Origin of the sequence: Salmonella sp. SAL03688 (assembly GCF_046551895.1) — a bacterium.
In the GTDB taxonomy this organism is placed as follows: domain Bacteria; phylum Pseudomonadota; class Gammaproteobacteria; order Enterobacterales; family Enterobacteriaceae; genus Salmonella; species Salmonella enterica.
The window spans coordinates 56,102-171,444 of record NZ_JBGDVI010000002.1 but is presented as its reverse complement, the minus strand read 5'-3'; the positions used below and the strand labels follow the sequence as shown (position 1 = coordinate 171,444).

97 protein-coding genes, 3 tRNA genes, 2 pseudogenes and 1 CRISPR repeat array (2 of these 103 running past the window's edge) are annotated in these 115,343 nt (G+C 52.8%); of the genes and pseudogenes, 38 read left to right on the top strand and 64 right to left on the bottom strand.

Translation table 11 applies throughout. The features are described from left to right. Positions 1-211: direct repeats of the CRISPR family, unit length 29 nt; unit sequence CGGTTTATCCCCGCTGGCGCGGGGAACAC; it reaches 1,833 nt to the left of the window's first position. A 296-nt stretch (positions 212-507) separates the two neighbouring features. From queE to mazG, 4 genes are all read right to left on the bottom strand, one after another. Further along, complete coding sequence (gene queE, locus ACLJR2_RS02600; protein WP_001199961.1) at positions 508-1,179, bottom strand: 7-carboxy-7-deazaguanine synthase QueE; 672 nt, start codon at positions 1,177-1,179, stop codon at positions 508-510. 135 nt (positions 1,180-1,314) lie between these two features. Then, positions 1,315-2,613: a phosphopyruvate hydratase gene (gene eno / locus ACLJR2_RS02595; RefSeq protein WP_000036734.1), complete on the bottom strand. Its 1,299-nt coding sequence runs from the start codon at positions 2,611-2,613 to the stop codon at positions 1,315-1,317. Between the two features lie 82 nt (positions 2,614-2,695). Continuing rightward, a complete protein-coding gene (gene pyrG / locus ACLJR2_RS02590) occupies positions 2,696-4,333 on the bottom strand; it encodes a glutamine hydrolyzing CTP synthase (RefSeq protein ID WP_000210863.1) in 1,638 nt (545 codons plus the stop codon). Between the two features lie 227 nt (positions 4,334-4,560). Next, positions 4,561-5,361, bottom strand: a complete 801-nt coding sequence (mazG, locus tag ACLJR2_RS02585; RefSeq protein WP_000210454.1) for a nucleoside triphosphate pyrophosphohydrolase — start codon at positions 5,359-5,361, stop codon at positions 4,561-4,563. Positions 5,362-5,967: 606 nt separating this feature from the next. Here mazG and ACLJR2_RS02580 point away from each other — a divergent pair. From ACLJR2_RS02580 to ACLJR2_RS02550, 7 genes are all read left to right on the top strand, one after another. Beyond that, entirely contained in the window at positions 5,968-6,555 is a 588-nt protein-coding gene (locus tag ACLJR2_RS02580) for a fimbrial protein (RefSeq protein WP_001534282.1), read from the top strand. Positions 6,556-6,637: 82 nt separating this feature from the next. Beyond that, on the top strand, positions 6,638-9,334 hold the full coding sequence (locus ACLJR2_RS02575; RefSeq protein WP_071586544.1) for a fimbrial biogenesis outer membrane usher protein: 2,697 nt from the start codon (positions 6,638-6,640) through the stop codon (positions 9,332-9,334). Between the two features lie 12 nt (positions 9,335-9,346). Continuing rightward, positions 9,347-10,120, top strand: coding sequence for a fimbria/pilus periplasmic chaperone (locus tag ACLJR2_RS02570; RefSeq protein WP_001044458.1), 774 nt, complete (start codon positions 9,347-9,349; stop codon positions 10,118-10,120). Positions 10,121-10,139: 19 nt separating this feature from the next. After that, complete coding sequence (locus ACLJR2_RS02565; protein WP_000178257.1) at positions 10,140-10,646, top strand: fimbrial protein; 507 nt, start codon at positions 10,140-10,142, stop codon at positions 10,644-10,646. 14 nt (positions 10,647-10,660) lie between these two features. Then, on the top strand, positions 10,661-11,131 hold the full coding sequence (locus ACLJR2_RS02560; protein WP_000832397.1) for a fimbrial protein: 471 nt from the start codon (positions 10,661-10,663) through the stop codon (positions 11,129-11,131). Continuing rightward, positions 11,128-11,664, top strand: coding sequence for a fimbrial protein (locus ACLJR2_RS02555; RefSeq protein ID WP_001079649.1), 537 nt, complete (start codon positions 11,128-11,130; stop codon positions 11,662-11,664). Before ACLJR2_RS02560 ends, ACLJR2_RS02555 begins: the two co-directional genes overlap by 4 nt. Positions 11,665-11,793: 129 nt before the next feature. Continuing rightward, complete coding sequence (locus ACLJR2_RS02550; RefSeq protein WP_001534276.1) at positions 11,794-12,786, top strand: hypothetical protein; 993 nt, start codon at positions 11,794-11,796, stop codon at positions 12,784-12,786. A 446-nt stretch (positions 12,787-13,232) separates the two neighbouring features. On the opposite strand, the gene ACLJR2_RS02545 is transcribed toward ACLJR2_RS02550, so the two are convergent. The 4 genes from ACLJR2_RS02545 to rlmD all read right to left on the bottom strand — a co-directional run bounded on the left by ACLJR2_RS02545 (position 13,233) and on the right by rlmD (position 17,516). Further along, positions 13,233-13,529, bottom strand: a complete 297-nt coding sequence (locus tag ACLJR2_RS02545; protein ID WP_015633101.1) for a type II toxin-antitoxin system RelE/ParE family toxin — start codon at positions 13,527-13,529, stop codon at positions 13,233-13,235. Beyond that, positions 13,495-13,851 carry a type II toxin-antitoxin system ParD family antitoxin gene (locus tag ACLJR2_RS02540; protein ID WP_000480218.1) on the bottom strand — a complete coding sequence of 119 codons (357 nt, stop codon included), beginning with the start codon at positions 13,849-13,851 and terminating at the stop codon, positions 13,495-13,497. The genes ACLJR2_RS02545 and ACLJR2_RS02540 overlap by 35 nt, the downstream gene beginning before the upstream one ends. An 83-nt stretch (positions 13,852-13,934) precedes the next feature. Further along, positions 13,935-16,169 (bottom strand): GTP diphosphokinase, encoded by a 2,235-nt coding sequence (gene relA / locus ACLJR2_RS02535; protein ID WP_000226841.1) that lies wholly within the window; start codon positions 16,167-16,169, stop codon positions 13,935-13,937. 51 nt (positions 16,170-16,220) lie between these two features. After that, positions 16,221-17,516, bottom strand: coding sequence for a 23S rRNA (uracil(1939)-C(5))-methyltransferase RlmD (gene rlmD / locus ACLJR2_RS02530; RefSeq protein ID WP_000046861.1), 1,296 nt, complete (start codon positions 17,514-17,516; stop codon positions 16,221-16,223). A 57-nt stretch (positions 17,517-17,573) separates the two neighbouring features. On the opposite strand from rlmD, the gene barA reads away from it, so the two are divergent. Next, positions 17,574-20,330, top strand: a complete 2,757-nt coding sequence (gene barA / locus ACLJR2_RS02525) for a two-component sensor histidine kinase BarA (protein ID WP_000186400.1) — start codon at positions 17,574-17,576, stop codon at positions 20,328-20,330. Between the two features lie 43 nt (positions 20,331-20,373). Here the strand turns inward: barA and ACLJR2_RS02520 are convergent, their stop codons facing one another. The 4 genes from ACLJR2_RS02520 to gudP all read right to left on the bottom strand — a co-directional run bounded on the left by ACLJR2_RS02520 (position 20,374) and on the right by gudP (position 25,650). After that, entirely contained in the window at positions 20,374-21,516 is a 1,143-nt protein-coding gene (locus ACLJR2_RS02520) for a glycerate kinase (protein WP_000706477.1), read from the bottom strand. A gap of 77 nt (positions 21,517-21,593) precedes the next feature. Next, entirely contained in the window at positions 21,594-22,934 is a 1,341-nt protein-coding gene (gene gudD / locus ACLJR2_RS02515; RefSeq protein WP_000107113.1) for a glucarate dehydratase, read from the bottom strand. Between the two features lie 20 nt (positions 22,935-22,954). Then, positions 22,955-24,295: an enolase C-terminal domain-like protein gene (locus ACLJR2_RS02510; RefSeq protein WP_000211806.1), complete on the bottom strand. Its 1,341-nt coding sequence runs from the start codon at positions 24,293-24,295 to the stop codon at positions 22,955-22,957. Then, complete coding sequence (gene gudP / locus ACLJR2_RS02505) at positions 24,292-25,650, bottom strand: galactarate/glucarate/glycerate transporter GudP (RefSeq protein ID WP_000097015.1); 1,359 nt, start codon at positions 25,648-25,650, stop codon at positions 24,292-24,294. Before gudP ends, ACLJR2_RS02510 begins: the two co-directional genes overlap by 4 nt. A 79-nt stretch (positions 25,651-25,729) precedes the next feature. On the opposite strand from gudP, the gene ACLJR2_RS02500 reads away from it, so the two are divergent. Further along, entirely contained in the window at positions 25,730-25,981 is a 252-nt protein-coding gene (locus tag ACLJR2_RS02500; protein ID WP_001540820.1) for a hypothetical protein, read from the top strand. 149 nt (positions 25,982-26,130) lie between these two features. Here ACLJR2_RS02500 and ACLJR2_RS02495 read toward each other — a convergent pair whose 3' ends face one another. The 4 genes from ACLJR2_RS02495 to syd all read right to left on the bottom strand — a co-directional run bounded on the left by ACLJR2_RS02495 (position 26,131) and on the right by syd (position 28,867). Then, the gene (locus tag ACLJR2_RS02495) at positions 26,131-26,580 is read right to left on the bottom strand and encodes a flavodoxin (RefSeq protein ID WP_000807740.1); all 450 of its coding nucleotides are present in this window, start codon (positions 26,578-26,580) and stop codon (positions 26,131-26,133) included. Positions 26,581-26,598: 18 nt separating this feature from the next. Further along, on the bottom strand, positions 26,599-27,381 hold the full coding sequence (gene truC, locus ACLJR2_RS02490) for a tRNA pseudouridine(65) synthase TruC (RefSeq protein ID WP_000890031.1): 783 nt from the start codon (positions 27,379-27,381) through the stop codon (positions 26,599-26,601). Beyond that, entirely contained in the window at positions 27,381-27,710 is a 330-nt protein-coding gene (locus ACLJR2_RS02485; protein ID WP_001522911.1) for a YqcC family protein, read from the bottom strand. The genes truC and ACLJR2_RS02485 overlap by 1 nt, the downstream gene beginning before the upstream one ends. A 611-nt stretch (positions 27,711-28,321) precedes the next feature. Continuing rightward, positions 28,322-28,867: a SecY-interacting protein gene (gene syd, locus ACLJR2_RS02480; protein ID WP_000343990.1), complete on the bottom strand. Its 546-nt coding sequence runs from the start codon at positions 28,865-28,867 to the stop codon at positions 28,322-28,324. A gap of 68 nt (positions 28,868-28,935) precedes the next feature. Between syd and queF the strand changes: the two genes are divergently transcribed. The 5 genes from queF (at position 28,936) to xni (ending at position 35,468) form a co-directional block, all read left to right on the top strand. Further along, positions 28,936-29,784: an NADPH-dependent 7-cyano-7-deazaguanine reductase QueF gene (queF, locus tag ACLJR2_RS02475; RefSeq protein ID WP_000100462.1), complete on the top strand. Its 849-nt coding sequence runs from the start codon at positions 28,936-28,938 to the stop codon at positions 29,782-29,784. Positions 29,785-29,897: 113 nt separating this feature from the next. Next, positions 29,898-31,262: a nucleotide 5'-monophosphate nucleosidase PpnN gene (gene ppnN / locus ACLJR2_RS02470; RefSeq protein WP_000627973.1), complete on the top strand. Its 1,365-nt coding sequence runs from the start codon at positions 29,898-29,900 to the stop codon at positions 31,260-31,262. Between the two features lie 564 nt (positions 31,263-31,826). After that, a complete protein-coding gene (gene sdaC, locus ACLJR2_RS02465; RefSeq protein WP_000450462.1) occupies positions 31,827-33,116 on the top strand; it encodes an HAAAP family serine/threonine permease SdaC in 1,290 nt (429 codons plus the stop codon). Positions 33,117-33,174: 58 nt separating this feature from the next. Beyond that, positions 33,175-34,542 carry an L-serine ammonia-lyase gene (locus ACLJR2_RS02460; RefSeq protein ID WP_000626392.1) on the top strand — a complete coding sequence of 456 codons (1,368 nt, stop codon included), beginning with the start codon at positions 33,175-33,177 and terminating at the stop codon, positions 34,540-34,542. A 170-nt stretch (positions 34,543-34,712) separates the two neighbouring features. Further along, positions 34,713-35,468 (top strand): flap endonuclease Xni, encoded by a 756-nt coding sequence (gene xni, locus ACLJR2_RS02455; RefSeq protein ID WP_001519360.1) that lies wholly within the window; start codon positions 34,713-34,715, stop codon positions 35,466-35,468. Between the two features lie 91 nt (positions 35,469-35,559). Here the strand turns inward: xni and fucO are convergent, their stop codons facing one another. Continuing rightward, entirely contained in the window at positions 35,560-36,708 is a 1,149-nt protein-coding gene (gene fucO, locus ACLJR2_RS02450; RefSeq protein ID WP_000013565.1) for a lactaldehyde reductase, read from the bottom strand. A gap of 16 nt (positions 36,709-36,724) precedes the next feature. After that, positions 36,725-37,372 carry an L-fuculose-phosphate aldolase gene (gene fucA, locus ACLJR2_RS02445; RefSeq protein ID WP_000440828.1) on the bottom strand — a complete coding sequence of 216 codons (648 nt, stop codon included), beginning with the start codon at positions 37,370-37,372 and terminating at the stop codon, positions 36,725-36,727. A 556-nt stretch (positions 37,373-37,928) separates the two neighbouring features. Between fucA and fucP the strand changes: the two genes are divergently transcribed. The 5 genes from fucP (at position 37,929) to fucR (ending at position 43,763) form a co-directional block, all read left to right on the top strand. Further along, positions 37,929-39,245: an L-fucose:H+ symporter permease gene (fucP, locus tag ACLJR2_RS02440; protein WP_000528622.1), complete on the top strand. Its 1,317-nt coding sequence runs from the start codon at positions 37,929-37,931 to the stop codon at positions 39,243-39,245. Positions 39,246-39,276: 31 nt separating this feature from the next. After that, entirely contained in the window at positions 39,277-41,052 is a 1,776-nt protein-coding gene (gene fucI / locus ACLJR2_RS02435; RefSeq protein WP_000724126.1) for an L-fucose isomerase, read from the top strand. Positions 41,053-41,152: 100 nt separating this feature from the next. Beyond that, positions 41,153-42,571 (top strand): L-fuculokinase, encoded by a 1,419-nt coding sequence (gene fucK / locus ACLJR2_RS02430; RefSeq protein WP_000806778.1) that lies wholly within the window; start codon positions 41,153-41,155, stop codon positions 42,569-42,571. 1 nt (position 42,572) lies between these two features. Continuing rightward, the gene (fucU, locus tag ACLJR2_RS02425) at positions 42,573-42,995 is read left to right on the top strand and encodes an L-fucose mutarotase (protein WP_000920848.1); all 423 of its coding nucleotides are present in this window, start codon (positions 42,573-42,575) and stop codon (positions 42,993-42,995) included. 57 nt (positions 42,996-43,052) lie between these two features. Beyond that, complete coding sequence (gene fucR / locus ACLJR2_RS02420) at positions 43,053-43,763, top strand: L-fucose operon activator (protein ID WP_000642330.1); 711 nt, start codon at positions 43,053-43,055, stop codon at positions 43,761-43,763. Positions 43,764-43,821: 58 nt separating this feature from the next. On the opposite strand, the gene rlmM is transcribed toward fucR, so the two are convergent. The 4 genes from rlmM to ACLJR2_RS02400 form a co-directional block, all read right to left on the bottom strand. After that, entirely contained in the window at positions 43,822-44,922 is a 1,101-nt protein-coding gene (rlmM, locus tag ACLJR2_RS02415) for a 23S rRNA (cytidine(2498)-2'-O)-methyltransferase RlmM (protein WP_001045500.1), read from the bottom strand. Then, positions 44,915-45,310 (bottom strand): DUF423 domain-containing protein, encoded by a 396-nt coding sequence (locus tag ACLJR2_RS02410; protein ID WP_000203913.1) that lies wholly within the window; start codon positions 45,308-45,310, stop codon positions 44,915-44,917. Before ACLJR2_RS02410 ends, rlmM begins: the two co-directional genes overlap by 8 nt. Positions 45,311-45,328: 18 nt before the next feature. Then, positions 45,329-46,246, bottom strand: a complete 918-nt coding sequence (gene gcvA, locus ACLJR2_RS02405; protein ID WP_000044409.1) for a glycine cleavage system transcriptional regulator GcvA — start codon at positions 46,244-46,246, stop codon at positions 45,329-45,331. 346 nt (positions 46,247-46,592) lie between these two features. After that, positions 46,593-46,820: a YgdI/YgdR family lipoprotein gene (locus ACLJR2_RS02400; protein WP_000750393.1), complete on the bottom strand. Its 228-nt coding sequence runs from the start codon at positions 46,818-46,820 to the stop codon at positions 46,593-46,595. 192 nt (positions 46,821-47,012) lie between these two features. Between ACLJR2_RS02400 and csdA the strand changes: the two genes are divergently transcribed. The 3 genes from csdA to rarD all read left to right on the top strand — a co-directional run bounded on the left by csdA (position 47,013) and on the right by rarD (position 49,848). After that, the gene (csdA, locus tag ACLJR2_RS02395; protein WP_000991053.1) at positions 47,013-48,218 is read left to right on the top strand and encodes a cysteine desulfurase CsdA; all 1,206 of its coding nucleotides are present in this window, start codon (positions 47,013-47,015) and stop codon (positions 48,216-48,218) included. Continuing rightward, positions 48,218-48,661 (top strand): cysteine desulfurase sulfur acceptor subunit CsdE, encoded by a 444-nt coding sequence (gene csdE / locus ACLJR2_RS02390; protein ID WP_000184199.1) that lies wholly within the window; start codon positions 48,218-48,220, stop codon positions 48,659-48,661. Before csdA ends, csdE begins: the two co-directional genes overlap by 1 nt. Before the next feature lie 299 nt (positions 48,662-48,960). Further along, on the top strand, positions 48,961-49,848 hold the full coding sequence (rarD, locus tag ACLJR2_RS02385) for an EamA family transporter RarD (RefSeq protein WP_077248417.1): 888 nt from the start codon (positions 48,961-48,963) through the stop codon (positions 49,846-49,848). A 51-nt stretch (positions 49,849-49,899) separates the two neighbouring features. Here rarD and tcdA read toward each other — a convergent pair whose 3' ends face one another. After that, on the bottom strand, positions 49,900-50,706 hold the full coding sequence (tcdA, locus tag ACLJR2_RS02380; RefSeq protein WP_000117748.1) for a tRNA cyclic N6-threonylcarbamoyladenosine(37) synthase TcdA: 807 nt from the start codon (positions 50,704-50,706) through the stop codon (positions 49,900-49,902). Between the two features lie 109 nt (positions 50,707-50,815). Next, positions 50,816-51,913, bottom strand: coding sequence for a murein transglycosylase A (gene mltA / locus ACLJR2_RS02375; protein ID WP_000678626.1), 1,098 nt, complete (start codon positions 51,911-51,913; stop codon positions 50,816-50,818). 207 nt (positions 51,914-52,120) lie between these two features. On the opposite strand from mltA, the gene ACLJR2_RS02370 reads away from it, so the two are divergent. Together ACLJR2_RS02370 and ACLJR2_RS02365 are read left to right on the top strand one after the other, a co-directional pair. Next, positions 52,121-52,197, top strand: a tRNA-Met gene (locus ACLJR2_RS02370). Between the two features lie 29 nt (positions 52,198-52,226). After that, a tRNA-Met gene (locus ACLJR2_RS02365) sits at positions 52,227-52,303 on the top strand. Positions 52,304-52,412: 109 nt separating this feature from the next. On the opposite strand, the gene amiC is transcribed toward ACLJR2_RS02365, so the two are convergent. Further along, positions 52,413-53,666 (bottom strand): N-acetylmuramoyl-L-alanine amidase AmiC, encoded by a 1,254-nt coding sequence (gene amiC, locus ACLJR2_RS02360; RefSeq protein ID WP_000011919.1) that lies wholly within the window; start codon positions 53,664-53,666, stop codon positions 52,413-52,415. A 232-nt stretch (positions 53,667-53,898) separates the two neighbouring features. Here amiC and argA point away from each other — a divergent pair, with 232 nt between their 5' ends. Beyond that, positions 53,899-55,230: an amino-acid N-acetyltransferase gene (gene argA, locus ACLJR2_RS02355; protein ID WP_057516991.1), complete on the top strand. Its 1,332-nt coding sequence runs from the start codon at positions 53,899-53,901 to the stop codon at positions 55,228-55,230. 102 nt (positions 55,231-55,332) lie between these two features. Here argA and recD read toward each other — a convergent pair whose 3' ends face one another. The 12 genes from recD to rppH all read right to left on the bottom strand — a co-directional run bounded on the left by recD (position 55,333) and on the right by rppH (position 73,755). Further along, positions 55,333-57,168, bottom strand: coding sequence for an exodeoxyribonuclease V subunit alpha (recD, locus tag ACLJR2_RS02350; RefSeq protein WP_000155148.1), 1,836 nt, complete (start codon positions 57,166-57,168; stop codon positions 55,333-55,335). After that, the gene (recB, locus tag ACLJR2_RS02345; protein WP_001000523.1) at positions 57,165-60,710 is read right to left on the bottom strand and encodes an exodeoxyribonuclease V subunit beta; all 3,546 of its coding nucleotides are present in this window, start codon (positions 60,708-60,710) and stop codon (positions 57,165-57,167) included. Before recB ends, recD begins: the two co-directional genes overlap by 4 nt. Further along, entirely contained in the window at positions 60,703-63,591 is a 2,889-nt protein-coding gene (ptrA, locus tag ACLJR2_RS02340) for a pitrilysin (protein ID WP_001534265.1), read from the bottom strand. The genes recB and ptrA overlap by 8 nt, the downstream gene beginning before the upstream one ends. Before the next feature lie 177 nt (positions 63,592-63,768). Next, positions 63,769-67,140 (bottom strand): exodeoxyribonuclease V subunit gamma, encoded by a 3,372-nt coding sequence (recC, locus tag ACLJR2_RS02335; RefSeq protein ID WP_000946838.1) that lies wholly within the window; start codon positions 67,138-67,140, stop codon positions 63,769-63,771. Between the two features lie 15 nt (positions 67,141-67,155). Beyond that, the gene (locus ACLJR2_RS02330) at positions 67,156-67,476 is read right to left on the bottom strand and encodes a prepilin-type N-terminal cleavage/methylation domain-containing protein (RefSeq protein ID WP_000019294.1); all 321 of its coding nucleotides are present in this window, start codon (positions 67,474-67,476) and stop codon (positions 67,156-67,158) included. Then, positions 67,461-67,868, bottom strand: coding sequence for a DUF2509 family protein (locus ACLJR2_RS02325; protein WP_001078535.1), 408 nt, complete (start codon positions 67,866-67,868; stop codon positions 67,461-67,463). Before ACLJR2_RS02325 ends, ACLJR2_RS02330 begins: the two co-directional genes overlap by 16 nt. Then, positions 67,865-68,428, bottom strand: a complete 564-nt coding sequence (locus ACLJR2_RS02320) for a prepilin peptidase-dependent protein (protein ID WP_000029150.1) — start codon at positions 68,426-68,428, stop codon at positions 67,865-67,867. The genes ACLJR2_RS02325 and ACLJR2_RS02320 overlap by 4 nt, the downstream gene beginning before the upstream one ends. Further along, positions 68,419-68,889: a prepilin peptidase-dependent protein gene (locus ACLJR2_RS02315; protein WP_000744668.1), complete on the bottom strand. Its 471-nt coding sequence runs from the start codon at positions 68,887-68,889 to the stop codon at positions 68,419-68,421. The genes ACLJR2_RS02320 and ACLJR2_RS02315 overlap by 10 nt, the downstream gene beginning before the upstream one ends. Positions 68,890-69,073: 184 nt before the next feature. Beyond that, positions 69,074-69,868: a thymidylate synthase gene (gene thyA, locus ACLJR2_RS02310; RefSeq protein ID WP_000816247.1), complete on the bottom strand. Its 795-nt coding sequence runs from the start codon at positions 69,866-69,868 to the stop codon at positions 69,074-69,076. 6 nt (positions 69,869-69,874) lie between these two features. Beyond that, on the bottom strand, positions 69,875-70,750 hold the full coding sequence (gene lgt / locus ACLJR2_RS02305) for a prolipoprotein diacylglyceryl transferase (RefSeq protein ID WP_000204645.1): 876 nt from the start codon (positions 70,748-70,750) through the stop codon (positions 69,875-69,877). Between the two features lie 215 nt (positions 70,751-70,965). Beyond that, positions 70,966-73,212 carry a phosphoenolpyruvate--protein phosphotransferase gene (ptsP, locus tag ACLJR2_RS02300; protein ID WP_000957887.1) on the bottom strand — a complete coding sequence of 749 codons (2,247 nt, stop codon included), beginning with the start codon at positions 73,210-73,212 and terminating at the stop codon, positions 70,966-70,968. Between the two features lie 12 nt (positions 73,213-73,224). Continuing rightward, a complete protein-coding gene (gene rppH / locus ACLJR2_RS02295; RefSeq protein ID WP_000564481.1) occupies positions 73,225-73,755 on the bottom strand; it encodes an RNA pyrophosphohydrolase in 531 nt (176 codons plus the stop codon). A 682-nt stretch (positions 73,756-74,437) separates the two neighbouring features. Between rppH and mutH the strand changes: the two genes are divergently transcribed. The 4 genes from mutH (at position 74,438) to ACLJR2_RS02275 (ending at position 77,647) form a co-directional block, all read left to right on the top strand. Further along, a complete protein-coding gene (gene mutH, locus ACLJR2_RS02290) occupies positions 74,438-75,133 on the top strand; it encodes a DNA mismatch repair endonuclease MutH (RefSeq protein ID WP_001274930.1) in 696 nt (231 codons plus the stop codon). 181 nt (positions 75,134-75,314) lie between these two features. Further along, complete coding sequence (locus ACLJR2_RS02285) at positions 75,315-76,028, top strand: TerC family protein (RefSeq protein ID WP_000895635.1); 714 nt, start codon at positions 75,315-75,317, stop codon at positions 76,026-76,028. Positions 76,029-76,197: 169 nt separating this feature from the next. Continuing rightward, positions 76,198-76,416 (top strand): YgdI/YgdR family lipoprotein, encoded by a 219-nt coding sequence (locus ACLJR2_RS02280; RefSeq protein ID WP_000758662.1) that lies wholly within the window; start codon positions 76,198-76,200, stop codon positions 76,414-76,416. Between the two features lie 190 nt (positions 76,417-76,606). Continuing rightward, positions 76,607-77,647 (top strand): NADP(H)-dependent aldo-keto reductase, encoded by a 1,041-nt coding sequence (locus ACLJR2_RS02275; protein ID WP_000558959.1) that lies wholly within the window; start codon positions 76,607-76,609, stop codon positions 77,645-77,647. Positions 77,648-77,733: 86 nt separating this feature from the next. Here ACLJR2_RS02275 and lplT read toward each other — a convergent pair whose 3' ends face one another. Beyond that, positions 77,734-78,936: a lysophospholipid transporter LplT gene (gene lplT / locus ACLJR2_RS02270; RefSeq protein ID WP_000004686.1), complete on the bottom strand. Its 1,203-nt coding sequence runs from the start codon at positions 78,934-78,936 to the stop codon at positions 77,734-77,736. Continuing rightward, positions 78,929-81,088 (bottom strand): bifunctional acyl-ACP--phospholipid O-acyltransferase/long-chain-fatty-acid--ACP ligase, encoded by a 2,160-nt coding sequence (gene aas / locus ACLJR2_RS02265; RefSeq protein WP_000896101.1) that lies wholly within the window; start codon positions 81,086-81,088, stop codon positions 78,929-78,931. Before aas ends, lplT begins: the two co-directional genes overlap by 8 nt. Positions 81,089-81,679: 591 nt before the next feature. Between aas and galR the strand changes: the two genes are divergently transcribed. Together galR and ACLJR2_RS02255 are read left to right on the top strand one after the other, a co-directional pair. Next, positions 81,680-82,708, top strand: a complete 1,029-nt coding sequence (gene galR / locus ACLJR2_RS02260) for an HTH-type transcriptional regulator GalR (RefSeq protein WP_000201030.1) — start codon at positions 81,680-81,682, stop codon at positions 82,706-82,708. A gap of 10 nt (positions 82,709-82,718) precedes the next feature. Then, positions 82,719-83,741, top strand: a complete 1,023-nt coding sequence (locus ACLJR2_RS02255) for a LacI family DNA-binding transcriptional regulator (RefSeq protein ID WP_000968350.1) — start codon at positions 82,719-82,721, stop codon at positions 83,739-83,741. Between the two features lie 9 nt (positions 83,742-83,750). Here the strand turns inward: ACLJR2_RS02255 and lysA are convergent, their stop codons facing one another. Beyond that, positions 83,751-85,013, bottom strand: a complete 1,263-nt coding sequence (gene lysA / locus ACLJR2_RS02250; RefSeq protein WP_000056599.1) for a diaminopimelate decarboxylase — start codon at positions 85,011-85,013, stop codon at positions 83,751-83,753. Between the two features lie 117 nt (positions 85,014-85,130). On the opposite strand from lysA, the gene ACLJR2_RS02245 reads away from it, so the two are divergent. After that, the gene (locus ACLJR2_RS02245; protein WP_000741798.1) at positions 85,131-86,066 is read left to right on the top strand and encodes a LysR family transcriptional regulator; all 936 of its coding nucleotides are present in this window, start codon (positions 85,131-85,133) and stop codon (positions 86,064-86,066) included. Here ACLJR2_RS02245 and ACLJR2_RS02240 read toward each other — a convergent pair. The 6 genes from ACLJR2_RS02240 to ACLJR2_RS02215 form a co-directional block, all read right to left on the bottom strand. Continuing rightward, positions 86,038-86,745, bottom strand: coding sequence for an aspartate/glutamate racemase (locus ACLJR2_RS02240; RefSeq protein WP_000848633.1), 708 nt, complete (start codon positions 86,743-86,745; stop codon positions 86,038-86,040). The genes ACLJR2_RS02245 and ACLJR2_RS02240 overlap by 29 nt on opposite strands. A 112-nt stretch (positions 86,746-86,857) precedes the next feature. Then, positions 86,858-88,276: an arabinose-proton symporter AraE gene (gene araE, locus ACLJR2_RS02235; RefSeq protein ID WP_000253650.1), complete on the bottom strand. Its 1,419-nt coding sequence runs from the start codon at positions 88,274-88,276 to the stop codon at positions 86,858-86,860. A gap of 353 nt (positions 88,277-88,629) precedes the next feature. Further along, positions 88,630-89,391, bottom strand: coding sequence for a 2-dehydro-3-deoxy-D-gluconate 5-dehydrogenase KduD (gene kduD / locus ACLJR2_RS02230; protein ID WP_000602497.1), 762 nt, complete (start codon positions 89,389-89,391; stop codon positions 88,630-88,632). Between the two features lie 56 nt (positions 89,392-89,447). Beyond that, on the bottom strand, positions 89,448-90,284 hold the full coding sequence (kduI, locus tag ACLJR2_RS02225) for a 5-dehydro-4-deoxy-D-glucuronate isomerase (protein WP_000383276.1): 837 nt from the start codon (positions 90,282-90,284) through the stop codon (positions 89,448-89,450). A gap of 429 nt (positions 90,285-90,713) precedes the next feature. Beyond that, entirely contained in the window at positions 90,714-91,892 is a 1,179-nt protein-coding gene (locus tag ACLJR2_RS02220) for an acetyl-CoA C-acetyltransferase (RefSeq protein WP_001534267.1), read from the bottom strand. A gap of 122 nt (positions 91,893-92,014) precedes the next feature. Beyond that, on the bottom strand, positions 92,015-92,878 hold the full coding sequence (locus ACLJR2_RS02215; RefSeq protein ID WP_001270773.1) for a LysR family transcriptional regulator: 864 nt from the start codon (positions 92,876-92,878) through the stop codon (positions 92,015-92,017). A gap of 103 nt (positions 92,879-92,981) precedes the next feature. On the opposite strand from ACLJR2_RS02215, the gene ACLJR2_RS02210 reads away from it, so the two are divergent. Beyond that, a complete protein-coding gene (locus tag ACLJR2_RS02210) occupies positions 92,982-93,437 on the top strand; it encodes a multidrug/biocide efflux PACE transporter (protein ID WP_001534297.1) in 456 nt (151 codons plus the stop codon). A 141-nt stretch (positions 93,438-93,578) separates the two neighbouring features. Next, positions 93,579-94,808: an amino acid permease gene (locus tag ACLJR2_RS02205; RefSeq protein ID WP_000036837.1), complete on the top strand. Its 1,230-nt coding sequence runs from the start codon at positions 93,579-93,581 to the stop codon at positions 94,806-94,808. Positions 94,809-94,838: 30 nt separating this feature from the next. On the opposite strand, the gene rcnR is transcribed toward ACLJR2_RS02205, so the two are convergent. Then, positions 94,839-95,111 carry a Ni(II)/Co(II)-binding transcriptional repressor RcnR gene (rcnR, locus tag ACLJR2_RS02200; protein ID WP_000019953.1) on the bottom strand — a complete coding sequence of 91 codons (273 nt, stop codon included), beginning with the start codon at positions 95,109-95,111 and terminating at the stop codon, positions 94,839-94,841. Positions 95,112-95,232: 121 nt separating this feature from the next. Here rcnR and ACLJR2_RS02195 point away from each other — a divergent pair, with 121 nt between their 5' ends. After that, entirely contained in the window at positions 95,233-96,099 is an 867-nt protein-coding gene (locus tag ACLJR2_RS02195) for a nickel/cobalt efflux protein RcnA (protein WP_057515668.1), read from the top strand. A gap of 214 nt (positions 96,100-96,313) precedes the next feature. Here the strand turns inward: ACLJR2_RS02195 and ACLJR2_RS02190 are convergent, their stop codons facing one another. The 9 genes and pseudogenes from ACLJR2_RS02190 to vapC all read right to left on the bottom strand — a co-directional run. Beyond that, a complete protein-coding gene (locus ACLJR2_RS02190) occupies positions 96,314-97,072 on the bottom strand; it encodes a hypothetical protein (protein WP_000134785.1) in 759 nt (252 codons plus the stop codon). Beyond that, positions 97,059-97,565 carry a CaiF/GrlA family transcriptional regulator gene (locus ACLJR2_RS02185; RefSeq protein ID WP_000093335.1) on the bottom strand — a complete coding sequence of 169 codons (507 nt, stop codon included), beginning with the start codon at positions 97,563-97,565 and terminating at the stop codon, positions 97,059-97,061. The genes ACLJR2_RS02190 and ACLJR2_RS02185 overlap by 14 nt, the downstream gene beginning before the upstream one ends. 109 nt (positions 97,566-97,674) lie before the next feature. Beyond that, complete coding sequence (locus ACLJR2_RS02180) at positions 97,675-98,742, bottom strand: fimbrial protein (protein WP_000147762.1); 1,068 nt, start codon at positions 98,740-98,742, stop codon at positions 97,675-97,677. Then, positions 98,739-99,482, bottom strand: coding sequence for a fimbrial biogenesis chaperone StdC (gene stdC, locus ACLJR2_RS02175; RefSeq protein ID WP_000798491.1), 744 nt, complete (start codon positions 99,480-99,482; stop codon positions 98,739-98,741). Before stdC ends, ACLJR2_RS02180 begins: the two co-directional genes overlap by 4 nt. Before the next feature lie 40 nt (positions 99,483-99,522). Further along, entirely contained in the window at positions 99,523-102,012 is a 2,490-nt protein-coding gene (gene stdB, locus ACLJR2_RS02170; RefSeq protein WP_001534294.1) for a fimbrial outer membrane usher protein StdB, read from the bottom strand. 119 nt (positions 102,013-102,131) lie between these two features. Next, a complete protein-coding gene (locus ACLJR2_RS02165) occupies positions 102,132-102,713 on the bottom strand; it encodes a fimbrial protein (protein WP_001244650.1) in 582 nt (193 codons plus the stop codon). Positions 102,714-103,429: 716 nt separating this feature from the next. Beyond that, positions 103,430-104,062, bottom strand: coding sequence for a YfdX family protein (locus tag ACLJR2_RS02160; protein ID WP_000835257.1), 633 nt, complete (start codon positions 104,060-104,062; stop codon positions 103,430-103,432). Between the two features lie 46 nt (positions 104,063-104,108). After that, positions 104,109-104,645, bottom strand: coding sequence for an STM3031 family outer membrane protein (locus tag ACLJR2_RS02155; RefSeq protein ID WP_001038499.1), 537 nt, complete (start codon positions 104,643-104,645; stop codon positions 104,109-104,111). 806 nt (positions 104,646-105,451) lie between these two features. Next, positions 105,452-105,622, bottom strand: a pseudogene (gene vapC, locus ACLJR2_RS02150) (tRNA(fMet)-specific endonuclease VapC); the annotation flags it as partial. 190 nt (positions 105,623-105,812) lie between these two features. Between vapC and ACLJR2_RS02145 the strand changes: the two are divergent. Beyond that, positions 105,813-106,619 carry a DUF1460 domain-containing protein gene (locus ACLJR2_RS02145; protein ID WP_077905136.1) on the top strand — a complete coding sequence of 269 codons (807 nt, stop codon included), beginning with the start codon at positions 105,813-105,815 and terminating at the stop codon, positions 106,617-106,619. 131 nt (positions 106,620-106,750) lie between these two features. On the opposite strand, the gene ACLJR2_RS02140 is transcribed toward ACLJR2_RS02145, so the two are convergent. Beyond that, positions 106,751-106,824, bottom strand: a tRNA-Gly gene (locus ACLJR2_RS02140). A gap of 79 nt (positions 106,825-106,903) precedes the next feature. Then, a complete protein-coding gene (gene actS, locus ACLJR2_RS02135; RefSeq protein WP_000244325.1) occupies positions 106,904-107,662 on the bottom strand; it encodes an amidase activator ActS in 759 nt (252 codons plus the stop codon). A gap of 264 nt (positions 107,663-107,926) precedes the next feature. Between actS and idi the strand changes: the two are divergent. Beyond that, positions 107,927-108,468 (top strand): annotated as a pseudogene (gene idi / locus ACLJR2_RS02130) (isopentenyl-diphosphate Delta-isomerase). Positions 108,469-108,543: 75 nt separating this feature from the next. Here the strand turns inward: idi and lysS are convergent. From lysS to xerD, 5 genes are all read right to left on the bottom strand, one after another. Beyond that, entirely contained in the window at positions 108,544-110,061 is a 1,518-nt protein-coding gene (gene lysS / locus ACLJR2_RS02125) for a lysine--tRNA ligase (RefSeq protein WP_000003339.1), read from the bottom strand. Positions 110,062-110,070: 9 nt separating this feature from the next. After that, positions 110,071-111,169, bottom strand: a protein-coding gene (gene prfB / locus ACLJR2_RS02120; protein ID WP_010989230.1) for a peptide chain release factor 2 whose coding sequence is annotated in 2 segments (ribosomal slippage) — positions 110,071-111,093 and positions 111,095-111,169 — 1,098 coding nt in all. Because the reading frame shifts where the segments join, the coding sequence is not laid out codon by codon here. A 104-nt stretch (positions 111,170-111,273) separates the two neighbouring features. Next, positions 111,274-113,007 carry a single-stranded-DNA-specific exonuclease RecJ gene (gene recJ, locus ACLJR2_RS02115; protein WP_000813394.1) on the bottom strand — a complete coding sequence of 578 codons (1,734 nt, stop codon included), beginning with the start codon at positions 113,005-113,007 and terminating at the stop codon, positions 111,274-111,276. Between the two features lie 5 nt (positions 113,008-113,012). After that, complete coding sequence (dsbC, locus tag ACLJR2_RS02110; RefSeq protein WP_000745616.1) at positions 113,013-113,726, bottom strand: bifunctional protein-disulfide isomerase/oxidoreductase DsbC; 714 nt, start codon at positions 113,724-113,726, stop codon at positions 113,013-113,015. A 23-nt stretch (positions 113,727-113,749) separates the two neighbouring features. Continuing rightward, the gene (gene xerD / locus ACLJR2_RS02105; RefSeq protein ID WP_000434300.1) at positions 113,750-114,646 is read right to left on the bottom strand and encodes a site-specific tyrosine recombinase XerD; all 897 of its coding nucleotides are present in this window, start codon (positions 114,644-114,646) and stop codon (positions 113,750-113,752) included. Positions 114,647-114,758: 112 nt separating this feature from the next. On the opposite strand from xerD, the gene fldB reads away from it, so the two are divergent. After that, the gene (gene fldB / locus ACLJR2_RS02100) at positions 114,759-115,280 is read left to right on the top strand and encodes a flavodoxin FldB (RefSeq protein WP_001055885.1); all 522 of its coding nucleotides are present in this window, start codon (positions 114,759-114,761) and stop codon (positions 115,278-115,280) included. 52 nt (positions 115,281-115,332) lie between these two features. Here the strand turns inward: fldB and ACLJR2_RS02095 are convergent, their stop codons facing one another. Continuing rightward, on the bottom strand, positions 115,333-115,343 hold the end of the coding sequence (locus tag ACLJR2_RS02095; RefSeq protein WP_000244756.1) for a protein YgfX. 403 nt of this gene lie beyond the right edge of the window; the window shows 11 of its 414 coding nt (coding positions 404-414); its start codon lies beyond the right edge, outside the window — the gene reads right to left on this strand; the stop codon is at positions 115,333-115,335.

The window sequence follows — 115,343 nt, the reverse complement described above, 5'->3', positions numbered from 1 at the left end:
GGTTTATCCCCGCTGGCGCGGGGAACACACGCCGGAACAACGAGCAGAGCATGACGCTGGCGGTTTATCCCCGCTGGCGCGGGGAACACTCGTGCTCCTGTCGGGATACCTCATGGGCGCCCGGTTTATCCCCGCTGGCGCGGGGAACACAGGTCGCGGACTGGCGAGGATACCGGGCGAACCGGTTTATCCCCGCTGGCGCGGGGAACACACTAAACGTATATCATTGTTTATAAACTATTTTTTATCAGCACCACATTCCACCAACATAATCGCAACAATTTAAATTATTAAAGAACAGCTAATTTGCTGATTTTGATGCAAAAAAGTTCATAGAATGATTTTTTCTTTAAATTTACCAAAATAGCGTGATCCGTGCATCGCTATGGAAAAATTTATCAGCGCTTTTATACACTCATCGAAATTCGCATAGAGAAAATAAACAATGCAAGGTAATGGATGGGTCACAGACGGCATCGGCAGGCCGTCTGTAAGATTAGTAATGCATCAGGCGATATTTAAATATTTATGCGTTTGCATAGACAGCCGCCAGTTACGTGCAATACAAGTTTCAATACACAGACGCGTCGCGTCTTCTTTCTGGCTAATAGGCTGTAAAGCAATCACGCGCGGTTTATCATCGCTCAACGTGGCTAACAGTTCATCCAGCGCCTCAATATCACGAACTCGCCCAACGGGATGCTTGATTTCATTAGCACGCTCCAGCGCCTGGGAAAGCACGTCATATCCCCCGCGCATATTTACTTTTGGTGAAACCGTGACCCAGGTGTTAGGCGTACAGCGCACTTCATGCGTCCCGCTGGTTTCAATCTGGCAACTAAAACCACTCTTTTCAAGCAGATCGGTGAGCGGCATGAGGTCGTGAATACAGGGTTCGCCACCGGTGATGACAACGTGACGCGCGGTATAGCCCTGACGATTAATTACTGCCAGCAAGTCTTCACTGCTCGCAGCACCCCATTTGTCGCTCTCTTTGGTTTTTGCCAGAATGCTGAACAGAGACACTTCCCGATCGCTCAGTTTATCCCAGGTATGCTTAGTATCACACCAGGCACAGCCGACCGGACATCCCTGTAAACGAATAAAAATAGCGGGGACGCCGGTAAAATAACCCTCGCCTTGTAGGGTCTGGAACATCTCGTTAATCGGGTACTGCATAGCGTTCTCTGTTAAGGGGATAATCGTTAATTATTGCAGATTTCGTCTGCCCGGTCATGCACAGCGGCTGCGCTATTGAACCGATACAAAAAAACCCGCCGAAGCGGGTTTATACGTTAAGAGGTAAAAGCAGGATTACGCCTGGCCTTTGATCTCTTTACGACCGTTATACGGTGCTTTTTCGCCCAGAGCTTCTTCGATACGAATCAGCTGGTTGTATTTAGCAACGCGGTCAGAACGGCTCATAGAACCGGTTTTGATCTGGCCTGCAGCGGTACCAACAGCCAGGTCAGCGATGGTAGCGTCTTCAGTTTCACCAGAACGGTGAGAGATGACAGCAGTGTAGCCAGCGTCTTTCGCCATCTTGATTGCAGCCAGAGTTTCGGTCAGAGAACCGATCTGGTTGAATTTGATCAGGATGGAGTTAGCGATGCCTTTCTCGATGCCTTCTTTCAGGATTTTGGTGTTGGTTACGAACAGGTCGTCACCAACCAGCTGGATTTTGTCGCCCAGTACTTTGGTCTGGTATGCAAAACCGTCCCAGTCAGACTCGTCCAGACCATCTTCGATGGAAACGATCGGGTACTGTTTGGTCAGTTCTTCCAGGAAGTGGGTGAATTCTTCGGAGGTGAACGCTTTGTTGCCTTCGCCAGCCAGAACGTATTTACCGTCTTTGTAGAATTCAGATGCTGCGCAGTCCATCGCCAGGGTGATGTCTTTACCCAGCTCGTAACCAGCCGCTTTAACCGCTTCAGCGATAACAGCCAGTGCTTCCGCGTTGGAGCCCAGGTTCGGCGCATAGCCGCCTTCGTCACCCACAGCGGTGTTCATGCCTTTGCCTTTCAGCACTTTTGCCAGGTGATGGAAAACTTCAGAACCCATACGGATGGCTTCTTTAACCGTTTTCGCGCCAACCGGCTGGATCATGAATTCCTGGATGTCGACGTTGTTGTCAGCGTGCTCGCCGCCGTTGATGATGTTCATCATCGGAACCGGCATGGAGTATTTGCCCGGAGTGCCGTTCAGTTCAGCAATGTGCTCGTACAGCGGCATACCTTTAGCGGCAGCAGCAGCTTTAGCGTTAGCCAGAGAGACAGCCAGAATGGCGTTTGCACCGAAGTTAGATTTGTTTTCAGTACCGTCCAGGTCGATCATGATTTTGTCGATGCCAGCCTGGTCTTTAGCGTCTTTGCCAAGAATAGCCTGAGCAATCGGGCCGTTAACCGCGCCAACAGCTTTGGTTACGCCTTTACCCAGGAAACGGGATTTGTCGCCATCGCGCAGTTCCAGCGCTTCGCGGGAACCAGTAGAAGCACCTGACGGAGCCGCCGCCATACCTACGAAACCACCTTCCAGGTGTACTTCAGCTTCAACAGTCGGGTTACCACGGGAGTCGATGATTTCACGACCGATGACTTTAACGATTTTGGACATTAGGTTTTCCTCAAGTCACTAGTTAAACTAAAACTTCAGACAAACGGTGCACCGCTGAGGGTGCACCGCCGTTCTAACTTTTTTACTTCGCCTGACGTTTCTGATGCTCGTTGGCGGCTTTAACAAAGCCAGCGAACAACGGATGTCCATCACGCGGCGTGGAAGTAAATTCCGGATGGAACTGACAGGCCACGAACCACGGATGATTCGGTACCTCAATGATCTCGACTAACTGATCATCACCGGAACGGCCTGCGACACGCAGACCCGCTGCTTCAATTTGTTTCAACAACATATTGTTGACTTCGTAACGATGGCGATGACGTTCAACAATCGTCGACGCGCCGTACAACTGACGTACCAGACTGTCATCGCTAAGCTGGCACTGCTGCGCGCCCAGGCGCATGGTGCCGCCCAGATCGCTTTTCTCGCTACGGACTTCAACGTTACCGTCTTCATCGCGCCACTCGGTAATTAACGCCACAACCGGGTACTTACAGTCTGGCACAAATTCCGTTGAGTTGGCGTTGTCCATGCCGGCCACGTTACGAGCGAACTCAATCAACGCAACCTGCATCCCCAGGCAAATGCCCAGATAAGGAATATTGTTTTCACGCGCATAGCGCGCAGTGGCGATTTTACCTTCAACGCCACGATAGCCGAAGCCGCCGGGGATCAGGATAGCGTCCAAATCTTTCAGAATTTCGACGCCGCGCGTTTCAACATCTTGCGAATCGATCAATTTGATGTTGACGGTAACGCGGTTTTTCAGACCACCGTGTTTCAGCGCTTCGATCACCGACTTATAGGCATCCGGCAGTTCAATATATTTGCCGACCATGCCGATAGTCACTTCGCCTGCCGGGTTCGCTTCTTCGTAAATGACCTGTTCCCATTCAGACAGGTTAGCTTCCGGACAGTTCAAGCTGAATCGTTTACAAATATAATCATCAAGCCCCTGAGATTTCAACAGGCCCGGAATTTTATAAATGGAATCGACATCTTTCATTGAAATAACGGCTTTTTCCGGCACATTACAGAACAATGCAATTTTTGCACGCTCGTTGGCAGGAACCGCGCGATCGGAACGACAAATCAGAATATCGGGCTGAATACCGATAGACAGCAGCTCTTTCACGGAGTGCTGAGTCGGTTTAGTTTTCACTTCGCCCGCAGCCGCCAGGTAAGGTACTAGCGTCAGGTGCATAAACAGCGCGTGTTCACGACCGATATCTACCGCCAATTGACGAATCGCCTCAAGAAACGGCAGCGATTCGATATCACCGACGGTACCGCCGATTTCCACCAGTACCACATCGTGGCCTTCGCCGCCTTCCAGCACGCGCTCTTTAATCGCGTTAGTGATGTGAGGGATTACCTGTACGGTTGCGCCCAGATAGTCGCCACGGCGTTCTTTACGCAGAACGTCGGAGTAGATGCGGCCAGTCGTGAAGTTGTTGCGGCGAGACATCTTGGTGCGGATGAAACGCTCGTAGTGCCCCAGGTCCAGGTCGGTTTCAGCGCCGTCTTCAGTAACGAACACTTCCCCGTGTTGGATTGGGCTCATAGTACCCGGATCGACGTTGATGTACGGATCCAGTTTCATGATGGTCACGTTGAGACCACGGGCTTCCAGAATGGCTGCGAGGGAGGCTGCGGCAATGCCTTTACCCAGAGAGGATACGACCCCGCCGGTCACAAAAATATAGTTCGTTGTCATGCGGAACCTGAGAAGTTAGGTTTAAAAGACGATGGAATAACCAGGACGGGAAAGCAGTATACCCGAACATGACCTACGCCACAAACTTTCATTATTCCTCCTCTTCGTCAGGCTGACATTCACACAGGGAGGGAGAAAATAGCCCCTTTGAGGCAAATGTTTTTGACGTAAATCAAGCGCTTGTTATTTAAAAAATCACACAAATCGCTCTTGACCGCCTAAAACCTTTAGAGATCAATTTCCTGGCGTTTTACTTCCTGCCAAACTTCTTCCATTGTTTCCAGGTCCACCCCGGTCATTTCCAGGCCTCTGGCTGCGACAATACGTTCAACTTCGCGAAAACGACGTTCAAATTTATCGTTCGCTTTTTGCAAAGCGAGCTCCGCTTTCGTACCTAAATGACGCGCCATGTTGACCGTGGCAAAGAGCAAATCGCCCATTTCCTCTTCCAGTTTAGCCTGATCAACAACCGCCTGCCGCGCCTCGAACATCACCTCATCGATCTCTTCATAGACCTTATCGACGACCGGTCCCAGCGTCGTCCAGTCAAAACCCACGTTTGAGCAACGTTTCTGGATTTTTTGCGCGCGCATTAAGGCCGGTAAGCTGCGCGGAATATCGTCCAGCGCGGAATGCTGCGCTTTTTGCGCGCGCTCTTCCGTTTTGATTTGCTCCCAGCGAGCTAAGACTTCTTCGCTATTATCAGCGGAAAGCTCGCCAAAAACATGCGGATGGCGGCGCTCCAGCTTGTCGCTGATGGCAGCGCAGATATCATTAAAATCGAAGCGGCCTTCTTCCTGCGCCATCTGCGCGTAAAACACCACCTGGAACAACAGGTCGCCCAGTTCGCCGCGCAAATCGTCAAAATCCTCACGCGCAATCGCATCCAGTACTTCATAGGTTTCTTCCAGCGTATAAGGCGCGATGCTGGCGAAGGTCTGCTCTTTATCCCACGGGCAGCCGTTTTCCGGGTCACGCAGGCGCTGCATGAGGGTGAGAAGACGGTCAATTTGATGGTTAGTTGTCATGGTTTTTAATCGGTTGTAAATACCAGCGACAATTGTAACGTATTATTCTTAACCATTCACGCACAGAGACACTACGGCAACGCCTATATAATAAAATATATTGTTAACAGGTGTTGAATGCTACCTTTCCCGTATAACTTTAAAATTATTAATCGATACACAACAATATAATAATCATATAACTAATTTATTAAAAAAACAGATATTTGCACCAGACATTATAAATAACATCAATTAAGTAAAAAAATTATGCAAACACTATAAGTACCCCACCCAAAGAGCCTTCCCTTTCAAAAAAATAAATTATTTCACTTTTACGGAAAAACGAGTAGCATGCACGCCAGTTTAATATTCAAAAAAGACCGCTTTTTTTTGTTTTTTTCTGGAACATACATGAAATAAATATATTGAAAGTATTACATATAATATTCAATGAGCAGGTACGATCATTCAGCTCATAAGAATATACTCATAAAAATGTAGAAATATAATATTTTTATTATGACCTATTTTTACCCAAAGCCCGCAGCATGGCCCTATGCCGCATATCCCTTGGTATACGCGTACAAAATGCTGCCATAAAACACGTTAATTAAGGATAACACGATGAAGTCATCTCATTTTTGTAAACTGGCAGTAACTGCATCTTTAGTTATGGGAATTGTCTCCGGCGCTCAAGCCGCGGGTAGCAACACAGCAAAGGTCACTTTCCTTGGTAATATTGTTGACTCCCCCTGCTCTCTCACATTGGATACGGAAGATCAAACAGTCAATATGGGCTCAAGTATCGGTAATGGCACGCTGAGTAATGGTAAAACGACCATCAACAATGCCCGTACCTTTCATATCGATCTTGAGGGTTGTACCTGGGCTACCGAGAAAAATATGAATGTGGTATTCACTACAGGTAGTGGAACCACAGCGGCTACAGGCGCCACGGATAATCTCGCGCTGATGAAGACTGACGGCACTGGCGCTATTAGCAACGTAAGCCTGGCAATCGGCGATGCTGGCAAAAACAATATCAAACTGGGCGATACCTATACACAGGCCATTGCGGACCTGGACGGAGACACCATCCTTGATGAGAAGCAAAGCCTGAATTTCACCGCCTGGCTGGTTGGCGCAGCAACCGGCACCGTAGGCACAGGTGAATTCAGCAGCGCCGCCAACGTCACTATCTCTTACCTGTAATTCAGTTAACAGAGTCACGACGATAATACCCTGCCGCTTTAGGTAGGGTATTCCTGTTGAGTTTTATTGCGGAATATATTTGATGAATAACACATGGAAAAGTGTTCTTTGCCCAATAGCGTGCGGAGTGGGAATGCTTCTAAGCGTCTCCCCTTATAGCGCGTCAGGCAAAGACATCGAATTTAATACCGATTTCCTCGATGTAAAAAATCGCGATAACGTTAACATTGCACAGTTTTCTCGTAAGGGTTTTATTCTGCCAGGCGTCTACCTTTTACAAATTAAAATTAACGGACAGACTCTGCCGCAGGAATTTCCTGTTAACTGGGTTATTCCAGAACATGACCCACAAGGAAGTGAGGTTTGCGCAGAACCAGAATTAGTTACGCAATTGGGTATAAAGCCGGAACTCGCGGAAAAACTCGTCTGGATAACGCACGGTGAACGACAATGTCTGGCGCCAGATTCACTGAAAGGCATGGATTTTCAGGCCGACCTGGGACACTCCACGCTGCTGGTGAATTTACCCCAGGCGTATATGGAATACAGCGATGTCGACTGGGACCCACCCGCCCGCTGGGATAATGGTATTCCCGGCATCATTCTGGATTACAACATTAATAATCAGCTCCGCCACGATCAAGAAAGCGGCAGCGAAGAGCAAAGCATCAGCGGCAACGGGACGTTAGGCGCGAACCTGGGCGCATGGCGACTGCGGGCCGACTGGCAGGCCAGCTACGACCATCGTGACGATGACGAGAACACTTCCACCCTCCACGATCAGAGCTGGAGCCGCTACTACGCCTATCGCGCACTACCGACGCTCGGGGCCAAACTTACGCTGGGCGAAAGCTATCTCCAGTCCGATGTTTTCGACAGCTTTAACTATATCGGTGCCAGCGTCGTTTCTGACGATCAGATGCTGCCGCCGAAACTGCGCGGCTATGCGCCGGAGATCGTGGGCATTGCGCGTTCTAACGCAAAAGTCAAAGTCTCCTGGCAGGGGCGCGTACTGTATGAAACGCAGGTGCCCGCAGGACCGTTCCGTATTCAGGATCTCAACCAGTCCGTTTCCGGTACGTTGCACGTCACCGTGGAAGAGCAGAACGGTCAGACCCAGGAGTTTGACGTTAACACCGCATCGGTTCCCTTCCTGACGCGCCCCGGCATGGTGCGCTACAAGATGGCGCTGGGCCGCCCGCAGGACTGGGATCATCACCCCATTACCGGCACATTCGCCTCGGCGGAAGCTTCGTGGGGGGTCACCAACGGCTGGTCGCTATATGGCGGCGCAATTGGAGAAAGCAACTATCAGGCCGTGGCGCTGGGAAGCGGTAAGGATCTTGGCGTGGTGGGCGCGGTGGCGGTCGACATTACGCACTCCATCGCCCACATGCCGCAAGACGACGGGTTTGACGGCGAAACTCTGCAGGGTAACTCATATCGCATCAGCTACTCCCGTGACTTTGATGAAATCGACAGCCGACTGACCTTTGCCGGATACCGCTTCTCAGAAAAGAACTTTATGAGCATGAGCGACTATCTGGATGCGAAAACCTATCATCATCTCAATGCCGGTCACGAAAAAGAACGCTATACGGTCACCTATAACCAGAACTTCCGTGAACAGGGCATGAGCGCCTATTTCAGCTACTCACGCAGTACCTTCTGGGACAGCCCGGATCAGAGTAACTATAACCTGTCTCTTTCCTGGTACTTCGACTTAGGGTCGATAAAAAATCTCAGTGCGTCGCTGAACGGCTATCGCAGCGAATATAACGGTGATAAAGATGATGGTGTCTATATCTCGCTGTCTGTTCCCTGGGGCAATGATTCCATCAGCTACAACGGTACGTTTAACGGTAGTCAACACCGTAATCAGCTCGGCTATTCCGGCCACAGCCAGAACGGCGATAACTGGCAGCTTCACGTCGGGCAGGATGAACAAGGCGCGCAGGCAGACGGTTATTACAGCCATCAGGGCGCGCTGACGGACATCGATCTGAGCGCGGATTATGAAGAAGGATCGTACCGTTCGCTGGGTATGTCGCTGCGCGGCGGCATGACGCTGACCACCCAGGGCGGCGCGCTACACCGGGGAAGTTTAGCGGGCAGCACACGTTTGCTGGTTGATACCGACGGCATTGCGGACGTCCCCGTTAGCGGTAACGGCTCGCCAACCTCAACCAACATTTTCGGCAAGGCCGTGATTGCGGATGTCGGAAGCTATTCGCGCAGCCTGGCGCGTATCGATCTGAACAAATTGCCGGAGAAGGCGGAAGCTACTAAGTCGGTTGTGCAGATCACGCTCACCGAAGGCGCCATCGGCTACCGTCACTTTGACGTGGTCAGCGGCGAGAAAATGATGGCGGTTTTCCGGCTGGCAGACGGCGACTTCCCACCGTTCGGCGCCGAAGTGAAAAACGAGCGCCAGCAGCAGTTGGGCCTGGTGGCCGATGACGGCAACGCCTGGCTGGCGGGCGTAAAAGCCGGGGAAACATTGAAAGTCTTCTGGGATGGCGCGGCGCAGTGTGAAGCATCACTCCCGCCCACGTTTACACCGGAGCTATTGGCCAACGCGCTATTGCTGCCGTGCAAAATGCTGGAAGGTCAGCCCCCCACCGCACCGCAGAAAAGTTCTCCGCTGCCTGCGCAACCGCTAATCCAGGAACATACGCAAACCGATGGCCAACCGGCCGCGCCGGTGGCGACAACCACTCAAACCCCGCCCATACCGCTGGCTGACAACCATGCGGTGAATCGCAAGGATATGGAATAAAGGGAACCTGTAATGAACAAGACCAACCATTTTAAGCGCCAGGCGCTTATCGCTTCGGTATTACTGGCTGCGCCGCTGGTATCGCACAGCGCGATTGTGCCGGATCGTACCCGCGTTATTTTTAACGGCAATGAAAATTCAATCACCGTCACGCTGAAAAACGGCAACGCCACTCTGCCCTACCTCGCACAGGCGTGGCTGGAAGACGATAAGTTCGCCAAAGATACCCGCTATTTTACCGCCCTGCCGCCGCTGCAGCGTATTGAGCCAAAATCCGACGGGCAGGTTAAAGTCCAGCCGTTACCAGCCGCGGCTAGCCTACCGCAGGACCGGGAAAGTCTGTTTTATTTCAACGTGCGGGAAATTCCGCCGAAAAGCGATAAGCCTAATACGCTCCAGCTGGCGCTGCAAACGCGTATTAAGTTTTTCTACCGCCCGGTAGCCGTCGCCCGGCAGGTGGATAAGGCGCACCCGTGGCAAACGAAGCTCACGCTGACCTACCAGGGCGATGGTGTGATCTTCGACAACCCCACACCGTTTTACCTCGTCATCAGCAATGCCGGTAGCAAAGAGAACGAAACCGCCTCCGGCTTTAAAAACCTGCTGATTGCCCCGCGTGAAAAAGTGACCTCTCCCATCAAAGGTGCCTCGCTCGGCAGCTCGCCGGTGGTGGGCTACGTCGATGATTACGGCGGCCATCGCCTGCTGGTTTTCACCTGCTCAGGGAATACCTGTAAGGTCAATGAGGAAAAAACCCGTGACGCTGAGAAGAAAGCGAATAAGTAATCCTGTGCGAAAGAGATCCATGACGATGTTGACTCGCTGGAAAATACTGGTGCTGCTGTGCGGTGGATTCGTTGCCGGCACCGAGGCTGCCGGCACAAAAACCGTGCAACTGGAGCTACATCTGGTCGTCACTCAACCACCGCCCTGTACGATAGGCGGCGCTTCCGTAGAGTTTGGCGATGTCCTGACCACCAAAGTTGGCGATGCTTCTCAAACGAAACCTGTGGGCTACAGCCTGAACTGCGATGGCAGAGCGAGCGACTATCTGAAGCTACAAATTCAGGGGACCACCACCACCATCAGCGGGGAGCAGGTTCTGCAAACTTCGGTTCAGGGGTTAGGCATCCGTATTCAGCAGGCGGGCAATAAGCAACTGGTTCCGGTTGGCATAACGGATTGGCTGAACTTCACCCTGAGCGGCAGCAATGGGCCGGAGCTGGAAGCCGTACCGGTTAAAGAGCCCACCACGCAGTTAGCGGGTGGCGATTTTAACGCCAGTGCGACGTTAGTCGTGGATTACCAGTGATGGAGAGATTCATAGTGAAAAGGGTGCTTATCCTGACGCTTTTAATCACCCAGTTTGCCTGCGCCGACAATTTGACCTTTCACGGCAAACTGATAAACCCGCCCGCCTGTACTATCAATAATGGTGAAACGCTGGAGGTCAGTTTTGGTAGCGTGATTATTGATAATATTGACGGCGTCAATTACCTGACCGAGATCCCGTGGACCCTTACCTGCGACAGCAGCTTTCGCGATGACGCATTAACTTTTACGTTGAGCTATCTGGGCACGGCGACGCCTTACTCCGCAAATGCCTTAACCACCAATGTCCCTGAGCTGGGCATTGAACTTCAGCAGAACGGCACGGTGTTTCCTCCCGGCACGTCGCTAACTATCGATGAATCATCGCTTCCCACACTAAAAGCCGTGCCGGTAAAACAGCCCGGTACAGAGCCTGCCGAAGGCGATTTTGAGGCTTTTGCCACGTTACAGGTGGATTACCAATGAACCGTATTTTTCAAACTGCCGGGCATTTGATCGGAGGCGTAATGTTATGGGCGGTTTGCAATACGCTACCTGCCGCCACGCCTAATGTGCACTACAGCGGTAAGCTGGTTGCCGGCGCCTGTAACCTGGTAGTGGATAATGACACGATGGCAACGGTGGATTTTCATACTATTGGCAGTGACAATTTCGACGCCAGCGGGCAAACGACTCCTGTTCCATTCACACTTAGCCTCCAGGATTGCAAAACAGCGCTAGCCAACGGCGTGCTGGTGACCTTTCAGGGCGTTGAAGACAGTACCCTGCCCGGACTGCTGGCGCTGGAGCCCTCGTCGAAGGCCAGTGGTTTTGCGATTGGCGTGGAAACGGCTGCACAGCAACCAGTGAGTATCAATGCAACAGAGGGTACAGCTTTTGTGCTGAAGGAAGGGATTACCACCATCAACTTGCAGGCCAGGCTGCAAAAATACGCTGGTGAAGATGTTATGCCGGGGGAATTTAGTAGCACTGTAACGGTTAACTTTGAATATCAGTAGGTATATGAACAAAAATCTAAAGCTCAAAAAAGATAAACCACATGATAATTTATAATCATTAATACTACCATCACACTCCAGGATCCCTTCCTGTGGAAAGGATAAAACTAACTACGGATAAAAAGAAAAATGAAAAAGATATTTTGCGGTGTTGTTTTATACATTTTTTGCAACTTTAGTTATGCGGCCTTGATTGAGGTAAACCTCGGGGGAACATTAGTATTTAACAATCGTCTCTATGGTTCACTGTTTCCTTGTTCCACCGTTTGCAGCCTGGCACCTATAGAGTCAAATTATACCAATACTGGTACCGGAGACTACTATACTATTACGTCAACCCTTAGTATCCCTGCAGGATTAGAAATTGCCAAAATAGGGGGTTATAGTGTTTCAGTTAGCCAAAACATTAATGTCACAAGCGTAAGTACTTGTGATAGCAAACCCAGAATACCGAGCGTTTACCCTACCCCGTGTCAAAGTAACAATCCAATCGATGTAGCTATCCCCTTAACTATTGATAAAGGCGCAGTAATTACACGTAATACTATTAGAATAAGAGATACAAGACAAAGTTGGTTGAATGCGAGTAGCAGTGTAGGTTCCATACAATTAACTGGTGATATCACTGCAAGCAACATTACTTATGCAAGCGCAAACCCAATACGCGCTTCACTAAATACCATCATAGGCAATGATATTAACTCTTCCATATCGATTAATGGTCCCACTGCAACAAGTCTTTATGGAACAGCCACCTATTTCACTGGCACTGAAACTGCATCAACAATGGACAGTAAATTAATACCTACTGCGCTTGATGCTTCCTTTGACGGAGATATTATTACTCACAACATAGAAAAAAAGTATATTGGAAGCGCTGACAAACTAAAGATTACATCTATTTATATTTTTAGCGATGGGAATCTATGTAGTGGCTATGATTGCATGTACACTAATGAAAATGCCAAAGTAAATGTTCAATGCCCTGATAAAAAAGCAACTTTAGAGTTTAAACCAGCATCGTATGTAAGTGGTGGTAATATAGGTAACCTAGTTGGCTCATGGGGAAATGTAAATATTGATACAACTTGTGCAATCACCGTTTTGATACCCTACGAATAAACACAGGAAAAATGATGACCATAAGCAAAAGAATCATAATTTCATTTATTCTATTTATGTGCTTCACCAACAATACATTTGGATCTGGATACGTTAAGATCAATGCCGAATTGAATGATATGGCAGGTAGATGGGCAGGCACAGTGATTTAACGTCGAAGGGAAAATCTTTCGTTTTGGTTGCACAGGGAACGCTTCGGCATACCAGAAAGGAGGTCAACCCCTCACGGGATAGATCAGAAAATAGATCCAGAATTGCAGGGCGAAAAGAGTTAATGATGAAAAAAGATAAAGAATGAGGAAGCTTAGATCCAGACTCATAGCTAATTATTCATACAATAAATATTATAGTAATGAATGGAATTCAAAATAGGTGTTACGTATTTCAAAGACATAAAATCTTAAGCGATATCACATAGGGTATAACTTGTTTTTTAAATAAAAAGGCTATAACCAATTTACATGCTTACCAGCATCCTGATGCTGGCTCAGAATACGTATCACGATAACTTCCGTAACTGATTGTATAAAATAGATAATATGCCTTTCAAACGGTAAGGCATAAATGTATTCACCCAGTTCAGGTCGAGGCGTGCCAATGTTATTGGCACTCATAATGCTGAATATTTCTGATAGATGATTAATATATCGATCGGCCTTTATTTCGCCAAAATGCTGCCAGCCGTAATGCCAGATATTTTCCAGATCTTCACTGGCCTTTGGCGTTAATTTTACCATTCTCATCGGGTTTGATCATCCCTGTTTTGACCTTCCGTAAAAAGGCATCCTTTTCCCAGGCCTGCGGCTCTCCGCTGTTCAGACCTTCAGCCAGAAGTTCACGTAACGCCTGAAGTCGTGACTCGGCCTGTTTTTCCCTCAGCAGACGAAGAGACTCTCTGATCACTTCACTTTGTGTTCTGTAATCACCTGATTCTATGAGCGATTCAATAAACTCGCGCAGTTCATCGCCAAGATCAACGGTCATTGTTCTGGCCATAACAGCCTCCACTGTAAGTATAAATCTTACATAAGAGTACACTGGAAATGAAATGTACGTCAAAAACATACCCCATATCTCATGCTTATGGGGTTGCTAATACGGCTTTGCTGAACGAGTAGCAAAGCCGCTACATGATTACTGTCTGGGGTTTACCCCCCGTGCAGTCGCCGTGCATCAATCACATCCGGCACCTGGTTCAGCTTACCGAGCACGCGGCCCAGCACCTGCAGGTTGTAGATCTCGATGGTCATATCAATGGTGGCGATCTGCTGTTTAATGTCGCTGCGGCTGGCGACGCCCAGCACGTTGACTTTTTCGTTAGCCAGAATGGTGGTGATATCGCGTAGCAAGCCGCTGCGATCGTTGGCCTGGACGCGCACCACCAGCGAATATCCCGCCGAGTAGCTCTCGCCCCATACCGCCTCTACGATCCGCTCCGGCGCATGGGAGCGCAGTTCCGCCAACTGTTCGCAGTCGGCCCGGTGCACGGAAATACCGCGCCCCTGAGTGATAAACCCAACGATTTCATCCCCCGGAATCGGCTGGCAGCAGCGCGCGATGTGGTGCATCAAATTACCCACGCCTTCTACCACTACGCGCCCGTCGTCTTTACGACGATTTTGCGGCGCGTATGTTTTTTGCTGAAGCTGTTTCAGCGCCGCAGCATCCTGCTCCTCTGCACTCGGCTTATTGAACTGCGATTGCAGGAAATTCACCATCTGATTAAGACGGATATCACCGCCGCCTATCGCCGCCAGCAACTCTTCCAGCTCATTAAAGTTGTAGCGCGGCAGCAGATGTTTCTCGGCCTCTTTCAGGCTAATCCCCAAATGCGCCAGCTCATCGTCGAGGATCTGCCGTCCAGCCAGGATATTTTTGTCACGGTCCTGTTTACGGAACCAGGCGTGAATTTTCGAGCGTCCGCGGCTGGTCGTCACATAGCCCAGGTTTGGATTCAGCCAGTCGCGGCTGGGATTCGGCTGCTTCTGAGTGATAATTTCAACCTGATCGCCCATCTGTAACTGGTAGGTAAACGGTACGATGCGCCCACCAATTTTCGCGCCGATGCAGCGGTGCCCGACATCGCTGTGGATGTGGTAAGCAAAATCGAGCGGCGTAGATCCGGCAGGCAAGTCAACCACGTCGCCTTTTGGCGTAAAAACGTAGACCCGATCGTCAAACACCTGGCTGCGCACTTCATCCAGCATTTCGCCGGAATCGGCCATCTCTTCCTGCCAGGCGATCAGCTTACGCAGCCACGCAATTCTGTCTTCATGACCGGAACGCACGCCGCCGGACGCGGCGCCTTCTTTATACTTCCAGTGTGCCGCCACGCCCAGTTCGGCGTCTTCATGCATCTGTTTGGTACGGATCTGGATCTCAACGGTTTTACCGCCCGGCCCCAGGACCACGGTGTGGATAGACTGGTAACCGTTCGGTTTGGGGTTAGCGACATAATCATCGAATTCATCCGGCAGGTGACGATAGTGCGTATGCACTATCCCCAACGCGGCGTAGCAGTCCTGCAGACGTTCAGCGACAATACGCACGGCGCGCACGTCAAAGAGTTCATCAAACGCCAGATGCTTTTTCTGCATTTTGCGCCAGATGCTATAAATATGTTTTGGTCGTCCGTAGACTTCCGCCTGCACGCCTTCGTTTTTCATTTCGGCGCGCAGATGTCCAACAAACTCTTCGATGTAATGTTCGCGATCGAGACGGCGCTCATGCAGCAGTTTGGCGATGCGTTTGTATTCCGCCGGATGCAGGTAGCGGAAACAGTAGTCTTCCAGTTCCCACTTCAGTTGCCCGATGCCCAGACGATTAGCGAGCGGCGCATAGATGTTGGTACATTCTTTCGCCGCCAGCACGCGCTCATCTTCCGGCGCCTCTTTCACTTCGCGCAAATGAGCGATTCGCTCGGCCAGTTTGATCACCACGCAGCGGAAATCATCCACCATCGCCAATAACATTCGACGGACGTTATCAACCTGCTCCGAAGAAACAGAGTCGTTATGAGTGGCGTTTAGCTGACGGATCGCCGCCATATCGCGCACGCCATGAATCAGGGTAACGATAGATTTGCCGACGCTTTCGCGCAGTACATCTTCGCTGACTACGTTGGCGTCGGCCAGAGGGAACAGTAGCGCCGCCCGCAGCGTGTCGATATCCATACTCAGCGTGGAAAGAATTTCTACCATCTCCACGCCACGCCACAGCAACAGATCCGCATCCGGATGTCCTTGTGTCTGTTGCAGGCAATACGCCCAGGTTTCGGCTAAGCGCTCACACGACTGCTGGCTGGAAATTCCCAGGCTTGCGATCCACTTCTTCGGATCAAATTCACCAGCTTTATTAATATGTGCACTTCTTACCGCGACCATCGTCCTCTCCTTAAGGGACCAGGCCTACCGAAGTCGGTAAGCCGGTAATCATTACATGCGCTCGAACAGAACCATTGATTCCAGATGTCCTGTGTGCGGGAACATGTCGAGCATCGCTAAACGCGTAACCTCATATCCCGCATTGACCAGCGCTTCACTATCGCGCGCCAGCGTCGCCGGGTTACAGGATACATAAACAATGCGAATAGGTTTTAATTTTATAATATGTCGCATCACTCCTGTAGCCCCCGCACGCGCAGGATCGAGTAAGACTTTGTCAAAGCCGTTTTTCGCCCACGGCTGCTTCGTGACATCTTCCTCCAGGTTCTCATGGAAGAATGTCACATTATGTAAACCATTGCGGATGGCGTTTTCACGGCCTTTTTCTACCAGCGCCGGAACGCCCTCAACCCCTACCACGCTTGCCGCGCGCGTTGCCAGCGGCAGCGTAAAATTCCCCATTCCGCAGAACAGATCCAAGACACGATCCTCGGCGCGCACATCAAGCCACTCCAGCGCGCGGGCGACCATTTGCTGGTTTACCGCCTCATTAACCTGAATAAAGTCTCGCGGACTGAAGGCTAAACGTAAGCCGTGCGAATCATACCAGGGCGCCTCGCCAGATACCGTTTCCAGTATCTCGCTAAACGGCGCCAGAAACAGAGACAATCCCTCAGAATGCGAAAAGCGTTCCAGTTTTTCTTTATCCGCCGCACTTAATGGCGCGGTATGGCGCAGAATCATCAGCGTACCGCTTCCCGCCTGTACCAGCTCAACATGCCCAAGATGTCGGGTGCCGTGTAAACTCGCCAGACACGCCCTGATTCGGGGCAGCAATGCTGCAAGCTGGGGCGCCAAAACAGGGCACTGTTCGACATTGACGATATCGCTGGAACCCGCTTTGCGAAATCCCATTTGCAGCGGTTTATCCGGCGGGCAATTCAGACTTAACCGCGCACGACGCCGATAACCCCAGGGCGCGCCGGCGATGATGTCATTCACCTCGTGTTTCATCAAACGCGCCAGCGCCGCGCTTTTGCTGCGTTGTTGCAGGGTGATGCTGACATGCTGTTGCTGACAACCGCCGCAGACGCCAAAATGCGGGCAGCGCGGCGTTTCTCGTTCCGGGCTATCATTCAAACGGCGCGAAACGCGTGCGCGGGCAAATTGCTTTTTATCTTCTGTAATAATGACTTCTGCGCTTTCCTCAGGCAATAAACCGGGGATAAACAGCGCCTTTCCGTTATGACGGGCTACGCCCTGACCAAATGAATCGAGGTCATTGACTTTAACGGTTATGATCTGACGCGTCGTCACGCGCCGTTTTGCAGAGTAGAATTGCGCCATCGACCAGCTTTTTCTCAATTTAACAGTGTGACCCTAATTGTCCCATAACGGAACTCCATGACCAACTACAGCCTGCGCGCACGCATGATGATTCTGATCCTGGCCCCGACCGTCCTGATAGGTTTGCTGCTCAGTATCTTTTTTGTAGTGCACCGCTATAACGACCTGCAGCGTCAACTGGAAGATGCCGGCGCCAGTATTATTGAACCGCTCGCCGTCTCCAGCGAATATGGTATGAACTTACAAAACCGGGAGTCTATCGGCCAACTTATCAGCGTCCTGCACCGCAGACACTCTGATATTGTGCGGGCGATTTCCGTTTATGACGATCATAACCGCCTGTTTGTAACGTCTAATTTCCATCTGGACCCCTCACAGATGCAGCTTCCCGCCGGAGCGCCGTTTCCACGTCGTCTGAGCGTCGATCGCCACGGCGATATTATGATTCTGCGCACCCCGATTATCTCGGAGAGCTATTCGCCGGACGAGTCAGCGATTGCCGACGCGAAAAATACCAAAAATATGCTGGGGTATGTGGCACTTGAACTGGATCTCAAGTCGGTAAGGCTACAGCAATACAAAGAGATTTTTATCTCCAGCGTGATGATGCTTTTTTGTATTGGCATTGCGCTGATCTTTGGCTGGCGGCTTATGCGCGATGTCACCGGGCCTATCCGTAATATGGTGAATACCGTTGACCGCATTCGCCGCGGACAACTGGATAGCCGTGTGGAAGGATTTATGCTGGGCGAGCTGGACATGCTGAAAAACGGCATTAATTCCATGGCGATGTCGCTTGCCGCCTATCACGAAGAGATGCAGCATAATATCGATCAGGCCACCTCGGACCTGCGTGAAACCCTTGAGCAGATGGAAATCCAAAACGTTGAGCTGGATCTGGCGAAAAAGCGCGCCCAGGAAGCGGCGCGTATTAAGTCGGAGTTCCTGGCGAACATGTCGCACGAACTGCGAACGCCGCTGAACGGCGTCATTGGCTTTACCCGCCTGACATTAAAAACGGAGCTGAACCCCACCCAGCGCGACCATCTGAACACCATTGAGCGTTCCGCGAATAATCTGCTGGCGATCATTAATGACGTGCTTGATTTCTCCAAGCTGGAAGCCGGTAAGCTCATTCTGGAAAGTATCCCTTTTCCACTGCGCAACACGCTGGATGAAGTGGTTACGCTGCTGGCCCACTCGTCGCATGATAAAGGGCTGGAGTTGACGTTAAATATTAAAAACGACGTCCCGGATAATGTGATTGGCGACCCGCTGCGCCTGCAACAGGTCATTACTAATCTGGTGGGTAATGCCATTAAGTTCACCGAGAGTGGCAATATCGACATTCTGGTAGAAAAGCGGGCGCTTAGTAACACCAAAGTACAGATTGAAGTGCAGATCCGCGATACGGGGATCGGCATTCCGGAACGCGACCAGTCGCGACTGTTTCAGGCGTTTCGCCAGGCCGATGCCAGTATTTCTCGCCGTCACGGCGGCACCGGGCTTGGGCTGGTGATTACGCAAAAGCTGGTCAACGAAATGGGCGGGGATATCTCTTTCCACAGCCAGCCTAATCGCGGCTCGACCTTCTGGTTTCATATTAATCTTGATCTTAACCCAAATGTTATTATTGACGGGCCGTCGACCGCATGTCTGGCCGGAAAACGGCTGGCTTATGTCGAACCGAATGCTACCGCCGCGCAATGTACCCTGGATCTACTGAGCGACACGCCGGTGGAGGTGGTTTACAGCCCGACCTTCTCCGCGCTGCCGTTAGCGCACTACGATATTATGATTTTGAGCGTTCCGGTGACCTTCCGCGAACCGCTCACCATGCAGCATGAACGTCTGGCGAAAGCGGCGTCAATGACGGACTTTCTACTGCTGGCGCTACCTTGCCATGCGCAAATTAACGCCGAAAAGCTGAAACAAGGAGGCGCGGCGGCCTGTCTGTTAAAACCATTGACGTCAACGCGCCTGTTGCCAGCGCTGACGGAATATTGCCAGTTGAATCACCATCCTGAACCGCTGCTAATGGATACCAGTAAAATCACCATGACGGTTATGGCGGTTGATGATAATCCCGCCAATCTGAAACTTATCGGCGCGTTACTGGAAGATAAAGTCCAGCACGTAGAGCTTTGTGATAGCGGACATCAGGCGGTGGATCGGGCGAAACAAATGCAGTTTGATCTGATTTTGATGGATATTCAGATGCCGGATATGGACGGCATACGCGCCTGCGAATTGATTCACCAGCTTCCTCATCAGCAGCAAACACCGGTTATTGCCGTTACGGCACATGCGATGGCCGGGCAAAAAGAGAAGTTGCTCAGCGCGGGCATGAACGACTATCTGGCTAAACCGATAGAAGAAGAGAAGTTGCATAATCTGTTGCTGCGCTATAAACCCGGCGCCAACGTAGCAGCGCGTCTGATGGCGCCGGAACCGGCTGAGTTTATCTTCAATCCAAATGCGACGCTCGACTGGCAGCTTGCGCTCCGCCAGGCTGCCGGTAAGCCCGATCTGGCACGGGATATGCTGCAAATGCTGATTGATTTTCTGCCGGAAGTGCGCAACAAAATTGAAGAACAACTGGTGGGAGAAAATCCCAACGGTCTGGTCGATCTGGTCCATAAGCTACACGGGAGCTGCGGCTATAGCGGCGTACCGCGGATGAAGAACCTTTGCCAGCTTATTGAGCAACAGCTTCGCAGCGGCGTCCACGAAGAGGAGCTGGAGCCTGAGTTTCTGGAGCTGCTGGATGAGATGGATAATGTCGCGCGTGAAGCGAAGAAGATATTAGGCTGATATTCGCCGGATGGCGGCGTGACCGCCTTATCCGGCCTACAACTCAGCGTAACTGTTGCCCCGCTTTCAGCGTTGCAGCCACGTTGCGCGCGGTCATTCGTACGTTTTCACTCGCATTCTTCAGCGCGTCCTCCAACGTGCAGATGGTATAAATCACGCTGAAAACGGCATCAAGCCCATGTTCATGAACCACGCCAACGTCCGCCGTCAGGCTACCCGCAATACCAATTACCGGCTTGTTATACCGTTTGGCGATGTTTGCCACGCCAATAGGGACTTTACCGTGAATGGTCTGACTGTCGATGCGGCCCTCGCCGGTGATGACTAAATCGGCATCCGCAAGACACGCTTCCAGATGAAGCGCATCGGTGACAATCTCAATACCACGCCGTAGCTGCGCGCCGCAAAACGCGTATAACGCCGCCCCCATGCCGCCTGCCGCGCCGCCGCCTGCCAGATCCAACACATCGACATGCAGATCGCGGGCAATCAAATGCGCATAGCGAGTCAATGCCGTATCCAGGCGTTCAATCATTTCCGGCGTCGCCCCTTTTTGCGGACCAAAAACCGCAGAAGCGCCCTCTTTACCGGTAAGGGGATTCGTGACATCGCAGGCGACCTCTATATGACACGCCGACAAACGCTTATCCAGACCGCTGATATCAATGCTGGCGAGTGTTTCCAGCCCAATGCCGCCTTGCGCAATATCATTGCCCTGCGCATCCCGTAGCCTGGCCCCCAGCGCCTGCACCATCCCCGCGCCGCCATCGTTGGTGGCGCTACCGCCGATACCAATAATGATATGCTCAACGCCCGCATCCAGCGCATGACGGATCAGCTCGCCGGTTCCCCATGACGTGGTCTTCAACGGATCGCGTTGCGCGGGCGGCACCTGCTCCAGCCCGCTGGCGGCCGCCATTTCAATGAACGCGGAACGCGCATCGCCGGAAAGCCCATAAAACGCATTGACGCGATGCCCCAACGGCCCGGTGACCTCAACATGTACGATTCGACCCGCCGTCGCTTCAACCATCGCTTCGACAGTACCTTCTCCGCCATCAGCCAGCGGTAATTTCAGGTAATCGGCGTCAGGCCAGATCTCGCGAAATCCTTGTTCAATGGCGGTCGCTACCTCAAGAGCACTCAAACTTTCCTTATACGAGTCTGGTGCGATCACTATTTTCATAAGTCGTCCTTACGCATGTTGATCCTGTTAAGCATACACCCAGAGAAGAACCGGTTCCTTACGGAACCGGCTCTGACTTAACGCACCATGCAAGGACGCTTATTATCAAACGTCCAGCCAGGAATTAAGTACTGCATTCCCATCGCGTCGTCACGCGCGCCTAAGCCATGTTTTTGATAGAGCTCATGCGCTTTCATCACCTGATCCATATCGAGCTCAACGCCCAGACCCGGTTTGGTCGGTACTTGCACCATGCCGCCTTTAATTTCAAACGGTTCTTTAGTCAGACGTTGGTTGCCTTCCTGCCAGATCCAGTGGGTATCGATCGCGGTGATCTTGCCCGGCGCCGCCGCGGCAACATGGGTAAACATCGCCAACGAAATATCAAAGTGGTTGTTAGAGTGCGAGCCCCAGGTCAGACCGAACTCATGACACATTTGCGCCACGCGTACAGAGCCTTGCATAGTCCAGAAGTGCGGGTCCGCCAGCGGGATATCGACGGATTGCAGCGACAGCGTATGCCCCATTTGACGCCAGTCGGTCGCTATCATATTGGTGGCCGTCGGTAATCCGGTCGCGCGACGGAATTCCGCCATCACTTCACGACCAGAAAAACCCTGCTCCGCGCCGCACGGATCTTCTGCATAGGCCAGAGAACCTTTCAGGTATTTACCAATGCTGATCGCTTCGTTCAGCGACCAGGCACCGTTTGGATCGAGCGTGACGCGCGCTTGTGGGAAACGTTTCGCCAGCGCCACGATTGACTCGGCCTCTTCTTCGCCCGCCAGCACGCCGCCTTTCAGTTTGAAGTCGTTGAAGCCGTATTTTTCATAGGCGGCTTCCGCCAGACGCACTACCGTTTCCGGCGTCATCGCCTCTTCATGGCGCAGACGATACCAGTCGCATTGCTCATCCGGCTGGCTCTGATACGGCAGCGGCGTAGCCTTGCGATTACCGACAAAGAACAGATAACCCAGCATTTCGACTTCGCTTCGCTGCTGACCGTCGCCTAACAGCGAAGCGACGTTGACGCCCAAGTGTTGGCCCAAAAGGTCAAGCATTGCCGCTTCAATGCCAGTCACCACATGGATAGTGGTACGGAGATCGAACGTTTGTAAACCGCGTCCGCCCGCATCGCGATCGGCAAACTGGTTGCGAACGGCGGTCAGGACATTTTTATATTCACCCAGCGTTTTTCCCACCACCAGTGGGATCGCATCTTCCAGCGTTTTGCGAATTTTTTCGCCGCCCGGAATCTCGCCGACCCCGGTATGGCCGGAGTTATCTTTAATAATGACGATGTTGCGCGTGAAGAACGGGGCGTGCGCGCCGCTCAGGTTCATCAGCATACTGTCATGACCCGCAACCGGGATAACCTGCATTTCAGTCACTACAGGCGTCGTAAATTGAGTACTCATAACTGTGTCCTTATTCAGAATTAGTGACGACCAAAAACAGGGCGTTTGCGGTCAAAAGTCCAGCCAGGGATCAGGTATTGCATCGGGCCTGCATCATTACGCGCGCCGCCTGGCAGCTTTTTATACGCGTCATGCGCTTTTCGCACCTGTTCCCAGTCAAGCTCCACGCCCAGTCCTGGCGCATCCGGAACGGCAATTTTGCCGTTTTTAATTTCCAGCGGATTTTTAGTCAGGCGGCAATCGCCCTCCTGCCAGATCCAGTGCGTATCAATAGCGGTGGGTTTGCCTGGCGCCGCCGCGCCGACATGGGTAAACATCGCCAGTGAAATATCAAAATGGTTATTCGAATGGCAGCCCCAGGTTAGCCCCCAGTCATCGCACAGTTGCGCCACGCGAACGGCGCCGGTGAGGGTCCAGAAATGCGGGTCGGCAAGAGGAATATCTACCGCGTTGAGCATCACTGCATGTCCCATTTCACGCCAGTTGGTGGCAATCATATTGGTCGCCACCGGCAGTCCTGTAGCGCGGCGGAACTCCGCCATGACTTCACGACCAGAGAATCCTTGCTCCGCGCCGCACGGATCTTCCGCGTAGGTCAGTACATCATTCAGCCCTTTGCACAACGCAATGGCTTCATCCAGTAGCCAGGCGCCGTTCGGATCCACGGTAATACGTGCGTCCGGGAAGCGTTTTTTTAGCGCGCGAACGGTATCAATCTCTTGTTCGCCCGGCAGCACGCCGCCCTTGAGTTTAAAATCTTTAAAGCCGTAGCGATCCTGAGACGCTTCCGCCAGCCGCACGACCGCGTCGCTGTTCAGCGCTTCCTGATGACGCAGGCGATACCATTCATGACTGCCCGGCGTGCTTTCCAGATACGGCAGATCGGTTTTAGTACGATCGCCAATATAGAAGAGATAGCCCAACACGGTGACGGCATCGCGCTGTTTACCGGGGCCTAACAGTTCACAGACCGGCACATTAAGCGCCTGCCCCAGTAGATCAAGCAGCGCCGCTTCCAAAGCTGCCACCGCGTTAACCCGCAATTCAAACGTCCATGCGCCTTTACCAAAGGTGTCAAAATCAGCGGCCTGGTTGCCTTTATGCACCTGCTGCACCACTTTGTTCAGGCGGGCGACTTCCTGGCCTAATACCATCGGAATAGCATCGACCAGCGTCTGATAAATCACTTCTCCACCCGGCGCCTCGCCGACGCCAGTATGCCCGGCGTTATCGGTGAGGACGACGATGTTACGGGTGAAGTACGCGTTATGCGCGCCGCCGATGTTGAGTAGCATACTGTCATGTCCGGCAACCGGAATGACCTTCATGTCTGTAATAACGGGACTGGATTGCGTTGTCATGATAATTGTCCTGCGACAGGTTTCAGTTCAATACGCTTAATATCGCCTACCAGCACCAGATAGCTGATGATGGCCACCAGGGCATGTACGCCGACATAGATCAACGCGCCGTTGAAGGAACCGGTGGTGCCAACGATGTAACCAATCGCGATTGGCGTCACAATACCGGAGATATTGCCGAACATATTAAACAAGCCGCCGGAAAGACCGCTGATCTCTTTCGGCGCGGTATCCGCCATTACTGCCCAGCCCAACGCGCCGATACCTTTACCGAAGAAGGCCAACGCCATAAAGCCGATGATCATCCATTCCACGTTCACATAGTTACAGAACACCATAACCATTGACAGCAACATCCCCAGCACAATCGGCGTCTTGCGCGCGATATTCAGGGAGCCAGTACGACGCATCAGCCAGTCGGAAATGATGCCGCCCAACACACCGCCGATAAAGCCGCAGACCGCAGGAACCGAGGCGACAAAGCCCGCTTTGAGAATCGACATGCCGCGCGCCTGGACCAAATAGACCGGGAACCAGGTAATAAAGAAATAGGTCAATGCGTTAATACAGTACTGACCGATGTAAACGCCAATCATCATACGAGAGCCCAGCAGCTGTTTGATCTGGCCCCATTTGACGCTAAACGGTACTTTCGCTTTGGTGTCTTTCTGATCCATATTGATCAGCGCGCCGCCTTCTGCGATGTACTCCAACTCTTTCTTATTTACGCCCGGATGGTTATTTGGTTCATGGATAACTTTCAACCAGATAAAGCTGATGATGATCCCTAACCCGCCCATAAAGAAGAAGACATGCGACCAGCCCACTTCGTGCGTCAGCCAGCCCATAATCGGCGCGAAAATAACCGTGGCAAAGTATTGCGCGGAGTTAAAGATGGCCACCGCCGTTCCCCTCTCCTGCGCCGGGAACCAGGCTGCAACAATGCGACTGTTGCCCGGGAAAGAAGGCGATTCCGCCAGACCAACCAGGAAACGAAGCGTAAAGAGGGCGACAATAATGCCGAAACCACTAAAGATATCGACAAAACCCTGCAACAGGGTGAAGACTGACCAAATGAAAATAGACCAGAAATAGACGCGTTTGGAACCAAAGCGGTCCAGCAGCCAGCCGCCCGGGATCTGCCCGATAACATAGGCCCATGAAAAAGCAGAAAAAACATAGCCCATACCTACCGGATCAAGGCCGATATCTTTGGCCATTTCTGAGCCGGCAATGGACAATGTGGCGCGGTCGCCGTAGTTGAAGGATGTGACGATAAACAGCATCACCACTATCCAGTAGCGGGCGTTCGTGCGTTTCTCCGCACTGCTCGCCGCGTGACTTAATGAACTCATTGTTGCACTCCTGAAATTTCGCGTTAGCTACGCTCACTCTGAACTGCACAACCGGTAGGGAATCAGAGATAACGTTTCCTTGTTGCAGCTTTTATTAGGTCGTTTGCTTTGCACGCTGCATGCTTTTATTCACTGGCAGGAAAAGTATAAAAAGCGCGCCACACACACTCACCGTGCAACAACACAGTATTTTGGCGATGAATTACGCCTGTTTATGGCAAAAGCCCAGGACAGTGGAAGCCACTTCACGGAAATGAAATCAGAAGGCGTCGGCGTCGACGCAGGAGGAATAAAAAGAGAAGAATGTGAAACAGGTCGCTTGATTACATGAAAACGCCCGTAAAAAACTGCCGCTTTTGCGGGCATATGCCCAAAGCTAACACGATTCAGTTACTTTACACTGTATACAGGTCGTGATTTTGCTTACTGGCAACGCAAGCAAACGAAAAGGTACCCTCCCGTAGGGGGGAGGGATTTACCTCAGGAAAGTAAAGTTCCCCAGTTTTCAACCCAGGGATTGGACTGGCTCTCCGGCTCCGGATGTTCGCTGGCGTCAATGAATAACATCTCCCCCACCCGCTGCGCGCTTTGCTCTTGCAACAGGGCATCAAACTGTTTGCCGCCATTACAGAAATTGGGGTAGCTGCTATCACCTAGCGCAATCACCCCGTAACGCAGGTTTGGCTGAAAACCCAACGTATCTTTAATGCCGTGAAAGAGCGGCGCAATGCTATCCGGTAGTTCGCCCTGCCCGGTCGTCGAGGTAACGACCAGCGCAACCTTATCCTGATATTGCTGCCAGTCGGACAGTTCAGGATCTTCAAACACGGTCGCGCTGTGGCCCTGTCTGGCGAGGATCGCTTCCGCTTCTTCCGCCACCAGCAGTGAGTTGCCATACATAGTCCCGACAAAAATACCAATTTCTGCCATTATGCGTATCTCCCTGAATTATGCCTGATGAGTCTCATCCTGCCGGGACGCCGCCGTAAACTCAACCCTTTCATTGTCAGGGAGAAGTCCACGCCAGCCAAACTGTGTCAGCGCCTGCATCCAGGTTTCATCCAACCCGGCCTGAATTATCAACGGCTGTCCGGTGAAGGGGTGCGTCAGTTCAAGCCGACTGGCATGAAGCATCAGGCGACGACAGGCAAAATGCTCTGCGGCGCTGCGGTTTTGTCGCAAATCGCCATGCTTGCTGTCGCCGATGATAGGATGACGCAGATGCGCCAGATGACGACGAAGCTGGTGCTTGCGTCCCGTTCTTGGTTCCAGCTCAACCAGGCCATAACGCGTGGTGGGATAACGCCCGGTCGGCACCGCCATTTCGACCGTCGCCAGCCCGCGATACTGCGTTACAGCCGGCTGGGGCGCTTTATCTTCGCGGGCGAATTTATCGGCAATTTTATCGCGCTCTTCCACCAGCGGATAATCCAGTACCGCGTCATCCATCAGCCAGCCGCGCACAATGGCATGGTAGCGTTTACGGATGTGGTGCTGCTCGAACTGCTGCGCCAGACGGCGTCCCGCTTCGCTGGACAGCCCCATTAACAGTACGCCCGACGTGGGTCTGTCGAGACGGTGGGCGGTAAAAACATGCTGGCCGATTTGGTCGCGCACCGTTTGCATGACCACGACTTTTTCGTCGCGATCCAGCCAGCTCCGGTGAACAAGCCAGCCTGCGGGTTTATTCACGGCAACCAGCCACGGGTCTTGATAGAGGATCTCCAGCATCAGGATTTATCGCGGGCGAATAGCGCATCCAGATCCTGCAAAACCGCCAGGATCGCCTCCCGCTGCGGATGATCCGCCGCCAGCGCCATTTCATAATAAGGGGCGACGGCAAACGCCTCGGGCAGCGGCTGCGCATTATCAAGTAGGGTATGCATACGTGGGATCAATACCCATTGCAGCCATTCCAGCGGTTCCATGGTATCCATAAAAAATGGTTGGGTGCTGGTAAACAGGTGCGCCTGCGGCGCATCCTGCCGCCAGTGGCGATGCTCGCGCAGCAGCGTTTCAAGCGTATGTAACTGCTGACGCACACGGTCATGAGTCGTCATGTTAAAAACCTCAATGATGAAAATCTGGCGCGAAGAATAACAAAAAAAAGGGAGCACTGTATAAACAGTGCTCCCGGTTCGTTTCGCAGCATTCCAGCTACTTTTCGTGCTCCCTGCTCATCCGTGACAACTTTTCCTGTGACCTTACGGCCTGTTCATCCTGAACGTTTGCATCCTGCGCACATCGCCCGATGTGATAGCTTCTTCCTGAAGCGTCCCTGGTCATCCAGACCCGCCGAACATCCTGATCGGCTCTCGTTCTCCGTCCTGGAGGTGTCCTTTAACGCATCCTGCGCTTTCCACTTTGCTTCATCCTGAAGCCTTTCCTTGTAACACCATCCTGGCGTGTCCTGCTGAAGCGTCATCATCCTGACGTTCGCTTCGTTGTACGACTCCCTGTCGACGAAGATAGAATCGCCTGTTTCACCTTGTCTTACAAGACGCTTACAGACAATACCTTAAGTAAATTTTCATATGAAAGTGCGCAAAAACATTTTAATTAGTTGTTTTATATAGACTTACATAAGAAAACGGGGCTCAGTATCCGCTGATATCCTGGCGATCTCCTACAGACTTTGTAAGAGATCTCTCACACCTGTTAGGGCAAACGATTACAGAAGAGGATTAAGTTGCGTAAGGAATTCCGCAAGCGTTGCGGCAAGAACGGTACGATTGCGGGTGCCCAGCGTTTCTTTAATCACCTCGCCGGACAGATTACAGACCGAAATGACCTCAAGCTCATTTTCCTGCGTCGCAATAAAAAGCGTGGGAGGAAGCTTGAGCCGCTTTTGCGTGACCAGGTGGCCTATCAGATTTTCCTGCACGCGCCGAAAGTCATCCTGACTCCAGGTTTGCAGTAGCGTAAGCTTTTCATCCGCAAACTGCGCGGGCATGTCGCCAGCAAACTGCGTGGTGTAAAACGCGTGGAGCGCAGGTTGTACCATAATATCAAAGGCGCGTTCAACCGCGTTTACATTTTCTTCGCCTTCAAAAGGTTGCGGCTGCCAGTAAACGGCATCGCGGGTTGAAGAAATAATGCACGGAGAAGGTACGCCATACAGTTCTTCGCTCAACGGCCAGCTACCGTGTTTTTCTTGCCACGCGTCGCAGTAACGCGTCGTAAAGGCTTTCAATGCCTGCGCTGTCAGTTCGTCCACCAGTTTCTCTCTTCATAAAAGCCAGGATACACTTGGCGCATAGTGTATCTGGTTTATGACGGTGAAACATGTCTTCTTATGAAAACCATCAGGCTCTCGATGGCCTGACTCTCGGAAAATCAACGGATTACCGGGACAATTATGACGCCAGCCTGCTGCAGGGTGTACCGCGCAGTTTGAATCGTGACCCGCTCGGATTAACAGCCGATAATTTGCCGTTCCACGGCGCGGATATCTGGACGTTGTATGAACTTTCCTGGCTTAACAGCCAGGGTCTTCCACAGGTCGCCGTCGGGCATGTCGAACTGGATTACACCAGCGTTAATTTAATCGAATCCAAAAGCTTTAAACTGTATCTGAACAGCTTTAACCAGACGCGCTTTGACACCTGGGAGACGGTGCGCCAGACGCTGGAGCGCGATCTGCGCGCCTGCGCGCAGGGCAACGTTAGCGTGAGGCTTCATCGTCTTGATGAGCTGGAAGGACAGCCTGTCGCCCATTTCCACGGCACCTGTATTGACGATCAGGATATCAGTATCGACAACTACCAGTTTACTACCGACTATCTGCAACATGCGGTCAGCGGCGAGAAGCAAGTAGAGGAGACGCTGGTCAGTCATCTGTTGAAATCCAACTGCCTGATCACCCACCAACCGGACTGGGGCTCGATACAAATTCAGTATCGCGGGCGCAAAATCGACAGGGAAAAACTGCTGCGTTATCTGGTCTCCTTCCGTCACCATAATGAATTTCACGAGCAGTGCGTAGAGCGTATTTTTAATGACATTCTGCGCTTCTGCCAGCCGGAAACGTTAAGCGTTTATGCGCGCTATACCCGCCGCGGCGGGCTGGACATTAATCCCTGGCGCAGCAATACCGATTTCGCGCCCGCCACAGGCAGGCTGGCGCGACAGTAATTTTTTTTGTCAATTTTGCGTGCCGGATTGCGCATGTAAGGTTGTGAAAGGTCATCAGCCAGGGCTATTGTAATCAACAGGGAATGGCGTGTTGCGTCCCATAAGGAGTTTACTTGATTACACATATTAGCCCGCTTGGCTCAATGGATATGTTGTCGCAACTGGAAGTGGACATGCTGAAACGCACGGCCAGTAGCGACCTGTATCAACTGTTTCGTAACTGTTCACTTGCCGTTCTTAACTCCGGCAGCCTGACCGACAACAGCAAAGAGCTGCTGTCCCGCTTTGAAAATTTCGATATTAACGTACTGCGCCGCGAGCGCGGCGTGAAGCTGGAATTGATTAATCCGCCTGAAGACGCCTTTGTTGACGGGCGGATTATTCGTGCGCTACAGGCTAACCTGTTCGCGGTGCTGCGCGACATTCTCTTTGTGAATGGGCAGATCCACAATGCCGGCCGTTTCCAGCATCTGGATCTTGAAAGCTCAACACATATCACCAATCTGGTGTTCTCCATTTTGCGCAACGCCCGGGCGCTGCACGTCGGCGAAGCGCCAAACATGGTGGTATGCTGGGGCGGCCACTCAATTAACGAAAACGAGTACCTGTATGCCCGTCGCGTCGGCACGCAGTTGGGATTACGCGAGCTGAACATCTGCACCGGCTGCGGCCCTGGGGCGATGGAAGCCCCCATGAAGGGCGCGGCGGTCGGTCACGCGCAACAGCGTTATAAAGACAGCCGCTTTATCGGCATGACTGAGCCTTCCATTATTGCGGCTGAACCGCCTAACCCGCTGGTGAACGAACTGATCATCATGCCGGATATCGAAAAACGCCTGGAAGCGTTCGTCCGTATCGCACACGGTATCATCATCTTCCCGGGCGGCGTGGGTACGGCGGAAGAGCTGCTTTACTTGCTGGGGATTCTGATGAATCCAGCCAATAAAAATCAGGTGCTGCCGCTGATCCTGACCGGACCAAAAGAGAGCGCCGATTACTTCCGCGTGCTGGATGAATTTATTACCCATACGCTGGGCGAAGCGGCCCGCCGTCATTACCGCATCATCATTGACGATGCGGCGGAGGTAGCGCGGCTGATGAAGAAAGCGATGCCGCAAGTGAAAGAGAATCGCCGCGATACCGGCGACGCCTATAGTTTTAACTGGTCGATGCGTATTGCACCGGATCTTCAGGTACCGTTTGAACCGTCGCATGAGAATATGGCCAACCTGAAACTGTACCCGGATCAGCCGGTTGAGATTCTGGCGGCGGATCTGCGGCGCGCCTTCTCCGGTATTGTCGCGGGGAACGTGAAGGAGGTCGGGATACGCGCCATTGAAGCTAATGGTCCGTATAAAATCCACGGCGATCGAGAGATGATGCGTCGCATGGACGATCTGCTGCAGGGATTCGTCGCGCAGCATCGTATGAAATTGCCGGGTTCCGCCTACATCCCCTGTTACGAGATCTGCGCTTAGCGCTTATGCCCGGTTGCCGCCAGCAGCCGGGCGCTTCTCCCATTCCTTTCATTGCGGTATGGCAATTAACGCATGCCTTCATTTTTTATGATGATCATCAGAGGCATAGCCCGCATTGTTTTATAAACACCATTTATAATTCATCATAAATAGATTGCCAGGCAAACGTTTACTTCACTCCTCTTACCGTGATTTATCGGTCCAAACTCTTATTCTTCGCCAGAATCCACTAAAAACCTTGATTTTTATAGTCAAACCTCCGTATCTTGCGCCCCAATCTTTCCGGCCTTATATCGTTAATGGTAGCCTTCGCGCCCGGAAATTCGTTATGACGTTTTTTTAATAGATTAATGGTCCAAATTTATCCATGTAAGAAGCGGATTATTGCATTTGAGATCGGGATCACTGATAGATTCATCACTTAAATGTATCTTTCCGCCCGAAAATTATTACGGCGAAAAATTATATAAAAAGCGTCCCTAAGCAGATTTCATTTTACGATCAGGTCTTTTTTCATTGGATTAGACCAGCAACCTGATTTTTAGCATCCTCCAGGAGAAATAGATGGAAACCACTCAGACCAGCACGATTGCTTCGATTGACTCTCGAAGCGCATGGCGCAAAACGGATACCATGTGGATGCTGGGCCTTTACGGCACGGCAATCGGCGCGGGCGTTCTGTTCCTGCCGATCAACGCAGGCGTCGGCGGCATGATTCCGCTCATCATCATGGCGATTCTCGCTTTCCCGATGACCTTTTTCGCACACCGTGGTTTAACCCGCTTCGTGCTGTCCGGTAAAAACCCGGGTGAAGACATCACTGAAGTCGTTGAGGAACACTTCGGTATCGGCGCAGGTAAACTGATTACCCTGCTTTACTTCTTCGCGATTTACCCCATCCTGCTGGTTTACAGCGTGGCGATTACTAATACCGTGGAAAGCTTCCTGACCCACCAGTTAGCGATTAATCCGCCGCCGCGGGCGATTCTTTCCCTGATCCTGATTGTTGGCATGATGACTATCGTGCGCTTCGGCGAGCAAATGATCGTTAAGGCGATGAGTATCCTGGTATTCCCGTTCGTCGCTGCGCTGATGCTGCTGGCCTTGTACCTGATCCCGCAGTGGAACGGCGCGGCGCTGGAAACGCTGTCCTTTGATTCCGCCGCGTCTACCGGTAACGGTCTGTGGATGACGCTGTGGCTGGCGATTCCGGTGATGGTTTTCTCTTTCAACCACTCCCCGATCATCTCCTCCTTCGCGGTTGCGAAGCGTGAAGAGTACGGTGAAGGCGCAGAGAAGAAATGTTCTAAAATTCTGGCCTTCGCCCACATCATGATGGTGCTGACCGTGATGTTCTTCGTCTTCAGCTGCGTGCTGAGCCTGACGCCGGCAGATCTGGCAGCGGCAAAAGAGCAGAACATCTCTATTCTGTCTTACCTGGCAAACCACTTTAACGCGCCGATCATCGCCTGGATGGCGCCGATCATTGCGATGATTGCTATCACCAAATCCTTCCTCGGCCACTACCTGGGCGCGCGTGAAGGCTTTAACGGGATGGTGATTAAATCGCTGCGTGGTAAAGGTAAATCCATCGAAATCAACAAACTGAATAAAATTACCGCGCTGTTCATGCTGGTCACCACCTGGATTGTGGCGACGCTGAACCCCAGCATCCTGGGCATGATTGAAACCCTGGGCGGCCCGATCATCGCGATGATTCTGTTCCTGATGCCGATGTATGCCATCCAGAAAGTACCGGCAATGCGTAAGTACAGCGGTCATATCAGCAACGTATTCGTTGTGATTATGGGCCTGATTGCCATCTCCGCTATTTTCTACTCACTGTTCAGCTAAGTCCTTTAGCGCCGCTTACCGCGGCGCTTCTCTATGATACAACCGCAATGGATGCCCTATGATTAGCGTATTCGATATTTTTAAAATCGGCATTGGCCCTTCCAGTTCTCACACCGTCGGACCAATGAAAGCAGGCAAGCAGTTCACGGACGATCTGATTGCCCGCCATATCCTTACAGATGTCACCCGCGTCGTGGTGGATGTCTACGGCTCTCTGTCATTGACGGGTAAAGGCCACCACACTGATATCGCCATTATTATGGGCCTGGCGGGGAATCTGCCGGACACCGTCGATATCGACGCCATTCCGTCCTTTATCCAGGATGTGAACACCCATGGGCGTTTACTACTGGCTAATGGGCAGCATGAAGTCGAATTTCCGGTCAATAAGTGCATGAATTTCCACGCCGACAACCTGTCTCTGCATGAAAACGGGATGCGTATTACCGCGCTGGCGGGCGATAAGGTGCTCTACAGCCAAACCTACTACTCCATTGGCGGCGGCTTTATCGTCGATGAAGAGCACTTTGGTTTGACGAATAGCGAACCCGTTAACGTACCGTACCCTTATAAAACCGCCGCGGATTTACAGCGCCACTGCCAGGAGACGGGTCTGTCGCTCTCCGGTCTGATGATGCAAAACGAACTGGCCCTGCACAGTAAAGAAGCGCTGGAGCAGCACTTCGCCAGGGTCTGGGAGGTGATGCGCAGCGGTATTGAGCGCGGTATCACCACCGAGGGCGTATTGCCGGGCAAACTGCGCGTTCCGCGTCGCGCGGCGGCGCTGCGTCGGGTGCTGGTCAGTCAGGATAAGACCACCACCGATCCGATGGCGGTCGTCGACTGGATCAATATGTTCGCGCTGGCGGTGAACGAAGAGAATGCCGCAGGCGGACGAGTAGTCACTGCGCCGACTAACGGCGCATGTGGTATTGTTCCGGCGGTGCTGGCGTACTATGACAAGTTTATCCGCGAAGTAAATGCTAACTCGCTTGCTCGCTATATGCTGGTCGCCAGTGCGATTGGCTCGCTGTATAAGATGAACGCCTCTATTTCCGGCGCCGAAGTGGGTTGTCAGGGAGAGGTCGGCGTGGCCTGTTCCATGGCGGCAGCGGGTCTGGCCGAGCTGCTGGGCGGTAGTCCGGCGCAGGTGTGTATCGCCGCAGAAATCGCCATGGAGCATAATCTGGGGTTAACTTGCGATCCGGTTGCCGGTCAGGTACAGGTTCCCTGCATTGAGCGTAACGCGATTGCTTCAGTCAAAGCGGTCAACGCCGCGCGTATGGCGCTGCGCCGTACCAGCGAACCGCGCGTATGCCTCGATAAAGTGATTGAGACCATGTACGAAACCGGTAAAGACATGAACGCTAAGTACCGCGAAACTTCGCGCGGCGGCCTGGCGATGAAGATCGTTACCTGCGATTAATTCTCAGCACATTTTAGGATCTGTAGGCCGGATAAGGCGCTCGCCGCCATCCGGCTTTTGTTGCCTGATGGCGCCTCGCTTATCAGGCCTACGGATAGCGCTATTTCGCAATGCTCGCCTCCCCCCGCCGTGAATGTTACCCTACGCGCAGGTTTGTAAGGGAGAACACCGTGGCTGCTCATCTGCTTATCGTCGACGCGCTCAATTTGATTCGCCGTATTCACGCCGTTCAGGGATCGCCCTGTGTGGAAACCTGCCAACACGCGCTCGATCAATTGATTATTCACAGCCAGCCAACCCATGCCGTAGCGGTATTTGATGACGACGCGCGCAGTAGCGGCTGGCGTCATCAGCGTTTGCCGGACTACAAAGCAGGACGTCCGCCGATGCCTGACGATTTACATAATGAAATGCCCGCCCTACGCGCCGCGTTTGAACAGCGCGGCGTACGCTGTTGGGCATCAGACGGTAACGAAGCGGACGATCTGGCGGCGACGCTGGCGCTAAAAGTTACCGAAGCCGGACACCAGGCAACCATTGTGTCAACCGATAAAGGCTATTGCCAGTTGCTCTCTCCGGGATTGCGCATTCGCGACTACTTCCAGAAACGCTGGCTGGACGCGCCGTTTATTGAAAAAGAGTTTGGCGTACTTCCCCGGCAGTTGCCGGATTACTGGGGTCTGGCAGGAATCAGCAGTTCGAAAGTCCCCGGCGTTGCCGGTATCGGCCCCAAAAGCGCGACCCAGCTGTTGATTCAGTTTCAAAATCTGGAGGGAATTTACGCCCATCTGGACGAGGTGCCGGAAAAGTGGCGCAAAAAGCTTGAGACGCATAAAGAAATGGCATTTCTTTGCCGCGATATTGCACGTCTGCAAACCGATTTACATATCGACGGAAACTTACAGCAGCTACGGCTGGCGCGGTAGTTTTGTTGCCGGATGGCGGCGTGAACGCCTTATCCTGCCTACAGGACTGCACGAAATGTAGAGCGGATAAGCGCAGCGCCATCCGGCAAAATTACCAGGCGGTATGATACAGTTCGACAATGTCCGCCAGACTCGCTTCACGCGGATTGCCGCCCGTACAGACATCATCGAACGCCGCCTGCGCCAGCGCCGGGATATCCTCTTTTCGAACGCCGACATCACGCAAATGCAGCGGAATTCCCACATCGCGATTTAGCGTAAATACGGCTTCCACTGCGGCATTACGCGCCTCTTCAAGGCTCAATCCTTCTACCTTCACCCCCATCGCCCGGGCGATATCACGAAATTTCTCGTTGGTAGACCCGGCATTGAAACGCATCACGTGCGGAAGCAAAATAGCATTCGCGACGCCGTGCGGCGTGTTGTAAAACGCGCCCAACGGATGCGCCATCCCATGCACCAGTCCCAGCCCCACATTGGAAAACCCCATCCCGGCAACGTATTGCCCCAGCGCCATCGCCTCACCAGCCTCTTTTTCTCCGGCTACGGCGCCGCGTAGCGCGCCAGCAATAATCTCAATGGCTTTGATATGTAAGGCATCCGTCAGCGCCCATGCGGCCCGGGTAATATAGCCTTCAATAGCATGGGTTAGCGCATCCACGCCCGTTGCCGCTTTCAGCGCGGGCGGCATACCGTCCATCATATCGGCATCGATAAATGCCGCCTGCGGAATATCATGTGGATCGACACAAACGAATTTGCGCCGTTTCTCCTCATCGGTAATCACATAATTGATAGTGACTTCCGCCGCGGTTCCCGCCGTTGTCGGGATCGCCATAATCGGCACGCTGGGTTTACGGGTCGGCGATAGCCCTTCCAGACTGCGCACATCGGCAAATTCCGGATTGTTACTGATAATACCGATCGCTTTGCAGGTATCCTGCGGAGAACCGCCGCCAATGGCGATGAGATAGTCCGCGCCGCTTTGGGTAAAGACCTTAAGCCCTTCCTGGACAACGGAAATCGTAGGATTAGGGATCACGCCCGCATAGATCTCCCACGCCAGCCCTGCGGCATCCATTCTGCTTGTCACTTTATCGACCACACCGCATTGCACCAGCGTTTTATCGGTAACAATCAGCGCTTTATGATAACCGCGGCGCGTCACCTCATCGGTTAATGCGTCCACCGCTCCCCGGCCAAACCATGCCGTTTCATTCAGAATCATTCTGTTCGCCATCGCCTGTCTCCTGACATCACTCTTCAATACGTAATCCGTAAGTTTTAAATTTCTCCAGTACGATAGCGATCGCCTCGTCATCCAGTACCGGTACCGGATCGACAATGGCCAGCGTACTTAAATAGAGCTGCGCCAGCACTTCCACTTCATGCGCCAGCCACAACGCTTTGTCTAAATTTTCTTCACAAGCGATAAGCCCGTGATGCTGTAACAGCGTCGCTTTACGATTTTTAAGCGCCACGGCAACATGGTCAGAAAGTTCGCGGGTGCCAAAAGTGGCGTAGGGCGCACAGGGAATAGAGTTTCCACCCGCGGCGGCAATCATGTAGTGAATCGCCGGAATCGGGCGATTCAGGATCGAGACTGCCGTACAATGGACCGCGTGGTTATGTACCACGGCATTGGCATCAGGGCGCGTCTGGTATGCCGCCATATGAAAACGCCACTCGCTGGAAGGCAGCTTGCCCTGCTCATGCTGACCGTCTGCATCAATAAAGACAATGTGCGACTCTGTCAGCTTCTCGTAGGGGATCCCCGTCGGCGTAATCAGCATTCCGCCCTGATAACGTACGCTCACGTTACCTGCCGTCCCCTGATTTAACCCTAACCGCGTCATTTCCAGACAGGTATCAATAATCTGCCGCGCCAGTCTATTTCGTTCCATTATTTACCTCTCTCTGTGATTCAAAATGAGACAACAAAACCGCCTTTCGCATCGCGCTGCTGTCCTGTTGAAATAATCGAATAGTTAGCAACTATCATCATACTGAATAAAGAGAAGGGAATTTAAATAACGATATTTTGTGATTCACATCAATTAATTCGCCACGATAAACCAGACGACTACCGTTTCTCTCGCCGATAAATGCCCGCTCTTAATAATATTTTTTAAAACGGGCAAAGATGAAGAATAAGTTACTACTGCCCGTTTTCGTGGCAATAATTTAATTCGGGCATTCAGTCTGTGGTTTTTTTAAATTAAACATCTCAAACGGTCATTTTTTTATGAAAATTAAAGTGATGATAATCACAGAACGCTCTGCTCTCAGGTATAAATGTGACCACCATCATATTAAAAGGCCTTTTTTATTTGAAAATGACTCCATGAGTTCATTCCGGACGCCAATTTATTACCGGAAAGAAAAGCGAACTCACCTAATTTAACGGTCTGGTGACCAGAACCGACCGCACGCAAAAGCTTCTGAACCGATGAGGATGCTATGGGAAACACAACAATACAAACGCAGAGTTTTCGTGCTGTGGATGCAGAGCAAAGCAAGAGCAAGCGCTACATTATTCCATTCGCCTTACTTTGCTCGCTATTTTTTCTGTGGGCCGTCGCCAATAATCTGAATGACATTTTATTACCGCAGTTTCAACAAGCTTTTACGCTAACTAACTTTCAGGCTGGGCTTATTCAGTCAGCCTTTTATTTCGGTTATTTCGTCATTCCAATCCCCGCTGGGATTTTGATGAAAAAACTCAGTTATAAAGCAGGGATTATCACCGGGCTTTTTTTGTATGCTGTTGGCGCCGCATTATTCTGGCCTGCCGCTGAGATAATGAATTACACATTGTTTTTAATTGGCCTGTTTATCATCGCCGCCGGTTTAGGCTGCCTTGAAACTGCGGCCAATCCTTTTGTGACGGTATTAGGTCCAGAAAGCGGTGGACATTTCCGGCTTAATCTGGCGCAAACTTTTAACTCCTTTGGCGCTATTATCGCCGTTGTGTTTGGGCAAAGCCTTATTTTGTCTAACGTGCCGCATCAATCGCAAGAAGCGCTTGATAAAATGACGCCGGATCAGCTTAGCGCCTATAAACACAGCCTGGTGTTATCGGTACAAACGCCATACATGATTATCGTCGCCATCGTATTAGTAGTTGCGCTGCTGATTATGCTGACCAAATTTCCGGCCCTGCAAAGTGACGATCATAGCGATGCTAAACAAAGCTCTTTCTTATCTTCTCTCTCCCGACTCATCCGTATCCGCCACTGGCGCTGGGCGGTGCTGGCGCAGTTCTGCTACGTGGGGGCGCAAACCGCCTGCTGGAGCTATCTGATCCGCTACGCCATTGAGGAGATCCCTGGAATGACGCCCGGTTTCGCCGCCAATTACCTGACCGGCACGATGGTGTGCTTCTTTATCGGCCGTTTCACCGGGACCTGGCTTATCAGCCGCTTCGCGCCGCATAAAGTGCTGGCCGCCTACGCCCTGTTTGCCATGCTCCTGTGTCTGATTTCCGCCTTTAGCGGCGGACATATCGGCCTGCTGGCGCTGACGTTGTGTAGCGCATTTATGTCAATCCAGTACCCGACCATCTTCTCGCTGGGTATCAAAAATCTGGGACAGGACACTAAGTACGGCTCGTCTTTTATCGTCATGACCATCATTGGCGGCGGTATTGTCACGCCAGTAATGGGCTTCGTTAGCGACGCCGCAGGCAAAATCCCGACCGCCGAACTGGTTCCGGCATTGTGCTTTGCCGTCATCTTCATTTTTGCCCGTTTCCGTTCACAAGCGGCGACAAACTGAACATTTATCCGAATAACGTGAGGAATCTGTCATGAAAAAAATCAGCTTACCGAAAATCGGTATCCGCCCGGTGATTGATGGACGTCGTATGGGCGTACGCGAGTCGCTCGAAGAACAAACCATGAACATGGCGAAAGCGACGGCGGCGCTCATCACCGAGAAAATCCGCCACGCCTGCGGGGCTCAGGTGGAGTGCGTCATTGCGGATACCTGTATTGCCGGAATGGCGGAATCCGCCGCCTGTGAAGAAAAATTCAGCAGCCAAAACGTGGGCGTGACCATTACCGTTACGCCATGCTGGTGCTATGGCAGCGAAACCATTGATATGGACCCGATGCGTCCAAAAGCCATCTGGGGCTTTAACGGCACAGAGCGTCCTGGGGCGGTTTACCTTGCCGCGGCGCTGGCGGCGCACAGCCAGAAAGGCATTCCGGCGTTCTCCATTTATGGCCATGATGTGCAGGATGCCGACGATACCTCCATTCCCGCCGACGTCGAAGAAAAACTGCTGCGTTTTGCGCGGGCAGGGTTAGCGGTAGCCAGCATGAAAGGCAAAAGCTACCTCTCCGTCGGCGGCGTGTCGATGGGGATCGCGGGTTCCATTGTCGATCATAACTTCTTTGAATCCTGGCTGGGCATGAAGGTGCAAGCGGTAGATATGACCGAACTGCGCCGCCGTATCGATCAAAAAATTTATGATGAGGCCGAACTGGAGATGGCGCTGGCGTGGGCGGATAAAAACTTCCGCTACGGCGAAGATCAGAACGCCTCGCAGTATAAGCGCAATGAAGCCCAGAACCGCGCGGTGTTAAAAGAGAGCCTGCTGATGGCGATGTGTATTCGCGACATGATGCAGGGCAACAAGACGCTGGCGGACAAAGGGTTAGTTGAAGAATCGCTGGGCTACAACGCCATTGCCGCCGGCTTCCAGGGCCAGCGCCACTGGACCGATCAATACCCGAACGGCGATACCGCCGAAGCGCTGCTCAATAGCTCTTTTGACTGGAACGGCGTACGCGAACCGTTTGTCGTCGCCACCGAAAATGACAGTCTGAACGGCGTAGCGATGCTGTTCGGCCATCAACTCACTGGTACCGCGCAGATATTCGCCGACGTGCGAACCTACTGGTCGCCGGAAGCCGTAGAACGCGTCACCGGCCAGGCGCTCAGCGGCCTGGCGGAACACGGCATTATTCACCTGATTAACTCCGGTTCTGCCGCTCTGGACGGTGCCTGTAAACAGCGCGACAGCGAAGGCAAGCCGACCATGAAACCGCACTGGGAAATCAGCCAACAAGAGGCGGATGCGTGTCTGGCGGCCACTGAATGGTGCCCGGCGATTCACGAATACTTCCGCGGCGGCGGCTACTCATCCCGTTTCCTGACCGAAGGCGGCGTGCCATTCACCATGACCCGCGTGAATATCATCAAAGGCCTGGGACCAGTGCTGCAAATCGCTGAGGGCTGGAGCGTCGAACTGCCGAAAGCGATGCACGATCAGCTTGATGCCCGCACCAACTCTACCTGGCCTACCACCTGGTTTGCGCCGCGCCTTACCGGAAAAGGCCCGTTTACCGATGTCTATTCGGTGATGGCGAACTGGGGCGCTAACCACGGCGTACTCACCATCGGTCATGTAGGGGCGGACTTTATTACTCTCGCCGCGATGCTGCGTATCCCGGTATGTATGCACAACGTGGAGGAGGCGAAGATCTACCGTCCTTCCGCCTGGGCAGCTCACGGTATGGATATCGAAGGCCAGGATTATCGCGCCTGCCAAAATTATGGCCCGCTGTATAAACGTTAATGCGGCTTAGCCCGGTGGCGCAGGCTTACCGGGCCTACGGGCGCGTGAACCGTAGGCCGGATAAGCGTAGCGCCATCGGGCGGCGTTTATGGAGTTATCTATGAAACAAGACGTTATCCTGGTTCTCGACTGCGGTGCGACTAACGTTCGGGCGATCGCCGTTGATCGCCAGGGGAAAATTGTCGCCCGCGCCTCAACCGCTAACGCCAGCGACATTGCCGCAGAAAATAGCGCCTGGCATCAGTGGTCGCTGGACGCCATCCTGCAACGTTTCGCCGATTGTTGCAGGTCACTCTCCAGCGCCCTGTCGGAGTGTGTTGTTCGCGGTATTACGGTGACCACTTTCGGCGTCGATGGCGCGCTGGTCGATGCGCAGGGTAAGCTGCTCTACCCGGTCATCAGTTGGAAATGCCCGCGAACCGCTGCCGTGATGGAAACGATTGAGCGCTTTATCTCGCCCCGGCAATTGCAGACGCTCTCCGGCGTCGGTGCGTTCAGCTTTAACACGCTGTATAAACTGGTCTGGTTTAAAGAGAATCATCCGCGCCTGCTGGAACAAGCTCACTGCTGGCTGTTTATCTCGTCGCTGATTAACCACCGTCTGACCGGCGAGTTTACGACCGATATCACTATGGCAGGCACCAGCCAGCTACTGGATATCCATCAGCGCGACTTTAGTCCGGAAATCCTGCAAGCGACGGGCCTGGCGCGCCGCCTGTTCCCGCGTATCGTGGAAGCGGGCGCCCCGATAGGCACGCTACAGACAGACGCGGCCAGGCTACTCGGTCTCCCGGCGGGTGTGCCGGTGATCTCTGCCGGACACGATACTCAGTTCGCGTTATTCGGCGCTGGCGCGCAGCAAGGTGAACCGGTGCTCTCCTCCGGAACATGGGAGATTCTGATGGTGCGCAGCGGTCAGGTGGATACCTCGCTGCTCAGTCAGTATCCGGGCTCGACCTGTGAACTGGACAGTCAGTCGGGGCTTTATAACCCCGGAATGCAGTGGCTGGCCTCCGGCGTACTCGAATGGGTACGAAAACTGCTGTGGACGCCGGAAACGCCATGGCAAACGCTGATCGACGAAGCACGCGCTATTCCCGCTGGCGCGGAAGGCGTGCGGATGCAGTGCGATCTACTCGCCTGCCAAAATGCAGGCTGGCAGGGCGTAACGCTCAATACCACCCGCGGCCATTTCTATCGCGCCGCGCTGGAAGGCCTGACGGCGCAACTTCAACGTAATCTGCGCACGCTGGAGAAAATCGGCCATTTTAACGCCACAGAACTGTTACTGGTTGGCGGCGGCAGTCGCAACGCTTTATGGAATCAAATTAAAGCGAATCAGCTTGATATCCCTATCAAAGTGCTGGACGACGCGGAAACCACCGTGGCCGGCGCTGCCATGTTTGGCTGGTACGGCGTAGGCGAATTTAGTAGCCCGGAACAGGCGCGCGCGCAGGTCAATTATCAGTATCGCTATTTCTGGCCGCAAACCGAACCTGAAATTATTGAGGGAGTATGAAATGCTAAAAACCATTTCACCGTTAATTTCCCCGACACTGCTCAAAGTGCTGGCCGAGATGGGCCACGGGGACGAAATCATTTTTTCCGACGCTCACTTTCCCGCGCATAGCCTGGGTCCGCAGGTGATTCGCGCCGATGGTCTTAGCGTCAGCGATCTACTGCGGGCAATTATTCCGCTCTTTGAGCTGGATAGCTACGCCCCGCCGCTGGTGATGATGGCCGCCGTGGAAGGCGACACGCTCGATCCCAGCGTTGAAGCGCGCTATCGCGATGCCTTGTCATTAGAAGCGCCGTGCCCGGATATCGTTCGTATCGACCGCTATGCGTTTTATGAGCGGGCGCAAAAAGCGTTTGCGATCGTTATCACAGGTGAGTGCGCGAAGTACGGAAATATTCTTTTAAAAAAAGGGGTAACGCCGTAATCTCTTGCCGGTGCGCCCGCATGACGCGGGCGTTCATCGAATGATGGGGTGAGAAAAATGAAAGCGGCACGCCAACAAGCGATAGTCGATCTGCTGATCAATCATAAAAGTCTGACCACCGAAGCGCTGGCCACCCGGCTTAACGTCAGTAAAGAGACCATCCGCCGCGATCTCAGTGAACTACAGACGCAGGGAAAAGTGCTGCGTAATCACGGACGAGCTAAATATATTCATCGTGAAAATCAGGACAGCGGCGATCCATTCCATATCCGCCTGAAAAGCCATTATGCGCATAAAGCCGATATTGCCCGTGAAGCGTTAGCGTGGATAGAAGAAGGAATGACGATTGCGCTGGATGCCAGTTCAACCTGCTGGTATCTGGCCCGCCAGTTGCCGGATATTCCCATTCAGGTTTTTACCAATAGCCATCCTATCTGTCAGGAGCTGGGAAAACGCGAACGCATTGCGCTGATAAGTTCCGGCGGCCAGCTTGAACGTAAATATGGCTGTTACGTTAACCCGTCGCTTATCTCACAGCTAAAATCGCTTGATATCGATCTGTTCATCTTTTCCTGCGAGGGGATCGACGGCGGCGGCGATCTGTGGGACTCCAATGCGATCAACGCCGATTTTAAATCTATCCTGCTCAGGCGCGCCTCGCAGTCTTTATTATTGATTGATAAAAGTAAATTTAATCGTTCAGGAGAGGCGCGCATCGGCCATCTGGATGATGTGACGCATATTGTTTCAGATGCGCCGCAGTCATAGGCCGGATAAGCGTGCGCCATCCGGCGCTGATGACGCGCCGGATGACGGCAGCGCGTTTTTATCGCTCGTCGCGACGCCCGCCAACAGCCGCCCACAACCGACGCACGTGTACCGTCACTTCTTCGCGATCGTGATAAAGCTGACGCGCCTGGATCTGCGCATTAACGCCATGCTCATCCAACTGCGCCTGAAGATACGCCAGGTTATGCGACACCTCTTCATAGCGTTTTTTCATCGGCAGTTTAAGGTTAAAAATCGTCTCCCGGCACCAGCCGTTCACCAGCCACTGCGCCATTAACGCGGTGACTTTGGCCGGCTTCTCCACCATATCGCAGACCATCCATGAAATATTATTCCGGTTCGGACGGTACCTGAAGCCATCCTCACGCAACCAGGTCACCTGTCCGGTGTCCATCAGGCTTTGCGCCATCGGGCCGTTATCTACGGAGTAGACCCACATATTGCGCTTCACTAACTGGTACGTCCATCCGCCGGGACAGGCGCCCAAATCCACCGCATACATGCCGTTCGCCAGACGTTCATCCCACTCATCTTCCGGGATGAAAACGTGGAGCGCCTCTTCCAGTTTCAGCGTTGAGCGGCTCGGCGCATCAGACGGAAACTTCAAACGCGGGATGCCCATATAAAACGGTGAATTGTTATGCGCGAACGAATAACCGGTATAGCAGCATCCTGGCGCGATAAAAAAGACATGAACGACCGGACGCTTCGGCGTTTCATAATTCGTCAATACGCCCGCATCACGCAAAGCCGCGCGCAGCGGCACCGTAAATTTGCGGCAGAACTTCATCAGTTCTTTACTTTCATTAGTGTCGGCGACTTCAACTCGCAGCTCGCCGCCCTTTTCCACTACGCCCTGCAACATGCCGACAATCGGCGTAATTCTGTCTTCCGGCGGTAAATGTTGCAGCAGTTCACCCACCACAAACCACTGGCGGGCGAAAATCAGCGAACTGAACGGCAGCTCTGAAATCAGCTTTTCGCCATCTTCTGGCTGGTAGCATTCATAAATGACATAGCCTGCGTTCTCTTTTACGCGTGCAAAACCAAATAGTTCCCGTTTTCCCGCTTTATCGGTAATTTCTGCAGCGCACTCTTTTTCAAACCCCGGACGGCAGAGCAATACAACTTTATTCATGGCTCGCGCCCTTACGTTTCATACGAATGGCGCCAATCAGCAATAGCGCCCAGCCCACCAGGAAACTGACGCCGCCGACAGGCGTGATATACGCCCACAGGCGCAGATGCGAAAGCGCAAGGCAGTACAGGCTGCCGCTAAACAGCACCGTGCCCAGCGCCAGAAAAACGCTGCTCCAGTAAAACCAGATGCTGATACGGCGCTGCATCGCCACCGCCAGGCCAAAGATCGCCAGCGTATGGAACGCCTGATATTGCAGGCCGGTCTGAATCCAGCCCATTTCAACCACGCCCAGGGTTTTACTCAAAACATGCGCCCCGAACGCGCCCAGAGCAACGTAAATAAAACCGCTGATAGCGGCGACAATCAGCATAAAACGGCTGGTCATGGTCATACCCTAAGTTAATTATTGTTCGTAACGAAAACGGAATTTTTCTTGCTCCGTCGCCGCCTTCGCCAAAATCCACTGACGGAAGGCGGCTATTTTACCCAGTTCTGCCTGGCTGTCATGACAAACCAGATAAAAAGCATTCTTACTCACCAGAACATCGTTAAATGGACACACCAGTCGCCCGGCTTCAATTTCCGACTGCGCCATAACATTATTCGCCAGCGCGATCCCCTGTCCGTGAATAGCGGCCTGTAGCACCATCGCGCTGTGGCTAAATATCGGCCCTTGCTGAACGTTAATATGGTTGAGCCCTAACTGACGAGTATAGGCCTGCCAGTCACGCCGGGAGGCATCGTGCAATAACGTGTGTTTCGCCAGATCTTCCGGCGTTTTTAACGGTTTTTCGCCTGTGAGCAATAAAGGAGAACAGACGGGCAGTAAATATTCTGCGTATAATTTTTCGACGCGCAAGCCCGGCCAGTTTCCCCGGCCATAAAAAATCGCGACATCGACATCGTCTGCCAGTTTATCTTCCTGACGGTCAACGGCTTGTATCCGAACGTCAATTCCCGGATAAGCTGAGTTAAAGCTGGAGAGCCTGGGCACCAGCCACTGGATGGCAAAACTGGGTGGTAAACTCACCGTCAGCGCCCCTTTGGCACTGCGCGCCTGGAGCTTACGCGTTGCTTCCGTGAGCTGGGAAAATATCTCTTTAATGTCGAGAAAATAGCTTTGGCCTTCTTCCGTCAGCAACAGCGAACGATTGCGGCGGCGGAACAGTTTTAGCCCCAAAAAATCCTCAAGTGACTTAATTTGGTGGCTTACTGCGGCCTGCGTCACAAAAAGTTCTTCCGCTGCTCGCGTAAAGCTCAAATGGCGCGCGGCAGCATCAAAAACGCGTAACGCATTTAAAGGAGGTAATCGTTTTGACATGGCCTCTGGACTTAATGTCGAATGAATTTAACAAATAGGTAACGATATGTAACCTATTAGTTTTTTTAATCTGAGACATTATAAATTGTCCGTTGAGGTTCTACCAGCAAATACCTATAGTGGCGGCACTTCCTGAGCCGGAACGAAAAGTTTTATCGGAATGCGTGTTCTGATGGGCTTTTGGCTTACGGTTGTGATGTTGTGTTGTTGTGTTTGCAATTGGTCTGCGATTCAGACCACGGTAGCGAGACTACCCTTTTTCACTTCCTGTACATTTACCCTGTCTGTCCATAGTGATTAATGTAGCACCGCCATATTGCGGTGCTTTTTTTTGTATAACAAACGGTTAGTTTTCCAGAGCCACCATCTCTTTCACGTCAGTACGATTGATCTGCTGTTTGTTGCCATTAGCGTCTTTATACGAAATCATACCGGTATCGTTATCGGTCTGGGGTTTACCGTCGGTCACAATGCTACGTCCATCATTGGTGTGCATAACGTAATTAGGACCGGAACAGGCGCTCAGGGCAAAAGTCAGCATACATGCAGAGATAATTGCGGCAGTCTTTTTCATCTTCTTCTCCTTAAAGCTGTTTGTGCTATTTAAAGCGGACTCCGTAACAGGCTTAAACATTCGCCTAACATTATTCAGCATAACCTCCTTTACATAATTCGCCAGGATATACAGACGATTCCGATGGTTAGGACAAACCTTGTATCAGCCGCGCTTTTACGCCACGATCGGTAAACTGAACCGAGGAATATCATGAACGCTTTTAATCCCACGCAGTTTCGCGCGCAGTTTCCCGCGCTAGCCGATGCGGGTGTTTATCTCGATAGCGCCGCCACGGCATTAAAGCCACAGGCAGTCATTGACGCCACGCACCAGTTTTATTGTTTGAGCGCCGGTAACGTTCATCGTAGCCAGTTTGCGCAGGCGCAGCGCCTGACGGCGCAATATGAAGCGGCCAGAGCAAAAGCAGCGCGGCTGTTAAACGCGCCCGATGAAAAAAGTATCGTCTGGACACGCGGCACCACCGAAGCGATCAACATGGTGGCGCAGTGTTACGCCCGTCCTCGTCTGCGCCCCGGCGATGAAATTATCGTTAGCGTCGCCGAGCATCACGCCAACCTTGTGCCCTGGCTGATGGTGGCGCAACAAACCGGCGCGCAGGTCATAAAACTGCCGCTTAATGACCGACGTCTTCCTGATGTTGAGCGTCTGCCGGAACTGATCACGTCGCGCAGCCGGATACTGGCGCTGGGGCAAATGTCGAACGTAACGGGCGGCTGTCCGGATCTCGCAAGCGCTATCAGCGCCGCTCACGCAGCGGGAATGGTCGTGATGGTAGATGGCGCGCAAGGCGCGGTACACTTCCCGGCGGATGTCCAGCAGCTTGATATCGATTTTTATGCTTTTTCCGCTCACAAACTGTATGGCCCGACCGGTATCGGCGTGCTGTACGGTAAGCCGGAGCTTCTTGAGGCGATGTCGCCCTGGCTCGGCGGCGGCAAGATGATCCGTGACGTTAGCTTTGAAGGCTTCACCACTCAAAGCGCTCCCTGGAAGCTGGAAGCGGGGACGCCGAACGTCGCCGGGGTCATCGGCCTGAGCGCTGCGCTGGAATGGCTGTCCGATATCGATATTGAACAGGCCGAAAACTGGAGCCGGGGGCTGGCGACACTGGCGGAAGACGCACTGGCGAAACGCCCGGGCTTTCGTTCGTTCCGCTGCCAGGACTCCAGCCTGCTGGCCTTTGATTTTGTCGGCGTGCACCACGGCGATATGGTGACGCTGCTGGCGGAATACGGTATTGCGCTCCGGGCCGGGCAACATTGCGCCCAGCCATTGCTGGCGGAACTTGGCGTCACAGGGACTCTGCGCGCCTCTTTTGCGCCGTATAATACCCAACATGATGTGGATGCGTTGGTTAACGCCGTTGACCGCGCGCTGGAACTGCTGGTGGATTAATGACAAACCCTCTTTATACCGGACACCCGTTCGGCACAACGGTAACGGAAGAGACGTTACGCGCTATCTTTCTCCCGCTGACCCAGTGGGAGGATAAATATCGTCAGTTGATTCTGTTAGGAAAACAGCTCCCCGCTCTGCCGGATGAATGCAAAGCGCAGGCGAAGGAGATAGCCGGCTGCGAGAACCGCGTCTGGCTGGGCTTTACCCGATCAGATAACGGAACGATGCACTTTTTCGGCGACAGTGAGGGGCGGATTGTCCGCGGCCTGCTGGCGGTATTGCTCACCGCGGTGGAAGGAAAAAACGCCGCCGAGTTGCAGGCTCGTTCACCGCTGGCGCTGTTTGATGAGCTGGGTTTACGCGCCCAGCTTAGCGCCTCACGCAGTCAGGGGCTGAACGCGCTGAGCGAAGCGATTGTTGCCGCAACGCATAAGCGTTGAAATAGCGTAAATATTCTGTCGCCTGACAGCGCCGTCCGCGGCGGTCAGGCGATGCAGATAAAATAATCCAGTCACTTTATTAGTTTCGGCGTCAGATTTCCCTGATAAACATTCTTTTGATTTTTATCAGCTATCACAATGAAATTACAATGTTAGAATCCATGTTAAAACGGCGTGAAGATTTTAGAGTAAATAAAGCCACTCGATGTAGCGTAGCAGGAGAACTGGAAAATTCATACGTATCGGGTGAAGTTATAACAGGATATGGATAAGTGGAAAAATATCTGCGTAGCGGTACCATGTTTGTGGTACTGGCATTTATATTATGGGGGTTAACACCTTTATATTATCAATATTTATCAGGGGGGAACCTCGCACAAATATTGATATACCGGGTGTTCTGGTCAATTCCATTATTACTGGCAGTAAGATTGTTATTTCGGCAGCGAACGCGATTTCATGATGCCTGGAAAGATAAAAAATCTTTTTTCTTCTGCATGATCGCCGGACTTTTGATGATTGTCTCATGGTCATCTTTTATTTATGCGCTAACCCATCATCTGGTACTTGATGCCAGCCTCGGCTATTTTATCAACCCGCTATTTGTTATTGCGCTGGGATGCATTTTTCTTAAAGAAAAACTGTCGTTGTTTCAGGCCATCGCCGTTTTTTCTGGTGTCTGTGGCCTGACTTTTCAAATTATCATGCTACGGCATTTCCCGGCGCTGGCGCTAACCATGGGATTATCATTTGCGCTATATGGCCTGGCGCGAAAGTTTATACATTATGATGTGATGACATCGATAACGATTGAAACATTATGGGCATTGCCTGTCTCACTATTAATCTTTCTCTTTAGCGATAGCGGACCAATTATATCCGCTAATACTCCTTTCTTTTTGTATGTCATGACGGCGCCAGTGACGATCATTCCACTGGTATTATTTGCCATCGCGTTAAATCACACCTCGTTGATTGTCACCGGACTGGCGCAATATATAGAGCCGTCTTTACAGTTCTTACTTGCCATTATGATATTTGGCGAACACATTAATTACGCGGAACTGCTCTGCTTTTGTGCAGTATGGTTCGGGTTGTTTCTATGCATATCTGAAAATTTATATTCCCATTATCTCCGCGCCCGTCTGAAACCGGTGTTCGGCAGGGTACAGCGCTTCTTTCGCTAACGAAGGGCGCAGGGCCGGATACGCGTCTGCGTGACACTCCGCCCCGTCCTTTTATTCTTGTCGCGCCGCTTTAGCCATGATCTTCTTCAGCGCATGGGAAACGGCGACAAAACCGAACGTTGCCGTCACCATCGTCGCCGCGCCGAAGCCAGAGGCGCAATCCATCCGTTTTGGCCCTTCTGCGGTAGCTTTCATCGCGCATACGGAACCGTCCGCCTGTGGGTAAACCAGCGCTTCAGTGGAAAAAACACAGTCCACGCCCAGCTTACCTTTACTGTTCTTCACTACGCCAAAATTATGTTTCAATCTCTCGCGCAGTTTTGCCGCCAGCGGATCCTGGATGGTTTTCGCCAAATCAGCGACCTGGATTTGCGTCGGATCGATCTGCCCGCCCGCGCCGCCAGTGGTCACTAAAGGAACCTTATATCGGCGACAGTACGCAATCAGCGCGGCTTTTGGACGAACGCTGTCAATGGCGTCAATGACATAGGTAAAACCCGCGTTCATATAACCCGCCACGTTATCCGGCGTGATGAAATCATCGATAACCGTTACCCGGCACTCCGGGTTAATTTGCCGAATCCGTTCGGCCATCACTTCCGCTTTCGCCAACCCGACGTTATCACGCAACGCATGGATCTGACGGTTCGTATTGGTCACGCAGACATCGTCCATATCAATCAGCGTAATCGCGCCGATGCCCGTACGCGCCAGCGCCTCTGCCGCCCATGATCCCACCCCGCCGATTCCCACGACGCAGATATGCGCCTCAGCAAACCGCTGCAGCGCTTTTTCACCGTACAGACGCGCGGTGCCGCCAAAGCGTTGGCGCCAGGCATCACTTATCACCACTGACATATGACCTCAGAATAAAAAAAGGTGAGGTTATTCCTCACCCCTGCTCACTATTTTCAGGCCCGATAGCGATCGCGTTATCGGGCAATCCGGTTGTCGCAGAATACCACAATCAGCCGCTAAACACGTTACCGGCGCCCGGCGCGCTTTTTAACACCCAGACGCGACCATAGTGATTATACCATCCGGCACGATGCCCGGCATCCGGGCCAATTCCCTGGTAAATATCAAAGTGCTGGCCTTTAATCGCTCCGCCGACATCCAGCGCGACCATCAAACGTAGCTCATACTGACCGCTAAATTTACCGTTGTTATCCAGCAACGGTACTTCCGCCAACAAGGTCGTGCCAGGCGGAATGATGCTGCGGTCGGAGGCGACGGATGCTCGCCCAATCAGCGGTACAGCGCTGGCACCTTTGACCGGCGCAAAAGATTGCGGCTTAAAGAAGACGAACGACGGGTTCTGCTCCAGTAATTCACGCACTTCCGCTTCGCTGTGCTTCTCTCCCCATTCGCGTATAGCCTGCATCGACATATCTTCTTTTTTCACTTCACCGCGATCGATAAGCACTTTACCAATACTGCGATAAGGCCAGCCGTTTTTACCGGCATAACTAAAGAAGTTCAGCGGACTACCATCACCGAAATCAATATAACCGCTGCCCTGGACATCCATAATAAAGTTATCCATCAGCGAATTACTCCAGGCCAGGATGTACTTATCGCTCAGCGCGCCTGCGTAGATCTGAGCGCGGGACGGTAAGCGTCCGCGTTTTGGCGGCATACTATAGATAGGATACTGGAACGCGCCCTGGCGCGTATGGCGAGCCTGAACGACGGGCGTATAGTAGCCCGTGAACTGGACGTTACCGTAGTTGTCGGTGCCTTCCATCTGCCAGGCATCAATACCAAACTGGCGCATAGTGCGCGTATCGCCTCCGGAACGTAACCAGTTCTGGACAGCGTTATAGACGTTGCTTTGATTGGTGTATAAACGCGGCGACGCGGAACGGATCTGGTTGACCTGCTCGGCAAAGTCACCAGCATTAATCGGCGCGCCCACCGCGTCCGGCTGGTTTACCAGGGAGAAGGGCTGGGTAAATTTCCCGTCCTTATATTGCTGACCGCGATCGGTCGGTTTTGATGAACAGGCAGCCAGCATTGCCAGCATTACGCCTGTCGCCACATATTTTGCCCAACGTCCTTTCATGGTGTCTCGTCTTCTGCGTAATCGAAAGTGCCCGGTGAAGATAACAAACCGTCCGGAGTAATGAAATGCGATCGCGATCTCATTATGTAAATTCGTTTAAAAATCGCGCTATCTGCGGTGTATTTGCGCAATTCATGAGAAATTAGCGATTTATATGAAAAAAGGGTTGCAACAAAAGCTCAGCGGAGTATAGTGCGCATCCACGGACGCGGGGTGGAGCAGCCTGGTAGCTCGTCGGGCTCATAACCCGAAGGTCGTCGGTTCAAATCCGGCCCCCGCAACCAATTACAATGAGAATGCAAGTTTAGACGGACGCGGGGTGGAGCAGCCTGGTAGCTCGTCGGGCTCATAACCCGAAGGTCGTCGGTTCAAATCCGGCCCCCGCAACCAACTTAATGAACACCCTTACGGGTGTTTTTTTGTATCTGTCGTCTGGTCCGCAACGACAGTGCGGGCAGCATCCTACTTACCCGCGCAATAAACTCGCCGTCATCTCAGGTTAACTTCTTCTCGCCAGCGTCGCCCCATCGGCAAAATACGCTTTAATGCCCGCCAGAATCGACTCTGCGACCTGTTGCTGGAACGTCGCGGTCTTGAGCTTGCGTTCTTCTTCAATGTTACTGATAAACGCCGTCTCGACCAGAATAGACGGAATATCGGGCGCCTTTAACACCGCAAACCCCGCCTGCTCGACCTTGTTTTTATGCAGGTCATTAATTTTACCAAGCTGCTTCAACACCGCTTTACCGAATTTCAAACTATCGGCAATGGTCAGCGATTGCACCATATCGAACATCGTATGGTCGACATAACGGTCACCGCTTTTGCTCACGCCGCCAATTAAGTCCGAGGCGTTCTGCGTTTGCGCCAGATATTTCGCCGCGGTACTGGTGGCACCTTTGGTCGATAGCGCGAATACGGATGAACCGCTAGGCTGCCGGCTGGTGAAGGCATCCGCATGAATAGAGACAAACAGGTCGGCGCGCTGTTTCTGCGCTTTCGCCACCCGGACTTTTAACGGAATGAAGATGTCTTCATTGCGCGTCATATAGACCTTCATGTTGCCTTCTTTTTCGATTAACGCGCGCAGGCGGCGGGCTATCTGGAGCACCACGTCTTTTTCACGCGTTTTGTATTTGCCTATCGCGCCGGGGTCTTCGCCGCCGTGTCCCGGATCAAGCATAATGACAATGGGACGGTCGCGCCCCGCTTTACCGGGCTGCGGCCCGCTTTGCGAAGGCGGCACCTGTTTATCCAGATCGCCTTTATTGTAGTCTTCCAGCAGCGCCAGCAGCGGATCCTGCATATCCTGCGCATTGGCAGGATAAAGATCCATCACCAGACGTTCTTTAAAGCCTGCCACAGGCGCCAGCGCAAATAGCTGCGGCTTCACGTTTTGTTTTAGCTCAAAGACCATACGCACAGTCTTAGGATCAAACTGCCCTACCCTTGCGGATTTGATATACGGATCGTCGCTGCGAATCTGCGCGCCAATGCCTTTAAGCACCGAGTTCAGATTCACATCCTCAATATCTACCACCACGCGGTCCGGGTTACTTAAGGCAAATTGTTTATATTTCAGCAGACGATTCGACTCTACCGTGACGCGGGTATAGCTGGACGCAGGCCAGATACGCACCGCAACGACCTGGCTTACGGCAGCCAGCCCGACCTGGCTCACGCTTAATAGCCACATGGCGCCCGCGCCTTGTAGTAAACGGCGACGGCTGATTGCTGAATTGGCTCCCGACATGCTTCTCCCGAGCAAAAACTAAATAGAGATCATACAAAGTTCATCCAAATTGACCGGAAACTTTAGCGAATGACGCATAATCTGTCATCTATAAAAGGGTAAACATTCTTTTTATATTCACGGCATTACTAAGAAAAGCGATCGGACCGCATAAAATTTACGCTTGCACAGAGGGCAAAAACAGAATAAAAATACACTAATTTCGAATAATAATTCACTAGTGGGGCGCGCAATGATAAAGGAACGTAAAACCGAACTGGTAGAAGGGTTTCGCCATTCAGTTCCCTATATCAACACCCATCGCGGAAAAACCTTTGTCATTATGCTCGGCGGCGAAGCCATTGAGCATGACAATTTTTCCAGCATCGTTAGCGATATCGGGCTACTGCATAGCCTCGGTATTCGCCTTGTCGTGGTGTATGGCGCGCGACCGCAAATCGACGCCAATCTGGCCGCGCATCATCATGAACCGATTTACCACAAAAACACGCGGGTGACGGACGCCAAAGCACTGGAGCTGGTGAAACAGGCCGCCGGTTTACTCCAGCTTGATATTACCGCCCGTCTGTCGATGAGTCTGAACAATACGCCGTTGCAGGGCGCGCACATTAATGTCGTCAGCGGCAATTTCACCATTGCGCAGCCGCTGGGCGTTGATGATGGCGTGGACTACTGTCATAGCGGCCGTATCCGGCGCATTGATGAAGATGCGATCAACCGCCAGTTGGATAACGGCGCGATCGTTCTGATGGGGCCGGTCGCCGTCTCAGTGACCGGCGAAAGTTTTAATCTGACCTCAGAAGAGATTGCCACTCAACTCGCCGTTAAATTGAAAGCGGAAAAAATGATCGGGTTCTGTTCTTCTCAGGGCGTTACCAATAGCGAGGGCGGCATCATTTCTGAACTCTTCCCGAATGAAGCGCAGGCGCGGGTGGAAGAGTTGGAAGCGCAGGGCGACTACAACTCCGGAACCGTACGTTTTTTGCGCGGCGCGGTAAAAGCCTGTCGTAGCGGCGTTCGTCGTTGCCATCTGATCAGCTATCAGGAAGATGGCTCGCTATTACAGGAACTGTTCTCGCGTGATGGTATCGGTACGCAGATCGTCATGGAGAGCGCCGAGCAGATCCGCCGCGCCACCATCAACGATATTGGCGGTATTCTGGAGCTTATCCGCCCACTGGAACAGCAGGGCATTCTGGTACGCCGTTCCCGTGAACAACTGGAGATGGAGATCGATAAATTTACCATTATTCAGCGCGATAATATGACTATCGCCTGCGCGGCGCTGTATCCTTTTGTGGAAAAGAAAATAGGCGAAATGGCCTGCGTAGCGGTACATCCGGATTATCGCAGCTCATCGCGTGGAGAAGTGCTTCTGGAGCGGGTTGCCGCCCAGGCGCGGCAAATGGGGCTGCGTAAATTGTTTGTGCTGACGACGCGCAGTATTCACTGGTTCCAGGAGCGCGGTTTCACGCCTGTCGATATTGAGTTACTGCCTGAGAGCAAGAAAAAAATGTATAACTATCAGCGACGTTCAAAGGTGCTGATGGCGGATTTAGGGTAACGAGGGGGGCCTGATGGCGCTGTGCTTATCAGGCCTACGCTCGAAATCATCATTTGGAGGCCGGATAAGACGCTACGCGTCGCCATCCGGCGAGAACTCGTCTTATCCGGTACGACCGACTTCATCAAATAAGGTGGCTAATCCGCTGCGCCGCTCCGTACGCGTCACAATCGCGCCTGCCAGGATCCGTTCATCGGCATACAGCGATAACCGCCGCCGCGCCCGCGTAACAGCGGTATACACCAGCTCCCGCGTCACGACCGGCGAACGTTGGCTGGGTAAAATCAGCGCGGCGTGATCAAATTCAGACCCCTGTGATTTATGTACCGTCATCGCCCAGGTTGTATCATGTTCCGGCAGACGGCTGGGCTGAACGGACTTGATCGTGCCGTCCGGCATCACAAACCAGACGCGTAACCCCTGCCCGCGATCGAGCGCAATACCAATATCGCCGTTAAATAGCCCCAACGCGCTATCGTTGCGCGCAATCATTACCGGACGCCCTTCATACCAGCGAGAGTGCGGGTGCCGCTGAATTTTTCGTTGCTGCACCATCGCCTGCTCAATGCGGTCATTCAGTCCCCTCACGCCAAATGGGCCTTCACGCAGCGCGCAAAGCAGTTGATACTCATTGAAAGCCTGAAGGATTGCCTCCGGCGTCGCTTTCTCATGCAGCAACCGCAGGTAGCGACCATAGCCCGCCAGCGCTTCATCCAGCATCCCGGCATAATCGTCGCTGCTTTGCAATGTACGCTTCTCTATATCGCTAAACCCCTGCTGAAAAACAGCCTGGATTGCCGACCTGTCGCCGCAGTTAATTGCCGCCGCCAGCTTGCCGATGCCAGAATCGCTGCCGAAACGGTAGCTCTTTTGCAACAAACAGAGGCTATCGCGTAAAGACGCGGCTTGCGTTCCGGCCCCCGCCGGAATAGCGCTCCCTGTTAGTCGACTTAGCTGTCGGGCGCGTTCCGCCGTAAACCCTGCGTTGACATAGGCGCAAATATCGCCCAACACAGCGCCCGCCTCAACGGATGCCAACTGATCGCGATCGCCAAGAAAAATGACCCGCCCGTGCGGCGGCAGAGCGTCAATCAAACGTGACATCATCGGCAAATCAATCATTGATGCTTCATCGACCACCAGCACGTCCAGATGCAGCGGGTTGCCCGCATGATGGCGTAATCGCTGGCTGCCGGGCTGTGCGCCTAGCAGTCGGTGCAGCGTACTGGCGTCCTCCGGTATACGCTTTTTCTGCGCATCGGTAAGTGGAAGCTGACGCAACGCCGCGCCGAGCGACTCCGTCAGGCGTGCGGCCGCTTTCCCGGTCGGCGCCGCCAGCCGGATACGGCAACGTTCGCCATCCGCCATTTGAATTAATGCCGCCAGCAGCTTCGCGACGGTGGTGGTTTTACCGGTGCCGGGACCGCCTGAAATCACGGAGATACGGCGAGTTAGCGCTACGGCGGCGGCCACCTTTTGCCAGTTCACCTCGTCTGTCGGAGGGAATAGCGCGTCCAGAATACGGGATAACTGATCTTCATCTACGGCGATGGCCTGGTTAACCTCGTTAAAAAAGCGCGCAACCGTACGTTCGTTGCACCACATGCGATTCAGGTAGAGACGCTCGCCGCACAGAATTAACGGCGCGGGGCTATCGCCGCAGCTAACCGCCGCAGACGCCAGTAACCGCTTTTTCCAGTCGATTGGCGTAGGCGTTTCGCTTATCCAGGCGACCAGTAAGGGATGCGCCTCCTCCGTTAACGTTAAACGCGACAACGGCAGACACACGTGACCTTCACCTGCGTCATGACTAAGCAGCGCTGCCGCCAGCGTCACGGCGGGATCGTCGTTACCGGCGACGGTTAAAGCAAACTGGGCATCAATGGGCCGTAAGAGTTTTTGTTCAACGGCCTCCAGCAACCGCTCCTGGATTGTCATTGCGCCTCCTCACTCATTTCACCTGCAAACATATCATCCAGTTGGTTAATTAACGCCGCCGCAGGACGAGTGGTAAAAATACCCTGCTGCGGACGTTCGCTATCCACCCCGCGTAAAAAGAGATAGATGACGCCGCCGAAATGGCGTTCATAGTCGTAATTCGCCATTCGATGACGAAGGTAACGGTGCAATGCCAGCGTATAAAGCTGGTACTGCAAATCATAGCGATGCGCCTGCATCGCCGCAGCCATCGCCGTCTGGGTATAAGCGGCGCTATCCTCGCCCAGCCAGTTAGATTTATAGTCGAGCAGGTAATAGCGCCCCTCATAACGGAACACCAGGTCGATAAAGCCCTTTAACATGCCGCGAACCTGCATGAAATCCAGCGCAGGGCAACCTGCTGAAAGCGGGTCGTATCGACGAATCAACGCATCCAGCTCTCCGGCGGTAAGCGGCTGGGCAATCGGCAGATAAAACTCCATTTCGACCTGTTTTTCACGCTCGGTCAGCACGCTCAGACTAACGCCCGTCTCGTTAAGGGGAACGTGCAACACGGTGTCCAGCCAGCGGGTAAGTACGGGCTCCCATCGCGTTTCAAAACCACTCAGCTCCAGTTTTTCCTGTACCCATTGGGGGTTTATCGGTTGAGTAAAATCAAGCTCTTCAAACAGGCTGTGCAAAAATGTTCCCGGCGATGCCCCGCGAGGAAAGTGATGCGGCGTCATTGCCGGCGCTTCCGCCGCTTCGCCAACGCCTGCGGCGTCAATGTCGAGACGAGGAATAAGATCTTGCGCCACGCTATGTCCCCGCTGCTGCAAACCGGAATAACTGGTGACGCGCCAGCTATCATAAAGCAAACGTTGCAGCGTTCTGGCGCTGAGTTCCGCGTGCGATGCAGCGGCAATTTGCCAGCGGTCGTTATCCGTATTGCCTGGCGTTCGACACACGATATCCTCGTCGCATAGCGCCTCAATACAGGCGCGAAGGCCTGCGGCATCCATCGGTTCGCCTTTTTGCAGGAGTCGCCCAAGCGCGCTTTGGTGCACATCCGTCTCGCCTTTCTTATCGCTGCGACGCCGTACCAGCGGCGCGACGCCGAGGCTGCAATGCCACACTGCACGGGTCAGCGCGACATAAAGTAGGCGCAGGTCTTCCGCCAGGCGCTCGGCTTCCGCCAGTGCTATGCTCTCTTCGGCGTGACTAAGGTCCAGCACCGCCTCGTAGGAGTGCCTGTCGTGATAAAAAGCCTGGTCCTGCACGCGGAAATGGGTGATAAAAGGTAACCAGACCAGCGGGTATTCCAGACCTTTCGATTTATGAATGGTGACGATTTGCACCAGATGCTTATCGCTTTCCAGACGTAGTTGCTGGCTGGAAGCATTGCTATCGGGTTCAAGGATATGCTGCGCCAGCCAACGCACCAGCGCATGTTCGCTTTCCAGCTGCGAACCGGCTTCCTGTAACAGCTCGCTAATATGCAAAATATCCGTCAGCCGACGTTCGCCTCCCGCCGTCGCCAGCAGGTTTTCAGCAATATTGCGCGCCGACATTAGCGCGCGCAGCATAGGCATCACGCCGCGTTTATGCCAAATCTGCCGGTAGCCATCAAACTCTTCGACAACCGTATCCCACGCATTTTCATCATTGTTAAGCGTTTCGATATCCAGCGCGGTAAGGCCCATCATTGATGTCGCCAGAGCGCTACGCAACGTATTTTCACGTTCGGGCGCCATCACCGCCTGCAACACCCACAGCATCTCCTGCGCTTCAAGCGTTTCGAATACGCTGTCGCGGTTAGAAAGATAGACGGAGGGGATCGCCAGTAAGGTCAGCGCATCCCGTATCAGCGCGGCTTCCCGCCTGCTGCGCACCAGCACGCTGATATCCGAGGCACGAACGGGCCGCGACGAATCGCCGTTCGTCAGCAGCGCGTCGCCCGTTTGCCCGGCACGCAGCCAGTCGCGAATTTGCGTGGCGCACACCTGCGCCATATAACTTTGATAATCGCCCGAACCGCAGCTTTCCCCCTCCATTAGCCACAGGGTCATCGCCGGTTGAGGCGCGTCATTCACTTTAAATTGCAGCGACTGGTTTCTGGGCGCAAACTTTACCGGACTGAAGGGAATATCGCGGAACATAAAGGCGTCGTTCATCTGACTGAACAGCTTGTTAACGCTATTCACCATCCCCGGCGCGGAGCGCCAGTTAGTGTCAAGGGTATAGTGCGCGCTCACTTCGCTGCGGGCCTTCATGTAGGTAAAGATATCCGCGCCACGAAACGCATAAATCGCCTGTTTAGGATCGCCAATCAGCAATAGCGCCGTATCGGGTTGATGTCGCCAGATACGGCGAAAAATACGGTACTGTTGTGGGTCGGTATCCTGAAATTCATCGATCATCGCCACCGGAAAACGGGTACGAATCGCCGCAGCCAGCGCCTCGCCGCTTTCACTACGCAGCGCGGTATCTAAACGGCTGAGCATATCGTCAAACCCCAGCTCGCCGCGCCGGCGTTTTTCCTGAGCCACCGTTTCACGGATCTCTGAGAGCGCTCGGGTAAGAACCAGATCTTTAATCGATAACGGTTCGCCCAACAGGTTATCAATGGCGACAAACAATGGGTGCTGGGGCGTCACGCCGCCAGCTTTGGTGCGCTCAGCTAAAAAACACTGTGAAAATTTTCCCAACGCCTCGGGTAATTGATAATTTTTGGTCTCTTCTTGCGCCCACGCGGTGATCTTTTCGATCCATTTCGCCTGATTGCCGCGGTTGAATTTTCTGCGATCGATGCCGGATGATTCGATCAGCGCGTCCAGCTCGCTAACCGCCTCACACCACTGCTGCTTCACCTGGTTGATGCGCGCCAGGATCTGTTCATGACGCGATGCCAGCGTCTCCTCCTGCGATGGCGGCGCTTTAATGACCGGCGCTTCGCCCTGCAGATAACGATCGATATCCTTTAAGAGCGCCTTCGGTCCCTTCCACACGTCAAACACCACCTGCGCGATGTCGCGCGGCAGCGGATAGCAATGACGCCGCCAGAAATCGGCGCAGGCCTGATAACGCAACAAAGATTCGTCTTCAATAAGCTGTTGCTCAAACAACATACCGGATTCGAAAGCGTTCAGGCTGAGCATACGCTGGCAAAAACCGTGGATGGTAAAGACCGCGGCCTCGTCCATTTGTCGTTCCGCCAGTAATAACCACTGCGCGGCCTGCTTTTTGTCGCTAATTTCTTCCAGCAAGCGGGCATACAGCGGATTATCCGTGCTTTCCCGCAGACAGGCGATGCGCAACTCATGGATATTACTGCGGATTCGCCCACGCAGCTCTTCAGTGGCGGCCTCCGTAAAGGTTACCACCAGCAGTTCTTCAACGGTCAACGGACGGGGAAATGCGGCACTGCCGCCTAAACCGAGCAATAACCGCAGATACAGCGCCGCGATAGTAAACGTTTTGCCTGTGCCCGCTGATGCTTCAATCAGACGCTCGCCTGTCAGGGGCAAGCGTAGAGGATCAAGAGTCTCGGCGACATCATTCATTCTTTTCGCTCATTAGAGGTAACGTTTGCTGCAATGCGCTGACGTTATCCCACACTTTCCAGCCTGTCGGATGCACGTATTCTGCTTTTCCATTCTGGCTACCGGCAATCTGTGACAATATTGCCATACCTTGTGGTTCCACCACCGCCTGGTGGAAGAAGTCGGCAAGCTTTTGTGGCGTCAGCAATTTTATCTGAGCGATGATTTTATCACGCGAGTCAAAGCGCATATTACCCCGATCGAAATCCTTGCTTAAACGGGATGCTTCTTCGCCCAACGTTTGCGGCGCCTGGCGCATTTGCGTAATGATCGCCTGCTGAATTTGGGCGAACTCTTCCGGCTTCATCGCCCTCAGCTTCGCCTCGGCGTCAGGGAAAAATGCCTGATAGCGTTGCCACAGGTAAGAGGGCTGTTTATCGTTGCTCTGTAGCAGGAATCCCATTCCCCACTGACGGCCAACGCTCATCGGAAAGGCGAAAACGGCGTATCCCAGTTGCTCTTCGGTTCGTAGCTGATTGTAAAACCACGGTTGAACAATCTGACCTAACATCGCGCTGTAGGCGGCGCTGACGTACTCGTCGTAGCCGACCGGGACAAAGACCGCGGCTAACGCGGAGTCGGTGCTACTGCCCGCTTTTTCAAATATTACGGACTGCTTTTTCTCAACCACCACGTCTTTGTTACGACACCACGCCGATCCGTTCGCCGCAAGCTGTTTTTGAACATCTTGCGCCAGAGAGGTCGCCTGGGCTTCGCTCATATTTCCTATAACCAGAAATTCCGGACGAGCGCCCGTTTTTAACGCATTACGATAGGCCATCACCTCTTTTAACGTAATGGACGGCAGCAAAGCGCGACGTTCATCACGGGAAAAATAAGGCACCTGCGAAATCATCTGCACTGGCATAATCGCCTGTTCGTAGGCTTTTCCCTTCTCCGCAGAATCCATCATCTGCGTATACCAGGATTTCGCCTGCGCCAGCTGTTCCTCCGTGGCGTCGTAGCTAAAATATCCTTCCAGCAGCGCCAGGAAAAGCTGCGGCAAACGCTGGGTATAACCGTTCGCAGTGACCATCAGACCATTGTTGGCGTTAGTGGAAAAGCTAATGCCGCCCACTGCCGCCTGGTTGCTGAGCTGATCGAGCGCCATTCCCGCCAGATAATCATTAAGGGCGAACAGTACCTGATTGCGGGCGCTGTCCATCGCCTGCGGGTTACGCAATACCACGCTCACGTCAGCTTTTGGCTCGCTGGCGAAATAACGACTCGGCGCATAAACCACGCGCAAATCCGCTTTATCGACAATCAGTTCTGGCCGCACGTAGTTTTTGTCATTCTTAACAAGCGTAAAATCATCAGGAATATAGGGGTTTAACTCCGGTAGCGACAACGCAATGCCCTGTGCTTTTTGCTGCCAGTTTTTAAACGTCTGTTCGCTAATCTTATCGACCTGATAAGGCGCATCCACAAAATACGCAATCTTATTATGGGGTTCCTGGGGACTGATGTACCAGATGCGCGCATTCTGCGGCGTCATCATCGCCAGGCGATTTTTGATAGCGGCAGGATCGTAACGATCGGCGATATTCGCCGCATCCAGCGTATGCGCTACCGGGACGCGGATCATAGTGTCCGCCAGCCATTCGACATAGTCCATATCGCGGGTAATCGACGGATAGCGGAAGTCGAGATCCAGCACATGCGCCAGCTCGTCAAAGTAACGTTTGTCTATCCCTTTTTCACGTAACGTATTGAGATAGCTGAAGATAGCTGCGACAACTTCATCACGATTGGCCAAACCTTTATCAGTCAGCGTTGCCGAAATGGCAAATACGCCGCTGTTACCATTAACAATCGGATCGGAATCCGCGCTAATACCTTCGACCAGTCCTTGTTTTTGCAGCCAGTCAGAGAGCGTCCCCGGGCTACGATTGCCAATCAGATAAGAGACCAGTTCATCGGTCTTGCTGCGGAACTGCGCGCTATTGTTATCAATACGAAACTCCACGCGCAGCACTTTACGCGGTAGCGCCGGCACGTAATGAATAATGATGCCCTTCTGCGCCTCGGTGATGACAGGTACGTTAATTTCCGGTTTTTTAATCTCTTTATTCGGCACGCGACCATAGGTTGCGGCGGCAATACGCGCCAGTTCCGGCAAGGGTTTATTACTGTAAATCACCGCCTTCATCAGATTAGATGAATAGTATTTTTCATGAAAAGCGATCAACGCCTGTTGCACCGGATTTCCCGGCTTATCGCTTAGCGTTTCCAGATTGCCGCCAGAAAAGTGCGAGCCTGGATGCGCCGGGTTAATGGTTTCGGCGCTTACCTGCGCCATACGCATACCGTCGCGGGTGCGCGCCATCGTCAGCTCGGCATTCACCGCATTTCGTTCGCGTTCGGCGTATTTTTTATCGAGCAATGGCGCGGCAATGGCGTCGGCCAGGCGATCTACGGCGCCTGGAAGCGCGTCGTTTTCAACCTCCAGGTAGAAGGCTGTTCGATAAGGCGCGGTGCTGGCGTTGTGGCTACCGCCATGTCTTTTAAGGTATTCGGCAAGGCTATCCGCCTGCGGATATTTTTTTGACCCCATCAGGCACATATGCTCAAGATAATGAGCAAGCCCCTGATGAGCCTCAGGATCTTCAAGCGATCCAACGGGCACCACTAACGCAGAAAGCGACTTTACAGCCTGCGGATCGGATACCAGCAACACCACCATGTCATTATCAAGACGTATCGCCTGATACTGCCGGGTATCTTTATCGCTTTTACGGATAGTTTCTTGCAGCGGTTGCCAACCGATATCCGCCTGAACTGCAGGCCCCCAGAGGGCGACCAATAACAATAACGCTTTGAACCAGGTGCTGCGGGGCATTCACGGACCTCATCATTAACTTTCATTCCCACTCATCTGTATGGTCACGTAAACCATCGACCTGAGCAGAACGGGATATTATTGTGCTGAACCAGGCAGCATCTTTTTATCAGTAATCAGTCCGTGACGAAGAGCGCATCATAGTCGAAGCCTTTTAATTGCGCGATTTTCATACAATCAACGAGACTGATTAAAACGAAACAGCGGTAACAGGTAATGCCGGGACTGCGCAATGATAGCCTGCAACGTTTCAGATTCCAGCTGACGCCAAAGACGTTGATACCAGATATCTTCGCCTTCGCCGCTCACCATCATGTTGCCTTCATAAGCCTGTAAAAACTTTGTCCTGGCCTTCTGTAAGGTATCATCGTCGTCTAACATGACATCATTTTCAGCGTCATAACAGGCTTTTATCCATGCGCCGCCGCTTTCCGGCAGTACCAATAGCGGAGAAGACATGCCTTCCCGGTAGCCTTCAATCAGTTGCGCCAGGTAAGCCATTGCCTGCGCTTTATCAAGTGGCGGAAATCGCCACTCTCCCTCTTTGCGCAAAAACAGGCGACTTTCGCCACTCCCGCCGCTGGCACAATAGACAAGGTGTTCCAGCCAAAGTTGCACACCTTGCGCAACGCTGATTAAAGCGGGACGCCAGCGCAATAATCCATCCTCCTGTACCTGCGGTAGCCAGCCGGTTAGCTGAACGCCATTGCAAAGCAGATCCACTTCCAGGCTTTGGCTCGGCTTACGACAGGCGATAACCCGGCTTGCCAGTTGCTGCATCTCCTGACATTGCGCATCCCAGAATATTTCGCCAAACGCGCCGTAAGGCAACTCTCCCGCAGCCCGGAAACGGCGGAACAAGCGTTCGGCGTCGTCCTCTTCAACCAGCGTATTGAGCAACTGTTGGTTAAGTTGATATCGCGTCAATCCCTCTAATTCAAACGGTTCCGCATCAGGAATCTCACTCTCTTCCGAGCGGAAATTAACCTGAAGCCGCATCTGAAAAAATGCGCGTACCGGATGGGCCCAAAAACGCTGCAGACTTTCCAGAGTCAATGTTTCCGGCATCGTAAAAGGAAGCGGCTGCACAAAGTCAGAATGCGCTTTCCCCGACTGACTCGCCGCAGGCAACCACTCTCTGGCATAACTTTGCTGTTCGCCGGGTTGGTAATTTTGCGCATCAAAAGGCATACGGGTATGCAGACGCGTAATATGCGCTTTGACTCGTGCTTCGCTCTCATCACAGGTCAGCGTTTCGTCGCCCGGCAAATAGTGGCTTTGTCCGATGTAATCCACCAATTCTTGCACCAGTACAGAGGGAAAGCGTTCGCTATTATCCTGGATGGAGCGACCGATGTAGCTGATATACAGCGTCTGCTGCGCCGAGATTAACGCTTCCAGAAACAGGTAGCGGTCATCGTCGCGACGGCTTCGATCCCCGCGCATGGGTTTTTGGCTCATCAGGTCAAAGCCCAACGGCGCAAGCTGGCGCGGGTATACGCCGTCGTTCATTCCCAGCAGGCAAACGACTCTGAACGGAATGGAACGCATCGGCATCAGCGTACAAATATTGATGGGGCCCGCCAGGAAGCGCTGGCTAATACGTTCCTGATCCAGACGCTGCGCCAGTTCATCCCGCAGTAGCGAAATTGGTACCGCGTCGCCATATTCCGCCGCGACGCCTTCGGCGATAATGGCCTGCCACTGCTGTTCAATCAATGTCATTGCCGCTTCCGTGTCCGCATCGGGCAGGAAGAAATCATTGAGCATATCGCGACAAACGGGCAGCCACTCTTCCAGCGGTCGCTCCTGCGCCAGACCGCGCCGCCAGATATTAAGCTGCATCAGCAGCGAAGCCAGATGCCCGACCAGCTCAGCAATCAGACCGCTGGATTCGTCATAAGGCAGAACCGACTGCCACTCGCCCTGGGCGCTTTCCATCGCATACCCCAGCAGCATACGCGTCAGGCCAAATTGCCATGTATGCTGCCCCGTGGCAGGAAGCTCCAGCTCGCGTACGTTGTCATCGTCAATTCCCCAGCGAATGCCTGACTCATTGACCCACAAGCGCAAATAACGCAGCCCTTCTTCGTTGATCGTAAAGCGGGCAGCCAATACCGGTACGTCTAACAACGCCAGAACATCCTCGGAGACAAAGCGGCTGTCCGGTAACGAAAGTAGGCTGATAAATGCCTGTAACACCGGATGTGACTGACGCGCCCGCCGATCGGAAATGGCATAAGGCAGATAGCGCTCCGTTGGCGCGCTACCAAATACCGCCTGGATAAACGGGCTATAGCTGTCAATATCAGCCACCATAACGATAATGTCGCGCGGCGTTAGTGTCGGATCGGCTTCCAGCATCGCCAGCAGGCGATCGTGCAGTATTTCCACCTCGCGCTGCGGGCTGTGACAAACGTGAAAAGAGAGGCTGTTATCCTCAGGATCGAGCAGACGCTTATTGTCGCTGCGCGAATACTCCTCAAGATTTACGCCCGCCACCGCATGGCTTTCCAGTTCAAGGATATCCGCCTGAATCCGATGCAAAAGATTATCTGGCGTAATATCAACAAACGCATCCAGCTCCTGGCTGTTTTCCAGTTCAGATAGCAGGTAGATATAATCCCGTCCCAGTTTTCCCCATGAGGCCAGTAGCGGATTACCGATATCCTGTTCACCGTCGCTGTTAAATAAGGCTTCCGGATTCTGGTTTTCACGGAACAACGGTAAATGACGGTCTTCAAAAGTGTGACGACGCTGGCGAGCCAGGAGTTTTGCCAGCCAGGCTGGGTCTTTAATATCCCCCCAGTAATACCGACACGGATTAGTAAAAAGGAGATGGATTTCAATATGTTTACCCAGCGCCTGCAATGCTCTGAGATACACTGGCGGTAACGCGGAAATACCGCAAATAAAAACGCGGGACGGCAACCCTGGCGGGCAGGTGGTCGCGCTTTCCAGCGTTTGAATAAAGCGTTGGTAGAGATTGGCGCGATGCCAGCGCGGCTGCCCCAGCGCGGCGGTATATTCCACCAATGCTTTCCACAGCGGCGCCTGCCAGTTTTGCGCCTCCCCCAGACCTTCCACGGTTTTTCCCGCTTCCCACTGCGTAAGCCAGTCAGGCCGATAAACCAGATACTGATCGAACAGGTCGGCGGCGCGCGCGGAAAGCTGAAAGAGTTTGCGTTTATCGGTGTCGTCGGTCAGATAATGGCGCAGCAGTACAAACTCATCCTTATCCAGCAACTGCGGCAGCAAGGTCATCAGTTTCCAGCTCATGCTTTGTTTGCTGAAAGCGCTTTCTTTGGGAATATCCGGCAACACGCGAACAAACATCTCCCAGATAAAACTCGCCGGTAACGGAAAAGCGATATTCGCCGCAATACCAAACTTTTGTGAAAGGGTCATCTGCAGCCACTGCGCCATGCCCGTGCTTTGTACCAGAATCATTTCTGGTTCAAAGGGATCATCCAGCCGCTCGCGTTCGACGATGAATTCCATCAACGCTTCCAGCACATCCAGACGATTGGAGTGGTAGACCCTTAACATAATTACTCCTGACGATTAACGATTTGGACAATGCAAGCGCGTCATCTGCCCCTGCCTGCCAGAGGGTGAAACCATCGTGACGCTGATGCTGACACATCCCGATTGCGTTGTCTGCATCCGGTTGGCCTTCCAGCCTTCAGCAGGCGAAAATGGATACAGCGCCGTTTGCTGCCACGCCTGCCGCCAGATCTGGAGATACTGGTGTCGTAATGCAAAACTGTGCATTAATACCCGCTGATAGCCTGACAGCGCGGTGACGATCATTACCATTAGAACCATCGCCACTAAAACTTCCGGGAGGCTAAACCCGCGTTGTAAATTCAGGGGATGCGACATAACGCCACCTCTTTTAATGGACAAAAATCGCTCCAGCCGTGGGGAGAAAAGACAATGCTTCCCTGAATGACGTTGCCCAAACGCCATAACGTCATGCCGTCATCTTGCGCCGCCATCACCACCTCATCCCCCGATAATCTCCGCAAACAGACCCTCGCTCCTGAAGGGGAATAGCGCCGACATTCCATTTCGGTTACGCCTGACCATAGCTGCCCCCGCCCCCATTCCAGCGCCGACTGTACGAGCGCCTGGCGTTGTATCGCCATGCTCTGCGTCGTCACGCGGGCGGCATAGCTGGCCTGCTGCTGATTTACGCCTTGCAGTAGCAGACTACCCAGAATCAGTATTAAAAGCGCCAGTATTAGCGAAGAAGCGCCACGTTCCCGATTCACAGATTAAATCCCGTTACGCTGTATTGCGCGTCAATAACCGTCTGAGGCTCGGCTTTGCTGGCGCCGCGCAGATGCAGCATGAGCACTGGCGAGAATCCCGTTATATCCCGGCGCTCAACGGTAAACGCCGTGATGAGTACCGTATTGGGATCGGTCATTTTTTCCCATCCCTTCCCCTGACAAGATGTTGCTCCGCGTAATGTTTCCAGAACGTTATCCTTCATACGGAACCCGGTCTGGTCGGCCTCTTTCGCCGGTATGGTATCCCAGACACCGTTATTATTCCCGTCCCACTGAACGATGACGCATTGCCCCTGTTCGGCAAGATGTAACCCTTCGCCAATACAGTGGCCATGGCAGTAACCCGCACGTTGAAGATGCTTCGCTACGGTATAGGTTCGCTGCCAGATTTCATCTTCCAGCGATAACTGTCGCGTGTTGTGCCAGATCTCACGCTGTAGCGCCGGTAAAAATCGTGCGGACCCAAGCAGTAAAATGGAACCGATCGCCATCGCCAGCACAACCTCCAGTAGCGAGAACCCTCGCGTGGTTATTGACACGTGGCGGCCTCATTACGCTCACATAGCCTGATTCGCCCCCAGGAGGAGACGACCAGACGCCACTCTCCGGCAGCGTTTTTCAGTACGATATGCCCTGCCCATGCCGTATTGCGCAGGCCAAAGAAGGCTAACGACGGCGTGATATCGGCAAGGACGACATCACGCCAGTCGGGCGTAAACACAAAGGGGGAAGATGGCGTACACGATGTTTGCGTAGCAACAGAGCTGACAAAGCACCATGAACCGCCTTCGCTGACCACGCGAAGAATGTGATCGCGGTTATGCCAGTGAGCGTCCTCACGAAGTTGCAGCAGGTAATCCCGCACCTGACATGCGGTTTGCCACAGGCGCTGTTGCTGCTGCCAGCGTTGCCAGCCATAAAGTCCTGTGGCGCTGAGAATGATAATGAGCGACATCGCGACCACCGTTTCAATGAGCGTATAGCCCTGTTGTTTTTTCATGTCGGCAGTATGGCGGGCGGAAGAAAAATAACGAGCGCCAAATACAGATTGTTCGGCGCGTTACGGAAAAAAGTTCATGTCTTGCAGCGCGTTGCAAAATTTCAGGAATCCGCGCCGAAGATTGAGACGAAGGGTAAAAAAAACCGACGCGCAATGACGTCGGTTATGGCAGGATCGTCAGCGCTTAGATAGCGACCGGCGCTTTAATACCGGGGTGCGGATCATAGCCTTCAATTTCGAAATCATCGAACCGGTAGTCAAAAAGCGAATCGGGTTTACGCTTAATGACCAACTTCGGCAGCGCGCGCGGTTCACGGCTTAATTGCAGGTGCGTCTGCTCCATATGGTTGCTGTACAGGTGCGTGTCGCCGCCGGTCCAGACAAAATCGCCGACGTCCAGGTCGCACTGTTGCGCCATCATATGCACCAGTAACGCGTAGCTGGCAATGTTGAACGGCAGACCGAGGAACACATCGCAGGAGCGCTGATAAAGCTGACAGGAGAGTTTTCCATCTGCGACATAAAACTGGAAAAAGGCGTGACACGGCGCCAGCGCCATCTTATCCAGCTCGCCGACGTTCCACGCAGAAACGATAATACGACGAGAGTCCGGGTCGTTTTTAAGCTGGCTTAAGACCGTGGCGATCTGATCGATATGGCGGCCATCCGGTGTTGGCCATGCACGCCACTGCTTACCATAAACCGGGCCTAAATCGCCGTTCTCATCGGCCCATTCGTCCCAGATGGTGACATTATTTTCGTGCAGGTAAGCGATGTTGGTATCGCCCTGCAAAAACCATAGCAGTTCGTGAATAATTGAACGTAAATGGCAGCGTTTCGTCGTCACCAGAGGAAAGCCTTCCTGCAGGTTAAAACGCATCTGATGGCCAAAAATGGAAAGCGTGCCGGTGCCGGTACGGTCGTTTTTCTGTGTGCCTTCATCCAGCACTTTTTGCATCAGTTCTAAATACTGTTTCATGGTTCCTCAGGAAACGTGTTGCTGCGGGCGGCGGCGATATGCCCAAACCATCATGATCGCGCCAGCGATAATCATCGGGATAGAGAGAATCTGCCCCATGCTGATGTACTGTACCCACGCGCCGGTAAATTGCGCGTCCGGCTGGCGGAAGAATTCAACAATGATACGAAACGCGCCATAGCCAATCAGGAATAATCCGGAGACTGCGCCCATCGGACGCGGTTTGCGAATAAAGAGATTAAGGATGATAAACAGCACCACGCCTTCTAATGCCAGCTCATACAACTGGGAAGGGTGGCGCGGCAATACGCCGTAGGTATCAAAAATAGGCTGCCATTGCGGATGTGACGGCAGCAGCGCAATATCTTCCGCGCGTGAGCCAGGAAAGAGCATGGCAAACCGGAAGTCAGGATCGACGCGCCCCCACAATTCACCGTTGATAAAGTTGCCCAGACGCCCGGCGCCCAGGCCGAACGGAATTAACGGCGCAATAAAATCAGACACCTGAAAGAACGAGCGCTTCGTGCGCCTGGCGAAGATAATCATCACCAGTATCACGCCGATAAGCCCGCCGTGGAAGGACATGCCGCCGTCCCAGACGCGGAATAAATAGAGCGGGTTATCCAGAAACAGAGGGAAGTTATAAAACAGGACATAGCCAATACGCCCCCCCAGGAAGACCCCCAGGAAACCTGCATAGAGTAAATTTTCAACTTCGTTTTTGGTCCAACCGCTTCCCGGACGGTTAGCACGACGCACCGCCAACCACATCGCGAAAACGAACCCCACCAGATACATCAAGCCATACCAGTGAAGCGCGACGGGCCCAATTGAGAAAATGACCGGATCAAAGTCCGGAAAATGCAGATAGCTACTGGTCATCTGTCACCACAATTTCTTGTTATTTCGCTGAAGAGATAGCGATTGATAAGCGCGCCTGCGCGTTGCAGACGCTCCAAAGGTGCGAATAATAGCACAAGGGTTAAAAGCGAGATGCCGATTACCGTTAAAAGATATGTATACGCATTGTCTTTCATCTTGCAGGCGTGTTGTCTGCGCCGTGAATCCACAGTCACTCTCTTTTCCCGCTCCAGTCGTTACAACCCTCCGCGAATCAATCCCCCCATCCCGCGGCGCTCCATAAACGCCGCCACCTGATGACGCACTTCGGTTGCCATCTGCGCCTCAAGGCTGCGTCTGGCAAGGGTTTGCGCATCTTCAAAATCGATATGCCGCAGCAGATATTTCACACGCGCTACCGAACGGCCATTCATCGAAAGATGGCGATATCCCAGACCGATAAGAATCGCCACGCACATCGGATCGCCCGCCATCTCGCCGCACAAGCGAAGATCGAGACCATGTTTTTCGGCTTCCTGCGCAATCATGGACAGCGCGCGCAGCATAGCCGGATGCAAACTGTCATAAATACTGGCCACGCGGGTATTGTTGCGATCTACCGCCAGGATATATTGCGTTAAATCGTTGGTGCCGACCGAGATAAAGTCGATCCGGTTAGCCAGATGCGGCAGCATAAATACCATTGATGGCACTTCCAGCATAATGCCGATACGCGGTTTCGGGATCGCATAGCCTATCATCTCCTCGACCTCGCGCCCGGCGCGTTCGATCAGACGTCGCGCTTCATCGACTTCATCAATACTGGTGACCATCGGCAGCAAAATGCTGAGGTTGCCAGTCGCCGCATTGGCGCGCAGCATCGCGCGGACCTGGATCAAAAAGATCTCCGGCTGATCCAGCGTAATGCGGATCCCGCGCCAGCCTAGGCACGGGTTCTCCTCGCTGATCGGCATATAGGGCAGTTGCTTATCCGCTCCCACATCCAGGGTCCGCAGCGTCACCGGTTTATCGTTAAACATTTGCAGCATCCCTTGATACTGCGCCACCTGCTCTTCTTCCGAGGGAAACCCGCTTTGCAGCATAAAGGGAATTTCAGTACGGTACAGGCCGATACCGTCGATCCGACTGCCTAACTTTTCCTCATGCTCGGGACTGAGCCCGGCATTCAGCATCACTTTGACACGCTCGCCGCTTTTCAGTTGGGCGGGAAGATTGACGTCGTCCTCCGCCAGACGACTGAGTTCTATCTCTTCACTAATGAGCCGCTGATATTCCTGAATAAGCACGGGTTCAGGATCGACCAGTAATTCACCGCGATAGCCATCCACCACCAACGTACGGCGATGTAGCACCGAAGGTTGGATATCCGCGCCCATGACGGTCGGGATACCGAGCGCGCGCACCATAATCGCCGCATGCGAGTTTGCCGCGCCGTCGCGCACCACAACGCCCGCCAGCCTGTCCTGCGGCAGCTCCGCCAGGGTGGTCGCCGACAGCTCATCCGCGACCAGAATAAAACGTTCCGGCCAGGCGTTTGGCCCCTGAACTGAATCATCAAGGTGGAATAACAGCCGCTGCCCCAGCGTGCGTAAGTCTCCCGCACGTTCTTTGAGGTAGTTATCGGTTAGCGCCGCAAATTGCTCGGCAAATTTTTCGATAATTTTTTTAACGGCCCACTCCGCAACAGCGCCTTTGTCGACCTCGGCGAAGAGTTCGCGACGCAGTCTGGCATCTGAAAGCAGGTGTGAGTACAGATCGAAAATGGCCGCCGTCTCTTTTTGCGCGCCGGCGGCAAAGCGTTTGCTGTATCGTCGGAACTCGTTCGCCGCCTCTTCCAGCGCGCCGGTCAATCGTTCACGTTCAAGAGAGGTATCCAGCGTAGACGCTTCGTAAACCTGTTCCATCAGCGGCATGGTCGCGTCTTGCCAGCCCGTTGCGATAGCCACGCCCGGCGCCGCAGGAAGCGCGCGGATTCGCGTCTGCCGGTATTGCCCGAACAGCGCTGTGACCTGCGACTGTGACAGGATAGCCGCCATCTGCGTAGCGAGCGTGACGAGGAAAGACTCTTCGCTTTCATCGTACTGGCGCAATTCGCGCTGCTGTACGACCAGCACGCCGAGAAGTTGGCGACGCTGAATGATCGGCACGCCGAGAAACGCGCGAAAACGCTCCTCTTTTACCGAAGGAATGTATTTAAAGCTGGGATGTTTTTGCGCATCGGCAAGGTTAATGGGTTCCGCCAGTCTGCCCACCAGACCGACGATCCCCTCATCAAACGCAAGCGCAACGGTTCGACCACGCGGTTTTTTCAACCCCCGCGTCGCCATCAGGTAATAACAGCGTCGGTCATGATCGGCCAGGTAAACCGAGCAAACCTCAGTATCCATCGCAAGACAGATATCCGTGACCAGAATATTCAGCGCCTCGTTCAGACGCGGCGCACTGGCCACTTTTTCGACTATTTCGCGCAGGCGAGTGAGCATAATTTGCGTGGCTTAACCTCTTTTACGTCGATAAGCAGGCGCGCTTTGTAGCTTAGGGGGATTATCCTGAAGCGCCATGACAACACTTGCAAACTCTTTCATTACCCTGCGGTAGACATCGCGTTTAAATGACACCACTTGTCGAACCGGATACCAGTAACTTACCCAGCGCCAGCCGTCAAACTCCGGCGTACTGCTGGTTTGCATATTGATTTCGGCGTCGGCGCTCATTAACTGCAAAAGAAACCACTTTTGTTTCTGGCCGATACATACCGGCTTTGTGTCCCAACGCACCAAACGTTTTGGTAACTTGTAACGCAACCAGTTGCGAGTAGAAGCAAGGATCCGCACATCTTTACGGCTTAACCCAACTTCTTCAAACAGTTCCCGGTACATCGCCTGTTCTGCCGACTCCCCTGGATTTATCCCGCCCTGCGGGAACTGCCAGGAGTGCTGACCAAATCGCCGGGCCCACATCACCTGCCCCTGACGATTACAAATTACGATACCTACATTTGGGCGGTAGCCATCGTCATCAATCACCGGACTACCTCAACATAAACCTTATATATGAACGATTGTTTCATACTCCAGTGAGGCGGTAAACCACTCTGTAATAGTGACACAGCCTAATAACAATTGAATAACTCACAGTAAATAGCCGAGTTATAAACAGATGATGACGCCCTTGCGCCATTTTATTCACCTTTTCTGTGGATATAGTTGTGAAGAAGTATGGAATTACCACGGGAAAACCCAGAACAGTCTGAATTCCTCATACTGGAGGCAGTAAAAATAGTTCCTTATATTCATTGTGTTATAGACAAATCTTACATGCCACCTTCATAAAGCGTGACCAGCATCACATCTAAGATCCTTATGCTGATGAAAGATCAACCAGCGTCGGTTTTATCCACAGATTGTGCCAATAACTTACGCACTATTTGTCTGAATTTTCGATTTTCGTCGCACGTCAAGGCTGTAAATGGAAACAGTAGTGGTGGTTTTACACAGTTATCCCAACTTTCTGTGGATAACATAGTGTAAGATCCTGTTTATTGTCAGTGACCAGAATTGGAAAACCCGCTTCAGCGTTGCGCAACACGAAGAAACAACACAAAAAAGGCAATAAAAATCAGTCTATTGAATATAAGACACAGAAAAAGATAAACTCTGCCCATACGGTATAAAATCACTGCTCACTTTTTGACCTAAGGTAATTGTCATGTCCGCTCTTTGTCCGCTACTGACTCCGCCTGCTTCGGAAGCATTGCTGTTAGCCCAGGCGCGGCAGCTTTCCGGCTATACGTTAGGCGAGCTGGCGGCGATGGCCGGCATTACCACGCCTAAAGATTTGAAGCGAGACAAAGGCTGGATCGGCGTCTTGCTGGAGATCTGGCTCGGCGCCAGCGCCGGGAGCAAGCCGGAGCAGGATTTCGCCGCGTTAGGCGTAGAACTGAAAACCATCCCGGTGGATAGTCTGGGTCGTCCTCTGGAAACAACCTTTGTTTGCGTGGCGCCGTTAACCGGTAACAGCGGCGTGACCTGGGAGACAAGTCACGTACGGCATAAATTGAAGCGCGTGCTATGGGTGCCGGTCGAAGGCGATCGCAGCATACCGTTAGCCGAACGCCGCGTAGGTTCGCCGCTACTCTGGAGTCCGAGTGAAGAAGAGGACAGGCAGCTACGCCTCGACTGGGAAGAGCTGATGGACATGATAGTGCTGGGCCAGGTGGAACGCATTACCGCCCGTCATGGCGAAGTCTTACAACTGCGGCCCAAAGCCGCCAATGCCAGGGCGCTCACCGAGGCTATCGGCGCGCGCGGGGAACCTATTTTGACGCTACCGCGTGGATTTTATCTGAAAAAAAATTTTACGCAGGCGCTGCTGGCTCGCCATTTTTTATTGCAGAATCCGTAACGTCCATTACACGCAAATGCGCCTCCGCTATGGCTACGCATCGGGCCAGCGCCGGATAAACGTAAGCGTATTGTCGCCGCTATTTTACACCGTTCCTGGTTGCGCAAATTCAGCCTGGGCTTTCGCCCGTCACTCGACGGGCCTATAATTACCGCTTCTTTTTTTGGCAGGACTTTGTTCGATGTTATTTGCATGGATAACCGATCCTAATGCCTGGCTGGCGCTCGGTACGCTGACGCTGCTGGAGATTGTACTTGGGATCGACAACATTATTTTTCTTTCTCTGGTGGTAGCAAAACTTCCTACGGCGCAACGGAACCACGCACGGCGGCTTGGGTTGGCGGCGGCGATGGTCATGCGCCTGGCGCTGCTGGCGTCAATCGCCTGGGTCACTCGTCTGACTAATCCGCTGTTTGAGCTTTTCGGCGAAGCGATTTCCGCCCGCGATCTCATTCTGTTACTGGGCGGGTTATTTTTAATCTGGAAAGCCAGCAAGGAGATCCATGAGTCCATCGAAGGCGAAGAAGAAGGGTTAAAAACCCGGGTTTCTTCTTTCCTGGGCGCAATTGTACAGATTATGCTGCTGGATATTATTTTCAGCCTTGATTCAGTTATCACAGCGGTTGGCCTATCCGATCATCTGTTTATTATGATGGCGGCAGTCGTTATTGCCGTGGGCGTCATGATGTTTGCGGCACGGCCCATCGGCGAGTTTGTCGATCGCCATCCGTCGGTAAAAATGCTGGCGCTCTCCTTTCTGATCCTGGTTGGCTTTACCCTGATTCTGGAAAGTTTCGACGTTCACGTTCCGAAAGGGTATATCTATTTCGCCATGTTCTTCTCTATCGCAGTAGAGAGCCTGAACCTGTTGCGTAATAAAAAGAATCCGCTGTAATCCTGTCTCGCTCCCCCGCCGGGGAGCGAATACTCACTTTATTTCCTTTCTTCTCACAGATTAAGATTTTGCTGCTTCCGACATGCAGAGCTGCGCGTTATTACTAGACTATTATCAGACATATGATTAACAGACTATTATCAGATGCAGGCTATGTGAGGACAAACGGATGAAAAAGTGGGCAGTTGTAATTTCCGCAGTAGGGTTGGCTTTTGCGGTATCCGGATGCAGCAGCGATTATGTAATGGCGACGAAAGATGGTCGTATGATCCTGACCGATGGAAAACCGCAAGTTGACGATGATACCGGTCTGGTCAGCTATACCGATGCACAGGGAAACGAGATGCAAATCAACCGTGACGAAGTGTCTCAAATCATCGAACGTTAAGCGGTGGCCTGTGATCGAGGTCAGCGTTCTGCAAGCCTTCAGGCTGCGTCCCGTAACGGTGCGTGGCGACCACGCCCGGTAACAATTACGCCGCGCAGCCTGCAATTTTACTTTCCCTTTTGCCTTCCCTCTGCCATTTTTATTGTCCTTTGTCGGGAATTTCTGACTTCATAATAAAAAGGAAACGGCTATGCACTATCACCGTATACCCCACAGCTCGCTCGAAGTAAGTACGCTAGGGCTGGGCACAATGACATTTGGTGAACAAAACAGCGAAGCCGACGCTCACGCACAGCTCGACTATGCCATCGCAAATGGCATTAACCTTATCGACGCCGCCGAGATGTATCCGGTACCGCCGCGCCCGGAAACACAAGGGCTGACGGAATCCTATATCGGTAACTGGCTCGCCAAACGCGGCAACCGTGAAAAACTGATCATCGCCAGCAAAGTCAGCGGACCGGCACGTAATAATGATCAAGGCATCCGGCCTCATCAGGCGCTGGATCGTAAAAATATTCGCGAAGCGCTACACGACAGTTTGACCCGATTGCAGACCGACTATCTGGATTTGTATCAGGTGCACTGGCCGCAGCGCCCCACTAACTGCTTCGGTAAACTCGGCTATAACTGGACGGACTCCACGCCAGTAGTAAGTCTGCTGGAGACGTTAGACGCGCTAAGTGAGTTTCAGCGAGCGGGTAAGATTCGTTATATTGGCGTTTCAAATGAGACAGCGTTTGGCGTTATGCGCTATCTGCATCTGGCGGAAAAACATGACCTGCCGCGTATTGTCACGATCCAGAACCCCTATAGCCTGTTAAACCGCAGCTACGAGGTCGGACTGGCGGAAGTCAGCCAGTATGAAGGTGTTGAATTGCTCGCCTACTCCTGTCTGGCGTTTGGCACATTAACCGGTAAATACCTGAACGGGGCCAAACCCGCAGGCGCGCGGAATACCTTGTTCAGCCGCTTCACACGTTACAGCGGCGAACAGGCGCAAAAAGCCGTTGCCGCCTACGTCGATATCGCGAAGCGTCACAATCTTGATCCGGCGCAGATGGCGCTGGCCTTTGTTCGCCGCCAGCCGTTTGTCGCCAGTACGTTACTGGGCGCAACCACGATGGCGCAGCTCAAGACGAATGTGGAAAGTCTGCATCTGACGTTAAGCGAAGACGTTCTGGCGGAGATTGAGGCGGCGCATCAGGTTTATACTTATCCGGCGCCGTGATGGTCAGTGCCCGGTGGCGCTACGCTTCCGGGCTTACAGAGACAATGTAAGCCGGATAACGCGCACTCGCCGCCCGGCATATTCACTCAGTATGATGCCTGCCGGCGCTGCCAGATCCACAGCGCCGCGATCGCCAGCGCGAACAGCACGCCAAAGCCGATACCTATCGCCACTGCCGGAACGCCAACCAGCACCGCCAGCGAGTACAGTCCCAGCATTAATAGCATGGCGCTATTCTCGCCCAGATTTTGTACGGCAATGGCATTCCCGGCGCCAACGCTCTTCTTACCGCGCTCCTGGAGCAAAGCGTTGAGCGGCACCACAAAAAAGCCGCCCAGCATACCTATCAACAGCAACAAGGCATAAGCAGGCAGCAATGCGTGCTGTAATGAGAAGATCGCAACCACAACGCCAATCAAAATCCCGGCGGGCATACAGCGCGATACGGTCTCCAGCGTCACCAGTTTTGCCGCCGCGCCCGCGCCGACCACAATGCCTACCGCCACCATGGCGTTCAGGTAAGTCGGCGTGGCGTTATCCGTAATCCCCAGCGCCACCGGCACCCACAGCACCAGCAGAAAACGCAGCGTCACGCCTGCGCCCCAGAATAGCCCGGTCCCCACCAGCGAAAAACGCGTTTCACCGTTACGCCAAAGGACAACGCAAGCGCTGAAGAAGCTACGCGTCATCGCCGACAACCGCCAGGATTGTCCTGGACGCGCCGCCACAAGCTTCGGGATAAACAGGTTCGCCGCCACTGCGCCAGCGTAGGCCAACGCGCAGGCAACCAGCGCGGCGATGACATGCCAGTCGGCCAATACGCCGCCCGCGACGGAACCGAGCAAAATCGCCGCAATCGTAGAGGCTTCCATCAGGCCATTGGCTTTCACCAGCTTATCGCCCGTCGTCAGTTCGCCCAGAATACCGTATTTCGCCGGAGAATAAGCCGCCGCGCCAATCCCGACCAACGTATAACCGACAAAAGGATTTACGCCGAGGCAGATACCTGCCGCTCCCGCCAGTTTAAGACCATTGGCGACCATCATCACCCGGCCTTTGGCAAAGCTGTCCGCTATCTGGCCGACAAACGGCGCAAAAAGAATGTAAGCGCCCACAAACACCATTTGCAAAACAGGCTGGCTCCAGTCCGGGTAAAACTGAGCTTTCAGCAGTGCCAGCGTCGCGAACAGCAGCGCATTATCGCCAAAAGCCGAGAGAAACTGCGCGACAATCACCGACAGCATCCCTTTCGACCAGATGGAGGTGTTAGTACGTACTGACTCACTCATGATGTTGTTCCGGCGCATCCACCCAACTTTTCAGCGTCACAAAATCGGGTTTCCCGCTGCCAAGCAAGGGAAGCTGCTTCAGATAACGGATATCACGCGGGACGGCAAGTTCCGGAATACCGTGTTCACGGGCATAGTGCTGTAACTTTTCTCGGGTGAGTTCGCTGTCAGTCGTAAACAGTACCAGCGCTTCACCTTTGCTGGCATCGCTTTTAATGGCGGTAGCGTGCATTTTGTCCGCCGAAACGCCAAGCGCCAGTTGTTCGACCATCTCCAGCGAGACCATTTCGCCAGCAATTTTCGCAAAGCGTTTCGCGCGCCCCTGAATCTGCACAAAACCATTTTCATCGAAGCGTACAATATCGCCCGTGTCGTACCACCCGCGCTCGGTTTCGCCTCTGGCGTTTTCCGCCGACGGCACCTCCAGCACGCCCGGTTTTTCCACGCGCAGATAGCCATTCATGATATTCGGCCCTTTCAGCTGTAGCCGACCGCCGTTTTCAATACCGGGCACCGCCAGCAGACGCGCGTCCATGCCAGGCAGAATGCGGCCAACAGTGCCAGGCTTAGCCGCCATCGGCACGTTAATCGAGACTACTGGCGCGCATTCCGTTACCCCGTAGCCCTCAAGAATGCGCAGACCGAATTTATCCTGCCACAGTTGTTTGGTGCTCTCCTGAAGTTTTTCCGCACCGGCCACCACATAGCGCAGGCGATAAAAATCATACGGATTGGCAAAGCGCGCATAGTTGCCGAGGAAGGTTGACGTACCAAACAGCACGGTACAGTTACGGTCATAGACCAGTTCCGGCACAATGCGATAGTGCAGCGGACTTGGATAAAGAAACACTTCCGCGCCGGTCAACAACGGCGTAAACAGGCCCACCGTCAAACCGAACGAGTGAAAGAGCGGCAGCGCCGACATAAAACGGTCATTGGCGGTGAAATCCGCAATCGTTTTTATCTGCTCGACGTTCGCCAGAATGCTTTTATGGCTGTGCACCACCCCTTTCGGGTGCCCTTCCGAGCCGGAGGTAAAAAGAATGATCGCCGCGTCTTCCGGCTGCTGTTTTACCTGCGCCAGTCGCGGCGCCAGGAGGTGGGCAAAAATCCACAGCTTGTCGGCGGGTGTGACGTCCGCTTTTAAATCTTCCAGGTAAACCCAGCGAACCTGCGTTAGCTGCTCCGGCAGGTGCCACAATTTACCTTTATCGAGGAACTGGCGGGAGGTAAAAATCGTTTTAATTTCCGCCGCAGTAATCGCGCTGGTCAGCCCTTTTACCCCCGCCGTATAGTTCATCATGGCCGGAATGCGGCGACGAGAAACCGCGCCGAAAATCACCGCCGCGCTGATGGCGGCATTCGGCAGCATTAAACCGATTTTCTCTCCCTCAACGCTGTACTTTTCCAGAATCCGGCCAACAAAAAGCGTCTTGGTCAGTAACTTACGATACGTATCCGGCGTAAAGTTAATGTCCTCAATACAGTTTTTACCCGCGCCGTAACGATATTGCGCCGCCAGCAACGATTCGTATAACGTCTCGCGCGGGCGCACCGCCATACGCGCTTCCATCATGATCTGGTGCAGCATCTCACCCGCTATCTTACGTCTGTCGCGCGCGCGCGGCGCTTCCGGCATCGGTATTTGCGTCGGCGGTAAAATATGAAGCTGAATGCGGGGGAATAAGCGCCGTTTAACCAGACCTTTCAGGCGACTGAAAGGGGTAAGCTCCGCGCCGTCAATACGGAGCGGAATGACGGTTGCGCCCGATTTTGCCGCCACAAAGCCTGCGCCGTCATAAATTTTCATCAGCGAGCCGGTCACGGAAATCCGCCCTTCCGGGAAAATCACCACTGGACGCCCCTGCTCCACCAGACGCACCAGGTGTTTAATGGACATGGGTTTAGTGGGATCGAGCGGTACAAAATCGATCAGCGGCGTTAACCAGCGCATATACCATTGCTGGCTGATGGAGGTATATACCGCAAAGACAGGCCGTACCGGCAAAAACAGCGCCAGTAGCATACCATCGATAAATGAAACGTGATTGGGGGTAATTAAGACCCGGTTCCCCTGTAGCGCCCGGACATCGCCAGTGACGCGCACACGATAAAGCACGCGAAACAGGTTACGGAAAAATCCAAACAGCATTTCAACTCCCTTTGGCCGACAATTCGCTAAAACATGAATTGTGGCAGATTACACGAGTTGCGTAACAGGAGCGATAGCAAAATAGGTTCGAAAAAAAACCTGCGCATCCGCGCAGGTTGGTGCAAGAGACAGGTACGAAGAGCGTACCGAATAATCTCACCAATCAATACCTCTGGGATCTTGATTGTGGGCTTCGCGCGTCTGCATCGCCAGTCCGAAAACGCAAAGGAATAAACGGAAATGCAACGAGTTGTGTAAATTATCCGTTACTGTTACAGGTTCAGGCGAAACAAAAAAAACCTGCGCATCTCTACGCAGGTTGGTGTAATTCGTGTGATCAACAATGACGTTGATTCCACCTATCAATACCTCTGGGATCACCACTCTATCAACCTGACTCGCTGGCCTGCCAGCAGACAATCGCAACAGCGCTTCGCAAACTGTAACGAAAGATTTGTATTGTCACTTTACAGACGCATTTCTCCCGTGCAGGTCACATTTGCCCGACACGGCGGGGCAAGAGGCTTGAACAGAGGTTCATTTTCCGTAAAACTGGCGTAATGTAAGCGTTTACCCACTATAGGTATTATCATGGCGACCATAAAAGATGTAGCCCGACTGGCCGGTGTTTCAGTCGCCACCGTTTCTCGCGTTATTAACGATTCGCCAAAAGCCAGCGAAGCGTCCCGGCTGGCGGTGACCAGCGCAATGGAGTCCCTGAGCTATCACCCTAACGCCAACGCGCGCGCGCTGGCACAGCAGGCAACGGAAACCCTCGGTCTGGTGGTCGGCGACGTTTCCGATCCTTTTTTCGGCGCGATGGTGAAAGCCGTTGAACAGGTGGCGTATCACACCGGCAATTTTTTACTGATTGGCAACGGGTATCATAACGAACAAAAAGAGCGTCAGGCTATTGAACAGTTGATTCGTCATCGTTGCGCAGCGTTAGTGGTACACGCCAAAATGATTCCGGATGCGGACCTGGCCTCATTAATGAAGCAAATCCCCGGCATGGTGCTGATTAACCGCATTTTACCGGGGTTAGAACACCGCTGTGTCGCGCTGGATGACCGTTACGGGGCATGGCTGGCGACCCGGCATCTGATCCAGCAAGGTCATACGCGTATTGGGTATATCTGTTCCAACCACACCATCTCTGATGCCGAAGATCGCCTGAGGGGCTATTACGATGCGCTGGCGGAAAGCCATATCCCGGCTAACGATCGGCTGGTGACGTTCGGCGAACCGGATGAAAGCGGCGGCGAGCAGGCGATGACTGAGTTATTAGGCCGCGGCAGAAATTTTACCGCGGTGGCCTGCTATAACGACTCGATGGCGGCCGGCGCGATGGGCGTATTAAATGATAATGGCGTGGGGGTGCCGGGCGAAGTATCGCTCATCGGTTTTGATGATGTACTGGTCTCACGCTATGTGCGTCCCCGACTGACCACCATTCGGTATCCGATCGTCACCATGGCGACACAGGCGGCGGAGCTGGCGTTAGCGCTGGCAGGGAAATGCCCTACGCCGGAAGTAACTCATGTATTTAGTCCGACACTGGTACGCCGACATTCGGTATCCACGCCGACGGATACCGGACACCTGTCGACAACCGATTAATCAGGGTAGCATGATGGCGACAATGCTGGATGTTTCCCGCCATGCGGGCGTATCAAAGGCCACCGTCTCACGAGTGCTGAATGGGACGGGGCAGGTAAAAGAAAGCACGCGCCAGAAAGTGTTTACGGCGATGCAGGCTCTGGACTATCGCCCCAACCTGCTGGCACGATCGCTGGCGAATCGCACCAGCAACAGCATCGGTCTGGTCGTCTCTACGTTTGACGGCTTCTATTTTGGCAGTTTGTTGCGCCGGGCGTCGCGCCAGGCGGAGTCTCATAACAAGCAGTTAATCGTCACCGATGGTCACGATACGCCGGAACGAGAGCAGAAAGCCGTACAAATGTTGGCCGACAGACAGTGCGACGCTATTATTCTTTACACTCGCTATATGGATGAGCCGGCGATTTTGTCGTTGATTGACGCCACGGAAATGCCGCTGGTGATTATTAATCGCAACGTCACTCAGGCCCGCGATCGCGCTATTTTCTTCGAGCAGGAGACGGCGGCATTCCAGGCGGTGGAATATCTGATTACGCAGGGCCATCGCGATATCGCCTGTATTACGCTGCCTGTTCATACTCCCACCGGCACATCACGCGTAGCGGGTTATCGCAAGGCGCTGGAAAAGTATGGTATTCCCTGGCAACCGGCAAAAGTGAAATACGGCGATTACACGCTGACGCGCGGCTATGACGCCTGCCGGGAATTACTGGAGGAAGGCGTCACGTTTAGCGCGCTATTCGCCTGTAATGATGACACGGCGCTGGGCGCGGCAAAAGCGCTGCGCCAGGCCGGATTACGCATCCCGCAGGATGTGTCGCTGTTTGGTTTTGACGATGCGCCGGGCGCAACCTGGCTTGAACCGGGGCTTTCAACAGTCTATTTACCCATCGAGGATATGATAGCCACCGCGATCGATCAGGCCGTTCGCCTGGCGAACAGCGAGCCGGTCGCCCCGATCCCGCCCTTTACCGGCACGCTGATTCTGCGCGAGTCCGTCGCCGCAGGCCCGTTTTTTCAACGTCCGGCCTAATGATGCGCTTCAGAGCATCTCCAGCGCTAACAGCTCCTCAATGGTCTGACGACGGCGGATCAGCCGCGCCTGTCCATTGTCAAACAGTACTTCCGGCAGGAGCGGGCGGCTGTTGTAATTCGATGACATAGACGCACCGTACGCGCCGGTATCGTGCAATACGAGGTAATCGCCGGGGATGACCGCAGGTAAGGCGCGTGTTTCAACCATTCCCCCTTCCTGCTGCGTAAAAACATCGCCTGATTCGCATAGCGGCCCGGCGACCACCGTCTCGACCCACGGGCCATTTTCAAGCGCGCGACCATCCGCCGCCAGCGCCGAAATACGGTGATAGCTACCGTACATCGCCGGGCGCATCAGATCGTTAAAACCCGCATCTACCAGCACGAAATGGCGGCTTCCCATCTGTTTTACGCTACGTACCTGCGTTACCAGCACGCCCGATTGCGCCACCAGAAAACGTCCGGGTTCGATCTCAAGTTTGACCGCATGTCCCAGATGGCGGGCGATTTGCTCGCGCGCCGCGTTCCACAGACCATAGTAATGGCGCGTATCAACGGGCTCTTCTCCCTCACGATAAGGTATCGAGAGTCCGCCGCCTGCCGAAATCGCCTCCACATCCTGACCACATTCCAGCACCTGGCGTACCATCGCGCCGCAAACCTGCTCCAGATGGCCATAATCGACGCCGGAACCAATGTGCATATGGATACCGACAAGTTTCAGTCGGTATTTCTGCATTACCGCCAGCGCCGCCGGAAGATCGCTATGCCAGATGCCGTGTTTGCTGTTTTCGCCCCCGGTGTTGGTTTTCTGGCTGTGGCCGTGACCAAAGCCAGGATTCACGCGCAACCAGACGCGATGCCCAGGCGAAACCTGACCAAGCTGCGTCAGCATATCTACCGAGCCGGCATTGACCGGAATATGCAGTTCGCTGACGCGCGCCAGCGTGGCGGCGTCAATCACATCGGCGGTAAAAACGATATCATCAGGGCACGTTTGCGGATCGTAGCCCGCCGCCAGCGCACGTTCGATCTCCCCCAATGAAACAGAATCCACCTTGACACCCTGCGCGCGCATTAAGCGCAGGATATGAATGTTCGAACAGGCTTTTTGCGCAAAACGCACGACGTCAAACTGCTGCAGGGCGGCTATCTGACGGCGAATAATGTGCGCGTCATAGACCCAGACCGGACAGCCGAATTCAGCAGGCAATCTGAGCAAATTTTCAGCGTTAAGGTCGGTTTCAGCGTAATAATGCGGCAATGACATAACAAACTCCGGAACAGGCTTTTTAACGATTACGCCATACCTTAGAAAGAATAAAAAATATCGTTTTATTGTCAGTCTATGCAAAAATGATATGGGATAAATGATTCAGGGAAACGTATGGCTGCCGTTAATTTACGTCACATTGAAATTTTTCACGCCGTAATGACCGCCGGAAATCTCACCGAAGCGGCGCGGCTGCTGCATACCTCGCAGCCTACCGTCAGTCGCGAGCTGGCGCGTTTTGAGAAAGTGCTGGGATTAACGCTGTTTGAGCGCACACGCGGGCGCTTACATCCGACAGTGCAAGGGCTACGCCTGTTCGAAGAGGTACAACGCTCCTGGTATGGGTTGGATCGCATCGTCAGCGCGGCGGAAAGTCTGCGCGAGTTCCGTCAGGGCGAACTCTCTATCGCCTGCCTGCCGGTCTTTTCACAATCCTTTTTGCCACCGTTACTACCGCCTTTTCTGGCGCGTTATCCGGATGTCAGCCTGAATATTGTGCCGCAGGAGTCGCCGTTGCTGGAAGAGTGGCTCTCCGCTCAGCGCCACGACTTAGGGCTGACGGAGACGCTTCATGCCCCGGCAGGAACAACCCGTACCGAGTTACTAACGCTGAATGAAGTGTGCGTACTGCCCTGCGACCATCCGCTTGCCGCCAAAACGGTACTGACGCCAGACGATTTTCAGGGGGAAAACTTTATCAGCCTCTCCCGCCTGGACAGCTATCGACAGTTGTTGGATACGTTATTTGCCGAACATCAGGTGAAGCGCAGAATGGTGGTGGAAACGCATAGCGCGGCCTCCGTCTGCGCGATGGTGCGCGCCGGGGCGGGCGTTTCGATCGTTAACCCGCTGACCGCGCTGGACTATGCCGCCAGCGGCGTCACCGTTCGCCGCTTCAGCATTGACGTGCCCTTTACCGTCAGCCTGATTCGCCCGCTACACCGCCCCGCCTCCGCGCTGGTTGACGCCTTCAGTAAGCATTTACAAACGCATCTTTCGCGCCTGGTCGAACCACTGGAGGTTATTCTGGGGCCGATGACGAAAGCATAAAGCTCACGGCATCTGCGGCATGAATTGCCGTGGTATCGAAAACCGGTAGCGCGCTTTGCGTCTGGGGAACAAGCAAACCTATTTCAGTGCAGCCAAAAATAACGCCCTGCGCGCCTTGCGCAGCCAGTTGTTCGATAACCTGTAAATAATAGTGGCGCGACGCGTCGGTGAATGTCCCCTGGCAGAGCTCGTCAAAAATGACCTGATTGATACGCGCCCGATCGTCCGCCTCCGGCACGATGGTCTCAATCGCAAATTGCTGTTCCAGCCGCCCGCGATAAAAATCCTGCTCCATCGTATAGCGGGTCCCTAATAGCGCCACGCGATGCAACCCCTGACGGGCGATAGCTCGCCCGGTAGCATCCGCGATGTGTAGGAAAGGCAGCGAACAACGAGATTCAATAACGTGCGCGATTTTATGCATGGTGTTGGTACACAGCACAATGCCTTCTGCGCCCGCCTGCTGTAACCCCTGCGCGGCCTGCGCCAGGATATCGCCCGCTTTATCCCACTCGCCGCGGCGTTGACATACTTCAATATCGTGGAAATCTACGCTATGCAGCAGTAAGCTCGCCGAGTGCAGGCCTCCCAGCTGCTGTTTAATGCCTTCATTGATTAAACGGTAATAAGGGATAGTCGATTCCCAGCTCATACCACCCAACAGTCCGATCGTTTTCACTGCGCTCTCCTTTTTGTAAAGCATTATGGCAGTGAAGCAAACTTACACATCCGTTTCCAGTCTATTTTTCATCATGCCGGATAACAGGCGTCATCCGGCATGGGAGGGGTGATTACACGCCAATATTTCTTAGCTTCTCGCCCGCCATCAGCTTGCGTTCGATGTGCTCCAGGGTGACATTTTTGGTTTCCGGAATCAGCCAGAAGGTGATGCCGATAAAAGCGATATTCAGCGCGGTGTAGAGCCAGAATGTACCTGCCGCGCCAATGCTGTCCAACAGAGTCAGGAATGTCGCGCCGATGATCATGTTCGATACCCAGTTTGTCGTGGTTGAACAGGTAATGCCAAAATCACGGCATTTCAGCGGCTGGATTTCCGAACACAGTATCCACACCACCGGAGCGGCGCTCATCGCGTAACCGGCGATACACATCATCGTCATCCCAACGGAAAGCCAGGAGAGACCGCTTGATGCCGTACCGTTATCAAACTGCATCAGGCAGTAGCCCAACACCAATGTCCCTAACGCCATTACGCTGAAACCGATTTTTAACGCCGGTTTACGCCCGGCCTTATCGACCGTAAAGACGGCGATAAACGTCGCGAACATAAAAGTCAGTCCGACCACCAGCGTGGCGATCATTTGCTGTTCCGTGGTGGTAAAGCCGGCCATTTTAAAAATGCGCGGCGCATAGTACATAATGATGTTCATGCCGGTGAACTGCTGCATTGCCTGTAGCAGCATACCGAGGAACACGGCGCGGCGAACATTGCGGTTAGCTTTAAATAATGCCCACCCTCCCTGCTTGAGTTTGAGGCTTTCCCGAATTTCATTCAGTTCATCACGGGCTTTTTCCGAGGTATCGCGCAGCATACGCAGCACCTCTTCCGCTTCAATATGGCGACCTTTTTGCGCCAGCCAACGCGGACTATTCGGCAGGAATACCACGAGAATAATGAGCAACACCGCAGGCAGCGCCAGCACGCCCAACATCGCGCGCCAGTTGCCGCTGTAGCTGAATGCCGTATCGGATAAAAAAGCCAGCACAATGCCTAACGTCACCATCAATTGATACATACTGATCATTTTGCCGCGAACATTTTCACTTGCCATTTCAGAGAGATAAAGCGGCGCGGTATAGGACGCAATCCCTACTGCTACGCCTAGTATCACGCGGGCGCCAATCAATACTTCCACGCTGGAAGCAAACGCCGACCCCAGCGAGCCGAGCACGAACAAAATCGCGCCAGCCATCAGGCTATACTTACGCCCCAGCCGGAATGAAAGCCAGCCGTTAAATAATGCGCCAATTGCCGCGCCAAGCATCATGCTGCTGACGACCCATTCCTGCAGCCGGCTGGTCAGTACGAAATGGTCGGTAATAAAAGGCAGCGCCCCGGCGATAACGCCGATATCCAGACCAAATAACAGTCCCGCTACCGCTGCAGAAACCGAAACAAACATATTCATACGTCGTGTGTCGCGAAGCGAACGCGGCGTTAAAGCAGAGTCATGATTAATAGAGACCATATTTTCCTGCCACAACAGAGTAAGACATAGCCTGAAAGTACGGGATACTCTTCCTCAAGTGTCAGGCTGGAAACGGCATAAATATGGATTAAATGGCTACGCTATAGCGATATGTGATGGATATTACACTTTTTAAATTTAACGCCGTTGCCGGGTATTTTTTTAAACCACCAATATTTCAATAAGTTAAACCATTTATTATAGCTATTATTTAACAATATATGGATTAAGTTAAACCCACAATATGGACTATGCTAATGAGATCATAAAAAAACCCTGTACGAGGACAGGGCTTTATCAGTTTTTTCGGCCAAAGCGTCGATTTTCCCAGAAACGCATTTGTCAGTAGCGGATTAACGCGCCAGCCAACCGCCATCTACCGCTATGGTATAGCCGTTAACATAATCAGCGGCGCTGGATGCCAGGAAGACTACCGGCCCCATTAAATCGCCCGGTAGCCCCCAACGTCCAGCCGGAATACGGTCGAGAATTTCGGCGCTACGTTGTGCATCAGCGCGCAATTGCTGGGTATTATTCGTGGACATATAGCCCGGCGCGATGGCGTTTACATTGATATTGTGTTTCGCCCACTCGTTCGCCATCAGACGCGTTATTCCCATTACGCCGCTTTTCGACGCGGTATAAGACGGAACGCGAATGCCGCCCTGGAAGGAAAGCATAGACGCGATATTAATAATTTTGCCGCCGTTGCCCTGGGCAATAAAATGTTTTGCCGCCGCCTGAGACATAAAGAACACGCTCTTGATGTTCAGGTTCATGACGTCATCCCAGTCTTTTTCCGTGAAATCAATCGCATCTTCACGACGGATCAAACCCGCGTTATTCACCAGAATATCAATATGACCGTATTCCGTCACCGCCCGTTCCAGTAGCGCCGGAATGCCATCGATTTGACGCAGATCGGCTGTCAGGCTTAAAAAACGACGTCCCAGAGCGGTGACGCGCGCAATAGTTTCCGTGGGTTCAACAATGTTAATACCGACAATGTCACAGCCCGCTTCCGCCAGCCCTAACGCCATCCCCTGCCCCAATCCGGTATCGCACCCCGTCACAACCGCGACTTTACCTTCAAGAGAAAATGCATTCAAAATCATTGTTAATCCTTATTTTTGTCATGCCTGTCACGCACAGGCGTTATCACCGGTCGCGACTAGCGCAGATCTTGTATCGCAACGTGATCCATGTCATCGAAGACCTGATTTTCTCCCACCATGCCCCAAATAAACGTATAGGCTTTGGTGCCAACGCCAGAATGTATTGACCAGCTTGGGGAAATAACCGCCTGTTCATTACGCATCACAATATGACGGGTTTCCTGAGGCTGCCCCATCATATGGAAAACGCAACTGTCCTCTTCCATATTGAAATAGAGGTACACTTCCATACGGCGCTCATGGGTATGGCATGGCATGGTGTTCCATAGATTGCCGGGCGCCAGTTCGGTGAGTCCCATACTGAGCTGACAGGTTTCCAGTACATCCGGTACGAAGTATTTATTGATGGTGCGACGGTTACTGGTGAGGTTATCGCCTAAGGTGACGGGCGCAACGTCGGCAGGCGACACTTTTTTCGTCGGATAAGCGGTATGCGCTGGCGCGCTGTTGTAATAAAACTTCGCCGGTCTGCTCGCCTCATTGCTGACGAAGACCAGCTCTTTCGCCCCTTTACCAATATACAGAGCATCACGATGACCAATATCATGGCGCTGCCCGTCAACGATAATGGCGCCCGCGCCGCCAATATTAATGACGCCCAGCTCGCGGCGGTCCAGTAACCGGGAAACGCCAAGCTGTTTACCCACCTCTCCGCCGATTTCAACAGAATGGCTGACGGGCATAATGCCGCCGACAATAATACGGTCGATATGGCTGTAGACCATCGTATATTCATCAGCGACAAAAATATTTTCTATTAAAAACTCGCGTCGCAGCGCCTGGGTGTCCAGCGTTTTAGCGTGCTCGCTATGGATGCTTTGCCTTACGTCCACTTTTCCCTCCAATGATAAATCGATCGCAATGGCATAAAATCAAAACACTGTTTTGATTTATTTAACGGCATCATAGTCGCCTGGATGAAGGTTTTCAATAATAAATAAAACAACGTTTCATTTATATGGTTGGTTATTTTTAAAACTGCTGTAGCGATCACGAACGGCGCTAAAACTTACGCACTTGTCTGATTTTCAGACATGTGCGCCAGATGCTGTATGCGGTTACTCAGATAAAAATTGGGGCTTGTTTTGGAACGGGGTCTGATGTGCGAATTGAATTAAAAGCGGTATGCGTCTGCAATGCCCGACGCGGCAAGACGTTCTGCGCTATAACGAAAAAGGGGATTCTGTCACTGGCTTTGCCCTCGTGATAGAGGGCTTTTTATAACGGAATACTGAAGCAGGAAAAGGATGGCTGGCGCAGGATCAGTCGCGTTCAATGGTTAAAGCAACGCCCTGGCCGCCACCGATACACAGCGTCGCCAGACCTTTTCGCGCGTCGCGTTTAACCATTTCGTGCACCAGTGAAACCAGAATTCGACAACCGGAAGCGCCAATGGGATGCCCCAGCGCAATCGCGCCGCCATTAACGTTTACCCGTCGCTCATCCCATTCCAGCATTTTTCCTACCGACAACGCCTGGGCGGCAAACGCTTCGTTGGCTTCGATAAGGTCGACCTCCGCCAGTTGCCAGCCGGCACGCTCCAGACAGCGCCGGGTAGCATATACCGGCGCAATCCCCATTAGCGCAGGATCGACGCCGACGCTGGCAAACGCGCGGATGCGCGCCAGCACCGGCAGCCCCAGCGCCTGGGCTTTCGCCTCGCTCATCATCATCACCGCGGCGGCGCCATCGTTGATTGAGGAGGCATTACCCGCCGTCACCGAACCTAAGCTATCAAACGCCGGATGCAGCAGGGCTAACCCCTCCGCACTGGCGTCGGCCCGCGGTTGTTCATCCGTATCGACAATTGCGGTCTGCCCATTACGTTGCGTGACGATGGGGACAATCTCATCTTTAAAACGTCCGGTATCAATCGCGGCCCTGGCTTTTTGCTGCGAACTGAGCGCATAAGCATCCTGTAACTCGCGGCTGATGCCATATTCCCGCGCCAGGTTTTCTGCCGTCACGCCAATGTGATAATCGTTGAAGGCATCCCATAAGCCATCATGTACCAGACTATCCACCAGATTGTCGGCATCAGGCAACGCGCCGCTACGGCTGTCATTGAGGACATGCGGCGCACGGCTCATATTCTCCTGCCCGCCCGCAATAACAATGTCCGCTTCGCCGCACTGAATAGCCTGCGTCGCCAGGTGCAACGCTTTTAAACCGGAACCACAAACGTCATTAATAGTAATGGCGGAAACGGTAGTCGGCAGCCCTCCTTTGATGGCTGACTGGCGCGCCGGATTCTGCCCGGCGCCAGCCGTCAGTACCTGACCGAGGATGACCTCATCGATAGCGTTAGCGTCCACGCCGGTGCGCTCAATTAACGCTTTTACGACCATACTCCCCAGCTCGACGGCGGAATGACGGGCCAGCGTTCCCTGAAAACAGCCGATGGGTGTCCGTAAAGCCCCCACTATCACAACCTCTTTCATTACCACCTCAGCGCAAAATGACACCGCCATAGTAGAGCATTGTTAAAATTAGTTATCTTGATTGTTTAAAAAAAGTGAGTTTTATCACAAAGGAAATGACGCTGATTTGACGGTGACGCAGCTTATTTCTGCTGCAAATGGTAGCGAAGCCAGTTCCCCGCCGTTCCGGGCGGCGTCTTCTTGTTCCACAGCAAATCAATAGCAATCGCCCTCGGCCAGCCAGGAACATCCAGCTGCGCCAGCGGTTTTTCCGCCGCAAACTCTTCCACCAGCGCGCAGGGCAATACGCACCAGCCAAATCCCTGAACCGCCATGCTCAACAGTAATAAATAGTTTGGCGCTGACCAGGCCGGGCCGCGCGTAATGTTGGCGTTAGATTCAAGGTAGGTATTCAGACGCAGCTCGCGCCAGGTATGCAGTTGTTCCCATTGCAGGTTCGTCTGCGACGCCAACGGATGCGTGGTCGCCACATAAACCCCCATCCAGCTTTGAACAGGCAGACGCGTCGCGCCAATGTCTGTGGGATAGTCATCACGCGCTTCAATCAGGCCTATCTGGGCGCGCCCTTTTTGCAACAGGTCGATGACATCATCATTTTCTCCGATCAAGCATTCAAACTCGGTATGCGGAAATTGACGATCAAACTGCGCCATTAACTCTTCCAGACTGTCAGGGTGCAGGGTATCAGAGAGGACGAACGTGAGTCTTGCCTCCGTCTCGCCGGATAACGTCAGCGCCACCTCATCCAGACGATCGCTCGCCGATAAAATAGCCTGAACATAGCTAAGCACCCGTTTTCCTTCTTCGGTCAGAACGGGCTGGCGCGATGATCGATCAAATAATGAAAATCCCAGATCCGCCTCCAGATGCGCAATGGCGGTACTAATGGTGGACTGGCTTTTACGCAGGCGGCGCGCCGCCGCAGAAAACGAACCGCAAGAGACGGTCTCAACAAATGCCATTAACGCTTCAGGTGAGTAACGCATAACCTATCTACTTTATCGATGGATGTTATCTTTTAGGTATCACATTAAACGATAAAATAGCGGAAATTTCTTTAGCTTGATTAAGAGTAAGGTTTTTTCGTTTATGCAACATGACGCCATACAACGTCGCTCGCTGCCGGAGCGTATTTTCCATGCTGTCTGTTTTGAAGGTATTGCGACTGCGATACTGGCGCCAACGACCGCCTGGCTAATGCAGCGCTCGGTGCTGGAGATGGGCGGCCTGACGATATTGCTGGCAACGATGGCCATGATCTGGAATATCATTTATAACGCTCTGTTTGATCGACTGTGGCCTGCGCATCAGGTGAGACGAACCGCCAAAGTGCGCGCACTCCATGCGTTAGGATTTGAAAGTGGGTTTATTGTCATTGGCGTGAGTATTGTCGCCTGGGTACTGAATGTCAGCCTGCTACAAGCATTCACCCTGGAAATTGGTTTCTTCCTGTTCTTTTTACCGTACACGATGCTGTACAACTGGGCATACGATGTTTTACGCCAGCGAATAGTGACCCGCCGCCAACAGCGCGTTAGTGCATGATATTGCTCTTTTTTGCCGGGATCGCAACGCTCCCGGCCCTCCGCCTCCACGACATCCATCTGCTTAAAACGCCCCCAACTGACGCTATTTATGGTAAATTGCGCTTCTTTTTGTGTGTTTTATAGTTGATAAATTCAAATAATGTCTAAAATTTGGTCAAAAGATGAGACTCTCTGGAGTTTTGCATTATACGGAACGGCTGTAGGCGCAGGCACTCTTTTCCTTCCCATCCAGTTGGGATCGGCAGGCGCAATCGTGCTATTTATTACCGCGCTGGTCGCCTGGCCTCTGACATACTGGCCGCATAAGGCGCTGTGTCAGTTTATTCTTTCCTCAAAGACTTCTGCAGGTGAGGGAATTACTGGCGCCGTTACTCATTATTACGGCAAGAAAATCGGCAGTATTATTACCACGCTTTATTTCATTGCGTTTTTTGTCGTGGTATTAATTTATGCTGTGGCGATTACCAATTCCCTGACAGAGCAATTAGCGAAGCATATTCAGATAGATATTCGCATCCGGATGGCAGTTAGCTTCGGCGTAGTACTTATCCTGAATATGATTTTCTTAATGGGAAGACATGCCACTCTTCGCGTAATGGGCTTTTTAGTCTTTCCACTTATCGCTTACTTCTTGTTCCTTTCGCTCTACTTAACCGGAAGCTGGCAACCCTCGTTACTGACCGGGCAGATGTCTTTGGATAGTCACACGTTGCACCAGGTATGGATTTCTATTCCGGTGATGGTTTTTGCTTTTAGCCATACGCCCATTATTTCGACGTTTGCCATCGACAGACGGGAAAATTTTGGCGATCAGGCCATGGATAAATGCAAAAAGATCATGAAGGTCGCCTATCTGATTATCTGCCTGAGCGTGCTGTTCTTTGTCTTTAGCTGCCTGCTCTCCATTCCGCCGTCATACATTGAAGACGCGCGCAACGAAGGCGTTACCATCCTTTCCGCGCTCTCGATGATGCCCAATGCGCCGGCCTGGCTCTCTATTTCCGGTATTATCGTTGCCGTCGTGGCCATGTCGAAATCTTTCCTCGGCACCTATTTCGGCGTCATTGAGGGCGCAACCGAAATGGTAAGAACCACCCTACAGCAGGTTGGCGTGAAAAAAAGCCGGGCGTTCAATCGCGCGCTGTCTATCATGCTGGTTTCCGGGATTACGTTTATTATTTGCTGTATTAACCCGAATGCCATCTCTATGATTTATGCCATTAGCGGCCCGCTCATTGCGATGATTCTGTTTATTATGCCCACGTTGTCAACGTACCTGATACCGGCATTGAAACCCTACCGTTCAGTAGGCAATTTCATTACGTTGGTCGTCGGTTTACTTTGCGTATCGGTGATGTTTTTCGGCTAAAGTAAAAGATAGCCGGGATATAACTCCCGGCTATTTTATATAAGAATCCAGCACCTTTAATATTACGTCCAGATCTTCTTCACGCCTGGCTTCATCACTCTGATGAACGATATGCTCGGTCAGATGCCCTTTAATCACCTCACGCATTAAGCCATTTACCGCGCCGCGAATCGCCGCGATCTGTTGTAACACGGCCGCGCATTCATGCGGTTCATCCAGCATTTTTTTTAGCGCTATCACCTGTCCCTGAATCTTGCTGGTTCTGGCTTTAAGCTTTTGTTTGTCCCGGATGGTATGTGACATTGCAACACCTCACTAACATTAACGAATACAAATTATAGCATTACGATGCTACTGGGGGGTAGTATTCCATACTGGGGGGGAGTAGAATGACGCCTACATAAAACAACTAAGAATCATTCTCATGGGTGAATTTTCGACACTTCTTCAGCAAGGAAACGGCTGGTTCTTCATTCCCAGCGCCATTTTATTAGGTATTTTGCACGGGCTTGAACCAGGGCACTCCAAAACTATGATGGCGGCTTTTATCATTGCCATTAAAGGTACGGTTAAACAGGCCGTCATGCTCGGTCTGGCAGCAACGCTTTCTCATACCGCGATCGTCTGGTTAATCGCGCTGGGTGGGATGTATCTTAGCCGGGCATTCACCGCACAATCAGTGGAACCATGGCTGCAGTTAATTTCTGCGATCATTATTCTGAGCACCGCGTGCTGGATGTTCTGGCGGACATGGCGAGGCGAGCAGCAGTGGCTGGCGGGAAACCACCATCACGACCACGACCACGACCACGACCACGACCACGACCACGACCACGACCACGACCACGACCACGACCACGACCACGACCATCATGGTCACATACATCCGGAAGGCGCAACGTCAAAAGTGTATCAGGATGCCCATGAACGCGCCCATGCTGCCGATATTCAACGCCGTTTTGATGGTCAAACAGTGACTAATGGACAGATCCTGCTGTTCGGCCTGACCGGAGGGCTTATCCCCTGTCCGGCTGCGATCACCGTTTTACTGATTTGTATCCAGCTTAAAGCGTTTACGCTGGGCGCCACGATGGTACTGAGCTTTAGTCTTGGCCTGGCATTAACGCTGGTGACGGTAGGCGTTGGCGCGGCGATAAGCGTTCAACAGGCAGCAAAGCGCTGGAGTGGTTTTTCGACGCTTGCCCGGCGGGCGCCCTATTTTTCGAGCATTCTGATTGGTCTGGTCGGCGTGTATATGGGAATTCATGGCTATACCGGGATCATGCAGTAAATATGTAACGCTTCTGCTCAGGCCGTATCATTCACGTCGGGTTTCATTCCAGAAGCGTTTTTACTTATCAAACGGTATGAAAGGCCATACATTCAGCGTCCCGCCTGAATAATGATCTGTGTTTTACTTCACGACACCACAGGCAAAACATACCCCACCGCCACCGGGTTTAGCCGGCGTGTCAGTGTTTCTGGATAGGGTCGCCGGAGGCGGGTTATTGCGGAGCGATAAACGGAGTTCGCTGCAGTGATTTACAAAACCGGGTACCAAACAGCAGTTCCCGTAATCGGTTCCGCATTCCCAGCTTCACCAGTAACCGGTATTTGTCCTGCCAGATTTGCTTCTCCTGCGTATTCAGCCTTCCACACAACGCTGACAACCTTCCCCGTCCACGGTAAACTTCCTGAAGCAAGCGTAACTGGGCCAGGCTCACTCCGCATGCCAGTATCTCCCGGTGCATCAACTGGTCCATATAGTTCATCAACCGCTTCGGATTGTTAAATATCGGTGGCACTTCCAGAAAGCCCGTCACCGGAGCCGGAGATAACAAAAAGGCGTCCAGCTCGCCTGTCCTACGCAGGCGTGCGCCCCCGGCCCACTGTTCATCCCGCCGCCACCGAATAAGTATCTCCGCCAGTTCCTGCTCCAGCAGCGCCGGGATGCCGCCGTATACCTTCAGTACCACCCGGTCGCTGAAAAACAGCTCATCGCTGATAATCATAACCGGGTAGTCCGGCAGTATCTGTCTCAGGGAATAGAACAAAAAGAGATGTTCACGGGGACGCAGACACAGTATCAGTATGGCCTCCGGTTTCCGACGTAATTGCTGCAACAGAACAGGCAGCCTGTATGCGGTTTCACAGTTGCAGCCCGGCAGAAATCTTCGGACCAGGTGTGCCACGGCGATCGTCACCGGCCAGCAGTCACCGTAAACGATAATCTGCCGGGCCGGTATCCGGTTATGTTCCGTCATCCTCATCCTCCTTCTTTTTCAGGATCTTTCCCGCATTTCTGTTACTGCACAGCCGGTTCCACAGTTCATTTGCCATCGACCTGTCACCATTACCGACCCGGCGTTTTGATACCGGCGGCGGTCCGGCTTTTTCACGGCGCGTGGACGGGGTGGAACTGTCAAGAACCCGGATAACATAAATCTCATAGCGTCGTGCTTTATTGGGCAGGGTCTGGTGACGGCAGATGCTGACCACCCGCGATGTTTTGCTTCGCAGATAGGCAATCAGGTAGCTGGCCCGTCTGGCCGTGATGTGAAACGCCTCTGCTATCTGGTTACGCTGAACCCAGTTCTGCTGCAACAGGCACCAGTGTGCCACGATGATATACAGGGGCTCGCCGGCATACTGGCGGACACTTACCGGAATAAAACAGGCATCATGGTTGGTCTGTCCGGGATAATGAATATCGTTACCTGAAAAAACTATCTTCCCTTTTGATTTATCAGAAGACATGCAAACTCTCCGTTTTTTTAGTGAAAAAGACCGAGAAGAAAAAAATAATCATAAAGATAAATTTATAGCTATTTTTTAATTAACTATCAGGAAATGGTATTTAATCCTGCTAATTGTAAGTAACAATCACTGTCATTGCGGCTGAAAAAGCACCTGTTTTAATTACCGCACCGGGTATAGCTTCAACCTTTGCTTTATACTGTTTTATAATTCTGCCACCGGCACCGTTATCAAGATGGATAGATCCCATATCTGTTTTCACATTAAATTTAACTGGTGTGTTATTATCCACATCCATTACCGACAGTCTGAAACCATTGTTTTCTTGTTTATTATTCTTAAGAATCACGGTGCTGTCAGCATCTGCCAGTGTCAGACCGTTGGTCCTGAACTCTATAGCCAGTGGGGCGACGAACGGGATCTGCGTTCCGACATTCTGTTGTGCTGTAACGGTGAAAGGTACTTCCCTGGGCACCAGGGTTTCCTTATATTCCGTATAAAAACGCCCCATATTGATAGTATTAGAAGGAGAGATAATAACCTTGCCTGAGTTGTCAGGAATAAACCTGAGATTAAACGCAGAAACAGTTAAAGGTCTGAATGAAACAGATGGGGGGCTTACACCATTTGGGTCATAGGGTAATATGTTAATCGTGCTTGATGGTATAGTTATGTTCAAAAAGTTATTCTTAAACGCCTGATACACAAATATACGAAACGTCAGCGTTCCGCTCCGGTTATATGTTTTCTCCGGGTCCATATATTGCCCGAATACTTTTGAGCTGCTCCAGCCAGAAAATCCTGCCTGTATCTCTTTCCATGTAAATGTTACGGAAGCCGACGTCCCTTCCTGAACAGTGATATCCATGCCGAGACCGCTTTTTCTTAGTGCAGTTACTACCTCCCCCATATTGTAAAGATTAAGAGTTGTGTAGTAAGAGGGTCCGTAACTTTTCCATTTTGTATAACAGGTATAACTAATGGGAACGGTAACGCTCTGCAGCTCCTGACCAGTGAAGAATGTTCCACCCTTCAGATTAATATTCTGAATGCCGACATGTCCATTCGCGTCACAATATGACCATTCGATATTTGCCCTCGCAGAATCACAGACAGCAAAGAAAAGAAACACACCTGACAGTATCAGTGATTTCATATTGAATAATCGTCCTGTCATGATGTTGCCCCTGCGTCCTTAAACGCGCAGTTCAGGGCATCGCAGGCGTAGCGGTTCATCTGCAGTCCACCGTAATCATCAATATACCCCACCCACAGCGTCCGGGTTTCTGCCGGCAGAACAGCCTTTAAAGGCAGGCTCCCCAGGGGCGGCACCATCACGCCCTCGCGGAAACCGCTGAGCCTGTGGCTACGGTCTGCTCCCAGCCACGCCACAGTGATGTAGTACGGCGTCGGGTTTCTGAGGGTCAGGTGTCCCGCATTCCGCTCAGCGGTCAGCTTTCTTTCCGGCTGGTCATTGCTGCTTCTGATAATGGCTTTCGGACGGTAAAACAGTTTCAGCTGGCTCTGCATGGCCAGCTGCAGGACGTTGTCGTCTTCCGGCTTCGGGGGAACGCCCCGCACGTTAAACCAGAACAGTGTTTCTCTGTCCTGAGGGAGCTTATCTGTCAGCCCACGAACCTGGGTAATGCGGACCTGGGATTTCTGTCCGGCATCAATACGCTGCAGCGGCGGCAGCGCCATCAGCGCATCGGTTCTCACCCCGTCAGCGTCCGTCACCCAGGACTGCGCCAGAAACGGCGTGGTTTTGTCATCGTTATTCAGCGTGATGGCCACCGTTTTCTGCGGCGCATCCATGATAATACGGGTCCGGTCGACATTGACGGCCGCCGGGCTGCACTGGCTCCATGCTGCCGCCAGCGCGAGTAAAATCACACGGCTTCTTCTGCTGTTTTTCACCTGTTTTCTCCTTTAGTCCTGCTCTGTGACAGGGATATTTTTATCTGCAGGGCAGTAACAGCGGCCCCCGGCTGAGTGTCACCGTTTCCGGCAGGGTGAGTCTGCACTGCACCCGGCCATCCCAGGACACATTCAGGGTCCGGCGGTCTTCCCCGCTGAGGCCTGTCAGGTAGGCCAGACCGTCATCTCCGACCATCCCCGCGGTTCTGCCGCTTTTCCCGGACACTACCAGAGCGCCAAACGGTGGACTGGCGCCATCAGCCAGTCGGATATGACCGAGCACCTGCTCCCCCTGGCTGGCGTCAATCTTCCGGTAGCCCACCGCGCCCTCCGTCAGCACCTGGCTGATGACGGAGCTGCTGACGTCCACGTCCTCCGGCAGGGCGGCCACATCAACCGAAATATCGCTGCGGCGATAGCTGCTGCCGGCGCTCACCACGCCCACCCCGAAGCGGTTGGTCACCCCGCTGTTGCCGTTCACCGGCACACCGGCCACGTCTCCGGTATCTATCATCATGCGAGGCTCATTCCCGGCCATCGACTGGCTGAAGGCGGCGCCGTGGGCGGTGGCGGTCACCGAGCCGTACCAGCTCAGGCCCAGGCTGCGGTACTGTCCGGGCTGCAGGGTGGCGTCCGCTGCCGCCTGGCCCCACGGCAGACGGCTCTGCACGCTGCCGCTGAAGCTGCTGTTACTGCCGGTGTCATAGCGGTTATGACCGGCGCTGATGTTCCATGTGGTGTCCGGGTTATGGAAATCGCTGTAATTCACGGTCTGCTGCAGGCCGCCCCGGTTATCTTTCTGTACGCTGTAACTCACCTGGCGGCTGTCTCCCCACGGGATACTGATGGTGGCGTAGACCTGGTTCTGGCTCCCCCCGCCGGTGTACTGGTTACGGGCAAACGACACCGAGGCCGAGAGCCCCTGAAGCTCGCCGAGACTGAACACTTTATTGAAGCTGAGCATGTAGTTATTGTTGGACTGCGCATTCCAGTAATTGAGCCGGCTTACCGAGAGGGCCGCGCTCATGTTGAGTACCGGAACGGACTGGCTATAAGTCACGGTGTAGCTCTGTTTTTCATGCCATGCATCGCCGCCGTCGGTGGCCCGACGCTGCAGGTACTCCGGCATGGACAGAAAATGGCGGTCCGAGAAGCGGTATCCGACGAACGCCAGGGTACTGCCGGTTTTATCAAACGTTTTGGCATAGTTGATACGGTAGCTGTAACCGGACTGCTTCTGCCCATGCGGCAACCGCGCATCTGAGCGGGTGACGTCCGCAGACAGAGCGCCCAGCAGCCCCATATTCTGGCCGATCCCGAGCGCCGCGGACTGGTAGTCGCCGGTGGAAGCAATGAGGCCGCCATACAGCGACGTGTTGTTAAATGCTCCCCAGGTGGCCTCCCCGAGCAGAAAGTCAGGGCTGACCGTGCTGTTGTTATGCGTTCCGCCGTACAGCGGACGTCCGGCGGCCACCTTATAGCGAACCTGTCCCTGGCGTGCCATAAAGGGGACGCTGGCCGTGTTGACCTGCCAGGTCCGGACGCTGCCGTCGCTTTCCCGGACGCTGACATCCAGGTTGCCGCTGATATTCTGGCTCAGGTCGGGAAGCTCAAAAGGCCCCGGTGACACTCGGGTCTGGTACAGAATGCGGCCATTCTGGCTGACGGTAACCTGTGCATTACTGTTCGCAATGCCGCTGATTTTCGGGGCATACCCCTGAAGAGAGGGCGGTAGCATGCGCTCATCGCTGGCCAAAGTGAGCCCGGCAAAGCGGAAGGAATCAAAAATAGCGGAGCTGAGGTACGTCTGTCCGAGCGTCAGTTTTGAGCGCAGTGCTGGCAGGGCACGGAACAGATACGTCTGCGGTAGATAAAAATCGGACTGTGATGCGCCCCGCCCACTGTCAAAACGGCTGTACTGATAATCGCTCCGCAACCGCCAGGCGCCGAGATTAAACCCGGCGGTGCCGTAGAGGCTGTAGCTGGTAGAGGTCTCCCCCTGCTGCGGCATATAGCGGTTGGCCATCAGGCTGTAATCGAGCAGGCCGGCGGTGACGCCGTCGCTCCAGCGTGAAGGCGGCACCCAGTCCGGGTCCTGATAACGCATCCAGGCCTGGGGGATAATGAAGGTCAGACGCTGATTTTCAGCGCTGTACCGTACCTGACTGTCAGCGGAGCGCAGCTCAAGGCATTGCCCGTCCGGGATACCGGTAACGGGTTTCAGGCCATGAATAATCTTATCCTTAAGACCCAGCATGGCCACCATGTCTGTTGTCACACAGATGACGGCCGCGTCGCGTCCGGCAACCGGTACAACTCTGACCGGATACTGTTCCCGTACCGGCTGGTCATTGAGCCAGATATCGAGAATATAGTTACCGGGCGCCACATACCCCTCGCGGCTGAAGGCCGTGAGGTCCACGTTAGACAGGTTCCCGCTGTCCAGCAGGCTGGCATTGAACTCCGTGGCCTGCGACTTCAGGACGGAAAATGTCAGGGTAATCAGAATGGCAAGCCGGGTAATTTTCATGGCATGGCGCTTTCGTGTTGTCGTCCGTGTAACAGACAGCCCGCAGGCATGGTCAGATATAAAAGCCGTCCGAACCCCTCCGTGGACGGCTTCTCCCTGTCGTTATTTACCGCGTAAAATCACAGGTATTTCAGGGTGTAGGTGACAGATGCGGTGAAGTCACCGGGCGTGACGCCATCATCCAGTGCTATTAGCCGGGCATAGAAGTTGAGTTCGTTGTTTCCGGCCTGCAGTTGCTGAGCGTCGCCCTCCGGCATCTGGGTGTTGGGCTCGATAATTGCGGTGTTGTCACTCTTCAGTAGCTGGACACCAACATGCTGTGCGCTGCCGCTGGTGGTGTAAGCCTTTTTCGCGACATTGGCTCCGCCAGAGAAAGAGACGGTCACTTTGGACATTTTCCCTGCGGAGCCAGCTGTGTCCGGGACATTCGGATCGAAAGCACAGTTCTGCAGATGAATGGTGAACGGTTTTGAGTCCGTGGTTGCGTCGGCGGTATTCAGTTTACGGTAAGAAATCTGTCCAAACGGAACGGTGATCGCATCGTCGCCCGGTGCGATATCACAGGGGGAGTTGGTGATGGTGCCAGTAAAGGTAATTTTACCTGAGCCGAACGGGCCTGCTGTTGGTGGATCGACTGCATATACAGAAGCGCCATACATCATACCGGCAGCCGCCATGGCAAGTATTATTTTATTACGCATAGATAATATGTCCTTTGGGTGAATGAGAATTATTTTGCAAAGGCTGAAAACAAATCTGAGGGTATTAATGAAAGCGTTCAGAAAAGATTCGTATGAATAATAAACGCCGGGTGTTAAACGAAGCACCTGAACTTTCCATCGAAAAATATTGATTTCAGCTAATGCCTAATCAGTTGTAAGAAAATTCTTATTCAAATTAAAACAATAAAAATAGATCGATACGATCGATGATTATGATCGTAATTTAAGAATAATCATCAAAGAAATACTTTTTAATGTAATTATAAGCGGGTGAATACCTAACAGACAGATATTCGCAGTGGACATGAAATATTTTGTAATATATTATCAGGAATGTATGTTTTGCTTTTCCATCACACTGGATATTTACAAAACATAATACTAATCATATATAACAATGAAATTGCTGGCAGCATAAAAAACCAGACATAACGCAAGTGAAGGCATTTAATTTCAAAACATTAACTTAATAAATCATTATGAACCATCATAAGTGGAAGGGATAAAAAATAATAAATGAAATGATATTGTTCTGTATTTGTGATGAGCATCACAATAGATATAAATGCAGGTACCCTGACATTACTGAACTTCACGGATGAAATTTAAAAACAATGCCGACAGCAAAGAACAAACTGGTAATAGCTGTCAGACATAATGCTGCCTGCTGTAATATCTACAGCAGGCTGGGGATATTAATGCGCGGAATCGTGCTGCACGGGGGCCGTGGGTAATTCCTGAACTGACTGAGAATCCACAATTATGCCATCCTGAGCTGATTTCAGTATCAGACCTGCCTGATAGTATTTTCCTTCGCTCATCAAGGAAAGCGCTGTGGTCACATCCTTACGGGTTTGCTGAAGAGGAATGAGTTCCTGATTTTCAATCATACTGACGCCTGCTAGTTTCAGGGCCTCTATAGTCCCTTTTTTATCTCCTTCTTTCATTTTCTGGTTTGCTTTATTAATAGCATCATTTTTCTGCCCCGCAGGGAGATAATCTTCTGCTACCGTAATCGATGAATTTATCCGAATATAGCGGTCTCCTTCAACTGGGGCTTTTTTATCTGATTTGACATACAGATTCCAGTCAGTGCTGTCATCGTTCAGGAGTTTTTCTGCTTGCGCAGCCAGTTGTTCCGCCTTTTGGGTTCGACCATTAAACAACTCGAATCGCGACATTCCGATATCACGCATGGCCTGCCAGGCCTGTCCGGATATCTTGTCATTATTCAGAGTAACGTTATCAGTCATGTTTGTTGCGGCCATAATATTTCCTGAAAACAGGATAACCATCAGCGCAACGCCCGGTATAATATGGCTTTTCATAATCCATCATCTCCACAAAGTAACATTTTTTATCGGGTTATCCTATTCAGAACCGGTAACCCACGCCAAGATTAAAGCCGTTGCTATTAAGGCTTCCGCTGTTATGGGTAGCATCAAAATCCGCACCCTCATAACCCAGATTTATAGCGACATTACTGACCGGGGTATAAGCCACGCCTGCAGAATAACCATATCCGACCTTACTGTCAGACTCATTTATTCCGTGATCACGCTGATGCAATAATACGGGGCCCACTTGACTATACAGACTTAACTGGTTATTTATTTTCCATGAGGGGCCTGCAAGCAGGGAGTAATAACGAGTTGTTACACGACCATTACTGCTTTCATCGGAATAGCGCTGGCTTCCATTTAGCCAGGCAAATGAGGTTGTCAGCCCCCAGTCCGGTGACATTTCATAGTTGTTTGCCAGCCGAACCCCACGCAACGTCCCGGCGTGATTAGTATGGGACTGGGCGTATCCAAGCGAAAATGTACTGGCATTATCGTCTGCCCATACCGGACTGGCTGCAGCAGACAGCAGAACAATACCGGCACTTCCGGCTAATAGCATTTTGTTCATCTTCTTCTCTCCGGTTATTTTTACCTGATGCCTTACTGGCATGTATTAAGTTAAAATCTTTCCGTGATAACAAACTATAAATAAATCTTTTAAATTATGAGCGCTGTTACGCCAGCAAATACCTTTGTCTGCGGCTGTCGGGAGGCTATTCACGAAAATATATCCAGGCCAGAAACAGTATTTAATAATAAATAAACTGAAAAATAAAAACTGACAAAAATAGAAGTTCACTGATATATACCCAAAATAATTCGAGTTGCTTAAAGGCGGCAAGGAAGTGATTCCCCAGGGGCATAGATAACGATGTGACTGGCGGTGAGCGACAAATCTGCCGGGAGCAGATTTTAACGTCGCGTGCGACGGCCCGTCAGGGCGAGGCCCATGGATGGACCGAGTAATCCGTAGCCAACACATAAGCAACTTGAAGTATGAAGGGTATATAACGGGAAAGAAGCCATATCGGCCTGGTAAATCAACGTCTGTGATTTAAGTTGCAGGAAACGGCTATGGTGAGGGGGGGCGGCAGTTATCGGGCAGTAACGGCATTGTTCAGTGAGTATCCAGGAAACAAAAAAAGAAGGGAGCGGTACTCCCTTCGTAAACATGTCAGAATACGACATTTTGGTACTCTTTTATTTATTATCTGGCCGTAAAGGTTATGCTGTTGGCAGATATCTCCAGTCAACATAAAAAAATACCGTCAGCTAAAAATGTGATGCAAACTACCATTAAGCAGGTAACCAAATTGACTGTGCCACTAAATCCGGAAAAGAGTTTGAATCCGGGGATAACATCTGATGCAGAAATTAGCACCAGTCTTCGATTCGGATACCCGGAATGCGTTCAAACTCGCGGAGATTGTTTGTAACGACGACCAGTCCGCGGCTACGGGCATGGCCAGCAATCATCTGGTCATAAGGCCCGACAGGTGTTCCCTTGCGGGCCAGTTCGGCACGGATTTGACCGGTATGTATCGCCAGCCTGAAGGGGCATGTTGGCTTTGACGATCAGGCAAAAAACAACTGCGAATAAAGTCGTATGATGATCTTCACATTTATCATCATCAGCGTTCATATTACTCAACCTGTAATCAACCTCTGGCGTTTTTCTGTATCCATCACAACCATTTCCGGTAAAGGTAAAAAAGGGATTTGAACCTTTCCGGAGATGATAATGAAGGTAAATACATGGACAATTTTGCTTATGTCGGCGCATCTGACGGCCTGTACCGTCCCTGGCACAGAAAAATATCAGACCAGCATGGACAGCGTTACGGCAGAAAAAGTAAGCCGGATTATCCAGTCGGATGTCATTCCTTATAAAGGCGAAAACCATGGAGAAGTTATCAGCCGCGTATCGTCTGCTTTTCTCGGAACACCTTATCAGGCAAATACGCTCATCGGTGGGCCCGGAACCCCCGAAGTCCTTGTAGCGAATTTCAACGGCGTGGACTGCTTTACCCTGGCTGATTACGTTGAGGCCCTGGCCCGCAGCGATAATCAGAAATCGTTTCTGCATAATCTTGCCAGGACTCGCTACGCCGCGGGCAAAGTTGCTTATCTCAGCCGCCGGCACTTCTTCTCTGACTGGTTCGCCGCAGCACCGCGTAATGCACGGGATGTAACGCCGGATATCAGCCCTGATTATGTCGTTGTTGACAAGCAGCTTAACCATAAACCTGATGGCGGCGAGTACATTCCTGGTCTGGGCATCCATCCTCGTAAAATAAATTACATTCCCGGAAGAGCCATCAACCAGCAGGTCATGAACCACCTAAAAAACGGGGATTATATCGGTGTCTACTCCCCGCTTGACGGGCTGGACGTTTCACATGTGGGTATCGTAGTTCGCCATGATGAACAGGTGTGGTTCAGGAACGCCTCCTCATTGGCCGCAAACAGAAAAGTGGTGGACACACCGTTTATGGAATACATGCATTCCAGACCGGGCATCGTTGTGCTGCGGGCTGAATGATAAAGTCATTACCGGAGTCGCCAGCTGATAATAGCCGTCCGACATAGGTATTGAAACCCTGTGTACTGTGGGGCCGACACGGAAAATTGCTGTAAATTCGTGGATTTAGTAAATACTAGAAGATATTTGTCTGGAGCGGGCGAAGGGAATCGAACCCTCGTATAGAGCTTGGGAAGCTCTCGTTCTACCATTGAACTACGCCCGCTTTGAGATGCGTAAGGCATTATAAACCTTACGCTCTGGTTGGCAAGAGACTTACTGGCTGACTGGCGATTAATTCGCCGTCAGCACTTCGGTTTACTCCCCTGCGGCGGCAGATAACGCAGCGGATCGATGGCCGTCGCCCGGTAGCGAATCTGGAAGTGTAGTCTTACGGATGCGGCATCCGTGCTGCCCATCGTAGCGATTTTTTGCCCCGCTTTAACGCTTTGCCCATTATTAACCAGCATGGTGTCATTATGAGCGTAAGCCGTAATGTAATCTTCATTGTGCTTAATCATGATGAGATTGCCGTAACCGCGCAGCTGGTTCCCGACATAGACAACTTTACCCGCTCCCGCCGCATAAACAGGCGTTCCGCGCGCGCCCGCAATATCGATCCCCTTATTTCCGCCCTCCGCGGTGGAATAAGGTAAAATCACTTTACCGTTAGCAGGCCATACCCAACAACGCTGCCCCACCGGCGGCCAGGAGGATTTTGGCACCGAAGATGACGGTCTGACCGCAGCAGTTTTTGTTGCTGTTTTATTGCTGGTTTTGCGTGCTGAACTGCTACTCTTTGCGCTGCCGCGCACTTTAATTCGCTGCCCCACCTCAATAGTATAAGGCGGAGAAATGCCATTCAGTCGGGCCAGTTCTTTCACGCTGGTTCCCGTAGCGCGCGATATACGATACAACGTATCGCCGCGCTTAACGGTATAGACGGAGCCGGAATACGTTCCTGAGCCGGAATTACTGGAACACCCTGCCAGCAGCAGCCCTGTGCATAACAGCACCGCAATACCCAGGCTATTTTTGTTCAGGCGTCCTGCGCTCAAAACCATTCCTCACTCTATTGACAGACGCCTTATGATAGCAGCCAAATGCCGTATGCCCAATCCATTGACGCCGGAAAGGGTCCGTGTGGATGATGATGCCGCGAATATCCGATATGCCAGCATAATATCGACTCACGGCACAATGGCGCTCGTCTGCGTTCTGTCAGGGCCTGTTTTGGTAATGCCTTTCTTTCTGTTATGCGCTACGCTGATCGTCTGAGTATATGGCCTGGCCATGCTGCCGGGTCATTTTAATTTTCAGGAGCTTTCATGACTGAGGAACATGTCGTTTTATTGGATGAGCAGGATAAGCCTTCCGGCACACTGGAAAAGTATGCGGCTCATACGCTTAATACGCCTTTGCATCTGGCTTTCTCCTGCTGGCTATTTAATGAAGATGGCCAGTTGCTGGTAACACGACGGTCGCTGAGCAAGAAAGCCTGGCCAGGCGTGTGGACGAATTCGGTTTGCGGTCATCCGCAACAAGGCGAAACCACCGAAGAGGCGATCATCCGCCGTTGTCGGTTCGAACTCGGCGTGGAAATTACCGATCTCACCTCCGTCTATCCGCACTTCAGCTATCGGGCGACAGATCCAAACGGTATTGTGGAAAATGAAGTCTGTCCGGTATTTGCCGCGCGGGCAACCAGTGTGTTACAGGTTAACAGCGAAGAGGTGATGGACTATCAGTGGAGCGAATTTAAAAGCGTATGGAACTTCTCGCTACGCCGTGGGCATTTAGCCCGTGGATGGTCATGCAAGCGTCAGACGAACAAGCGCGTGAACGACTGCTCGATTACTGCCAGCGTTAAAGATTGCCTGATGGCGCTACGCCTGAACGAAGAGATGCCGGATGGCGGCTAATGCCCCATCCGGCAATTTACATCTTATTTCACCGGACGCATCGCCGGGAACAGAATAACGTCGCGGATCGTGTGGCTGTTAGTAAACAGCATCACCATACGGTCGATACCAATTCCCAGACCCGCTGTCGGCGGTAAACCGTGTTCCAGCGCCGTCACGTAGTCTTCGTCGTAGAACATGGCTTCGTCGTCGCCCGCCGCTTTTGCATTAACCTGATCCAGGAAACGCTGCGCCTGGTCTTCCGCATCGTTCAACTCGCTAAAGCCATTACCGATTTCACGACCGCCGATAAAGAACTCGAAGCGGTCAGTGATTTCCGGGTTCACATCATTACGACGCGCCAGCGGAGACACTTCAGCCGGATATTCGGTGATGAAGGTCGGCTGAATCAGATGCGCTTCAGCGACTTCGTCAAAGATCTCGGTGACAATACGGCCCAGACCCCAGCTTTTCTCGACGTGAATGCCGATGCTTTCAGCAATCGCCTTCGCGGAATCGAAGTTGTCCAGATCAGCCATATCCGTTTCCGGGCGATATTTCTTGATCGCTTCACGCATGGTCAGTTTTTCGAACGGCTTACCGAAGTCAAACACTTCATCACCGTACGGAACCTGGGTGGTGCCCAGAACATCCTGCGCCAGCGTACGGAACAGAGACTCCGTCAGCTCGATCAGGTCTTTGTAGTCCGCATACGCCATATAGAGTTCCATCATGGTGAACTCAGGATTATGGCGCACGGAGATGCCTTCGTTACGGAAGTTACGGTTAATTTCGAATACGCGTTCGAAGCCGCCAACCACCAGACGCTTGAGGTACAGTTCCGGCGCGATACGCAGGTACATGTCCAGATCCAGCGCGTTGTGATGGGTGATAAACGGACGGGCAGACGCGCCGCCTGGGATCACCTGCATCATCGGCGTTTCGACTTCCATAAAGCCGCGAGCAACCATAAACTGGCGAATACCGGCCAGGATCTTCGAACGGGTTTTGAAGGTGTTACGGGATTCATCGTTAGAGATGAGATCCAGATAACGCTGGCGATAGCGCGCTTCCTGGTCCTGCAGGCCGTGGAATTTATCCGGCAACGGACGCAGCGCTTTCGTCAGCAGGCGCAGTTCGGTGCAGTGGATAGACAGCTCGCCGGTTTTGGTTTTGAACAGCTTACCTTTCGCGCCGAGGATATCGCCAAGATCCCACTTCTTGAACTGCTCGTTGTAAACGCCTTCCGGCAGATCATCGCGCGCCACATACAGCTGAATGCGGCCGCCTACGTCTTGCAGGGTAACAAAAGAGGCTTTACCCATAATACGGCGAGTCATCATACGGCCCGCGACGGACACTTCAATATTCAGCGCTTCCAGTTCTTCAGCTTCTTTCGCGTCAAACTCTGCGTGCAGTTGGTCTGAGGTACGGTCACGACGGAAATCGTTCGGGAACGGGATACCCTGCTCACGCAGTGCAGCCAGCTTCTCGCGACGTGCCTTCATTTCATTGTTAAGATCGACTACCTCGTCAGCGCCCTGTGCGTTTTGTTCAGACATGTTGATTCCTCATAGCCCTGCTTTCAAACTTGCTTCGATAAATTGATCCAGACTGCCGTCCAGTACCGCCTGTGTATTGCGGGTTTCCACCCCAGTACGCAGGTCTTTAATGCGGGAATCGTCCAGGACATAGGAACGAATCTGGCTTCCCCAGCCGATATCAGACTTAGTGTCTTCCATCGCCTGTTTTTCAGCGTTCTTTTTCTGCATCTCCAGTTCATAAAGCTTCGCTTTCATCTGCTTCATGGCCTGGTCTTTGTTTTTGTGCTGCGAACGGTCGTTCTGGCACTGCGTCACGATCCCGGTGGGAATATGGGTGATACGCACGGCGGACTCCGTACGGTTAACGTGCTGACCGCCTGCGCCAGACGCGCGATAGACGTCGATACGCAGATCCGCCGGGTTAATGTCGATATCGATATCGTCGTCCACTTCCGGATACACAAATGCGGAGCTAAACGAGGTATGACGGCGACCGCCGGAGTCGAACGGGCTTTTACGCACCAGACGATGTACGCCGGTTTCAGTGCGCAGCCAGCCATAGGCATATTCGCCGGAGATTTTGATAGTCGCGGACTTAATGCCAGCGACTTCCCCTTCCGACTCTTCAATGACTTCCGTCTTGAAGCCGCGCGCTTCCGCCCAACGCAGATACATACGCAGCAACATGCTGGCCCAGTCCTGCGCTTCAGTACCACCAGAACCGGCCTGAATATCGAGATAGCAATCGGCGCTATCGTACTCGCCGGAGAACATCCGGCGGAATTCCAACTGCGCCAGCTTCTCTTCCAGCGTATTCAGTTCCGCGACGGCTTCGTTAAACGTCTCTTCGTCGTCAGCTTCTACCGCCAGTTCCAGCAGCCCGGAAACGTCGTCCAGCCCCTGAGTCATTTGATCAAGCGTATCGACGATCGCTTCGAGCGATGAACGCTCTTTTCCCAGCGCCTGCGCGCGCTCAGGTTCGTTCCAGACATCCGGCTGTTCCAGCTCGGCGTTTACTTCTTCCAGACGCTCTTTCTTAGCATCGTAGTCAAAGATACCCCCTAAGAACGTTGGTGCGTTCCGTGAGGTCCTGAATGCGGTTATTCACCGGGTTAATTTCAAACATGGTCTGATTTCTTTTATTTGACTTGTCAAAATGCGGTTATAAGGGCGAAATATTAGCGGATTTCGCCCCTTAATTACAGCGAAAGTGTTGTTAAATCGCCCCGATCATAGCGGCCAAATATCATCGATAATAATCTGTAAACTACGGTTGCCGCGAAACTCGTTAATGTCCAGTTTATAAGCCAGTTCTACCTCCCGCACGCCGTTATCCGGCCAACAGGTCGTATCAATATTAAATGCGATGCCATCCAACAGCGGGCCGCCGCCGACGGGCTCCACCATCACCTTGAGGTGGCGCTCGCCCACCAGACGCTGCTGTAGCAGACGGAAACGACCATCGAATAACGGTTCCGGGAACATTTGCCCCCACGGTCCGGCATCCCGCAACAGTTGCGCCACTTCCATAGACATCTCCGCCGCGCTTAATGGACCATCGGAGATCACCTCGCCTTGCAACAGGGCAGGATCGAGCCATTCCGTCACCAGCTCGCCAAAACGTTGCTGAAACTGCTCGAATTTATGCTCTTCCAGCGACAATCCCGCCGCCATCGCATGACCGCCGAACTTGATCATCAGATCAGGGTAAAGCGTATCCAGCCTTTCCAGCGCATCGCGCATATGCAACCCCTGAATCGAACGGCCTGAGCCTTTTAGCGTGCCGTCGCCCGCAGGTGCAAAGGCGATCACCGGGCGGTGAAAACGCTCTTTAATGCGCGACGCCAGAATTCCGACCACGCCCTGATGCCATTCAGGATGATACATCGCCAGACCGCCCGGAAGCGTTTCACTACTGCGCTCAAGCTTTTCGCACAGGATAAGCGCTTCCGCCTGCATCCCCTGCTCTATTTCTTTGCGCGTCTGGTTAAGCGCATCCAGCTCGCTGGCCAGAACACGCGCTTCGCCGAGGTTGTCGCACAACAGTAACGCCACGCCAACGGACATATCATCCAGCCTGCCGGCGGCATTCAGGCGAGGCCCCAACGCGAAGCCTAAATCACTGGCGGCAAGCTGCTGCGGATCGCGATTCGATATCTCCAGCAACGCTTTAATTCCCGGACGGCATTTCCCGGCACGAATACGACTTAGCCCTTGCCAGGTCAGAATACGGTTGTTGGCGTCCAGCGGCACAACGTCTGCTACCGTACCCAACGCCACTAAATCCAGCAGCTCCGCCAGATTCGGCGGCGCGATGTTGCGCTCGTCGAACCATCCTTTGTCGCGCAAAAATGTTCGCAACGCCAGCATCAGGTAAAACGCCACGCCGACGCCCGCCAGCGACTTAGACGGGAATTCGCAGTCGCGCAGATTGGGATTAATAATCGCTTCGGCATCCGGCAACGTGTCGCCTGGCAGGTGGTGATCGGTCACGATCACCGGAATCCCCAACGTCTTTGCATGCGCTACGCCGGCGTGGGATGAAATGCCGTTGTCTACGGTGACGATAAGCTGCGCGCCGCGCGCCTTCGCCTGATCGACCACTTCCGGGCTTAAACCGTAGCCGTCTTCAAAGCGATTAGGCACCAGATAACTGATGTTGTCACATCCCAACGCACGCATTCCCAATACGCTTAGCGCAGTACTGGTCGCGCCGTCGGCGTCAAAATCGCCAACAACAATAATGCGGGTACCTTCGCGAAAGGCGTTGTAGAGGATCTCCACCGCGTTATCTATGCCGCTAAGCTGTTGCCAGGGCAGCATTCCTTTCACGCTGCGCTCCAGTTCGCGGGCGCTACGAACGCCCCGGCTGGCATATAAACGTCGTAGTAATGGAGGAAGATCGGCGGGGAGTTCCGCCGTCTCATCAGCCTCGCGCCGACGAAGTTGTCTCTGTTGTTTCACGCGTATTATTTACCACTGGTCTGTTTTTGATGCTCATCAAGAAACGCTTTCATCTCTTTCGGTCCCTGATAGCCAGGCACCACATAGCCGTTACTCAATACAATGGCTGGCGTACCGCTAACGCCCAACTGCACGCCCAACGCATAATGATCAGCAATGTTCACGTCACAGCTTGCCGGTTTCACACTCTTACCTGCCATGGCGTCATCAAACGCTTTGTTTTTGTCTTTGGCGCACCAGATAGATTTCATATCCTGCTCCGCCTGGCTTTCCAGCCCCTGGCGCGGGAAGGCCAGATAACGTACCGTGATCCCCAGCGCGTTATAATCTTTCATCTCTTCATGTAGCTTATGACAATAGCCGCAGGTGATATCGGTAAAAACAGTAATGACATGTTTCTCATCCGGCGCTTTATAGACGATCATCTCTTTTTCCAGCGCATTTAGCTGGCTCATCAGCAGTTTGTTCGTCACGTTTACCGGATGCGCGCCGCTCACGTCATACATCGGCCCTTGAATAATATGTTTGCCGTCATCAGTGACGTACAGTACGCCGCTGTGAGTGAGGACGGTTTTCATCCCTGCCACTGGCGAGGCCTGAATTTCCGTACTCTGAACGCCCAGCTTAGCCAGCGACTGACGGATAGCCGCATCATCCGCATGGGCCACGCCTGAAAACGCCGCCGCCAGTAAAGTGAACATCATAAAACGCTTTTTCATAAACTATCCTTTCCTGTCAGCACTCATGCCCGCGGATGGTGCTGTTGATGAAGTTGACGCAAACGCTCCGTTGCGACATGCGTATAAATTTGTGTCGTCGAAAGATCGCTATGCCCAAGTAGCATTTGTACAACGCGCAAGTCGGCGCCGTGATTCAGCAAATGCGTGGCGAAAGCGTGACGTAAAACATGCGGCGATAGTTTTTCGCTATCGATTCCAGCCAGTACCGCATAATGTTTAATACGGTGCCAGAAGGTCTGCCGCGTCATCTGCTGCGCACGCTGGCTGGGGAACAATACGTCAATCGATACGCCATTGAGTAACCAGGGACGCCCATGCTCCAGATACGTTTCCAGCCAATATACCGCCTCTTCGCCTAACGGCACCAACCGCTCTTTATTGCCTTTACCGATAACCCGCACCACGCCCTGCCGCAGACTGATATCGCTCATTGTCAGCCCCACCAGTTCCGACACGCGCAAACCGGTGGCATACAGCACTTCCAACATAGCTTTATCGCGCAACTCCAAAGGTTGATCAATAAGCGGCGCCTGCAAGAGCCGTTCAACCTGCGCCTCGCTAAGGTCTTTCGGTAAACGCTGCGGAAGCTTAGGCGAGGCCAACTGCGCGCTCGGATCATCCTCACGACACTTTTCACGGTACAGATGCTGGAAAAAGCGCCGCATAGCGCTTAACAGGCGTGCGGAACTGGTCGCTTTGTATCCGCCCTCCACCCGTTCAGCCAGCAGCGTTTGTAAATCATCAGCCTGCGCCGTCGCAAGCGTTTTTCCGCGATGATGCAACCACGCAACGACCATCGATAAATCGCGACGATACGCGCTTAATGTATTTTCCGCCAGATTTCGTTCCAGCCACAGGGCATCCAGAAACTGCTCAATACGCGCTAAATCCTGTTCCATTCGCGCTCCCTACTTCACGCTTACTTTTGGTGCATTATGCCTCATTGTGCCGTGAATGCAGCGATTCTGTTACACTACCCGCAACGCTATAGCAGAATCGAGATGTAACGTAATGAACATGGGTCTTTTTTACGGTTCCAGCACGTGCTACACCGAGATGGCCGCAGAGAAAATTCGCGATATTCTCGGCCCGGAGCTGGTGACATTACATAACCTTAAGGATGACGCCCCCGCCTTAATGGAGCAGTACGACGTGCTCATTTTAGGCATCCCCACCTGGGATTTTGGCGAAATTCAGGAGGACTGGGAAGCCGTCTGGGAGCAACTGGACGATCTCAATCTGGAAGGCAAAATCGTTGCGCTTTACGGTATGGGCGACCAGCTCGGCTACGGTGAGTGGTTCCTGGATGCGCTGGGTATGTTGCATGACAAACTTGCCCTCAAAGGCGTTAAATTTGTCGGCTACTGGCCCACAGAAGGCTACGAATTTACCAGCAATAAACCGGTCATTGCGGATGGGCAACTGTTTGTCGGCCTGGCGCTGGATGAAACGAACCAGTACGATCTCAGCGATGAGCGTATACAGACCTGGTGTGAACAAATTCTCGGCGAAATGGCCGAACACTACGCCTGAAGCCTTACTCGCTGTATTTCCCTCTCGACGGAACCGCGTTTACGCCGTTCCGTCAGTGTTGGC

Bases quoted from the DNA above. Each gene is read 5' to 3' on its own strand.
- rcnR (WP_000019953.1), bottom strand. From the start codon at position 95,111: ATGTCACATACCATCCGGGACAAACAAAAGCTTAAAGCCAGAACCAGC.
- stdB (WP_001534294.1), bottom strand. From the start codon at position 102,012: ATGAAAATTACCCGGCTTGCCATTCTGATTACCCTGACATTTTCCGTC.
- ACLJR2_RS02410 (WP_000203913.1), bottom strand. From the start codon at position 45,310: ATGACCAGCCGTTTTATGCTGATTGTCGCCGCTATCAGCGGTTTTATT.
- ACLJR2_RS02280 (WP_000758662.1), top strand. From the start codon at position 76,198: ATGAAAAAGTGGGCAGTTGTAATTTCCGCAGTAGGGTTGGCTTTTGCG.
- ACLJR2_RS02255 (WP_000968350.1), top strand. From the start codon at position 82,719: ATGATGGCGACAATGCTGGATGTTTCCCGCCATGCGGGCGTATCAAAG.
- ACLJR2_RS02575 (WP_071586544.1), top strand. From the start codon at position 6,638: ATGAATAACACATGGAAAAGTGTTCTTTGCCCAATAGCGTGCGGAGTG.
- kduD (WP_000602497.1), bottom strand. From the start codon at position 89,391: ATGATTTTGAATGCATTTTCTCTTGAAGGTAAAGTCGCGGTTGTGACG.
- ACLJR2_RS02555 (WP_001079649.1), top strand. From the start codon at position 11,128: ATGAACCGTATTTTTCAAACTGCCGGGCATTTGATCGGAGGCGTAATG.
- ACLJR2_RS02520 (WP_000706477.1), bottom strand. From the start codon at position 21,516: ATGAAAATAGTGATCGCACCAGACTCGTATAAGGAAAGTTTGAGTGCT.
- ACLJR2_RS02570 (WP_001044458.1), top strand. From the start codon at position 9,347: ATGAACAAGACCAACCATTTTAAGCGCCAGGCGCTTATCGCTTCGGTA.
- rlmD (WP_000046861.1), bottom strand. From the start codon at position 17,516: ATGGCGCAATTCTACTCTGCAAAACGGCGCGTGACGACGCGTCAGATC.
- gcvA (WP_000044409.1), bottom strand. From the start codon at position 46,246: ATGTCAAAACGATTACCTCCTTTAAATGCGTTACGCGTTTTTGATGCT.
- ACLJR2_RS02550 (WP_001534276.1), top strand. From the start codon at position 11,794: ATGAAAAAGATATTTTGCGGTGTTGTTTTATACATTTTTTGCAACTTT.
- fucA (WP_000440828.1), bottom strand. From the start codon at position 37,372: ATGGAACGAAATAGACTGGCGCGGCAGATTATTGATACCTGTCTGGAA.
- rarD (WP_077248417.1), top strand. From the start codon at position 48,961: ATGTTTGTGGTACTGGCATTTATATTATGGGGGTTAACACCTTTATAT.
- ACLJR2_RS02495 (WP_000807740.1), bottom strand. From the start codon at position 26,580: ATGGCAGAAATTGGTATTTTTGTCGGGACTATGTATGGCAACTCACTG.
- recD (WP_000155148.1), bottom strand. From the start codon at position 57,168: ATGACAATCCAGGAGCGGTTGCTGGAGGCCGTTGAACAAAAACTCTTA.
- ACLJR2_RS02205 (WP_000036837.1), top strand. From the start codon at position 93,579: ATGTCTAAAATTTGGTCAAAAGATGAGACTCTCTGGAGTTTTGCATTA.
- fldB (WP_001055885.1), top strand. From the start codon at position 114,759: ATGAACATGGGTCTTTTTTACGGTTCCAGCACGTGCTACACCGAGATG.
- ACLJR2_RS02460 (WP_000626392.1), top strand. From the start codon at position 33,175: ATGATTAGCGTATTCGATATTTTTAAAATCGGCATTGGCCCTTCCAGT.
- lplT (WP_000004686.1), bottom strand. From the start codon at position 78,936: ATGAGTGAGTCAGTACGTACTAACACCTCCATCTGGTCGAAAGGGATG.
- mutH (WP_001274930.1), top strand. From the start codon at position 74,438: ATGTCCGCTCTTTGTCCGCTACTGACTCCGCCTGCTTCGGAAGCATTG.
- ACLJR2_RS02315 (WP_000744668.1), bottom strand. From the start codon at position 68,889: ATGAAAAAACAACAGGGCTATACGCTCATTGAAACGGTGGTCGCGATG.
- gudD (WP_000107113.1), bottom strand. From the start codon at position 22,934: ATGAGTACTCAATTTACGACGCCTGTAGTGACTGAAATGCAGGTTATC.
- ACLJR2_RS02165 (WP_001244650.1), bottom strand. From the start codon at position 102,713: ATGCGTAATAAAATAATACTTGCCATGGCGGCTGCCGGTATGATGTAT.
- ACLJR2_RS02285 (WP_000895635.1), top strand. From the start codon at position 75,315: ATGTTATTTGCATGGATAACCGATCCTAATGCCTGGCTGGCGCTCGGT.
- recB (WP_001000523.1), bottom strand. From the start codon at position 60,710: ATGAATGATGTCGCCGAGACTCTTGATCCTCTACGCTTGCCCCTGACA.
- mltA (WP_000678626.1), bottom strand. From the start codon at position 51,913: ATGAAAGGACGTTGGGCAAAATATGTGGCGACAGGCGTAATGCTGGCA.
- fucR (WP_000642330.1), top strand. From the start codon at position 43,053: ATGAAAGCGGCACGCCAACAAGCGATAGTCGATCTGCTGATCAATCAT.
- ACLJR2_RS02580 (WP_001534282.1), top strand. From the start codon at position 5,968: ATGAAGTCATCTCATTTTTGTAAACTGGCAGTAACTGCATCTTTAGTT.
- ACLJR2_RS02545 (WP_015633101.1), bottom strand. From the start codon at position 13,529: ATGAGAATGGTAAAATTAACGCCAAAGGCCAGTGAAGATCTGGAAAAT.
- ptrA (WP_001534265.1), bottom strand. From the start codon at position 63,591: ATGCCCCGCAGCACCTGGTTCAAAGCGTTATTGTTATTGGTCGCCCTC.
- lysA (WP_000056599.1), bottom strand. From the start codon at position 85,013: ATGTCATTGCCGCATTATTACGCTGAAACCGACCTTAACGCTGAAAAT.
- queF (WP_000100462.1), top strand. From the start codon at position 28,936: ATGTCTTCTTATGAAAACCATCAGGCTCTCGATGGCCTGACTCTCGGA.
- ACLJR2_RS02330 (WP_000019294.1), bottom strand. From the start codon at position 67,476: ATGTCGCATCCCCTGAATTTACAACGCGGGTTTAGCCTCCCGGAAGTT.
- araE (WP_000253650.1), bottom strand. From the start codon at position 88,276: ATGGTCTCTATTAATCATGACTCTGCTTTAACGCCGCGTTCGCTTCGC.
- ACLJR2_RS02245 (WP_000741798.1), top strand. From the start codon at position 85,131: ATGGCTGCCGTTAATTTACGTCACATTGAAATTTTTCACGCCGTAATG.
- rlmM (WP_001045500.1), bottom strand. From the start codon at position 44,922: ATGAATAAAGTTGTATTGCTCTGCCGTCCGGGGTTTGAAAAAGAGTGC.
- ACLJR2_RS02215 (WP_001270773.1), bottom strand. From the start codon at position 92,878: ATGCGTTACTCACCTGAAGCGTTAATGGCATTTGTTGAGACCGTCTCT.
- amiC (WP_000011919.1), bottom strand. From the start codon at position 53,666: ATGTCGGGAGCCAATTCAGCAATCAGCCGTCGCCGTTTACTACAAGGC.
- fucP (WP_000528622.1), top strand. From the start codon at position 37,929: ATGGGAAACACAACAATACAAACGCAGAGTTTTCGTGCTGTGGATGCA.
- sdaC (WP_000450462.1), top strand. From the start codon at position 31,827: ATGGAAACCACTCAGACCAGCACGATTGCTTCGATTGACTCTCGAAGC.
- ACLJR2_RS02185 (WP_000093335.1), bottom strand. From the start codon at position 97,565: ATGTCTTCTGATAAATCAAAAGGGAAGATAGTTTTTTCAGGTAACGAT.
- ACLJR2_RS02195 (WP_057515668.1), top strand. From the start codon at position 95,233: ATGGGTGAATTTTCGACACTTCTTCAGCAAGGAAACGGCTGGTTCTTC.
- csdE (WP_000184199.1), top strand. From the start codon at position 48,218: ATGACAAACCCTCTTTATACCGGACACCCGTTCGGCACAACGGTAACG.
- pyrG (WP_000210863.1), bottom strand. From the start codon at position 4,333: ATGACAACGAACTATATTTTTGTGACCGGCGGGGTCGTATCCTCTCTG.
- argA (WP_057516991.1), top strand. From the start codon at position 53,899: ATGATAAAGGAACGTAAAACCGAACTGGTAGAAGGGTTTCGCCATTCA.
- recC (WP_000946838.1), bottom strand. From the start codon at position 67,140: ATGTTAAGGGTCTACCACTCCAATCGTCTGGATGTGCTGGAAGCGTTG.
- eno (WP_000036734.1), bottom strand. From the start codon at position 2,613: ATGTCCAAAATCGTTAAAGTCATCGGTCGTGAAATCATCGACTCCCGT.
- ACLJR2_RS02400 (WP_000750393.1), bottom strand. From the start codon at position 46,820: ATGAAAAAGACTGCCGCAATTATCTCTGCATGTATGCTGACTTTTGCC.
- lysS (WP_000003339.1), bottom strand. From the start codon at position 110,061: ATGTCTGAACAAAACGCACAGGGCGCTGACGAGGTAGTCGATCTTAAC.
- ACLJR2_RS02220 (WP_001534267.1), bottom strand. From the start codon at position 91,892: ATGAAAGAGGTTGTGATAGTGGGGGCTTTACGGACACCCATCGGCTGT.
- fucK (WP_000806778.1), top strand. From the start codon at position 41,153: ATGAAACAAGACGTTATCCTGGTTCTCGACTGCGGTGCGACTAACGTT.
- ACLJR2_RS02190 (WP_000134785.1), bottom strand. From the start codon at position 97,072: ATGACGGAACATAACCGGATACCGGCCCGGCAGATTATCGTTTACGGT.
- mazG (WP_000210454.1), bottom strand. From the start codon at position 5,361: ATGACAACTAACCATCAAATTGACCGTCTTCTCACCCTCATGCAGCGC.
- relA (WP_000226841.1), bottom strand. From the start codon at position 16,169: ATGGTCGCGGTAAGAAGTGCACATATTAATAAAGCTGGTGAATTTGAT.
- ACLJR2_RS02155 (WP_001038499.1), bottom strand. From the start codon at position 104,645: ATGAACAAAATGCTATTAGCCGGAAGTGCCGGTATTGTTCTGCTGTCT.
- ACLJR2_RS02145 (WP_077905136.1), top strand. From the start codon at position 105,813: ATGATAATGAAGGTAAATACATGGACAATTTTGCTTATGTCGGCGCAT.
- actS (WP_000244325.1), bottom strand. From the start codon at position 107,662: ATGGTTTTGAGCGCAGGACGCCTGAACAAAAATAGCCTGGGTATTGCG.
- lgt (WP_000204645.1), bottom strand. From the start codon at position 70,750: ATGACCAGTAGCTATCTGCATTTTCCGGACTTTGATCCGGTCATTTTC.
- fucI (WP_000724126.1), top strand. From the start codon at position 39,277: ATGAAAAAAATCAGCTTACCGAAAATCGGTATCCGCCCGGTGATTGAT.
- ACLJR2_RS02485 (WP_001522911.1), bottom strand. From the start codon at position 27,710: ATGACGACTCATGACCGTGTGCGTCAGCAGTTACATACGCTTGAAACG.
- ACLJR2_RS02160 (WP_000835257.1), bottom strand. From the start codon at position 104,062: ATGAAAAGCCATATTATACCGGGCGTTGCGCTGATGGTTATCCTGTTT.
- aas (WP_000896101.1), bottom strand. From the start codon at position 81,088: ATGCTGTTTGGATTTTTCCGTAACCTGTTTCGCGTGCTTTATCGTGTG.
- truC (WP_000890031.1), bottom strand. From the start codon at position 27,381: ATGCTGGAGATCCTCTATCAAGACCCGTGGCTGGTTGCCGTGAATAAA.
- ACLJR2_RS02565 (WP_000178257.1), top strand. From the start codon at position 10,140: ATGACGATGTTGACTCGCTGGAAAATACTGGTGCTGCTGTGCGGTGGA.
- queE (WP_001199961.1), bottom strand. From the start codon at position 1,179: ATGCAGTACCCGATTAACGAGATGTTCCAGACCCTACAAGGCGAGGGT.
- csdA (WP_000991053.1), top strand. From the start codon at position 47,013: ATGAACGCTTTTAATCCCACGCAGTTTCGCGCGCAGTTTCCCGCGCTA.
- tcdA (WP_000117748.1), bottom strand. From the start codon at position 50,706: ATGTCAGTGGTGATAAGTGATGCCTGGCGCCAACGCTTTGGCGGCACC.
- ACLJR2_RS02510 (WP_000211806.1), bottom strand. From the start codon at position 24,295: ATGACAACGCAATCCAGTCCCGTTATTACAGACATGAAGGTCATTCCG.
- ACLJR2_RS02210 (WP_001534297.1), top strand. From the start codon at position 92,982: ATGCAACATGACGCCATACAACGTCGCTCGCTGCCGGAGCGTATTTTC.
- fucU (WP_000920848.1), top strand. From the start codon at position 42,573: ATGCTAAAAACCATTTCACCGTTAATTTCCCCGACACTGCTCAAAGTG.
- xerD (WP_000434300.1), bottom strand. From the start codon at position 114,646: ATGGAACAGGATTTAGCGCGTATTGAGCAGTTTCTGGATGCCCTGTGG.
- thyA (WP_000816247.1), bottom strand. From the start codon at position 69,868: ATGAAACAGTATTTAGAACTGATGCAAAAAGTGCTGGATGAAGGCACA.
- fucO (WP_000013565.1), bottom strand. From the start codon at position 36,708: ATGGCGAACAGAATGATTCTGAATGAAACGGCATGGTTTGGCCGGGGA.
- ACLJR2_RS02180 (WP_000147762.1), bottom strand. From the start codon at position 98,742: ATGACAGGACGATTATTCAATATGAAATCACTGATACTGTCAGGTGTG.
- ACLJR2_RS02275 (WP_000558959.1), top strand. From the start codon at position 76,607: ATGCACTATCACCGTATACCCCACAGCTCGCTCGAAGTAAGTACGCTA.
- gudP (WP_000097015.1), bottom strand. From the start codon at position 25,650: ATGAGTTCATTAAGTCACGCGGCGAGCAGTGCGGAGAAACGCACGAAC.
- dsbC (WP_000745616.1), bottom strand. From the start codon at position 113,726: ATGAAAAAGCGTTTTATGATGTTCACTTTACTGGCGGCGGCGTTTTCA.
- barA (WP_000186400.1), top strand. From the start codon at position 17,574: ATGACCAACTACAGCCTGCGCGCACGCATGATGATTCTGATCCTGGCC.
- ptsP (WP_000957887.1), bottom strand. From the start codon at position 73,212: ATGCTCACTCGCCTGCGCGAAATAGTCGAAAAAGTGGCCAGTGCGCCG.
- galR (WP_000201030.1), top strand. From the start codon at position 81,680: ATGGCGACCATAAAAGATGTAGCCCGACTGGCCGGTGTTTCAGTCGCC.
- ACLJR2_RS02540 (WP_000480218.1), bottom strand. From the start codon at position 13,851: ATGTTTTTGACGTACATTTCATTTCCAGTGTACTCTTATGTAAGATTT.